This is a genomic window from Eggerthella sp. BIOML-A1, from assembly GCF_009875595.1.
Lineage (GTDB): Bacteria > Actinomycetota > Coriobacteriia > Coriobacteriales > Eggerthellaceae > Eggerthella > Eggerthella lenta.
On the sequence record NZ_WWRZ01000003.1, the window covers coordinates 5,001 to 120,343 of the forward strand.

98 protein-coding genes, 2 tRNA genes and 1 rRNA gene (2 of these 101 cut by a window edge) are annotated in these 115,343 nt (G+C 65.6%); 24 read left to right on the forward strand and 77 right to left on the reverse strand.

The annotated features are described in order from the left end of the window. The 6 genes from GT590_RS03575 to GT590_RS03600 form a co-directional block, all read right to left on the reverse strand. A 16S ribosomal RNA gene (locus tag GT590_RS03575) occupies positions 1 to 23 on the reverse strand; it reaches 1,486 nt to the left of the window's first position. Between the two features lie 490 nt (positions 24 to 513). Continuing rightward, positions 514 to 1,329 (reverse strand): hypothetical protein, encoded by an 816-nt coding sequence (locus GT590_RS03580; protein ID WP_009306202.1) that lies wholly within the window; start codon positions 1,327 to 1,329, stop codon positions 514 to 516. Further along, positions 1,326 to 1,808, reverse strand: a complete 483-nt coding sequence (locus tag GT590_RS03585) for an RNA polymerase sigma factor (protein ID WP_015760049.1) — start codon at positions 1,806 to 1,808, stop codon at positions 1,326 to 1,328. Before GT590_RS03585 ends, GT590_RS03580 begins: the two co-directional genes overlap by 4 nt. Before the next feature lie 18 nt (positions 1,809 to 1,826). Beyond that, positions 1,827 to 2,366 (reverse strand): hypothetical protein, encoded by a 540-nt coding sequence (locus GT590_RS03590; protein ID WP_009306200.1) that lies wholly within the window; start codon positions 2,364 to 2,366, stop codon positions 1,827 to 1,829. 155 nt (positions 2,367 to 2,521) lie between these two features. Further along, positions 2,522 to 3,733: a tyrosine--tRNA ligase gene (gene tyrS, locus GT590_RS03595; RefSeq protein WP_009306199.1), complete on the reverse strand. Its 1,212-nt coding sequence runs from the start codon at positions 3,731 to 3,733 to the stop codon at positions 2,522 to 2,524. Between the two features lie 221 nt (positions 3,734 to 3,954). Next, entirely contained in the window at positions 3,955 to 6,477 is a 2,523-nt protein-coding gene (locus GT590_RS03600) for a DUF3656 domain-containing protein (RefSeq protein WP_009608173.1), read from the reverse strand. Between the two features lie 161 nt (positions 6,478 to 6,638). Here GT590_RS03600 and GT590_RS03605 point away from each other — a divergent pair, with 161 nt between their 5' ends. Further along, positions 6,639 to 8,807, forward strand: coding sequence for a transglycosylase domain-containing protein (locus GT590_RS03605; protein WP_009608032.1), 2,169 nt, complete (start codon positions 6,639 to 6,641; stop codon positions 8,805 to 8,807). Between the two features lie 66 nt (positions 8,808 to 8,873). Here GT590_RS03605 and leuB read toward each other — a convergent pair whose 3' ends face one another. The 17 genes from leuB to GT590_RS03690 all read right to left on the reverse strand — a co-directional run bounded on the left by leuB (position 8,874) and on the right by GT590_RS03690 (position 25,831). Further along, positions 8,874 to 9,983, reverse strand: a complete 1,110-nt coding sequence (gene leuB / locus GT590_RS03610; protein WP_009306195.1) for a 3-isopropylmalate dehydrogenase — start codon at positions 9,981 to 9,983, stop codon at positions 8,874 to 8,876. A gap of 4 nt (positions 9,984 to 9,987) precedes the next feature. Next, a complete protein-coding gene (locus GT590_RS03615) occupies positions 9,988 to 10,485 on the reverse strand; it encodes a 3-isopropylmalate dehydratase small subunit (RefSeq protein ID WP_009306194.1) in 498 nt (165 codons plus the stop codon). Positions 10,486 to 10,499: 14 nt separating this feature from the next. Beyond that, on the reverse strand, positions 10,500 to 11,768 hold the full coding sequence (gene leuC, locus GT590_RS03620; protein ID WP_009607939.1) for a 3-isopropylmalate dehydratase large subunit: 1,269 nt from the start codon (positions 11,766 to 11,768) through the stop codon (positions 10,500 to 10,502). Between the two features lie 154 nt (positions 11,769 to 11,922). Further along, complete coding sequence (locus tag GT590_RS03625; protein ID WP_009306192.1) at positions 11,923 to 12,408, reverse strand: hypothetical protein; 486 nt, start codon at positions 12,406 to 12,408, stop codon at positions 11,923 to 11,925. Between the two features lie 328 nt (positions 12,409 to 12,736). After that, positions 12,737 to 13,642, reverse strand: coding sequence for a peptidoglycan-binding protein (locus GT590_RS03630; RefSeq protein WP_161170904.1), 906 nt, complete (start codon positions 13,640 to 13,642; stop codon positions 12,737 to 12,739). Between the two features lie 142 nt (positions 13,643 to 13,784). Next, complete coding sequence (locus GT590_RS03635; protein ID WP_021410172.1) at positions 13,785 to 14,834, reverse strand: polyprenyl synthetase family protein; 1,050 nt, start codon at positions 14,832 to 14,834, stop codon at positions 13,785 to 13,787. 243 nt (positions 14,835 to 15,077) lie between these two features. Further along, a tRNA-Leu gene (locus GT590_RS03640) sits at positions 15,078 to 15,162 on the reverse strand. Positions 15,163 to 15,219: 57 nt separating this feature from the next. Next, a complete protein-coding gene (locus GT590_RS03645; RefSeq protein ID WP_161170905.1) occupies positions 15,220 to 16,203 on the reverse strand; it encodes a Ppx/GppA phosphatase family protein in 984 nt (327 codons plus the stop codon). A 12-nt stretch (positions 16,204 to 16,215) separates the two neighbouring features. Then, positions 16,216 to 16,872 carry a septum formation initiator family protein gene (locus GT590_RS14460; protein ID WP_227791298.1) on the reverse strand — a complete coding sequence of 219 codons (657 nt, stop codon included), beginning with the start codon at positions 16,870 to 16,872 and terminating at the stop codon, positions 16,216 to 16,218. A gap of 548 nt (positions 16,873 to 17,420) precedes the next feature. Further along, positions 17,421 to 17,801, reverse strand: a complete 381-nt coding sequence (locus GT590_RS03655) for a metal-dependent transcriptional regulator (protein WP_021410162.1) — start codon at positions 17,799 to 17,801, stop codon at positions 17,421 to 17,423. 402 nt (positions 17,802 to 18,203) lie between these two features. Next, the gene (locus GT590_RS03660) at positions 18,204 to 18,434 is read right to left on the reverse strand and encodes a hypothetical protein (RefSeq protein ID WP_021410175.1); all 231 of its coding nucleotides are present in this window, start codon (positions 18,432 to 18,434) and stop codon (positions 18,204 to 18,206) included. 138 nt (positions 18,435 to 18,572) lie between these two features. Continuing rightward, positions 18,573 to 20,939, reverse strand: a complete 2,367-nt coding sequence (locus tag GT590_RS03665; protein ID WP_161170906.1) for a ferrous iron transporter B — start codon at positions 20,937 to 20,939, stop codon at positions 18,573 to 18,575. A 271-nt stretch (positions 20,940 to 21,210) separates the two neighbouring features. Then, a complete protein-coding gene (locus tag GT590_RS03670) occupies positions 21,211 to 21,453 on the reverse strand; it encodes a FeoA family protein (RefSeq protein WP_021410163.1) in 243 nt (80 codons plus the stop codon). A 149-nt stretch (positions 21,454 to 21,602) separates the two neighbouring features. Then, complete coding sequence (locus GT590_RS03675) at positions 21,603 to 21,908, reverse strand: FeoA family protein (RefSeq protein WP_227791297.1); 306 nt, start codon at positions 21,906 to 21,908, stop codon at positions 21,603 to 21,605. Positions 21,909 to 22,115: 207 nt separating this feature from the next. Then, on the reverse strand, positions 22,116 to 24,149 hold the full coding sequence (locus tag GT590_RS03680) for a copper-translocating P-type ATPase (protein ID WP_161170907.1): 2,034 nt from the start codon (positions 24,147 to 24,149) through the stop codon (positions 22,116 to 22,118). Between the two features lie 142 nt (positions 24,150 to 24,291). Then, entirely contained in the window at positions 24,292 to 24,855 is a 564-nt protein-coding gene (locus GT590_RS03685; protein WP_139912580.1) for a hypothetical protein, read from the reverse strand. 85 nt (positions 24,856 to 24,940) lie between these two features. Further along, positions 24,941 to 25,831: a DNA-processing protein DprA gene (locus GT590_RS03690; RefSeq protein ID WP_202875968.1), complete on the reverse strand. Its 891-nt coding sequence runs from the start codon at positions 25,829 to 25,831 to the stop codon at positions 24,941 to 24,943. Between the two features lie 220 nt (positions 25,832 to 26,051). Here GT590_RS03690 and thrC point away from each other — a divergent pair, with 220 nt between their 5' ends. After that, a complete protein-coding gene (gene thrC / locus GT590_RS03695) occupies positions 26,052 to 27,605 on the forward strand; it encodes a threonine synthase (RefSeq protein ID WP_227791295.1) in 1,554 nt (517 codons plus the stop codon). 41 nt (positions 27,606 to 27,646) lie between these two features. Further along, positions 27,647 to 27,991 (forward strand): winged helix-turn-helix domain-containing protein, encoded by a 345-nt coding sequence (locus tag GT590_RS03700; protein ID WP_009306177.1) that lies wholly within the window; start codon positions 27,647 to 27,649, stop codon positions 27,989 to 27,991. A gap of 33 nt (positions 27,992 to 28,024) precedes the next feature. Here GT590_RS03700 and GT590_RS03705 read toward each other — a convergent pair whose 3' ends face one another. Both GT590_RS03705 and GT590_RS03710 read right to left on the reverse strand, forming a co-directional pair. Next, positions 28,025 to 28,666, reverse strand: a complete 642-nt coding sequence (locus GT590_RS03705) for a response regulator transcription factor (protein WP_139912578.1) — start codon at positions 28,664 to 28,666, stop codon at positions 28,025 to 28,027. Then, entirely contained in the window at positions 28,663 to 29,763 is a 1,101-nt protein-coding gene (locus GT590_RS03710) for a sensor histidine kinase (RefSeq protein ID WP_227791294.1), read from the reverse strand. Before GT590_RS03710 ends, GT590_RS03705 begins: the two co-directional genes overlap by 4 nt. A 194-nt stretch (positions 29,764 to 29,957) precedes the next feature. Here GT590_RS03710 and GT590_RS03715 point away from each other — a divergent pair, with 194 nt between their 5' ends. From GT590_RS03715 to GT590_RS03725, 3 genes are read left to right on the forward strand one after another with little or no spacing between them, the layout of a single operon-like run. Next, positions 29,958 to 30,893 (forward strand): ABC transporter ATP-binding protein, encoded by a 936-nt coding sequence (locus GT590_RS03715; protein WP_009306174.1) that lies wholly within the window; start codon positions 29,958 to 29,960, stop codon positions 30,891 to 30,893. A 12-nt stretch (positions 30,894 to 30,905) separates the two neighbouring features. Beyond that, positions 30,906 to 32,126, forward strand: a complete 1,221-nt coding sequence (locus GT590_RS03720; protein WP_009306173.1) for an ABC transporter permease — start codon at positions 30,906 to 30,908, stop codon at positions 32,124 to 32,126. Further along, positions 32,113 to 33,348, forward strand: a complete 1,236-nt coding sequence (locus GT590_RS03725; RefSeq protein WP_009306172.1) for an ABC transporter permease — start codon at positions 32,113 to 32,115, stop codon at positions 33,346 to 33,348. The genes GT590_RS03720 and GT590_RS03725 overlap by 14 nt, the downstream gene beginning before the upstream one ends. 106 nt (positions 33,349 to 33,454) lie before the next feature. Here the strand turns inward: GT590_RS03725 and GT590_RS03730 are convergent, their stop codons facing one another. The 26 genes from GT590_RS03730 to cpaB (GT590_RS03855) form a co-directional block, all read right to left on the reverse strand. After that, positions 33,455 to 33,919 (reverse strand): helix-turn-helix domain-containing protein, encoded by a 465-nt coding sequence (locus tag GT590_RS03730; protein WP_009306171.1) that lies wholly within the window; start codon positions 33,917 to 33,919, stop codon positions 33,455 to 33,457. 30 nt (positions 33,920 to 33,949) lie between these two features. Next, complete coding sequence (locus tag GT590_RS03735) at positions 33,950 to 34,135, reverse strand: type II toxin-antitoxin system HicA family toxin (protein WP_009306170.1); 186 nt, start codon at positions 34,133 to 34,135, stop codon at positions 33,950 to 33,952. 56 nt (positions 34,136 to 34,191) lie between these two features. Next, positions 34,192 to 36,072, reverse strand: coding sequence for an InlB B-repeat-containing protein (locus tag GT590_RS03740; protein ID WP_009608183.1), 1,881 nt, complete (start codon positions 36,070 to 36,072; stop codon positions 34,192 to 34,194). Next, the gene (locus tag GT590_RS03745) at positions 36,062 to 36,637 is read right to left on the reverse strand and encodes a hypothetical protein (RefSeq protein WP_226844565.1); all 576 of its coding nucleotides are present in this window, start codon (positions 36,635 to 36,637) and stop codon (positions 36,062 to 36,064) included. The genes GT590_RS03740 and GT590_RS03745 overlap by 11 nt, the downstream gene beginning before the upstream one ends. Before the next feature lie 11 nt (positions 36,638 to 36,648). Further along, positions 36,649 to 37,590 carry a type II secretion system F family protein gene (locus GT590_RS03750; RefSeq protein ID WP_114516684.1) on the reverse strand — a complete coding sequence of 314 codons (942 nt, stop codon included), beginning with the start codon at positions 37,588 to 37,590 and terminating at the stop codon, positions 36,649 to 36,651. Beyond that, the gene (locus GT590_RS03755) at positions 37,587 to 38,507 is read right to left on the reverse strand and encodes a type II secretion system F family protein (protein WP_114516685.1); all 921 of its coding nucleotides are present in this window, start codon (positions 38,505 to 38,507) and stop codon (positions 37,587 to 37,589) included. The genes GT590_RS03750 and GT590_RS03755 overlap by 4 nt, the downstream gene beginning before the upstream one ends. A 13-nt stretch (positions 38,508 to 38,520) precedes the next feature. Next, on the reverse strand, positions 38,521 to 39,840 hold the full coding sequence (locus GT590_RS03760; RefSeq protein WP_114516686.1) for a CpaF family protein: 1,320 nt from the start codon (positions 39,838 to 39,840) through the stop codon (positions 38,521 to 38,523). Further along, on the reverse strand, positions 39,824 to 40,744 hold the full coding sequence (gene cpaB, locus GT590_RS03765; protein WP_161170909.1) for a Flp pilus assembly protein CpaB: 921 nt from the start codon (positions 40,742 to 40,744) through the stop codon (positions 39,824 to 39,826). Before cpaB (GT590_RS03765) ends, GT590_RS03760 begins: the two co-directional genes overlap by 17 nt. A 40-nt stretch (positions 40,745 to 40,784) precedes the next feature. Beyond that, on the reverse strand, positions 40,785 to 41,390 hold the full coding sequence (locus tag GT590_RS03770) for a hypothetical protein (RefSeq protein WP_114516688.1): 606 nt from the start codon (positions 41,388 to 41,390) through the stop codon (positions 40,785 to 40,787). Further along, complete coding sequence (locus GT590_RS03775) at positions 41,387 to 41,860, reverse strand: TadE/TadG family type IV pilus assembly protein (RefSeq protein WP_086414955.1); 474 nt, start codon at positions 41,858 to 41,860, stop codon at positions 41,387 to 41,389. Before GT590_RS03775 ends, GT590_RS03770 begins: the two co-directional genes overlap by 4 nt. Beyond that, on the reverse strand, positions 41,860 to 42,333 hold the full coding sequence (locus tag GT590_RS03780; RefSeq protein WP_009608061.1) for a TadE/TadG family type IV pilus assembly protein: 474 nt from the start codon (positions 42,331 to 42,333) through the stop codon (positions 41,860 to 41,862). The genes GT590_RS03775 and GT590_RS03780 overlap by 1 nt, the downstream gene beginning before the upstream one ends. A gap of 28 nt (positions 42,334 to 42,361) precedes the next feature. Beyond that, entirely contained in the window at positions 42,362 to 42,595 is a 234-nt protein-coding gene (locus tag GT590_RS03785; protein ID WP_009306161.1) for a hypothetical protein, read from the reverse strand. Between the two features lie 21 nt (positions 42,596 to 42,616). Further along, positions 42,617 to 43,519 (reverse strand): prepilin peptidase, encoded by a 903-nt coding sequence (locus GT590_RS03790; protein ID WP_114516690.1) that lies wholly within the window; start codon positions 43,517 to 43,519, stop codon positions 42,617 to 42,619. Then, positions 43,516 to 43,923, reverse strand: coding sequence for a hypothetical protein (locus tag GT590_RS03795; RefSeq protein WP_114516691.1), 408 nt, complete (start codon positions 43,921 to 43,923; stop codon positions 43,516 to 43,518). The genes GT590_RS03790 and GT590_RS03795 overlap by 4 nt, the downstream gene beginning before the upstream one ends. Continuing rightward, positions 43,920 to 44,294 carry a DUF192 domain-containing protein gene (locus GT590_RS03800; protein ID WP_009306158.1) on the reverse strand — a complete coding sequence of 125 codons (375 nt, stop codon included), beginning with the start codon at positions 44,292 to 44,294 and terminating at the stop codon, positions 43,920 to 43,922. The genes GT590_RS03795 and GT590_RS03800 overlap by 4 nt, the downstream gene beginning before the upstream one ends. Positions 44,295 to 44,298: 4 nt before the next feature. After that, on the reverse strand, positions 44,299 to 44,754 hold the full coding sequence (locus GT590_RS03805) for a hypothetical protein (protein WP_227101177.1): 456 nt from the start codon (positions 44,752 to 44,754) through the stop codon (positions 44,299 to 44,301). Next, on the reverse strand, positions 44,751 to 45,188 hold the full coding sequence (locus GT590_RS03810; RefSeq protein WP_240133127.1) for a hypothetical protein: 438 nt from the start codon (positions 45,186 to 45,188) through the stop codon (positions 44,751 to 44,753). The genes GT590_RS03805 and GT590_RS03810 overlap by 4 nt, the downstream gene beginning before the upstream one ends. Continuing rightward, positions 45,179 to 47,299, reverse strand: coding sequence for a molybdenum cofactor biosynthesis enzyme (locus tag GT590_RS03815; RefSeq protein ID WP_227791306.1), 2,121 nt, complete (start codon positions 47,297 to 47,299; stop codon positions 45,179 to 45,181). The genes GT590_RS03810 and GT590_RS03815 overlap by 10 nt, the downstream gene beginning before the upstream one ends. Next, positions 47,296 to 47,802: a TadE/TadG family type IV pilus assembly protein gene (locus GT590_RS03820; RefSeq protein ID WP_161170911.1), complete on the reverse strand. Its 507-nt coding sequence runs from the start codon at positions 47,800 to 47,802 to the stop codon at positions 47,296 to 47,298. Before GT590_RS03820 ends, GT590_RS03815 begins: the two co-directional genes overlap by 4 nt. Positions 47,803 to 47,827: 25 nt before the next feature. Further along, on the reverse strand, positions 47,828 to 47,965 hold the full coding sequence (locus GT590_RS03825) for a hypothetical protein (RefSeq protein WP_021410851.1): 138 nt from the start codon (positions 47,963 to 47,965) through the stop codon (positions 47,828 to 47,830). 89 nt (positions 47,966 to 48,054) lie between these two features. Then, positions 48,055 to 48,255, reverse strand: a complete 201-nt coding sequence (locus tag GT590_RS03830; protein ID WP_009306152.1) for a Flp family type IVb pilin — start codon at positions 48,253 to 48,255, stop codon at positions 48,055 to 48,057. Positions 48,256 to 48,273: 18 nt separating this feature from the next. Continuing rightward, a complete protein-coding gene (locus GT590_RS03835; RefSeq protein WP_139912575.1) occupies positions 48,274 to 49,212 on the reverse strand; it encodes a type II secretion system F family protein in 939 nt (312 codons plus the stop codon). Continuing rightward, positions 49,212 to 50,180, reverse strand: a complete 969-nt coding sequence (locus tag GT590_RS03840; protein WP_009608040.1) for a type II secretion system F family protein — start codon at positions 50,178 to 50,180, stop codon at positions 49,212 to 49,214. Before GT590_RS03840 ends, GT590_RS03835 begins: the two co-directional genes overlap by 1 nt. Further along, positions 50,150 to 51,472 (reverse strand): CpaF family protein, encoded by a 1,323-nt coding sequence (locus GT590_RS03845; protein WP_114533736.1) that lies wholly within the window; start codon positions 51,470 to 51,472, stop codon positions 50,150 to 50,152. Before GT590_RS03845 ends, GT590_RS03840 begins: the two co-directional genes overlap by 31 nt. Further along, positions 51,463 to 52,773, reverse strand: a complete 1,311-nt coding sequence (locus GT590_RS03850; protein ID WP_009306148.1) for a P-loop NTPase — start codon at positions 52,771 to 52,773, stop codon at positions 51,463 to 51,465. The genes GT590_RS03845 and GT590_RS03850 overlap by 10 nt, the downstream gene beginning before the upstream one ends. Next, the gene (gene cpaB, locus GT590_RS03855; protein WP_009608013.1) at positions 52,770 to 53,417 is read right to left on the reverse strand and encodes a Flp pilus assembly protein CpaB; all 648 of its coding nucleotides are present in this window, start codon (positions 53,415 to 53,417) and stop codon (positions 52,770 to 52,772) included. Before cpaB (GT590_RS03855) ends, GT590_RS03850 begins: the two co-directional genes overlap by 4 nt. Positions 53,418 to 53,704: 287 nt before the next feature. Between cpaB (GT590_RS03855) and GT590_RS03860 the strand changes: the two genes are divergently transcribed. Further along, positions 53,705 to 53,779, forward strand: a tRNA-Val gene (locus tag GT590_RS03860). A 144-nt stretch (positions 53,780 to 53,923) separates the two neighbouring features. Here the strand turns inward: GT590_RS03860 and GT590_RS03865 are convergent. The 3 genes from GT590_RS03865 to GT590_RS03875 all read right to left on the reverse strand — a co-directional run bounded on the left by GT590_RS03865 (position 53,924) and on the right by GT590_RS03875 (position 57,342). Further along, positions 53,924 to 54,583 (reverse strand): DNA-3-methyladenine glycosylase, encoded by a 660-nt coding sequence (locus GT590_RS03865; protein ID WP_161170912.1) that lies wholly within the window; start codon positions 54,581 to 54,583, stop codon positions 53,924 to 53,926. Positions 54,584 to 54,867: 284 nt separating this feature from the next. Continuing rightward, a complete protein-coding gene (locus tag GT590_RS03870; RefSeq protein WP_139912573.1) occupies positions 54,868 to 55,536 on the reverse strand; it encodes a cytochrome c3 family protein in 669 nt (222 codons plus the stop codon). 144 nt (positions 55,537 to 55,680) lie between these two features. Then, positions 55,681 to 57,342, reverse strand: a complete 1,662-nt coding sequence (locus GT590_RS03875; RefSeq protein WP_009306143.1) for an FAD-binding protein — start codon at positions 57,340 to 57,342, stop codon at positions 55,681 to 55,683. A 366-nt stretch (positions 57,343 to 57,708) separates the two neighbouring features. Here GT590_RS03875 and GT590_RS03880 point away from each other — a divergent pair, with 366 nt between their 5' ends. Next, the gene (locus GT590_RS03880; protein ID WP_114550310.1) at positions 57,709 to 59,316 is read left to right on the forward strand and encodes a LuxR C-terminal-related transcriptional regulator; all 1,608 of its coding nucleotides are present in this window, start codon (positions 57,709 to 57,711) and stop codon (positions 59,314 to 59,316) included. Between the two features lie 36 nt (positions 59,317 to 59,352). On the opposite strand, the gene GT590_RS03885 is transcribed toward GT590_RS03880, so the two are convergent. Next, the gene (locus GT590_RS03885) at positions 59,353 to 60,042 is read right to left on the reverse strand and encodes a peptidylprolyl isomerase (protein ID WP_114519841.1); all 690 of its coding nucleotides are present in this window, start codon (positions 60,040 to 60,042) and stop codon (positions 59,353 to 59,355) included. Between the two features lie 177 nt (positions 60,043 to 60,219). Here GT590_RS03885 and GT590_RS03890 point away from each other — a divergent pair, with 177 nt between their 5' ends. After that, on the forward strand, positions 60,220 to 61,002 hold the full coding sequence (locus GT590_RS03890; protein ID WP_114533730.1) for a 4Fe-4S ferredoxin: 783 nt from the start codon (positions 60,220 to 60,222) through the stop codon (positions 61,000 to 61,002). A gap of 11 nt (positions 61,003 to 61,013) precedes the next feature. Here GT590_RS03890 and GT590_RS03895 read toward each other — a convergent pair whose 3' ends face one another. Both GT590_RS03895 and GT590_RS03900 read right to left on the reverse strand, forming a co-directional pair. Beyond that, positions 61,014 to 61,991 (reverse strand): hypothetical protein, encoded by a 978-nt coding sequence (locus tag GT590_RS03895; protein WP_114551869.1) that lies wholly within the window; start codon positions 61,989 to 61,991, stop codon positions 61,014 to 61,016. A 275-nt stretch (positions 61,992 to 62,266) separates the two neighbouring features. Continuing rightward, positions 62,267 to 64,090, reverse strand: a complete 1,824-nt coding sequence (locus tag GT590_RS03900) for an FAD-binding protein (protein WP_161170913.1) — start codon at positions 64,088 to 64,090, stop codon at positions 62,267 to 62,269. Between the two features lie 268 nt (positions 64,091 to 64,358). Here GT590_RS03900 and GT590_RS03905 point away from each other — a divergent pair, with 268 nt between their 5' ends. After that, positions 64,359 to 65,840: a helix-turn-helix transcriptional regulator gene (locus GT590_RS03905; protein WP_161170914.1), complete on the forward strand. Its 1,482-nt coding sequence runs from the start codon at positions 64,359 to 64,361 to the stop codon at positions 65,838 to 65,840. A 499-nt stretch (positions 65,841 to 66,339) separates the two neighbouring features. On the opposite strand, the gene GT590_RS03910 is transcribed toward GT590_RS03905, so the two are convergent. Genes GT590_RS03910 through GT590_RS03920 form a run of 3 tightly spaced genes read right to left on the reverse strand, consistent with a single transcriptional unit; the run spans position 66,340 to position 71,051 of the window. Then, positions 66,340 to 67,239, reverse strand: a complete 900-nt coding sequence (locus GT590_RS03910) for a DmsC/YnfH family molybdoenzyme membrane anchor subunit (protein WP_161170915.1) — start codon at positions 67,237 to 67,239, stop codon at positions 66,340 to 66,342. Continuing rightward, positions 67,239 to 67,904: a 4Fe-4S dicluster domain-containing protein gene (locus tag GT590_RS03915; protein WP_021409700.1), complete on the reverse strand. Its 666-nt coding sequence runs from the start codon at positions 67,902 to 67,904 to the stop codon at positions 67,239 to 67,241. Before GT590_RS03915 ends, GT590_RS03910 begins: the two co-directional genes overlap by 1 nt. Before the next feature lie 3 nt (positions 67,905 to 67,907). Further along, on the reverse strand, positions 67,908 to 71,051 hold the full coding sequence (locus GT590_RS03920) for a molybdopterin-dependent oxidoreductase (protein WP_161170916.1): 3,144 nt from the start codon (positions 71,049 to 71,051) through the stop codon (positions 67,908 to 67,910). Positions 71,052 to 71,410: 359 nt separating this feature from the next. Between GT590_RS03920 and GT590_RS03925 the strand changes: the two genes are divergently transcribed. After that, a complete protein-coding gene (locus GT590_RS03925; RefSeq protein ID WP_229117019.1) occupies positions 71,411 to 72,793 on the forward strand; it encodes a LuxR C-terminal-related transcriptional regulator in 1,383 nt (460 codons plus the stop codon). Between the two features lie 531 nt (positions 72,794 to 73,324). On the opposite strand, the gene GT590_RS03930 is transcribed toward GT590_RS03925, so the two are convergent. Genes GT590_RS03930 through GT590_RS03940 form a run of 3 tightly spaced genes read right to left on the reverse strand, consistent with a single transcriptional unit; the run spans position 73,325 to position 78,199 of the window. Next, on the reverse strand, positions 73,325 to 74,224 hold the full coding sequence (locus tag GT590_RS03930) for a DmsC/YnfH family molybdoenzyme membrane anchor subunit (RefSeq protein ID WP_161170918.1): 900 nt from the start codon (positions 74,222 to 74,224) through the stop codon (positions 73,325 to 73,327). Positions 74,225 to 74,227: 3 nt separating this feature from the next. Further along, entirely contained in the window at positions 74,228 to 74,887 is a 660-nt protein-coding gene (locus GT590_RS03935; RefSeq protein ID WP_057384952.1) for a 4Fe-4S dicluster domain-containing protein, read from the reverse strand. 3 nt (positions 74,888 to 74,890) lie between these two features. Next, positions 74,891 to 78,199 carry a molybdopterin dinucleotide binding domain-containing protein gene (locus tag GT590_RS03940; protein ID WP_161170919.1) on the reverse strand — a complete coding sequence of 1,103 codons (3,309 nt, stop codon included), beginning with the start codon at positions 78,197 to 78,199 and terminating at the stop codon, positions 74,891 to 74,893. A 212-nt stretch (positions 78,200 to 78,411) separates the two neighbouring features. Between GT590_RS03940 and GT590_RS03945 the strand changes: the two genes are divergently transcribed. Together GT590_RS03945 and GT590_RS03950 are read left to right on the forward strand one after the other, a co-directional pair. Continuing rightward, complete coding sequence (locus tag GT590_RS03945; protein WP_161170920.1) at positions 78,412 to 80,004, forward strand: helix-turn-helix transcriptional regulator; 1,593 nt, start codon at positions 78,412 to 78,414, stop codon at positions 80,002 to 80,004. 134 nt (positions 80,005 to 80,138) lie between these two features. Further along, entirely contained in the window at positions 80,139 to 80,309 is a 171-nt protein-coding gene (locus GT590_RS03950) for a hypothetical protein (RefSeq protein ID WP_158539340.1), read from the forward strand. Here the strand turns inward: GT590_RS03950 and GT590_RS03955 are convergent. Then, positions 80,306 to 81,490 carry a 4Fe-4S binding protein gene (locus GT590_RS03955; RefSeq protein WP_161170921.1) on the reverse strand — a complete coding sequence of 395 codons (1,185 nt, stop codon included), beginning with the start codon at positions 81,488 to 81,490 and terminating at the stop codon, positions 80,306 to 80,308. The two genes, GT590_RS03950 and GT590_RS03955, sit on opposite strands and share 4 nt — an antisense overlap. 243 nt (positions 81,491 to 81,733) lie before the next feature. Here GT590_RS03955 and GT590_RS03960 point away from each other — a divergent pair, with 243 nt between their 5' ends. The 5 genes from GT590_RS03960 (at position 81,734) to GT590_RS03980 (ending at position 87,072) form a co-directional block, all read left to right on the forward strand. Beyond that, a complete protein-coding gene (locus tag GT590_RS03960) occupies positions 81,734 to 82,627 on the forward strand; it encodes a hypothetical protein (protein WP_114554779.1) in 894 nt (297 codons plus the stop codon). Between the two features lie 2 nt (positions 82,628 to 82,629). Continuing rightward, a complete protein-coding gene (locus GT590_RS03965; RefSeq protein ID WP_114554780.1) occupies positions 82,630 to 83,340 on the forward strand; it encodes a molecular chaperone in 711 nt (236 codons plus the stop codon). A gap of 25 nt (positions 83,341 to 83,365) precedes the next feature. Further along, the gene (locus GT590_RS03970) at positions 83,366 to 84,007 is read left to right on the forward strand and encodes a 4Fe-4S dicluster domain-containing protein (protein ID WP_114554781.1); all 642 of its coding nucleotides are present in this window, start codon (positions 83,366 to 83,368) and stop codon (positions 84,005 to 84,007) included. A 9-nt stretch (positions 84,008 to 84,016) separates the two neighbouring features. Beyond that, positions 84,017 to 85,015 carry a 4Fe-4S binding protein gene (locus GT590_RS03975; RefSeq protein WP_114554782.1) on the forward strand — a complete coding sequence of 333 codons (999 nt, stop codon included), beginning with the start codon at positions 84,017 to 84,019 and terminating at the stop codon, positions 85,013 to 85,015. 218 nt (positions 85,016 to 85,233) lie between these two features. After that, the gene (locus GT590_RS03980) at positions 85,234 to 87,072 is read left to right on the forward strand and encodes a UvrD-helicase domain-containing protein (RefSeq protein ID WP_161170922.1); all 1,839 of its coding nucleotides are present in this window, start codon (positions 85,234 to 85,236) and stop codon (positions 87,070 to 87,072) included. A gap of 103 nt (positions 87,073 to 87,175) precedes the next feature. Here the strand turns inward: GT590_RS03980 and GT590_RS03985 are convergent, their stop codons facing one another. The 3 genes from GT590_RS03985 to GT590_RS03995 form a co-directional block, all read right to left on the reverse strand. Then, positions 87,176 to 88,582 carry a helix-turn-helix transcriptional regulator gene (locus tag GT590_RS03985; protein WP_227791422.1) on the reverse strand — a complete coding sequence of 469 codons (1,407 nt, stop codon included), beginning with the start codon at positions 88,580 to 88,582 and terminating at the stop codon, positions 87,176 to 87,178. A gap of 171 nt (positions 88,583 to 88,753) precedes the next feature. Next, entirely contained in the window at positions 88,754 to 90,574 is a 1,821-nt protein-coding gene (locus GT590_RS03990) for a flavocytochrome c (RefSeq protein ID WP_114554783.1), read from the reverse strand. Between the two features lie 532 nt (positions 90,575 to 91,106). Further along, positions 91,107 to 92,438, reverse strand: coding sequence for a serine dehydratase subunit alpha family protein (locus tag GT590_RS03995; protein WP_009306115.1), 1,332 nt, complete (start codon positions 92,436 to 92,438; stop codon positions 91,107 to 91,109). Positions 92,439 to 92,672: 234 nt separating this feature from the next. Between GT590_RS03995 and GT590_RS04000 the strand changes: the two genes are divergently transcribed. Then, positions 92,673 to 94,391, forward strand: a complete 1,719-nt coding sequence (locus GT590_RS04000; RefSeq protein ID WP_114538503.1) for an FAD-dependent oxidoreductase — start codon at positions 92,673 to 92,675, stop codon at positions 94,389 to 94,391. A 139-nt stretch (positions 94,392 to 94,530) separates the two neighbouring features. Here the strand turns inward: GT590_RS04000 and GT590_RS04005 are convergent, their stop codons facing one another. Further along, positions 94,531 to 96,144: a helix-turn-helix transcriptional regulator gene (locus tag GT590_RS04005; protein WP_009608097.1), complete on the reverse strand. Its 1,614-nt coding sequence runs from the start codon at positions 96,142 to 96,144 to the stop codon at positions 94,531 to 94,533. Between the two features lie 159 nt (positions 96,145 to 96,303). Here GT590_RS04005 and GT590_RS04010 point away from each other — a divergent pair, with 159 nt between their 5' ends. Beyond that, positions 96,304 to 96,798, forward strand: coding sequence for a hypothetical protein (locus tag GT590_RS04010; RefSeq protein ID WP_227791421.1), 495 nt, complete (start codon positions 96,304 to 96,306; stop codon positions 96,796 to 96,798). 345 nt (positions 96,799 to 97,143) lie between these two features. Here the strand turns inward: GT590_RS04010 and GT590_RS04015 are convergent, their stop codons facing one another. The 9 genes from GT590_RS04015 to GT590_RS04055 all read right to left on the reverse strand — a co-directional run bounded on the left by GT590_RS04015 (position 97,144) and on the right by GT590_RS04055 (position 106,629). Next, positions 97,144 to 98,001, reverse strand: coding sequence for a hypothetical protein (locus GT590_RS04015; RefSeq protein WP_009607995.1), 858 nt, complete (start codon positions 97,999 to 98,001; stop codon positions 97,144 to 97,146). A 190-nt stretch (positions 98,002 to 98,191) separates the two neighbouring features. Continuing rightward, positions 98,192 to 99,388 carry a ferredoxin family protein gene (locus GT590_RS04020; RefSeq protein ID WP_009608087.1) on the reverse strand — a complete coding sequence of 399 codons (1,197 nt, stop codon included), beginning with the start codon at positions 99,386 to 99,388 and terminating at the stop codon, positions 98,192 to 98,194. A gap of 3 nt (positions 99,389 to 99,391) precedes the next feature. Beyond that, positions 99,392 to 100,303 (reverse strand): 4Fe-4S binding protein, encoded by a 912-nt coding sequence (locus tag GT590_RS04025; protein ID WP_009608006.1) that lies wholly within the window; start codon positions 100,301 to 100,303, stop codon positions 99,392 to 99,394. Between the two features lie 5 nt (positions 100,304 to 100,308). After that, on the reverse strand, positions 100,309 to 100,950 hold the full coding sequence (locus tag GT590_RS04030) for a 4Fe-4S dicluster domain-containing protein (protein WP_009608137.1): 642 nt from the start codon (positions 100,948 to 100,950) through the stop codon (positions 100,309 to 100,311). Then, positions 100,950 to 101,711, reverse strand: coding sequence for a molecular chaperone (locus tag GT590_RS04035; RefSeq protein ID WP_009608133.1), 762 nt, complete (start codon positions 101,709 to 101,711; stop codon positions 100,950 to 100,952). The genes GT590_RS04030 and GT590_RS04035 overlap by 1 nt, the downstream gene beginning before the upstream one ends. A gap of 14 nt (positions 101,712 to 101,725) precedes the next feature. Continuing rightward, entirely contained in the window at positions 101,726 to 102,520 is a 795-nt protein-coding gene (locus GT590_RS04040) for a hypothetical protein (protein ID WP_086414985.1), read from the reverse strand. A gap of 81 nt (positions 102,521 to 102,601) precedes the next feature. Beyond that, complete coding sequence (locus tag GT590_RS04045; RefSeq protein WP_114550826.1) at positions 102,602 to 104,464, reverse strand: hypothetical protein; 1,863 nt, start codon at positions 104,462 to 104,464, stop codon at positions 102,602 to 102,604. A gap of 109 nt (positions 104,465 to 104,573) precedes the next feature. Next, positions 104,574 to 105,158, reverse strand: coding sequence for a LysR family transcriptional regulator (locus GT590_RS04050; protein WP_114550825.1), 585 nt, complete (start codon positions 105,156 to 105,158; stop codon positions 104,574 to 104,576). Between the two features lie 4 nt (positions 105,159 to 105,162). Continuing rightward, positions 105,163 to 106,629, reverse strand: a complete 1,467-nt coding sequence (locus GT590_RS04055; RefSeq protein WP_114550824.1) for a response regulator transcription factor — start codon at positions 106,627 to 106,629, stop codon at positions 105,163 to 105,165. A 387-nt stretch (positions 106,630 to 107,016) separates the two neighbouring features. Between GT590_RS04055 and GT590_RS04060 the strand changes: the two genes are divergently transcribed. From GT590_RS04060 to GT590_RS04075, 4 genes are all read left to right on the forward strand, one after another. After that, positions 107,017 to 110,070 (forward strand): molybdopterin-dependent oxidoreductase, encoded by a 3,054-nt coding sequence (locus GT590_RS04060; RefSeq protein WP_086414988.1) that lies wholly within the window; start codon positions 107,017 to 107,019, stop codon positions 110,068 to 110,070. Between the two features lie 3 nt (positions 110,071 to 110,073). Continuing rightward, positions 110,074 to 110,706 carry a 4Fe-4S dicluster domain-containing protein gene (locus tag GT590_RS04065; RefSeq protein WP_009306099.1) on the forward strand — a complete coding sequence of 211 codons (633 nt, stop codon included), beginning with the start codon at positions 110,074 to 110,076 and terminating at the stop codon, positions 110,704 to 110,706. After that, positions 110,706 to 111,575, forward strand: a complete 870-nt coding sequence (locus GT590_RS04070) for a DmsC/YnfH family molybdoenzyme membrane anchor subunit (RefSeq protein WP_015759998.1) — start codon at positions 110,706 to 110,708, stop codon at positions 111,573 to 111,575. Before GT590_RS04065 ends, GT590_RS04070 begins: the two co-directional genes overlap by 1 nt. A gap of 410 nt (positions 111,576 to 111,985) precedes the next feature. Continuing rightward, positions 111,986 to 115,343: the 5' portion of an EAL domain-containing protein gene (locus GT590_RS04075; protein ID WP_009306097.1), read on the forward strand. 434 nt of this gene lie beyond the right edge of the window; the window shows 3,358 of its 3,792 coding nt (coding positions 1–3,358); it begins with the start codon at positions 111,986 to 111,988; the stop codon falls past the right edge of the window.

Here is a 115,343-nt window from a genome sequence, read left to right on the forward strand (position 1 = left end):
GCCAGGATCAAACTCTCCGTTTAAGAGGCGGGAATCGCTTCCCGCTGAAGTCCGATCTTGGTTTCGGCCCTCGCCCGCCCCCCGTCTTGAGGGTGCGCGCTCGGGCCGGGTTTCCGTTCGCAAGAATCGTTTGCTTGGCTTTTCTCTTCTTCGCTGTTCAGTATCCGGTTTTCAAGGTTCTGCAGTATCCTTTCGGATCCCGCTGCGCTTGTTTGTTTCAAGCGCGTGAGGAAATACTTTACTGTATCGTTTCTTTCCTGTCAAGAACTTTTTTCAAAATTCTTTGAAGCCGTTCGGAGATTGCTTATCTCTTTGGTGCTTCAGGAGAGATCCGTTCCGCGCTTTCCTCAAACGCGGGTTTTGTATATTACCCGTAAGGTGTACGTAAGGCAATGGGTAATTTTGCAAAATCTCAAACTTTTTTTGCTCGGATTGGCAAAACCCCAGGTAAAGATCTAATAACGCCGGCAAAACAACGTGGCACCCTCCACGAGTGCCACACATACCGGTTGATTATCGATTCCCTTTGCCGTGCTGTCCCCCACCGCCACCATGGCCGTGCTGTCCGTTCCCTGAGCCTCTTCCTTCGCTGTCCCCTGAGGAAAGCGCCGCGATTCTGTCGCGCAGCTCACGCATGGAAAGGCTCGCGCATTCTTCAAGCGTCACGCTGGGGTCGAGCTCAACGAGCTCGAGAGCGGCGCGGTAGCGGCCGACGCCCATGCCTGCAGAGACGGCGGCTTCGCGCGTTCCCTCGTCGACGGCATGGCAGGAGCCGCGGCAGGGAAGCGCGCTCAGGCATGCGTCGCTCTGCTGGCGGATAGCCTCCGCCTGTCGTGCATCGTCGGAAGTGACGCTGATCTCAATGTACGAGTCCTCTTGCGCATAGGGCGAGAACGCATCGCTTTGCGTGAGGAGGCTGAGAGCGTCCGCATACCCGCGACCCGTAAGCGACACGGCATCGAGCAATGACTCCCCATCGCCGTTGAGCGCCTCGACCCGAACGACGATGCCAAACCGGTTGACCCCAAGCTCGATGGAAGGGTTGACATCAATGCCTACATAGGTAGTGGGCTGCGCGTACGCGAAGCCTCCGAATCCCGCGAAAGCCAGTGCGAGACACGCGGCGAGCGCCGCAGCGGCACGACGCAGAGGAATGATGCGCGCGCGGGCGTGCTTGCGCGGTGCGGCAGCGCTTGCGGGAGCCGTTTCCGCCGAAACGCCAGACGCCTCCGCAATGCTTGCTATATAGGTAAGGGTGCCACGCTTCACGTCGTCGGGAACGGTCACGTTATCGAACGCCTGGCGCACCCGCGTATCGAGGTCGGTCATGACAGCACCTCCTGCAATTGCTTCTTGCCTCGCGCGAGCCATGAGTACACCGTGTTCACGGGAGCATCCACCATCTGCGCGATCTCCGGAGCGGTATAACCCTCGTACAGAGAAAGATACAAGGGAGTGCGAGGGGGATCGTCAAGGGAACGCATGGCGTCCACCACCTCGCTGGAGAACGATGCGGGCTGCGTGGCCGGGTCGTTCGAAGCTGCGCAAACCGCGTCGTCGAGCGACACCGCGCGACGGGATGCGGCCTTGAGCATGTCCTTGCATACGTTGGCGGTCACCCGAATGAGCCACGCCTTGCAGTGCTCGTCGTCGTTGAACGCCACCTGATCGGCAAGCGCGTACTTCAAAAACGCGTCCTGAAAGGCATCCTGGGCGTCGGCGTGAGCGTGGAAGTACAGCACGGCGACGCGCCATACCGCATCGCCGTGCCGCTCTATCGCCCTCTCGATGTCTCCTGCCGATCGCACGCGCACCGCCCGCTTTCGCTAGCGGCGCATGCCGTGATGGCCGCGACCGTTACCCGCGCCGTAGTTATCGCAGATGCCATCGCCGTCGGCGTCGACGTAGCCGGCACCGCCGCCGTTGCCGTTGCCGCAACCGTAGCCTGAGCCACGTCCGTTACCGCAGCCGTTAGCGTAGTTGTCGCATACGCCGTTTCCGTCGGCGTCGGCGTAGCCGGGGCACGATCCCTGTCCGTTCGCGCAGTTGTCGCCGATGCCGTCGCCGTCGGCATCGGCGTAGCCCGCGCACGAACCTTGGCCGTTCGCGCCCTTGCCGACGCCGTAGTTGTCGCACACGCCGTCGTTGTTGCGATCGACGTATTCACCGCGCACGGTGGCGATAGCCGCGCCGACCGTCGCGCCGGCGTCGCTGTCTCCCGCTGCGCGCATCGCATGATGAGCGAGCGACCCGACTCCGCCGGACGGACACCAAGTTTGCTGCATGCCGTTGGCGAATGCGATGGTGGGCACGGCGAGCAGCACGAGAGCCACAGCTGCCACGATTGCGATCACGTTCTTCTTCATTTCGGTCGATCCTCCTGTTGTCGTTCGCTTCGTCCTTCATATGCAAAACGAACGAGGGGCGCGAATCCTTGCAAATATTTTCAAAAACTTTTCCAGAAGCAAAGCAGGCGGCCCGAAAGCCGCCTGCCGATTATTACACGATTCGAGGAAACGGGCTACACCAGCTTCACGAACTTTCGCTTGCCCACCTGCAGCGTCGCGCCCGCGAGCAGCGCAGGATCCACGTTGTAGGACTTCGCAGGCAGCGCTTCGCCGTTCACCTTGACACCGCCGCCGTCGATAAGACGACGCGCTTCGCCGGCGCTTGCAGCCAGGCTCGCATCGGCCAAAAGCTTCGCCAGGTACACGGTTCCGTCGTCGTTGGGCGTGAGGTCGGCTGCAAACTCGGGGATGTCGTCCGGCACGGCATGCTGTTTGAACACGAGGTCGAACTGCTCCTCGGCCGCCTGCGCCGCCGCCTCGTCGTAATACGCGGCTACGATATTCTTCGCCAGAGCGCGTTTCACCTTGTTCGGATGCAGCTCGTCGGCGGCCAGACCGCGCTCGATCTCGTCGATCTGATCGACCGGCAGCGCCGAGGCGAGACGATAGTACTTCACCATGAGCTCGTCGGGAATGGACATGACCTTGCCGAACATATCGGCAGGCTCGTCGGTGAGGCCGATGTAGTTGCCGTAGCTCTTCGACATCTTCTGCACGCCGTCAGTGCCCTCGAGCAAGGGCAACGTGAGGCACACCTGCGGCTCCATTCCCATCTTCTCCATGAGCTCGCGACCCGCCAACAGGTTGAACAGCTGGTCGGTGCCGCCCAACTCGACATCGGCTTTGATGACGACCGAGTCGTAGGCCTGCATGAGCGGGTAGAGGAATTCGTGCAGGCTGATGGGCTGGCTGTTGGTGTAGCGCTTGTGGAAGTCGTCGCGCTCGAGGATGCGGGCCACCGTGAAGTTGCTGGCCAGCTTCAGCAGGTCCTCCATGTTGAGCGAAAGCAGCCACTCGGAGTTGTAGCGCAGGGTGGTCTTCTCGGGGTCGAGGATCTTGAACGCCTGGTCGACGTAGGTTTGGGCGTTCGCCTTGATCTGCTCGGACGTGAGCTGCGGACGCGTGGTGTTGCGACCCGACGGATCGCCGATGAGCGCGGTGCCGTCGCCGATGATGAGCGTCACGCCGTGGCCGAGATCCTGGAACTGGCGCAGCTTGCGCAGCGGCACGGCATGGCCGAGATGGATATCGGGAGCAGTGGGATCGACGCCCAGCTTGATGTTGAGCGGCGTGCCCCGCTTGAGCTTCTCGAGCAGCGCGCTCTCCGGCACGATCTGCGCTGCGCCGGAAGCGATGGTGTGCAGTTGTTCTTCCGCGGAAAGCATGGTCTTCTCTTCCTCTCTATACACGTAGCTCATGATTCTACCATAGGGAGCAAGGAGGAGCCGTGCGAACGGCGCGCCCGCCATCGAGATGAGCGGAGTCGAAGAATCTCTCACGGGATCAGCTGTCAACGATTCAGCTGTCGCCGCACGGGATCCTTCGACTCGCTGCGCTCGCTCAGGATGGCGGGGTGGGAAGGCTCGTTCGGGATGGCGGGAAGAGCCTAGGAAACGCCCCTGAATAGATGACCGCTGGTGGTGCCGGGGGTTTTGGCGATGGCGTTGCCGTCGGCGTGGGCCACGTTGCGCGCTCGGACGGCGCGCTGCACGGCCTTCGTGGTCTCCTCGACGTTCATGAGCGTGGTATCCACCAGGAACGACGTGATGCCCGCATGGATGAGGTCGGGCAGGGTCTGGGCCACATCGAGCTGAACACCGTTGAACAAGTGACTGCGGCCGAGCGCGTCGGTGACGACCGGGAACTCGTAGTCCTTGCGATCGCGCAGAAAATGCGGGCTCTTGCGGCGCGGACACTCGGCGCAGTTCTCGTCGCAGGGGCCTTGGCTCATGAGCAGGCAGTGCTCGGTGACCATGAGCTCTTGGGCGCCGATGATGGTAAGGCCTAGCTCAACCGGTGCATCTTCGGCGATGTCGGCGATCTGGCCCAGCGTGAGCTCGGGCGACAGCCACACCCGGCGCGCTCCCAGCTCGGCGGCCGCTGCGAGCGATAGCGGATTCGTGATGGGGATGTGCGGCCCTACTTCGACCTCGCATCCCAGCTCGGCGGCGCGCACGAGGCCGGCCAGATTCTCCACGAGCACAGGCTTGCCTGGCTTGACGTAGCGCCAAGGATCGAAATCGATGGCCGCCTCGCGCGTGCCCGGAACCTGGTCGTGTTCAACAGTTGGCAGCGCCACGACGGCCTGCTTCGGATAGCCCGCTTGCTCTGCAGTGGCAGAACGTTGGCCCGCCACCACGGCCTCGCCGCGCTTGTAGTTGAGCGCAGGCACGTAGATGATGTCAGCGCCTGCCCGCTTCGCCGCGCGTGCGCAGGCAGGATTCGTGGCCCACGCCGCGATGCGCACGCCGCGCGGGCGCGCGGGCGCAAGCGCCGTGCGCTCCCGCACACGCGGCAACGCACGGTTGCGCGTGGGCGCGAGCAGCTGCTGCGCAAGGTCGTCGAGCGCGGCGGCGCGCACGCGGTGCAGCTGCGAGAAGCCGATACCCACACCCTCATCGAGTTCGACCTCGAGCGATTCTAGCAGAAACGGAGTTTGACCCAGGCGATCGACATGCGCACGCACGTCGTCGACCGTCACCGGCTTCGTACGCGCGGGCTCGATCGCAACGCCTTCGGCTGCGCCGATCGGGGGGGTATGGGCTGTCGCCGCACGGGATCCCTCGACTTCGCTCGGCTGCGCCTCGCTGCGCTCAGGATGACGCGCTGCAGCGCTCGGCGCCAGCGAGAACTCTACGCGCAGCGGCTGGCCGATGCGCAGCACCACGCGACCCGTCACCGCGACGCGCGGCTCGAATACGTCGTCTTCAAACGCCGCTTCGGCGCTGCGGACGCGGAACACGCGGTCGCCCTTCCCCACCGGACGGTCGGGCGCCATGCGAACATTGCCTTGCTTGTCGAGAGACACCTGGTCGAGCGTGTAGGCGAAGTGACCCTTGTTCGTCCAGAACTCCAACACGTCGCCCGGTGCGAGCGGCCGCTCGGCCGCGACGGTGGCGACGCCGTTCTTCGCCGACGTCACGCGACCCACGAACACGCCGCGGTTGTTCGGGCGCCCGTAGCTCATGATGTCGTTGCCGCGCTGGTTCTCCAGGTAGGCCGTGGTGAACCCGCGGGAGAACGCCTCAGCCAGGGTGCGATGTTCGTCTTCGGCGGCCCGCACGTCCTTGCCGCTTCCCGCAGCGCGCTCGGCCAGCGTGCGATCGAGTACGGCGCGGTACGTCTGCGTGACGGCGAACACGTACTCGGGCGACTTCATGCGACCCTCGATCTTGAACGACGTGACGCCCGCTTCCACCAGTTCGGGCAGCAAGTCGATGGCGCACAGGTCCTGCGGGGACAGCAGATGCTCGCCCGGCGCGGGCAGGTTCTTGCGCAGCGCCACGTTGTGCAGCGTGTAGGGCAGACGGCACGCCTGGGCGCACAGCCCGCGGTTCGCCGAACGGCCGCCGATGAGCGACGACATGAAGCACTGGCCGGAGTAGCACACGCACAGCGCGCCGTGAGCGAACGACTCCACCTCCATGCCGTAGCCGTCGGCCACCTCGGCGAGATGGGCGATCTCGAGGACGGACAGCTCGCGTGCCAGCGTGACGCGCTGGGCGCCCAGCCTCGCCGCCGCCTCGATGCCGGCCGCGTTATGCGTGTTCATCTGCGTCGATATATGCAGTCGCGCCTCGGGGAGCGTGCGGGAGATCTCGGATGCGATGCCGACGTCTTGCACGATGAAGGCATCCGCCCCGGCGCGATACGCCTGGCGCACCGTTTCGAGCGCACGAGCCACCTCGGAAGGCAGCACGGCGGTGTTGAACGTCACGTACACGCGAACCCCACGCAGATGCGCGTAGGCGCAGGCATCGGCCAGTGTCTCAAGCGTGAAGTTGTCGGCTCCGCGGCGGGCGTTGAACGAGTCGAGGCCCAAATACACGGCGTCGGCCCCGCCGCGCACGGCGGCACGAAGCGCCGCGGCGTTGCCGGCGGGCGCGAGCAGTTCGATGGCATGAGACATGGTAGATCCTTACCTATATATAGCCGTACGTTTTGCACCCTTTCGAACAGGATGCGAGCTGGTGTAGAGAGTTCCGGGGTTATCCGACCGAACGTTACGGTTCGGTATCAGCGCTATGGTAGTATAGTCGAACGATGAAAATACGGAGAAAACAGCGCGAAATGCGCACCCATGCGGTGAAATGGGGCCTCCTCGTCACGGTGGCAGCCCTTTGCTTCGTCGGCTACGCAGGAGTTCAGGGCGCCCTCGGCGTCATGGAAGGCTGGACGAAGAACCTCCCCAGCATCGAGGACACCGACTTCACCAACACATCCCGCGAATCTGTGATGTACGCAGGCGACGAAGCCACGTTGCTGGCGGAGTTCCAGCTGGAAAAGCGCGATCCGGTAACGTACGAGGAGATCAGCCCATACGTGCTGGAAGGCACCGTCGACACCGAGGACGTGCGTTTCTACGAGCACGAAGGCGTGGACATCCCCGGTATCGCGCGCGCCTTCGTCAACAACCTGCGCGGCGGCGACCTGGAAGGCGCTTCCACCATCACCCAACAGCTCGTGCGCAACACCGTGTTGTCCGAAGAGGCGACCGACATCTCCTTCGAGCGCAAGATCCGCGAGGCCGAGCTGGCCATCGATTTGGAGAAACGCTTCAGCAAAGACGACATCCTGGTCAAGTACTTGAACATCATCAACTACGGGGACGGCTGCTACGGCATCGAAGCGGCCGCGCAGAACTACTTCCAGGTGTCGGCGCTCGACCTGACGCTCGCGCAGGCCGCCACGCTCGTAGGCATCCCGCAGTCGCCCACCTATCTTAATCCCAAGGTGTACCCGGACGCCTGCCTGGCGCGCCGCAACGTGGTGCTCGACCGCATGCTGTCGGCCGGCGACATCACGCAGCAGGAGCACGACGATGCCCAAGCCGAGGAGCTGGGGCTGAACCCGGCGCCCGACGCACCAGCCGACGGCATCTACGCCTATCCCTTTTTCACCAGCTACGTGCGTTCGTTGCTGTTCGACGAGAACAACCCCTACGGATGCTCGTATGCCGACCTGTTCAAAGGCGGACTGACCATCTACACCTCGCTCGACCCCGAGCTGCAGGACGCGGCGCAGGCGGCGGTGGACAACCAGCGCGCGAACATGGCCGACAACTTGGACGCCTCCATCGTAGCCATCGACGTGGCAACCGGCCAAGTGAAGGCGATGACGCGCGGAGTGCCGTACGGCCAAGGCGAAGGGGAAAGCCAGGTGAACATCGCCACGGGCGACGGCGGAACGGGACGCCAGGCCGGATCGACGTTCAAGGCGTTCACGTTGGCCGCAGCCATCGAACAGGGCATCTCGCCTCAGACGCTGGTCGATTGCACCTCTCCCCTCAAGAAGGGACAGGATGGCGCACCCGAGGACTTCGAGAACTTCAACGGCAACGACTACGGCATCCAGACGATCCAAAGCGCGACGGCCATCTCGTCGAACACCGGCTACCTGCGCCTGTCGAACTCCATCGGCCAGGCATCCACTACCGAGATGGCCAGCCGCCTGGGCGTGACCTCCCCCATGCAGCCCGTGTACACCGCAACCGAGGGCGTGGCCGACGTCAATCCGTTGGAGATGGCGAGCGCCTACGCCACGCTGGCCAGCGGCGGCGTGAAACGCGAGCCCACGGTGATCACAAAGATCCTCGACCGCGACGGCAACGTCATCTGGCCTCAGGAGGAGAGCGACACCGGCGAACGCGTGTTGGACGAGAAGGTCGCCGCCGCCACGACGAAGGTGTTGGAAACGGTGTTCACGCAGAGCAACGGCACGGCCACGTCGGCGCGGTTGAACAGCGGGCAGCCGGTTGCAGGCAAGACGGGCACCGCCAGCTCGTTCACCGACCACTGGCTGGTGGGCTATACGCCCAGCCTGTCGTGCGCGGCTTGGATCGGCGACCCGTCCGGCGCTATTGAGACCGACCACGGGCTCACGGCGAACGCGCTATGGAAGGACTTCATGGATCGGGCGACCAGCGGCAAGGCCATCGAGAACTTCCCCACCGTCGCGGATCCGCCGTACAACAACCCGTACAACATCGCTCAGAAGAACAAGCTGGGCAAGAAGGTGGAAGAAGAGAAGGACGAGGACGGCGAAAGCCGCGAGAAGGACGTGAACTCGGCTCCAAGCGCCGTGGGCAAGACCTTCGAGGAAGCCATCCAGATACTGAACGGCTACAAGGCGGGCTACATCGAGGAGTACTCCGACACGGTTCCGGAAGGCACGGTGATCAGCCAAAGCGTGCAAGAAGGCAAGGTGGTCATCGTCGTATCGAAGGGACCGAAGCCGTAAACGAGACCGCTGACAAAAAAGAAGCGCCCGTTCAGGGCGCTTCTTTTTTACTTTGCAAGGAACGCGCTACAAACGCGACACCACGAGATCGCCCATCTGCGCCGTGCCGACCAGCTTGTCGGCGGGCGTGTCGGACTGTTTGATGTCGCCGGTGCGCCAGCCCTCGTCGAGCACGGCGGTCACCGCGCGGCGAATGTCGTCGGCGGCCTCGCCCATGTCGAAGCTATAGCGCAGCATCATCTCGACGGACAGGATCTGCGCGAGCGGGTTCGCGATCCCGCGTCCCGCGATGTCGGGCGCGCTGCCGTGGCTGGGCTCGTAGAGGGCGGTGCCGTCGCCGAGGCTGGCGCTGGCCAGCATGCCCAGCGAGCCGGTGATCTGGGCGGCCTCGTCGGACAGGATGTCGCCGAACATGTTCTCGGTCACCACCACGTCGAAGTCGACAGGGCGGCTGATCAGCTGCATGGCCGTGTTGTCCACGAGCAGGTCCTCGAGCTCCACGTCGGGGTATTCCTCTGAGCCGACGCGGTGCACGATCTCACGCCACATGCGGCTGGTTTCCAGCACGTTCGCCTTGTCGACGCTGGTCACCTTGTTACGGCGCTTGCGCGCGGCTTCGAACGCCTGGCGCGCGATGCGCTCCACCTCGTACTCGCGGTATTCCAACGTGTCGTAGGCGCGCTGGCCGGCGGCGCCGTCCGAGCCGCAGCCTTCTTCGTCGTAGAAACGCTCGCGGCGGCCGAAGTACAAGCCGCCCGTCAGCTCGCGGACAATCATCATGTCCACGCCGTCCACGATCTCGGGCTTGAGGGTGGACGCGTCGGCCAACGCGGCGAAGATCTGCACGGGACGCAGGTTCGTGTACAGGCCCAACGCCTTGCGGATGCCCAACAGGCCCTGCTCGGGACGCGGCTTCGCGGGGTCGGTGGTATCCCACTTCGGACCGCCGACCGCCGCCAGCAGCACGGCGTCGGACGATTCGGCCACGCGCAGCGTCTCGTCCGGCAGCGCGGTGCCGCACGCATCGATGGCGCACCCGCCCAGCAGCGCCTCGGTGTAGGAGAACGCCGTATCGTACTTCGCGCCCACCGCGTCCAGCACCTTGACGCCCTCGGCGATGATCTCGGGGCCGATGCCGTCGCCGGGAAGCAGGCAGATGTTATAGGTCCTGGTCATTGATCTACTCCTCGCCAAGTTTCGCCTTCGTGCGGTTGATGAGGCCGCCGGCTTCGATGATCTCGCGGATGAACGGGGGGAACGGCTGAGCCTGGTACGTCTGGCCCGTCGTCTCGTCCACGATGACGCCCGTATCGGCATCCACCGACACCACGTCGCCCTGGCTGATGGCGTCCACCGCTTCGGGGCACTCCATGATGGCGAGGCCCGTGTTGATGGAGTTGCGGTAGAAGATGCGCGCGAAGCTCTTGGCGATGACGACGTCGACGCCCGCCGCCTTGATGGCGATGGGGGCATGCTCGCGCGACGAGCCGCAGCCGAAGTTCTCGTCGGCCACGATGATGTCGCCCGGCTGCACGCGTTCGACGAACGACGTGTCGAGATCCTCCAGGCAGTGCTTCGCCAGCTCCGCCGGATCGGACGTGGTCAGGTAGCGGGCCGGGATGATGACGTCGGTATCGATGTCGCGCCCGTAGCGGTGCGCGGTTCCTTTGAATTGCATGATCGCAGCTCCTCCTAGTCCAGGTCTTCCGGCAGGCCGATGTGGCCGAGCACGGCGCTTGCCGCGGCGATGGCCGGCGAGGACAGGTACACCTCGCTGGTGGGGTCGCCCATGCGGCCGACGAAGTTGCGGTTCGTCGTGGCGATGGCGCGCTCGCCTGCGGCGAGAATGCCCATGTAGCCGCCCAGGCAGGGGCCGCACGTAGGCGTGGACACGGCGCAGTTCGCGTCGAGGAACACGTCCATGAGGCCTTCCTCCATGCACTGGCGATACACCGCCTGCGTGGCGGGGATCACGATGCAGCGCACGTCGGGATGCACCGTGCGGCCGCGCAGCACGTCGGCGGCCTGGCGCATGTCGGCGATGCGGCCGTTCGTGCAGCTGCCGATGACGGCCTGATCGATTTTGACGTCGCGCGCCTCGGCGGCCGGGCGCGTGTTCGACGGCAGGTGCGGGAACGACACGGTGGGCACGATGGAGGCGGCGTCGATCTCGTACACCTTCGCATACGTCGCGTCCGCGTCGGAATGGTACTCGGTGTAGGGGCGCTCGGTGCGGCCGTCCAGGTAGGCGCGCGTCACGTCGTCGACCTCGATGAGCCCGGCCTTGCCGCCCGCCTCGATGGCCATGTTCGAGATGCTCATGCGCTCGTCCATGTCCATGGCGCGGATGGCGCTGCCGGTGAACTCCATGGCCTGGTAGAGCGCGCCGTCCACGCCGATCATGCCGATGATGTGCAGGATGACGTCCTTGCCGGTGACGCCGGGAGCCAGCTCGCCCTCGATCTTGAACAGCAGAGACTCGGGCACCTTGAACCACGCCTTGCCGGTGGCGTAGCCCACACCGGCGTCGGTGGAGCCCACGCCCGTGGCGAACGCGCCCAGCGCGCCGTACGTGCAGGTGTGGCTGTCCGCGCCGATGATGAGGTCGCCCGCGCCGACGACGCCCTGCTCGGGGAGCAGCGCATGCTCGACGCCCATGCAGCCCACCTCGTAGTAGTGGGTGATACCCTGCTCGCGCGCGAAATCGCGCACGATCTTGGCCTGCTCGGCGCTCTTGATGTCCTTGTTGGGGACGTAGTGATCGGGGACGAGAGCGATCTTCGTAGGATTGAACACCTTCTCGACGCCGATCTTGCGGAACTCTTTGACGGCAATGGGGGCGGTGACGTCGTTGGACAGCACGAGGTCGAGATCGCATTCGATCAGCTGACCCGGCTCCACTTCGTCGAGCCCCGCATGGGCGGCGAGGATCTTCTCCGCCATGGTCATGGGACGTGGCATGTGTGCTCCTTTGTGCGGTGGGTCTCTGGCGCCCGCGCTTCCCCGCACGGACCCTGGAAATCGCTCACAATTGTACCACTCGCTTTAGCACGCAAAAGGAAGAGCCCCGCTGGGCTCTTCCAATGTGAAGCGATTTACAGATTTATCCGGTCGATTACCAAGATCCGTGGTAGCCGTAGTTGTAGGAGCCCATATCCACCGAGTTCATCAGCCCGTACATCGCGGCCGAGATGGTTCCGAACACGATCATGCCGAAGATGAACTGCAGCACGATCCAGATGACGAAACCGATGATGGCGAACTTGAGGGCATCGCTTTTCACCTGCGGCATCTTGTCGACGTTCACAAGCCAAGCGATGATGATACCCGGAATGCCCAGCAAGGCGCCCACCACAAGCCAAGCGAACTTCATGCCGCCGGTGAGCTGCATGAGCGGAGCAGGCGGGTAGAAAGCCTGCGGCTGAGGCTGCGGAGCGCCGTACATCGGTTGCTGCGGCTGGGGCTGCGCGGGAGGAACCTGCTGGCCCATAGAAGGTTGCTGCTGAGGCAACGGCTCGGTCGGGGGCGTCGCGGGAGGCTGCGGAGCCGCGTCGGGCTGCTGCGGGGTGCCAGAGTCGGTGTTCTTCGTATCGTCAGCCATGATAACCTGCTTTCGAATCAGTTGGTGTTTGACAGCAGTATAAAGCCCTCACCTGCGGAAATCATTAACTTTTGCACATCCGTCATCGAACCGACACGAGAATACATCAGCTGGTGTAGGAAGGTTTCGATCAAAGAGCGCGAGCGTTCGAGCTTCCGATCGAGGAGATGCCGCAAGCCTCCTCGCCACGCACAACGCGGCCTTCGACTCGCTTCGCTCGCTCAGGATGACGGGAGCGAACTGCACTCGCTCAGGATGGCATCCCGAAGACCTCGTTTGCTCGGAATGGCGGAGGGGGGGTGCAGCCTCTACGATCAGGGTGCCGAGTTTACGACAGCGCAGTGCACAAGGCGTCGAGCAGCGTAATGGCGAAATGCTGCGCGGAACGACCCTCGCCCGCGTCTTCCCACATAATGCCGGGAAGCTCGACGGCGATGCGCGACGGACTGGCGGCGTCGGCCACGCCGATAGCCGTCTCGAGACGCAGAGAAAGCGTCTCCTCGTCATCGAAGCTGACGCGCGGCACGGTGGTCACCGTCAGCTCGCCCGGCAGGACGATATGCACAAGCAACATGGACTCGTCGGGGGCGACGAGCAGAGAATCGGCGCTCATGATCTTGGAAGCGGGGTTCGTGGCCAGCGCGAGATTCGACATGCGCGATGCGACGCTGCGCGTAAAGTCCTGCGTGCCGAACAGGCACAGCGCGTTGCGCTCCAGCACGTCGGCAGCGCGGGCGAACCCGAGGTGGCTGGAGCCGTGCACGGCCTCCTTGCCCTCCCATGAATGATGAAGGTTGCGGATGGCGGCGTACGTGTAGGCGCCTGCTATGCCGTCGGACGGCAGACCCAGGTTGAGCTGGAACTTGCGCAGCGCGAGTTCGGTGAACGCTCCGAAGATGCCGTCGACGGCGCCGCATGCGAAACCCAAAGCGGCCAGCGCGTGCTGCAGCTCCAGCACGTCGTGGCCGTGAAAGTGCGGCATGCGCAGGTACAGGGTGCGGTCGCCCAGCGTGAACGAGGCGTCGACGAGCGCCGCCCACACCTTCTCGGTCACCTCTTCGGACAGGGGCAGGCCCATGTTGCCGCAGAACGCCTGCACGGCTTCGGCCGTAGTATCGCCGAACGCCCCGTCGACATCGGCGGAGTCGAGCAACCCGATGGTGACGAGGCGCTGCTGAACGTCTTCGACGGCGGGACCGGTGTCATGTCGCTTAATGGTTTCCATGAGCGCCATGGTACCGCAAGAACGAAGCGCCGCCCCAGAAGGGACGGCGCTTCCACCAAAGCAACAGAGGCAAAAACGAGCACGTGCAGCAAGTCGGCGAGGCCGACCGCAGCGCCGGCACGCTCCGTCAGGCGCCAGGCCGACGAACGGGCTACTTCAAACGGCTGACAAACCAGTCGGCCATGCTCACCAGCAGGTCGCGCGCCGTGGAGGGGCGCACCATGTCGGTCAGGCGGTTCTTCGCAATGCTCGTGAGGTTCTCAGCGTAGCTGCGGGCGTAGTCGATGCTGCCGGACGCCTCCATGATGGCGACGGCTTCGGCCAACACCGTCGGATCCTTCTCCTTCGAGGACAGAATCTCGATGAGACGGTCGCGGTCGTCGGAGTGCTGCAGCGCGTGCACCACCATGAGCGTGCGCTTGCCCTCGGTGATGTCGTTGCGGAAGTCCTTCTTCGTGCTCTCCTCGGAGCCCACGAGGTTCAACAGATCGTCCTGGATCTGGAACGCGAGGCCGGTGTCCAGACCGTAGTTGCGCAGCGCCTCGATCTCGATCTCGGTGCCGCCGCCGATGATAGCGCCGATTGCCAGGGGCACCGCTCCGGAATAATGCGCAGTCTTGTGCGTGGCCATGACCAGATAGTCTTCGGGCGTGATGTCGTAACGGCCGTCGCGCGCCCAGCCGATGTCGAGCGCCTGGCCCTCGATGGTGCGGCGGGTCATGTCGATGAGCTCGGTGATGACACGCACCTTCGTGGCGTCGTCGAGACTCTTGTCCGACACCACGGTGCCGTTGACCAGGGAAAGCGCGAGGTCGCCCGCGTTGATGGCCAGCCCCATGCCCTCGGTGAGGTGCATGCACGGCTCGCCGCGGCGCAGCTCGGCCTCGTCGGCGATGTCGTCGTGGATGAGAGCTGCGGTGTGAAAGTGCTCGATGGCCGCAGCGGCGCTGGTGGCGCGCGCCATGTCGCCGCCCACGGCGCGACAGGCCGCGAAGCAGATGAGCGGGCGGTGACGCTTGCCGCCGTTCTGGCTGTACGAGATCAGCGGATCGTACAGGTAGCGGTCCATATCCGCGTGCGTGCCCTTCGGAATGAAGGAGTTCACCAGATCGCCCACGCGGTCGGCGTACTGCGTCAAGTACTGCTCGAACGACTCGGGGGGTTCTTCTACGCCTGCGATGATTTCGTTGATTGTCTCCATAGCACTTTCTCTGTAGGCCTGGGCGGATGATCCGCTCGACATGGTATCACAAAGGAAAGCGGGCTCTTTCCCTGCACTGCGCCAGCGGCTTATTTTTCCGTGTTTCTCCGCATATCAGGCTGAGAGTATGCAGCGTTTTGCAGTGGGAGGCGCTTCGGTTGCAGCTCTCGATGCAACGCGGCCTTGCACGAAGGGGACGTCCGGAACGCGCCATGCGAACCGGAGACGCGAACGTATCAAATATGGTAGGGGCGGCGGGACTCGAACCCGCAAGACCGAAGCCGGAAGATTTTAAGTCTCCTGCGTATGCCAATTCCGCCACGCCCCCGTGCGCGATGGCCAGCCCGAAACGGGCAGAGCCTATGGTAGCAAACTTTCCGGAACTTTAGACGGCTGAGCGCGCCGCTTCGTCCAAAATGATGCCGTGCAGGATATCCGATTCGCTGACCGTGAACGAATCGACGCCGGCCAGGTCGAGCACCGTCTGCAAGATCACCATGCCGGCCACGATGACGGGAGCGCGACCCGGGTCGAGCCCGACGATGCGCTCGCGCTGCACCAGCGGGACGCCTTCCAGCCGAGCGGCCACGCCATCGAGCACGGGCCGCGTAATGACGGCCTTGTGCACGCGCGACGTGTCGTACACCTCCATGCGCTCCTGGATCGACACCACCGTGGTGGCCGTGCCGGCGACCGCCACCAGGCGCTGGGGTGCGAAGCCCGCGCCGCGCAACTCGTCGAAGTACGGACGCATGCCCTCCTCCGCCCACGCGCGGGCCCGCTCGAGCTCGACGGCGCTGGGAGGATCGGCGGCGAAGAACTTCTCCGTCACGCGCCGGCATCCTATGTTGAACGAATGGACGCGATCGGGCGCGCCGCCCGCGCGCCCGGCGATGACCTCGGTCGAACCGCCGCCGATGTCGACGACGAGCAGCCGCTCCCCCGGGAAGTCGCAGGAGGCGCCCGCGAACGAGAGAGCCGCCTCGCGCTCGCCGGGGATGACCGACAGCGTGACGCCCAGCTTCGCCAGCAGCGCCTCGAACTCGGAGGCGTTGCGCGCGTCGCGCGCAGCCGACGTGGCCATAGCCGTCATCCGGATGCAAGGATGCTCAGATGTGGCGAACCCGCGCAACACGTCGAGAAAGCGCGCCACAACATCCGCTACGCGCTGCATGGCCTCCGGCTTCAGCGAACCCGTAGCATCCACGTCCTCGCCGAGGTTCGTGATGGCGTACTCGCGATCGAGCTCGCGAAGCCGTCCCGAATCGTCCACATCGGCCACAAGCATGCGGCACGTCACCGTGCCGATGTCGATGGCCGCATAACGCCCCGCCTGGAAACGATCCGCGAGTTCCTCGACAGTACCCATGAACGACCCCTTCTACTCGACGCCGAACAGCGCGTCCAAAAACGGCGAGTACCACGTCTCGGGCGCTTCGACGCTGCCCGGCGTGATGTTGGCACGGAACGAGGACGCCTGGTCCTCGTCAAGATCGAGGCCGCGCACGTTCGCCGTCTCCTCGCCCTTCTTCACCCAACCGAACTGCTTGTGCGCGCGATCTTCGATGCCGGCGTCGGTCTGCAGCGACGAGACGTCGCCTTCGAGAACGCCGTTGCGCTCCGCCAGCGCCGCGTACTCGGCAGCCAGCTGGTCGCGCTCGCGCAGGGCATGGTAATACTGCTGCGCAGGCGAGTACAGGAAAACGCACGACAGCACAAGGCACACGGCGACAGCCGCGCTCGCGATGAACCTCGGCGACGACTTGAGCGAGGCGAGGGAGCCCAGTGAGAAGCCCCTCTTTGCCGAAGCCTGCGGGCTTTCCGAATTCTGCATGCGGGCAGCTTGACGGTGCTTCGCGCCCATCTCCCCCTTGTACACGGCAGCGCGCGGACCCTGCGAAGCGTCGGACTGCTGATTCGAGCCGCCGAACTGCCTGGCGAACGCGCGGTCCGCCTTGCTCTTGGCTCGAGTTTTCTTACGCTGTTCCTTGCGGGACAGGCGACGCTCTTCGATTTCCCCTTCAGGTTGCTCGTCCATGCGCTCGCCATGCGAGGCGAAACGGCCCGAGTCGTACGCGCTCGGCGCACGACGCGTACTCGACGGCGCCGTGCGAGGCGCTGCATGGCGACCTGACGGACGATCGAGCATCGAGACACGGGCATGCGAACCGTCGACGGCAGCGGCAGACGATCGCCGCGAAGCGCCTGACGGACGCGCGTGCGCCGGCATGCGCACGCTTCCCCGCCCCTCGCCCGACTGACGGAAGGGCGATTCGAACGCGGGTATGGAATCGACCGAATGGATGGCAGGTCGCAATTCGGGCGCGACAGCAGAGGGGCGACGCGCACGTGTTTCGCGTTTCGCCTCGTCAAACGAGAGAATATAGGGCTGCGTTGCCAAGGAAAAGGGCTCCTCTGTGCATCGTGTTACGTGTCTGGTTTGTTTAATGCAGAAGCTGAATTCAGCATAGCATACAGACACCCGCCCTGCCACTGAGAGAGAGGCGGGCGGGCGCATCGTCAAGAACTTGTTGAATGCTTGCGTGACCGAGGAAAACGGCTGGCGAACGAGCAACGGAAAGAGGCTTAAAGATTCAGCTTGTTAATATAAGAACTCCATTTTTTGAACGACTCGTCGCTGATGGCATGCTCCATGAGGCAGGCCTCCTTCTCTGCCTGCTCTTCGGGGATGCCAAGCGCCTTCGTGAGGAACGTGAACAGCATATGATGACGGTCGAGCACCGACATGCCGTATGCGTACCCTTCCTCGGTGAGCGTGATATCGCCGTAATAGGGCTGGTCAGCAAGCCCCTTCTCCTTGAGCGAGCTGATGGCTTTGTTGACCGACGCTTTCGAGACGTCGAGCTTCGTCGCGATGTCGACCGACCTGACCGACACTTCCGTAGTGCCTCCCAGCATCACGATAGCCTCAAGGTAGTCCTCGTGCGACATGGACATTTTTTCCACGGAACCCTCCTTCTGTTCGTCGCTCCATGGTACCACAGGACGGATGCAACAGAAGAGAGCCGAACAACGGCGCAAAGAGCGTTCAAGGGGAGGAGCCGGCGAGGGAAAGGGGGGATCCCTCGCCGGCAGGCTGCGTGGTGGACGACCAGACGAGAGGAGAGTCTCCACCACCGTGTCAGCAAAAAGAGGAGGTGTCTGCGAGTTCGATTGTTCGTTCCCGCTGACATTTGTTAGTTTACGATAACTTGCACGGAGTCGCAATAGAAGTTTGCCATGGTTTACAATTCCTCCATATAGGAGATCTCGCACCTCGATCGCCCCTCGCCTGCGAACGACGAAACGGATGCCTCGCGTGAAGCATCCGTTTCGTGAATGTCCTATAGCGTCGCGCGAACGAGGCCTCTAGCGGTGCGATTCGGCTGCGGAGCGCTTCTGCATGTCGGCGACCATGCGATCGGCGGCGCCGCAGCCGGAGCAGCCTCCGCAGCCGCCGGCGCACCCGCCGTGCGCGCTATCGCCTTTGTGGCAGTCGCACATGCCGTTGCGCATCATGCGGCGAACCGCAAGGAACACGAGCGCCAGCACTACGAGCGCAACGACTACGGTGGACGGGGTGAATTCCAAACCAAGCATGTCAAATCCTCTCTTGCATCGTCGGCGCGATCGGAAGGCGGGCGGCGCCCCCTCCCAAGCGCGCCGCCCGCCTTCCGCGCCCACATGCGGAAGGCTCAAAGCTCGAGGCGGTTTCCCCGAGCCCTTGAGCCGTATCGATTACGCTACGTTGCCCTCGGCTTCGAGCTTGCCCGAAACCTTGTCTTTCTTCTTATCGAACGAGGGCATGGGACGGAATATCTGGAATAGCATGCCCGCCAGAACCGCGATGGCCACGCCGGTCCACAGGTTGAACGTGACCTCTCCCGTGATCAGACCGCCGAACTGATAGAACATGAGCCCCACGCACCAGGCGAACACGGTCATGTAGCCGATGGTGAACCAGGTCCACTTCGCGGTGCCCATCTCGCGCCAGATGGTGCCGATGGCGGCGAAGCACGGCGCGCACAGCAGGTTGAAAGCGCAGAAGGCGAGAATGGCCGGAACCGAGCCTGCGAACAAGGCGGCGAAGGCCGCCCACATGGCGGGATCGGTCTCGCCCGCATCGCCCAGGCTGGTCAGGATACCCACGGTGGCCACGACGTTCTCCTTCGCCACCAGGCCGGTGACGGACGTGACGGTAGCCTGCCAGTCGCCGAAGCCAAGCGGCGCGAACACCCAGCCGATCGCGTTGCCCAGACCCGCCATCAGACTGTACTGGATGTAGTTGTCCGCCTCGGTGTCGAGCAGGCCGAAACCCTCGCCCGCATCGCCGAAGTTCATGAGCAGCCAGATGACGATGGTGGACAGGAAGATGATGGTACCCGCTTTGACGAGGTAGCCCTTGATGCGATCCCACGTGGACATGAGAACCGACTTCGCCGTGGGCATATGGTAGGACGGAAGCTCCATGACGAACGGCGACGCAGGGCCGGCGAACAGCCTGGTCTTCTTCAGCATGATGCCCGAGACGATGATGGCGATGACGCCCAGGAAGTAGAACAGCGGGGCGATCCACCAGGTAGCCTCGGTGTTACCACCGGCGATGGCACCGAACACGAGCGCGATGATGGGCATCTTCGCTCCGCAGGGGATCATCGTCGTGGTCATGATGGTCATACGGCGGTCTTTCTCGTTCTCGATGGTCTTCGTGGCGGTCACGGCGGGCACGCCGCAACCGGACGCGACGAGCATCGGGATGAAGCTCTTGCCGGACAGGCCGAAGCGGCGGAAGACGCGGTCCATAATGAACGCGACGCGCGCCAGGTAGCCGCACCCTTCGAGCAGCGCCAACAGCAAGAACAGGATGACCATCTGCGGAACGAAGCCGATGACGGCGCCGACGCCTGCGACGATGCCGTTCATCACGAGGCTTTGCAGCCACGGGGCGACGTCCGCCGCCTCGAGCGCGTTTCCGATGACGGCTCCCAAGCCAGGAATCCACAGGCCCCACGAACCGTCGGACGCGTCGGGCTTCTCCTCGGCCAGCAGCGCCAGCTCTTCCTCGCTCGCGCCGGCCTCCTCGGCGGCGGCCACGGACTCCTCCCATGCGCCCACGGCCTCTTCGTAGGCCGCACCGCCCGTGTACAGGAAGCCGTCGCCGGAGATGCCGTCGTTGGCCCAGTCGGTGACCACGCCCGTGCCCACGGAGATGGCCAGGTAGTACACGAGCGCCATGACGACCACGAAGATGGGCAGGCCCAGCCAGCGGTTCGTCACCACGCGGTCGATCTTCTGCGTGGTGGTCATGCCCTTGCGCGAGCGCTTCATCGTCTCGTCGACGACGTGGGTGATGGCATTGTAGCGTTCGGACGTGACGATGCTCTCGACATCGTCGTCGAGCTTGTCCTCCACCTCTTCGCGGATGGTCTCGACCGCTTTAAGCTCGGCATCGCCGAGCCGCATGGCGGCGATGGTGCGCTCCTCGCCCTCGAACAGCTTGATGGCGAACCAGCGCGCGGTTGCAGGAGATACGCGGTTGCCCAGGATGCCTTCTATTTTCGCAATAGCCTCCTCCACCTGCGCGTCAAAGGGCATCTGGGGCTCGGCGGGCTTGCCGGCCCGCGCGGCCTTGAGGGCGGTCTCCATGAGCTCGGCCATGCCGTGCCCTCTGAGCGCCGTCGTCTCCACGACGGGACAGCCCAACCGCTTCGAGAGGCCGTCCACGTCGATCTTGTCACCGCTTTTCTTCACGAGATCCATCATGTTGAGCGCCACCACGACCGGCACCCCCAGGTCGAGGATCTGCGTGGTCAGGTACAGGTTGCGCTCAAGGTTCGTCGCGTCCACCAGGTTCACGACGACGTCGGGGCCGCCGTCCAGCAGGTAGTCGCGCGTCACGATCTCCTCAGGGGAGTACGGCGACAGCGAGTACACGCCCGGCAAGTCCGTGATGATCACGTTCTTGTCGCGCGTGTACTTCCCTTCCTTCTTCTCGACGGTCACGCCCGGCCAGTTGCCAACGTATTGGCTGGCACCGGTCAGGTCGTTGAACATCGTCGTCTTGCCGCAGTTCGGGTTGCCGGCAAGCGCTATGCGAATTCCCATGTTCAGCCTTTCCATCTGCTTCGAAGCCCGCGCGAGGGTCTGACATCCCCCGCCGGCTCACTCTTAAGTTAGCTGTTACTAACTTAGTCCCAAAAAAGAAGCGCTCTCGCGCCAAAACTGCCGCCGGTCCATCAAGGTCAGCGAGGGTTTTTGTGGTGCTCCAGATTGGCGTGATGGTTTGGGCGAAGCGTGCTTTTGCACGTGAGCCCAAGCAAGCGCGACAAGATGGAGTGCCACAAAAAGCCGCAGTGTCGACCCGTTTCGCTGGCCGTCAGGCCAGCGAAACCACGATGCTTTCCGCCTCGCTCTTGCGCAGCGACAACTCGTATCCGCGTACGGTGACCTCGATCGGGTCGCCCAGCGGCGCGACTTTGCGGACGAACACGCTGGTTCCCTTGGTGATGCCCATGTCCATGATGTGGCGCTTGATCGCGCCTTCGCCGTTGAGGCGGCGGACGGTGGCGGTGTCGCCGATGGCCACGTCGCGCAGCGTTCGTTCTCGAGCTTCTGCCATATGCCCTGGTTCCTTTCTTCTTTGCCTGGTCGCCTTGGTTTCTGCGGTTTCGCCAACCGGACGGGTTTCGACGGACTCGATGTTTCGCGTGAAACATCTGCACTATCAGAACGAATGTTTCACGTGAAACATTCGCGGGCGCCCGATGCCTAAGCAGCGGCGCTCGTGATGATGCGCGCCGCCACCTGGCGGTTGAGCGCCACCTGCGTGCCCTTGACCTCGACGATGAGGTCGCCGGCAGCCTCGGAGACCACCTTCACCTGGGCGCCCTCGACGAATCCGAGGGTTTCCAGATGATGGTGCAGCTCTCCGCGTCCGCGCACCTTTGCGATAGTGCCCGTCTCGCCGCCCTTCAAAAACGAAAGCGGCATCTGCTGGCAGGCGATGCCCGACGCGGCGCCCGTGCCCGTCCTACCGGCCGTTCCCTGCATGCTCGCAACCGTTGCGTTGTCCATGGCAGCTCCCATCAAGTTAGCTTCGTGTAACAAATGCATGATAGAGCAAGCGCCCGAAAAATGGAAGCCCTGGTTAACTTTTTTCCGCAAAGCCGTTGACGAGACGTCGCACGGAGCGCGGCGGCAAGCGCCGAACGACCCGAGAAGCGACGAGCGCCCGACCTTTCCGCTGCCTGAATATGTCGAGCGAAGCGGGCTTTCGTCGCCTCAGTCGCTCTTGAGGGTCATGGCGTTGACGGCGACGATGACCGTGGACTGGCTCATGAGGACCGCGCCTGCGGCAGGACTGAGCAGGATACCCACCGGAGCAAGCACGCCGGCGGCAAGCGGGATGGCCACGATGTTGTAGCCGGCGCCCCACCACAGGTTCTGCTTGATCTTGCGCGTGGTGTTCGTGCCGAGGTCGAGCAGGCGCACGATGTCCTCGGGATCGCTTTTCACGAGCACGACGTCGGCGGAGTCGATGGCGACATCGGTGCCCGCGCCGATGGCCACGCCCACGTCGGCGCGGGCCAGCGCGGGAGCGTCGTTGATGCCGTCTCCCACCATCATCACCACATCGCCCGCATCGCGGCGCTGCTGCACGAGCTTCACCTTGTCCTGTGGAAGCAGGCCGGCGCGGAACTCGTCGATGCCGAGCGTGCGCGCCACCGAGCGGGCCGCCGCCTCGTTGTCGCCCGTCAGCATGACCGCAACGACGCCGCGCGCCTTGAGCTCTCGCACCGCCTGGCGCGCGGTGGGCTTGATCTGGTCGCCCTGGGCCGCGACGCCGCACACCTCGCCGTCGACGACGAGGTAGCTGACGGTGAGCCCCCGACCCGCAAGCTCGTCGAATGCGGCGCGCTCGTAGGGGATGCCCTGCTCGTCCAGGTAGCGAGCGTTCGCGATGAGGGCATGCGAGCCGTCGTCGAGCGTTCCCTTCACGCCGACGCCGGCCACGGCCTGCACGTCGCGCACGTCAACGGGCCGCACGCCGCGCTCGCGCGCTTCCGCCACGATGCTGGCGGCCAGGGGGTGCGACGACGACTGCTCGAGGCCCGCCATGAGCGCGAGCACGCACTCGTCGGCATCGGATCCTGACGCGGAGCCCTCCCGCTTTCCTGCCGCGCGCACCTCGGCCACGCGGAAATCTCCCTCGGTGAGCGTGCCCGTCTTGTCCATCATCACCACGTTCACCCGCGGCGCCGTCTCGAGCGCGCGCCGGCGGCGCACGAGCAGGCCGTTGCGCGCGCCCAGCGAGGTCGAGCGCGCCGCCACGAGCGGGATGGCCAGGCCCAGCGCGTGCGGGCACGCGATGACGAACACGGTGACCATGCGCGTGACCGCATCGTCGACGCTCCGCGTGACGACGAGCCACGCGGCGAACGCGGCAAGACCCACGGCCACGGCTGCGTAGAACAGCCAGCGCGCAACCTTGTCGGACAGGACCTCGGCGTGCGATTTCTCCTGCTGCGCCTCCGAGACGAGCCGCATGACCTGGGCGAGGTAGCCCGACTGGCCGGTGCCGGTGACGCGCACGTACAGCGTGCCGTCGCCGTTCTGCGAACCGCCGAACACCATGTCGCCCGCCTCCGCCTCCACAGCGCGCGCCTCGCCGGTGACCAGCGCCTCGTTGACGGACGACGAGCCGTCTGTCACCTCGCCGTCGGCTGGCACCTTCTCCCCCGCCTCGACCATGACGGTCTGTCCCACCTGCACCTCGTCGAGCGGCACGTCGGCGTAGGAGCCGTCCTCCTGCAACACGTGGGCCTGCGCCGGCAGCAGCTCGGCCATTTCCTTGAGCGCGTCGCCCGCGCCCATGACGGCCCGCATCTCGATCCAATGGCCCAACAGCATGATGACGATGAGCGTGGCCAGCTCCCAGAAGAAGTCCATGCGCATGTCGTCCGCGTGCAGGACGGATCCCATGACGAACGCGTACATGCTGTAGACGTAGGCCGTGGTGATGCCGAGCGCCACGAGCGTCATCATGGCGGGCGCACGACGGCGCAACTCGTCCGCCGCGCCGCGCAGAAACGGCCAGCCGCCGTAGGCGAACAACACCGTGGCTAGCACGGCCACGAGCCAGTCCGAGCCGGGGAACGACAGCGTGATGGGCAGCGCGAGCCCCATCGGGGACGACAGCAGCAGAACGGGGATCGTCAGCACGAGGCTCACGAAGAAGCGCCGCTTGAGGTTCGCCCCGTGCATCATCATGCCGCCGGAGGAGGATCCTCGTCCTCTGTTCGCGGGCTCGCCCATTCACGCTCCTTGCTGTCCGTGTTCCGTTTAAAAACACGATGGTAGCGCGAAGGCGGCGATCGGGAAGAGACTGCGGGTTTCGTCGTAGAACGGTATCCGAGCGGCAGCCAAACAGACTTATCGGTTGACGTAAGATCAAACCTTAGAAGACGCTCACACCATAATCGTATTCGTCGGGCAACTGCTTCGACCAGAACACGCCAATAACGATCATCTGCGGATACTCATTTTGCAAGACTTCTTTACACGCTCTGAAATGCGCGCCCGTCGTAAGAACGTCATCCACTAAAAGGCAGACGTCGTAGTCGCAAAGCCGATACGCGCCATCCATCAGAATCAGGTTGTCCTGAATGACGCCCACGGATCGCGTTCCGCCAAAATGGGCAGAAACCATCGTATCCCCGAGATCGAACACCTCGTGATAATCGATTCCAGATTTTTCAGACGCCTTCTGTGCAACGCGTACGATTCGATCATCATAAGCGTCATCGGATCTACATTTCGATGTTGGCATAGGAACAAGAACCGGGCGCCTTCCCCTCCATGCAAATCGACCAAGCAGACGTGCAACATCGTCGCTGAACTTCTCGATCGCCTCTGTTTTGTAATGCCAATCGGGACAGCCCCTGCGCTCGAGTCTTTTCTTGAAATTGAAAATGAGCTGGTTCGCTTCCGACTTGTCCCAGCCCCCGCGTTGTCGATCCATGTAGAAATAGCATTGGTCGCGCCCGGTCAGGTTATGGGCTCCTCCATGAACCGCACGGTCTACACGCGACCATCCCGTCCCCATGTCAGATACCCAAGATACTCGTGATTTGATTTACGTCGTCGAGAACGTGCACTCCTTCGCAAGACAAGAACTTGCTCGGCCAGGTCACCTCTTCGTTCTCGGCGCACGAACGCATGATGAACAGGGGCCTTCCCTGATGAAGACATGCTTTTGCCTGCGTAAGAGTACCGCTCGTGTCCGAAGCCTCGACGATAACCGTCGCATCGGATATCGCCGCCATGAGTTCGTTTCTTTCAGGAAAGTAGTATCTTTTCGTCTTGAACGGCTGATTCGCATACCGGTAAAACGGAACCTGGCTCACGAGCAGATGCTCCCGCGAAATCGCATCTTGCAGCTGGATATTCTCCTTCGGATAATGCACGTCGACCGGGGTGCCGATAACCCCTATCGCCTTGCCACCGTGCTCGATAGCCGAACGCGTCGCAGCCGTGTCTATTCCCAAGGCAAGCCCCGTCGTGATCACCACGTTGCGTTCGACAAGCTGTTTCGCAAGAAGAGCGGCGCGGCGCTTACCGTCCGTGCTGGCTTTTCGGGCGCCCACGATAGAGATGTTCGGGGCTTCCATCAACCCGATATCGCCACGATAGTACAAAACAGGCGTCGGCCTTGCAGAGTCCTTCAGTTTATCCGGCCAGGAAGGGGTATTGTTGATTGCTACCGAAAACGAGCCGAGCTTTGTTTCTACGTACTGCTCGACTTCCGCGAGATCGTCTGGCGTAACCATGCCGAATCGCTCGTAGAAAACTTCGGAAGGAAGCTTCTGAGCAGCGACCGTCTCTTCCACGATTCTTTTCAACGACGCGCCTTTTCGTGAATAGAGAAACTCGTATGCGATCAGCTCGTTATAAGGCGAGATTGCCACCTGCCCAAACATATCTTCACTCAAGCCCACGGTGGCAACCCTCCTTTCACCGGCCAAAAACAACTATACTATGGTATCACAATATCGCGAACGTTTGTTCCTCAATATCGAATCATCGTTTCTGAAAAACCCATCCGAACGGTGTCCAGGTTTGTATGGTCGATAGCCGATTCTGCCGCCAGGACAATTCCCAGCATAGTATACTGAGACGCGATACCAGTTCGGCGGAACACGGATGAAAGTGCAGGACATGGCTCAAAACCTCTACTCCGACACGCGCGGGCAAAGCGAGCGCCCCGTCACCTTTACGGAAGCCGTCATCGATGGCCTGGCCGCGGGCGGCGGCTTGTACGTGCCCGAGCGCATCCCCGAGCTTTCCCTCGACGAGATCGGAGCGCTGGCCGAGCTGCCGTACGCCCAGCGCGCGGTGCGCATCTACCGGGCGTTCGACGTGGATCTGCCCGCCGAAACCGTCGAAGCGCTTATGGCCCAGGCTTACGGCGACAACTTCGACGACGAGCGCATCTGCCCCATCACGTCGCTTTCGGCCGACACCCACGTGCTGGAGCTATGGCACGGCCCCACGAGCGCGTTCAAGGACATGGCGCTGCAGTGCCTGCCGCGTTTCTTCTCCGCAAGCGCCGCCCAGCTGCGCGAGCAGGGCAAGCTCGACCACGACTTCCTCATCCTGGTAGCCACCTCGGGAGACACGGGCAAAGCCGCGCTCGAGGGCTTCCGCGACGTCGACGGCGTAAGCATCGGCGTGATGTACCCCGACGGCGGCGTGAGCGACATCCAGTTCAAGCAGATGGCCACGCAGCGCGGGCGCAACGTGCAGGTATGGGGCGTGCGCGGAAACTTCGACGACTGCCAGACGGGCGCGAAAAACGTGTTCGGCGACGAGGCCTTTGCGAAGAAGCTGCAGGACGAGCACCGCATCGCTCTTTCCAGCGCGAACTCCATCAACTGGGGGCGCCTCATGCCCCAGATCGTGTACTACGTGTCGGCCTACGCGCAGCTGGCGGCCGACGGCAAACTGAACCTGGGCGACGAGCTGGACGTATGCGTGCCCACGGGCAACTTCGGCAACATCCTGGCCGCCTACTACGCCAAGCGCATGGGCGTGCCGCTGGGCATGCTGTACTGCGCCAGCAACGAGAACCGCGTGCTCACCGACTTCATCAACACGGGCACCTACGACATATCCGAGCGCCCCTTCGTGCTGACGCCCTCGCCGTCCATGGACATCCTCGTTTCGTCGAACCTGGAGCGTCAGCTGTTCGAGCTCACGGGACGCGACGCCGCCGCCATAGCCGGCTGGATGGCCGACCTGCGCGAGCAGCGCCGCTTCCGCGTGGACGAAGAGACCTTCGGCCGCGTGCGGGAGCTGTTCGCGTCGGACTCCATCGACAACGCCACGTGCCTGGACACCATCAAGCGCGTGTTCGAGCAGCACGGCTACCTGCTGGACCCGCACACGGCCGTGGCCTACCAGACCGCCGAGAACCTTCGGGGCGAGAACCCCGTGCTCATCGCGAGCACGGCGCACTGGGCCAAGTTCGGCGACAACGTGTACCGCGCGCTGCACGGCATCGAGCCGGGCGCGTCGCTGCCCGACGACGTGGCCGCGCTGTCGGGCTGCAAGCTGAACGAGCTGATCGCGCGCGAGACGGGCGTCGACGACATCCCCCACGGCCTGGCTGAGCTGGACGCGCTTCCCATCCGCTTCGACGAGGTCATCGACGGCGGCACGAACGACATCGAGGCGGCGGCACTGCGTTTCCTCGAGCACCTGGACGACTGACGCGCATGCATGCGCAAGCAACAAGCAAAGGACGGAATCCCATGAGCGACCTTGCGAACCTGAAGCCGACGATCAGGCTTTCCATCATGAACCCGGATGCCGAAAGCGGCTCTCTGTTCGGCCGCGGCATCGCCAGCCTGTGCCTGGGCGTGCGCGAAACCGGCTCGCTCAACGCCGCTGCCAAGGGCATGGGCATGGCCTACAGCAAGGCCTGGCGCATCATCAAGGACACCGAGGCGGCGCTCGACTTGCAGCTGCTGAACCGCGACGGCGCTCACGGCAGCGACCTGACCGAAGCCGGCAACAAGCTTTTGGATACGTACCTCGCCATCGAAGAGAAGCTGCAGAAAGAAGCCGAGGAGCTGTTCGAAGCGGCGTTCAAGTAGCCCCCGTCCCTTTGTCTCATTCCCCTGTCTCATTCAGCGGTCGCGGTAGTAGCGGACGACCAGCTGGGTGCGATTCTTCAGATCGAGCTTCTGGAGGATGGCGCTGATGTGGTTGCGCACTGTGCCCTCGCTGAGGTACAGCCTTCCGGCGATCTCCTTGTTATCGAGACCCTCGGCCACCAGCTCCACGATGGCAGATTCGCGCTCGGTGAGGCCGCCGCTTATCTCGCCGCACGGCGCGCTCTCCGCGCATGCGGGCCCCCGGCTCATAAGGGCGTCCATGCGATCGAGCACCTCGCCGCCGAGCACGCTCTGGCCGGCCATGACCGTGCGCAAAGCCGGCGCGATGGTGGCCACTTCCTGCTTGATGAGGTAGCCCTTCGCCCCCAGGCGCAGGGCGCGCACGATATACTCGTCGTCGGAGAACGTGGTGAGGAACACGATGCGCGCGTGCTTGTGCGCGCCCAGGATGCGCTCGGCCGCGCCGAGGCCGTCGGCGCCCGGCATCTGGATGTCCATGAGCAGCACGTCGGGCCGTTCGCGCTCGAACAGCTCGACCGCCTCGTCGCCGTCGGCGCCGAGCGCGCACACCTCCACGTCGTCTTGCGCTTCGAGGATGGTCTGCAGCGACATCCGCACGAACGGGTCGTCGTCGACGATAAGCGTCCTGATCATGCCTTCTCCTTCGATGGTTCCTTCGGTATGGTGGCGAACACGCGGAAGCCCTTGCGGTAGCCGGTGCGGAGGCGCCCGCCCAGCGAACCCACGCGTTCCTCCATCGTCTGCAAGCCGATGCCGGCGTGCGCGGGCGCGGCATCCGCCGACGCGGAGCGCTCGCCATCGCGCGAGCCGTTGTCCTGCACGACGAGCTGGTAGAGCGCCGGGTACTCGATGACCGACACGTCCACGCGCGTGGCATCGCTGTGCTTCGCCACGTTCGACAGCGCCTCGCGCACGATGGACACCACGCCGTAGGCCACGGGCAGCGGCACGTCCTGCACGTCGTACACGAGGCGCACGCCGTCCAAGCCGCAGGCGCCGATGACGCCGTCCAGCCGCGCGCGCAGGTCGAACGCGTCGTCGTGCAGGTCGTGCACGCTCTTGCGCACGGTGTCCATGGCCTCGTGCAGCGTCGCGCCCACCGCTTCCAGCTCGCCGCGCACGCGCTCGTCGTCGGCGTGCACCACCTGGAGCGCCTCCACCTGCAGCACCGAGCGCGTGAGCAGATGGCCCACGTTGTCGTGTATCTCGCGGGCGATGCGGCTGCGCTCGGACAGGGTGGCCAGGCGCACCTCGTAATCCTGCGCGGCCATGAGCTCGCGGTTCTTGTTCGCCAGCGACAGCGACGCCTCCTGCTGCTCGTCGCGCAGGGCGCGGTAGCGTTCGCGCTCCTCGTCCGCGCGCTCCGTGCGCCACGCCATGAGGCAGGCCGCTGCGCACAGCACGGCCACGGGGACGAGCAGGACGTCCTGGGTGCGCAACGCGGCTGCCAGCGGCAGGATCCATGACAGCCGCACGAGCCAGAACCGCTCGCCGAACAGCACGTACGCGACGACCGGCAGCAACACGGAGAACTCCGGGACGAACAGCGCCGCCAGCTCGTACGCGCCCGCCGCCGCGAAGCGAAGCCGCGCGTGCGGGTACACGTCGAAGCAGCACGCTGTCACGATGGCGCACAAGAGCGCCGCGACATGCGCGCCGGAGAACGTCGCGAACGGCAGCAGCAGCAAGCACAGCGCGACGAGGATGATTTCGTCGATGACCCGATCCATGGCCATCAGTATAGCGGGCGGCGAGGCGGAACGCGGCGCGGGAAGCGGCAAAAGACGGAGCGCGGCGAGGTTCGTGACAAATGTCATGGCTTCGGGCGGGACCGATGACGCCGCACACTTACGCGGAAACCGTCGCAGGGGCATGATGATGTCAACGACGAAATCGCGGAACGGAACCGCCACGAGGAGGAACCATGAACATCGTAGCCGTCGACAACTTGGTCAAGCGCTACAACGAGGTGCTGGCGCTCGATCATTTCAGCCTGCACATCGAATCGGGCGAAGTGTTCGGCCTTTTAGGACCGAACGGGTCGGGCAAGACCACCGCCATCAACTGCATCCTGCAGCTGCTGACCTACGACAAGGGCACTATCGAGTTGTTCGGCCAGACCATGCGCCCGTCCAGCTACGATTTGAAGCGCAGGATCGGCATCGTGCCGCAGAACGTGGCCGTGTTCGAGGAGCTGACCGTGCGCGAGAACATCGACTACTTCTGCGCGCTGTATGTGAACGACCGCGCGAAGCGCCGCGACCTTGTTGACGAGGCCATCGCGTTCGTCGGCCTGGAGGACTACGAGAAGTTCCGCCCGCGGAAACTCTCGGGCGGCCTGCTGCGTCGCCTGAACATCGCATGCGGCATCGCGCACAAGCCCGAGCTCATCTTCTTCGACGAGCCTACCGTGGCCGTGGACCCGCAAAGCCGCAACGCCATCCTCGAAGGCATCCAGAATATGAACCGCCAAGGCTCCACCGTGGTGTACACGAGCCACTACATGGAGGAAGTCGAGGAGATCTGCACGCGCATCATGATCATGGACCACGGCCAGGCGCTGGCCACGGGCACGAACGCCGAGCTCAAGGCCATGATCGGCACGGGCGAGAAGATCCAGATCGACGTGCCCGAGCTGGACGAAGCCACGTTGGCGCGCCTGGACGCGTTGCCCCATGTCACCCGCACGCTCTACCGCGAAGGCACGCTGGAACTGGCTTGCCAGAACGGCACGCACAACGTAAGCGACGTGCTGGCCGTGCTGCAGCGTGACGGCGCGCAGTTCGGGCGCATCTACGCCGAGCCGCCGACGCTGAACGACGTGTTCCTCGAGATCACCGGCACCGAGCTGCGCGATTAGGGGGCGGACATCATGTTCAACGTATTCAAAGGCGCACTGCTCGCGCTGGTGCGCGAGAAGAGCGTGTTCATCTGGTCGCTGGCGTTTCCCCTGATCCTGTCCACGATGTTCGTGTTCATGTTCGCGAACCTGGACGAGGCGGGGCAGTTCGAGCCCATCCCCACCGCGGTGGTGGCCGACGAGAACTACGACGCGGCGCCGGGGTTCTCGGAGATGATCGACACGCTGGCGGAGCCGGGAGCCGACCAGATGCTCGACGTGGCGCGCGTAGCCACCGAGCAGGAGGCGCGCGATCTCATGAGCGGAAACGATGCCGCAGGAGCGGGCTACTTCAACATCTCGGGCGATGGAGCGGCCGGGTATTTCACGGTTGACGCCGACGGCATGCCCACCGTGCACGTGAAGGCGGGGGTCACGCCCGACTCGCTGGACAGCGCCTACCAGTCCATCTTGAAGACCATCGGCGACGGATACGTGCGCAACGCGGCGCTCATCGAAGACGTCGCCGCCGAGAACCCCGCCGCGCTGGCCGACATGGCGGCGGTGGAAAAGCTGCTGGACGCCGGCGATCTCACCGAGAAGATCGACGTCACGCAGAACCCGCCCAAAGAATCCGTGCGCTACTTCTTCGCATTGCTGGGCATGGCGGCACTGTTCGGTGGGCAGATCGGGATGATCGCTATCTGCCGCACGCAGCCGAACCTGAGCGCGCTGGGGGCGCGGCGCGCCGTGGGAGCGCTCAGCCGCGCGAAGACGCTGACGGCGACGCTGGCCGCCAGCTGGGTGCTGACGTTCGCCTGCATCGCCATCGCGTATCTGTACATCCGGTTCGTCGCCGGCGTGGATTTCGGCGGACGAGATGCGATATGCATCGCCGTGATCGCCGCCGCGGCCTTGACGGCGACGGCGTTCGGCACGCTGCTGGGCTCGCTGCCGAAGATCGACGAAAGCGTGAAGGGCGGCATGCTGTCCGGCATCGTGTGCTTCGCCTCGCTGTTCGCCGGGCTGTACGGCTCGCCCACGATGAAGCTGGCCGATACCGTGAACGCGGCGGTGCCCGCGGCGCAGCTGGTCAACCCGGCCGTGCAGATATCCCAAGCGTTCTACAGCATCATGTACTACGACACCTACCAGCGCACGATCGAGCACATCCTGATCCTGCTGGCCATGGCTGCGGTACTGTTCGCCGCGTCGGCTCTGTTCATAAGGAGGCAGCGCTATGCAAGTCTTTAAAACCGCGATCAAGACGGTGCTGCGGCACCCGATGTACCTCATCGTGTACGCCGGCTTCCTGAGCATGATGGGCGTGTTCATCGCAAGCGGCCTGACGTTCGGCGGCACGAACGACAGCGAGTTCTCGCCGTACGAGACGAAGTTCGCCGTGATCGATCGCGACGGAAGCGCGCTGTCGGACGGGTTGGCGGCCTACTTGCGGGAGCAGGGCATCGAAGTTCCCATCGAAGACAGCCAGATGGCGTTGCAAGACGCCGTGGCCAAGGGTCAGAGCTCGTACATCCTCATCGTTCCGGAAGGGTTCGGCGACGCGTTCGTGGAAGCCGCGCGCACCGGCGACGAGCTGCCGACGCTCGAGACGGTGTACAGCTTCTACTCCACCGAGGGCAGCCTGATGGACCAGATGGTGAATTCGTACCTGGGCATCGCGGGCGCGTACGCCGGCCTCGAAGGATCGGCTTCGCAGGGCGATATCGTGCAGCACGCAGCCGAGGCCATGGCCGAATCGGCGGAAACGGACAGCGTGGAAGTGGGCGGAACCTCGTCCGAGGCGCAGCGGTTCGTGTTCTTCCTCCAATGGGGCACCTACACCCTGTTCGCCTCCATCATCGTGTGCGTCGGCGTGATGATGACCACGCTCAACCGCACCGATCTGCGCCGACGCAACCTCGTGTCGCCGCTGCCGTCCCTGTCCTACGGGCTGCAGCTGGCGGCGAGCAGCCTGCTGGTCATGACGGCGGTGTGGCTGTGGACGATCTGTTTGGGATTCACCGTGTTCCATGAGGCTACGTCGATGATCAGCGGTCCGGGGCTCGCGCTGATGGTCGCGGCGTCGTTCGTGTTCGCCACGATCCCGCTTTCGGTGGGCTACCTGCTGGGTCAGCTGGGCGTGGGAGAATTCGCCAGCAACGCCTTGGGCAACATCCTGGGCATGGTGATCTCGTTTCTGGGCGGCGCCTGGATATCGTTCGACCTGCTGGATCCGTCCGTGCAAATGCTGGCGCACTTCTCGCCCGCCTACTGGTACACGGGCGCGCTGCAAGCAGCGGCCGACATGGGCGCGGCCACGCCGGAGGCGGTGATACCCATTCTGGAGAACATGGGCGTGATGCTGCTGTTCACGGCGGCGATATTCGCGGTGGCGCTGGTGGCGGGACGGCTGCGCGTGCAGAGCTCGGAAGCCGGGGGCAATGCCGCTGCGGCGCACGCCACGCACGGGTAGGCGCACGAGCGAGGGCGGGAACCGCGTCGGTCGATGGCGAGGGCCCCGCCCTCGCCATCGGTCCGGGAGAACGTTCCTGCCTGACTGCTGGAGTCTAGCCCTCGCGCTACGAAGCCGTTTCCGCGACGCTTTCGAGGCGGTCGCTCTTGCGCGGGCGGCCCGGCTTCGGCGGGTTGTTCAGACGCTCCTTCACGCTGGAAAGGTACACGTAGTTGTCGCGGCCCTGCTTCTTGGCGGCAAGCTGGCCCGAGCAGATCATCTGGCGCACGCGGGCATCGCTCACGCCGAGCAGGTGCGCCGCCATCTTCGTGGTCAGCACGCCCCGCTCGGTATCGACGTCGACCGATAGAGCGACCAGCAGGCCTTCGTGCTCGATCGGGTACGTCGGCTTCGGCAGAGGCTTGTCGAGCTGCAGGTAGTCGTCGATGAGGAGCCAGAGGACTTCCGCAGCCATCGCGACGGCATCTTCCATGTCGTCACCGCAGGTGTAGCCGTTCTCGAAATCGACGAACTGCACGCTATAGCCGTCCAACTCGTTCTCCGTGAAAATCGCAGGATACATGTAACGCATGGTTCGTCCTCTCTCGCGCTTTTTCACACCTCAGCGCCACCGAGCGGTTTTGCGGATGCTCTCCCATAATCCCTTCGGCAGCTCTTTCCGACGAAGCGGCAGCATGATCGTTCGGTCTCCCCGCTTCAGCTTCCGATGAGAGCCTTTGCCTCCTCCGACGTCCTGCCAGCCCTCTCTGAGCAGTCGACGATATATCTCGAACGGTTTCGGCGGCATGCGATCTGCTCCTCTCGAACTATAACTCCAACGTTAGTATTACGCAAGCGTAAGGTTTAGGAAAGCGCGATGCCGTCGTACACGGGAACCGACCATTGCAGGTACGCAACAGTGTTGCCGGTGATGCGGGCCGATCGGGCGGGAGCGCCCTCGCCTGCGGCCGTCGGGTAGGCGCCCGCCTCGCACGTTGCCTCGCGCATGCGGTCGTGCTGCTGGAACCACACGCTGCTCCCCCGATCGAACGAAAGGCGATCGCCGTAGAACAGCTCGCGCGACGGAGGCGGCTCTATGCGGGCGAGCGGCTCGAGCCGCGCCTCGTCAGCGAAAAGCTCTCGGTCGGCGAACAACGCGACGGTGCGATCGGTCAGGGCGTACGAAACCGTCACGCGGTTGCGTCCGTACAGCGAGAGACCCGCCTCGGGCACGATCGAGCCTTCGGCGAAGGGCCGGGTGCACGCGGCGTCGAGGTACCAGCCGTCGAAACCCGCGCAATCGGCCTTCGTCGCCTGGGCCGTCGCCTGGCTGTTCGACCGATACGCGCATCCCGCCTCGACTGACTCCGAGAACACCGCCCCGTCGGCTCCGTCGGCGTAGTAGGCGATGCGCGCATACGGCTGCCATCGCGCATAGTAGGTCGTGCTCGACGCGACGGAAACCCGATCGCCCGTCTTGCCGATCAACGACCCGCCCGAAGGAGCGTCGTACCACCCCTTGAACGTGCAATCGGATTTCGTCCCCGGATCGGGAAGCTCGACGTAACCCTCGTCCCATTGCGCGTAGAGGTTCGTCGTTCCCGTCGTCGCGCGAAGGTTCTTGACGGAGGCCTTGTTCCCGTACGACGAGCCGGTTCCGTCGGCACGCTCGTTCCATGACTTCCAGCCCCAAGTGCAGTCCAGCCGCTTCACGCCTGCCGAGCCTCCCTGCGCGTCGCAGGTGAGCGTGTAGCTGCGTCGGAAACCGTTCGCCGTGAGAGAGCGCGCCGCGTCGTACACGTGCGACGACGACGCGGTGCTGCCGCCCGTCGCGCCGTTGCCGTTGTAGGACACGGTGTAGGATATCGGCTTCCACACTGCGTACAGCGGGATGATGTTCGACCCCGAAGGCGACGGCTGCCCAGCAGCCTCGTCGCGGAAGAACGCCGTCGGGCTGCTTCCCGCCCAATCGTGCGGGATGTTGCTGCACTGCAGAAGGTTCCAGTCTTCGTATCCAATCTTCTGGCCGGGTGCGATGTTCACCGCGCCGTTTTTCGTCGTCGACCACCCCTCGAACGTGTAACCCGTCCTTGTGGGCTTCTGCGACGAGATGTTCGCCGTGGTGCCGATGTACTTGTAGTGCGCAGCCGGCGCGCCGCTTCCGCCGTTCGCGTCGTACTGTATTTTGACGCGCGGCCAGAAATCAACGGACCCGTAGCAATTCAAGCCGTAGTCCGTATTCAGAAGGTATACATGGCAGTACATGAGCGCATCGAACCCGCCGTGCTTCGATATGACGGAGCCTCCCCATCCGTAACCGTAGGTGGCGATGCACCCGAACCCGTTGCCGTTGCCGCTGCCGTCGAGCTTGCCGCTTCCCATCACGGCGCCCGCTCGCGTCCAGCGACCGTTGTCGCCGGTGTACCAGACAAGGTCGTCCTGACCGTTCGCGGCGCTCCATACGGCGAACCGATACGCCTCGATGCGAGAATGGATGCCGCCGGGGGCGTTCCAACTGGGCATGTCGAAGCGCGGTCCGATGGGATCGGAGCCGATGAGCTCGAGGTAGTTCGCTGATGCGTCCGCTCTGATCCAAGCTCGATTGTAGATGGTCTTTGTATCCGTGGTCCTATACGAGTACGCGAACGCCTCGCCCGTCTCCAGGGCGGCGAGGCCGAAGCTGGCTCCCAAAAGCACGGCGGCGGCCAACAGCGTGCGCACCACGCGATGCACCTCACGCTTCATGGTCCGCCTCCCCGCTCTTCCGCTCCAAAGCGCGCTCGAACGCCGCGTTCGCATCGTCCTCGAAGACGAAGCTGCAATCGGCGACGGCGCGCAACTCGTCCTCGGACAGGTCGCGCGCGTCGATCGCCGCGTACGCGATCTCGAGATCGTCGGCTGCGGAAGAGCCCTCGCCGTAGTCGCGCGCGACCGCATCGCCTGCGGCGAGCACGGTGCCGTCGCGCAACATGAGCGACGGGAGCTGCGGGACGATCTCGTACGAACCCGCGCCGAGGTAGGCGGTCTGCACGCCCGACCCCTCGAACACGAGCTGCTCGTCGCAGGTCGCCCCGTCGATCTGCGTACCCGACACGAACACTCCCAGCCCGGTGTTCTCGGACGACCAGCCGTCGCATCGCAAGTTAACCTTCAGTTCGATCGCAGCTCCGTCGACGCCTACGGCATCGACGGAGCGCCCGCACGCCCTCCAGCCGAAGAACGCGACGGACGCCACCACGACCGCAACGACGGCCGCGATGCCGCAGACGACCCGCCTTTCAGGATCCATCCCTTTGTTCGCTCGTCTCACGTGATGCCCCCTCATCCCATCGAATCGTTCAAGAAGTTCAGCAGATTGACCACCGTCGGAACCACGACGAGCGCGACCGTGGGCGGCAGAAAGCACAGCGACAGCACGATATCGAGCTTCGTCGGCATCTTGCGGATGCGCTCCATCGCCTCCGCTTGCGCCGTCTCGCGCGCCAGCGCCGCTTGGACAGCTAGACCCTCCGTCAAGGACGACCCCTGGCTGACCGCCTGCATCAGCTGGGCGGTGAATGCGCTGACGTCCTGGCTGCGGCACCGCTGCCCCAGGTGCTCAAGCGCCTCCTCGCGCGAACGGCCCAGCAGGTTCACCTCCCTGTCGACGAGCGAGAATTCCCGTGCCAGGGGGCCGTCCATGCTTTCCGCGACCTCGCGGAAGCATTGCTCGATCGGAGAGCCTGCCGCGATGGCGATGCCGAGCAGCTCCATCGCGTCGGGCAACGCGAGTTCGATCGCCCTCCTTCGGTTGCGCTCCCTTCGCGATAGCGCCCAGGACGGAGCCATCCATCCGCATGCCGCGCAGCAAGCTGCCGCGCCTGCGAACGCGGGCGGTTCGAAGCCCATGCCCGCGGCGGCGACCCCTGCAAGCCCCGCGCATCCCAACGCGGACACGACGCGGACGCTCCTCCATGTTTCCGGCTCAAGCTCCACGCCCGCTCTGCTCAAACGATCGCGGCTCGATTCGACGTCGGCGCGCGTGAGCGGAACGCGTTTATCGAGAAACGCAGCGAACGCACCGAAAGCCTCGGTTGCACGACGGCGCCGCGACGCGCCGCCCGCACGGTGGCCATCCTTCGAGGCGCTCGCCGCCGATGGCGCGACGACGTCGCGACGCGCGGGAGCCGCGTAGCGCACGAACGCTTCGTAAGCGGCGAGCCCGCCTATCGCCCCCAGAACGAGCATCGCGCAAACCGCCGCGCCCGCTCCGCCCGCGATCACCTTCGGCTCCGATCCATCGCCGTGATGCGCTGGCAGGCGAACAGCCCGAACGCCTCCGAGCACCCCGCGACACCCAGCACGATCCAACCAAGCGGCTGTTCCCGATAGAACTGCGAGAAGTCGGCATTCGTCGTGAACATGATGAAAAAGATCGCCGGCATGGCGAGCGCGACGAACCATTTCGCCAAGCGCGTGCCCGCAAGCTCGGTCTTCAGTTCGCGCGACGTGCGCAGCCGCGCTGCAGCATGCGCGGCGATCAGGTCGAGCACGGGCGCGACCGCGCCGCCGAACCGCTGCTGAATCCTGACGGCCGCGGCGAGCGAGCGCACGTCGGGGCTGTCGGTTCGGCGCGCCATGCGCTCGAACGCCGTCGCGAGCGTCGTCCCGTACGCCGTGTCGGCCAGCACGCGGGCGAGCTCTTCGCGAAGCGGATCCTCGACGTGCGACGCGGCCGTGCGCAGCGCGCGCTCGAGCGTGAGCGAGCTGCGCACGCTGGCCGCGATCTGGGGAAGCGCGCGGGCGAGCTGCCGGTCGAGCAGCTCCCTGCGCCGTAAGCGCCGCACATGCAGCCGCACGCCCGCCGTCGCGAGGGCCGCGGCGCCGACGACCGCCCCGATCCCCGGATCTCCCGTCAACGCCGCGGCAAGCGAAAGCGAGACGAAGGCGATAGCCGCGACGCCCGCCGCCCAGTTCGCAGCCGGTGTCTCGACCCCCGCTTCATGCAGCGCGCGGGCGAGCCTCGGAAGCTTCGGCTTCTTCCGTTCCGTCGCGGCGGCCTCGCCCGCTTCGTAGAGACCGCGATCGCTCAGCACCCGACCGCGATACGCCGCGCGCTCCTGCCGCACGAGCGCGTACGCCCAAGCGCCCGCCGCAGCGCATGCCGCCACCAGCGCCCAAGGCAACACGAGTCCTATCATGCTTCAGCCCTCCTCATCGATCGAAAAACCAAGCGGGGTCGTACCATACGCCCGATGCGCGCATGCGCTCCTTGATGCGCTGGGGCTGCACGCCGCACGCGCGCCACTCGCCCGCGACGGCGCCGTACGCATCGACGCCCTCGACGTCGAAAACGAACAGCTCGGCACGCGGGATGACGAGGCTCCCTTCGGGAAGCGGATCGATCGCCACGATGCTGGTCACTCGGCGGGCCCCGTCCTGCATGCGTTCGACGTGCACGACGAGGCCGCCCTGCAACGACTCGGCAATCTGCTGGACGATGACCTCGCGGCTGAGGTCGCCGTCGGCGTAGCCCACCATCGTCCTCAAGCGGCTGATGGCGTTGCCCGGATCGTTGGCATGCACCGTCGTCATCGAGCCCGGATGATCGGTCTGCATCGCCTGCAGCATGTCGTACGCCTCCGCGCCGCGGCACTCGCCGACGATGATGCGATCGGGACGACGACGCAGCGACAACGCCACCAGCTCGCGCATGCTCACCGATCCCTCGCCCTCCGTGTTCGCCTCGCGCGTTTGCATCCGCTCCACATGCGGCGTTTGCAGGCGCAGCTCGGGCGTGTCCTCGATGGTGATCACCCGCTCGTCGGGAGGGATGAACCCAGAGAGAGCGCCCAAGAGGGTGGTCTTGCCCGATCCGGTGCCTCCCGATATCACAAGCGGGCAGCGCGCCTGCACCGCCGCGCGAAGGAACTGCGACATCCCGTCGGTCAGCATACCCATGCGCACGAGATCCTCCATGCCCAGCATGCTCGACGAGAACGTGCGCACGTTGAGCGCCGGCCCGTCCGGCGCGATGGGCGGCACCACGTAGGTGGCGCGCGCCCGGCCTCCCGGCAGCATCGCGCAGCCCATGGCGTGCGCGTCGTCGCATCGCTTGCCCGACTGTTCGGCGATCTTGTTGATGATGCGACGCACGTGCTCCGCATCGTCGAACTCCACATCGGGACGGTACTCGATGCGCCCGGCACGCTCCACGTACACGATGGGGGCGCGAAAAGGCAGCGCCGGATCGTCCAGGTCGATGCCGCCGCCGTTGACCATGATCTCGGTGACGGATTCGTCCTCCAGCAGTCGCTGGAGCGGCCCGTAGCGGAGAAAGTCGTCGATCATCGCACTCGCAAGCCCCTCGAACTCGTACGGGGGTAGCGAAATGCCCGACTCGCTCGCAATCTCCTCCACGAGCCGGCGGATGAGCGCCTCGACCGCGTCAGAGCCGACGGCATCGCCGCGCAGCCGCACGGCCGCCTCGTCGCGCACGGCTCTCTTGAGCGCGCGCTCAGTCGTCCTGTCCATCGGCGCCCGCCTCCTCGAACGCATCGTCGGCAGCCACGAGAACGAGGCTGACCCTCCCTGCGAACTGGGCTTCGCGCACCGCGTCAGCCTCCTCGGGCGACACTTCCACCGTGACGGAGGCGGAACCGCTCTGCACGCCGGTTGCATCGTCGCCCACCGCAACGACGCGGGCGCGCTCGCACACCGTCTCGAGGAACGCCTCGCCTGCCGACGCGCCCTCCGCAGACACGATGCGCACCGTGTCGTAGGGCCGCACGTGGCCCGCGAGCCCGGTCTCCACGTCCACCGCGAGCGTCACCGCCTGCAAGCCCGCTCTCAGCTCGGCCGAGAGGCGATCGCCTCCCATCCCCGTCACGAACGACGAGGACAGCTGCGTTCCCGCCGGGATATCGACGATCGCACGCCCTCCCGCAACAAGCCCCTCGGCATCGAGCGCCTCGCCGCCGAGCGCCGAAGCCGCCCGGTACGTTGCGGGAACGTCCTGCACGGTAACGGCCTCGGCCGTGATAGCGTCGCCCGCGCGGATGTCCGCGGCAGCCACCAGCGTGGGGAGCGCGCCGGCCGTGGCGTGCTCCACCGCCGCGCGCGACGCGGCGGCGGACCATACGCCGTACGAAACCGACACCGCCGTCAACGCTACCGAGACGGCGACGATCGTCGCCAGCCGTTTGACCCGGACGGTATCCCCTTTCCGCGGCTTGGATATCGCAGGCTTCGCGCGATCCGCCGCTGCAGCCGGCATCGACGCTGCAGCCGACGCGCCTCCCCGAAGCGTCCCGTATCCCGTTCGGCCTCCTCCGACGCTTCCAGCCGCCGGGCCTTCGTCCGTTTCACGCCGCGAAGCCCGCGCTGCGAAGCCTCCGCCCCACGCCGTCGCATCACCGCCGTTGCCGCCCATCACCATAATCGGTTCCTCTCTCTCGTTTCCGCCGGATCGAACCGGCCTATTTCCCGCTCTCGGCCAACGTTGCCCGCGCCGCTTCGGCAAGCTCCGCCGGAAAGGCGTCGAGCGAGTTCAGCGCCTCGTACGTCCATGAGCCCGCAGTCGCTCCCGCCGGGTAGTCGTATCGTCCGCAGCGCCTCGTTTCCGGCCGCCACACCTTTTCCCCGGCATAGGGCATCGCCGTCAGCACCCGGTACGACGCCACCGGCAGCCCTTCGATGCCGTACCCGCGCGCGAACACCGTGGGAGACTCCTCCTCGAACTGCATCCCGACGACCCAGTGGCGCTCCGTCGAAGAGGCGCTCGCCTCCGGCGTTTCGTAGAACCACACGGACGCCTTCCCCTCGAACCCCGCATCGCGCGCGGTGCGGACGACGCGGTCGGCCACCATGCGGCCCGGATCGTCCGCGTTTTTCGCCACGAGCGCGAACGATGCGTCCATGCAGGCTGCCCGCGCCGCATCGAGCGCGTTCTCTTGGCGCGCCTTCGCCGCGTAGGCGATGCCCTGATCGACGGAGAACGCCAACACGGCGAACAGCGCGAGAGCCGCCACCAGAACGAGCGGCAGCGCGGATCCGCGCTCGTCCCGACGATCACTTGCGTTCATAGCCCCTCCTGCCTGATCTCTATCGCACGCCCATCCACGAACGAGCAGCGCACGTGACGCTTCAGCACGCGGCCCGCCAGACCGGGCAGATCGGCGACGGCGGGCAGCAGATAGCTCACGTCGTACGATGCCTCGATCACTGTGGACTGCTCTTCGATGGCTCCTCCGTCGCGCACGGGCTGCTCCCGCTTCGTCCGCTCGCTCGTCCAGCTGACGTGCTCCACATGCAGGCGAGCGGGGTCGAGCTGGGTCGACGCGCCCAGGATGCCCTCTTCGACGAACCGCTCCTTGTTCGCCGCCAGCTCGAACCCCGCGGCATCGAGCTGGCGGCACGCGCGCGTGATCTCGGACGACAGCTGGCTGGCCGCAAGCGTCATGCCCGCAAGCTGCACGATCGAGAACACCACCGCCAACAGCAGCGGCAGCACGATCACGAACTGGACCACTTCGCTTCCCCGCTCGCCCCTCATCACCACGCGCCTCCTTCCACCGTTGCGTCGGCCGCGCCGCGAACCTGGGCGCGGAACGCGAACCGACCGGATCCCTCGCCTCCGCTCGACAGCCCCGCGCCGAGCGGCGTGAGGTACGCGCCCTCGAGCACGAGCGCGACCTCGACCGGCCGCGATCGGGCGAACGACGTTCGTTCGTCGTACGCATCCGTCCTCTCGTTGTAGAACCGATGCTCGTAAGGGCGATCCTCGAACTCGCCATAGCGAACCGAGACGTCCAGATGCAGATCGTCGCGGTCGAGCGCCGGCGCCGCAGCGAAAGCCGCCTCGCGCAGCTGCGATTCCGCGACATCGCCCGCAGGATGACCCGATGCCGCCTCGCATACCGCATGCGCTGCGTCGTCGAGCGCCATGGACAGGAACACAGAGCGCCCCAGATCGACCACTGCGAACAGGAACAGGAGCAGCAGGGGCAGCGCGATGACGAACGCCACGACGCTGCCGCCCCGTTCCGAGCGTCCTTTACGCCGCACCGGACGTGATCTTCGAGAACATGTCGGTCACCGAGGTTCCCGCTTTCGTGATGGCGGTTTGGATGTTGCCCTGCAGCAACAGCAGCGCAGCCCCCAAACCCACCGCGAACCCCAGCACGATGACCGTCTGCACGATCTCGGAACCGCCGTCCTCCTCGCCCACGACGAGCAACGCCCTGACCTTGTCCAATCTCGATGCCGTGTTTTTCTTGATCATGTTCATGCTCAACTCCTTTTCATCGATTCATCCCATACCGTGCAGGCACGCGCACGCGCCTCCGACCAGCCATGCCGCAAGAAACGGCGCCATCGGGATACCGCTTCTCCACGAGAGCTTTCCCGCGGCGATGCCCGCCAGCGAGAACGCCGCCGCGCCGCCGTAGCAAAGCGCCGCCCCCAGCGGCGTCGCGACGCCGCTGGCAAGCGAAAGCGCCGCCATGCACCGCACGTCGCCGTAGCCCACGGGCGTGCGCCCCGCCCCTCCGAACAGCCGGTTCAGCGCGAGGCAGCACAGCACCGCGAACACGGCGAAGGCGCAACCGGCCAGCACGCCCTCAAGCCCCGCGGTCGACGCCTGGAAGACGACGCCCGCCGCCGCGAGGGCCGCGCACGCCTCGAGCGGCACGATCCTCGCCTGCAGATCGCATATCACGGCCGCAGCCATGGCCGTCGCCGCTACCGCCAACGCCGCCGCGACCAGAGGCGAACCTGCGCACCACGCGACGGCGCAGCCGAACGCCGTTCCGACGAGGGCGCCAAGGCAGCGATGCCATCGTTTCGCTCGAAACGAGCAGCGCGCTTCCTGATCGGCCTCGCTGCGCGAAGGCTCGGACGCGCCAGCCGCGCATCCCGCCTCGATCAGCGCCTGCAGCCGCTCGCGGGGAAGGCTCCCCGCCTGGGCGTCGCGCAGCGCCTGAGCCCGCCACAGGCCCAGCGACCCCTCGGCTCCTGCCGCGCGCGGCGAAGGCTCCCGGAGGGGATGCGCCTGCTTGAACGCCCGATAGGCGTCGAGCGAATCCCACCACCACGAGCGAGCGCGGCGATAGGCGCGTCCCAGGAGCACGGAAGCCGACCATGGCACGAAGAACGCGCCGATCAGCCCGCCCGCGCATCCGGCCGCGAGGACGAGCGCGATCGGGGCCGTCACGAGCGGCCTGCCGCGCTCGCCGACGCGTGGTTCTCCGACGGCGCATCGCGCGCATGGGTGCCGCGCGGAACCCGCCGCCCGCCGTCGCCGGCCCCTCCCGCCTCGTCGCTCGGCTGGAACCGCACGACCACTCCGCCTTCCCGACCGTCCGCTTCCATCACGGGCGCATATCCCGGCAACTCGAACCGAACGGTCCACCCCGCCCCGTCGCGCGGCGGCGCTTTCGGCTCAGCGGGAGCCGCCTTGGGACGAAGCGTCGGACAGTGCCCCGTTCCAGGCGACGACGGCATCGTCGGCATCGCGACGTTCGGACGGACGGGCTCCTCCCCGTAGCGATGCAGGCAGCCGAAGCACACCTCGGCGTCGTCGAACGCGCGAGCCCCGCAAGTCGGACACGTTTTCATTTCCGATCTCCTTTCATGCAAACCACTCCCACGCGATCGCCCGCCGTGAACCACGGGGTCGCGCAGGACGAGAACCTCTCCACAACCGCCTCTGCGCTTTTGTTGCGCAGCCTCCGGCACGGTCCCACGTCGCGATGGGCTTCGAGCACCAGCCCCTGCGCGTCGACGAACGCGATGTCGAGGCGATGGCGCATGCCCGCCGTGTGCACGTCGTTGCACGGCGCGAGCAGCAGCGCCCCGGCATGCTCGGGCGAGAACAGCAGCCCCTTCGCCTTGCGGCGAAAGCGTGCGGCTATCAGCAACGGCCGCCCAACGCGCGCGTCCCCTTCGGGACCAGACGCACCGAGCGACGGATCTTTCGGTTCCACCATGACGTCACGCTCCTTCCTCCGTCGTGTAGCGCACGACGACGCTGGTCGATCCGCCTGCGTCCACGCAGGCGACGAACATCCATCGATACCGGCCGTCATCCTTCACGAACGACTCGCTTCCTTCGTTTCCGCTGCGCACCCCGCTCCATCCTTTGGCGAGCAACTCCCCCTCGATCGCAGCGAGCGCGTCCGCAACGTCGTCCGAGCGGGTGAAGCCCAGCACGCCGCTGCGCTCGTCGACCCGCACGTCCTGTCGTCCTTCGAGCCGCAACGCTTCGTCCTCGAAGCCCGCAGGAGGACCGGCGCCGCTCGATTCGGCCGTCGTCCGCATCGCTTCGTGCAGCACGCTCGGCCGATCTGCTTGCGCGAACGCGAGCGCCAGCGCGCACCCCGCAACGAGCGCAGCCACGACCGCCCAAGCGCGCCTGCGGCGACGGGCGCCCACCGTCGACCCGCTCACAGCAGCACCCCCGGCTTGTAACAGTCGACCGCGATGCTGGCCGCATGCTTCAGCGGCGGCAGGGCGATCCCGAACACCGTCGACCGCAGCCCCAAACCGAACAGCGTGGGCATGTACTCCAGGGTGCCCGTGAAGCGCGTATGACCCCCCGAAACCCCCTCCGCCGACACGCGCACCGTCTCGTTCTCCGCATCGAACGCGGCAGACAGCGCCGTCTGCACCAGGGCGCTGCTCTGCTCGATACCCTGGCCCGCGGCAGGCGACGTCGCATGCACGCGCACCGCGTCGCGGAAGACGTTGTCGAACGCGGCGCATTCCGAGAAGAACGCGAGCGCGTTCACCGCGATGACCGCGACGATGATCAGCACCGGAAACGCCGCCGCGAGCTCGACCGTCATCTGACCCCGTTCGTCGCACGTTCGCATCACTCCCATACCCGCACCCCCGTCACCTGCGCGTATACGCCGCGCAATCCGTCAGCCGCCCGTTGCACCAGGTCGGCAGCAGCGTCCTTCGCCGTCTGCGGCAACGCGACCTTCACCGGGAACGACGGGCCGCCGTCCCACAGCTCGATCTCGGCTATCTCGATGGTGCCGTCGAACCCCTGGATGCCTTCGACAACCTCGGCTTCCACCGTTCCCACGATCGAGGCGAACACGTCGTTCGACCCGAGCGGATGCTCGATCGCCTGCTCCTTGAGCGAGAGCAGCCGCGCGCCGAACGCCCCCTCGTCGCGCTCGGCGACATGCGCCGAATTCACCAACACCGGCTTGAGCGCGTCGAGTTCGGCCGGAGCGAGCCCCGCGGCCCGCACGGCCTCGCGCAGGGCACCTGCCGCCCACGCGCCCAACCCGCTGGCCCCCGCGAGAGGCAGCCCATCCAACGCCGACGAGACGGAATCGTCGAGCGCCTCTTGGCCCTGCGCGTACGCGTCCAGCAAGCCGGACCAGCAGTCGAGCACCGTTCCCAGCGCACCCACGGCCGCCCCTCCCTGGCCCTTCACGCCGTCCAGCAGCGACGACACCACGGTGGCGCCTTCGTCGGACGAGTCGGCGACGAGCGTGGCGGCCGAAACCGCCGCCCGCACGCCGAGCGCGCCCCCTCCCCGCACGAACGAGCTGTCGAAACCGCTCGATGCGGCGACGCTTGCCGTGTTCGCGACCAGCGCGACCACGCCGTAGCGTCCCGGCGGCTGCGCCGAGATGCGCTTGCCCGCCACCTTGGCGAGCGCGTCCTTCACCTCGCCGAACAAGCCGCCCGCACGCCGCTTCACCTCGTCCGCCAGCGGATCCAGCTCAGCCCGGGCCTCCTCGTACTCGCCGGCCGCCTTCGCCACGGCTTCGTAGTGGTACTCGAAGCCGTTGTCGATGGACGACGAGGCGGCCGCTACCTTGCCCATGCTGGCCGCCGAGAAGCCGCATTCCGCGCACTCGGCGAACGGCTCCGCCTCCGTCTGAGCGATCGACACGAGGCTTCCCGCCCCGGCCGCCGCAGGACATCCGACCCACGCATGAGCCGTGGTTCGACCTTCCTCGTCCACCGTGCAAGGGTACGCGGCCTCGGTGTACAGCGCCGTCGACCTCATCTCCTCCGTGTTCTTCGGAAGGCGCGGAAACCACGCGTCGAAGGAATCGGCGCCTTCATGGACGTACCCGCGCCCCACCTCGTCGGCGGCGAAGGCGTAGAACCGCTTGCGCAGCGCCGAGCGCGCCTGCTCCTCCACCGAGCCGTCCGCCGGGGCCTCCACGGCGAGTCGCCGCGGATAGTAGGCTTGCGCGCGCTTGAGCGCCACGGAGAACGACCAGGCGTCAACGCTTCTGAACAGCGGGTTCTCCGATCCGCTCATGCCTGCCAATGCAGAGGCGCGCTCGTACATGCAATAGGACGGATCGAGGCCGCAGTCGTGCTCGAATGCACGGCGCTTCGCTTCATTGGCCCGCTCGGCGGCGCGCTCGGCCTCGTCGGCCGCCTGCCGCACCTCGCCGGCCTCGTCGCCCACCGCCTCGGCCACGTCTTCGAGCTCGGCCGCGCCGTCCACCGCGATCTTCTTCCCCGAAGCGGGCACGAGAAGCGCGAGCGCCACGTAGCTCGACGAAGCCCCGTTGTTCGCCGACGCCACCGATGCCGCGTTCGCCGCGACGAGGAACGGCAGCAGCCGTTGCAGGCGGTCGAGCCCATCGGCCGCCTTCTCGGCGAACCGGTCGCGCGCATGGGCCACGTCGCGCCCCGCTTTCAGCAGGGTCTCGGATGCGGAGGCGGTGGCCGGCGTGCACAGCGCGGCCACGCCCAGCCCCGTCGCCACGAGACTGGTCAGCGAAAGCGACAGCACCGCCGCATCGCACACCCGCACGACGATCATGAACTCGGCCACCTCGTTCTGCGCGGCCAGAGCCGCCGCGTCGGCCACGTTCTGCACCTCCGACGAGGCCGAGCCCACCCGGTACGCCTGCCCCGCCGAGAACACGAGCGCAAGCGTCACCAGCAGCGCCAGCACCATGCCCACCGTCGTCATGCCCTCTTCGTCGTGGAACGCATCGAACATCATGACGCCCACGCCCCGATCCATCCCGCCGGGTCGCCGCCCGCATCGAACGAGCGCGCCCACGACGGCTGCGTCGACTGCTCCGCCGTCACCCGCACTTCGAGGTTGCCGTTGCCGTTCACGATGCCGAGCAAAGCGCCGCCTGCATCCAGCAGCGGCAGCGGACGAGCCTCGTTCGCGATGGTGACGCGCACCACGTCCGAGCGCTCGTCGCCTTCGAACCGGATATCCCAGCTGCACGCGCCTTCGTGCACGTGGAAGCAGGAGACGGGAGGGATCGCTCCCAGGCGGTGGCGGACGAACGCCTCGCAGCTCTCGGCCATGTCGCCCACCGCAGCGGTTTTGGTCGCCAGCAGCCGGCACCCCTCCGACGCGGCCGCCTGCATCACCAGCCGGTCGTACAAAAGGATGCCCGGCTGCATCAGCAGCAGGAGCCCGACGAACAGCACCGGCAGCAGAAACGCCGCCTCCACCGTGGCCTGGCCCGATTCGCACGTCCGTCGCATGTCCGCTCCCTCCTTTCCGAACCCGTCAGTACAAAAACACATCGGCAACCGACCCCGGCATCGTCATCTGGATATGGTGCGAAGCCGACATCAGCGCATGATCGACGAACATGCCGGCCTCCAAGCTGCGCCACAGGGCGCCCAGTGCGACGACTGCTGCCAAGAACGCGGCCGTAACCAGCGCGAACTCGACCGTTCCCTGACCGCGTTCGTCAAACGCGTCCGCACGGATCGCAGCGCCGGCACGGCGTCCTACAGCCCGTTGATGCCCTCGGCGATGGCATCCCACAGCTCTTGCAGCTTCGGACGGAACACGGTGATCGCGATGATGGCGATCACCACCAGAACCCCGACGAGGATGGCGTACTCCGTCGTGCCCTGCCCATCCTCTCGAGCAAGCACCCGCCGAACCCGGCACGTCGCCTTCGCCATCCATCTCCAGTACGTCTCCATGTGCGAACCTCCTCATTCCTACATTCCTTCCATCAGTTCGAGCAGCACCGGCCCCAGCACGAGCAGCAGCATGGCCGGCAGGATGAGCGTGCCCGTGGGCACCATCATCTTCACCGGAGCCTTCGCCACCCGCTCCTCAACCTGCGCCCGATGCACCGCGCGCGCCTCCGCCGCAGCCGATTCGAGCCCCTCGGCCAGCGACGAGCCGAAGCGCAGCGAGCGCACCATGCTCTCCACGACGCGCGCGAACAGCGGCGAGTCGTACGAGGCCGCCAGGTCGCGCAACGCGTCTTCGCGATTCGTCAAGCCCAGCGACCAGGCATGCTGGGCGCCGACGCACGCACGCGCCAAGTCCGAATCGAAGTGAGACCCGTACAGCGCGAACCCGCGGTCGAACGAAAGCCCGCTGCGAAGACCGAGCGCCACCACCTCGAGCATCTCCGAGAGGTCGCTTTCCAAGCCGTCGGCGCGCTCGCGCTGCGCCCGCTTGACGGCTCGCGGCATCGCCGCCGCGCCGCCCGCAACCCCTGCGACGGCGCCGAGTACGGCAAGCTCCGTGGAGAGCACCGAGCCGACGAGCGCGCCCGCCAGCCCTCCGGCGCATGCGAGCCTCATCGAGGCCTCGCAGAACCCTTCCGGGGACACGGCCTGCTCCAAGCCCGCCCGCTTCGCCCGCGCGCAGAACCACGCTCGCGCCCGCGAAAGCCGCAGCCGACGGGAAAGCGCCTCGGTCGCTCCGAGGGCGATCCGCTGGCTGAGCGCCGTCGCGTACCGCACGAGCCGCGAGCCCGCGTCGAAACCCTCCTGCGCGTCGCGCACGTCGGCGGCTTTGCGCAGCCGCTCGCGTCGCGCCGTCGCGTCGCGCCTCCGAAGAAGCGTTGAGCCCGCCAGCCCTCCGGCGATCCCGGCGGCGGCCACGGCCGCAGCCATCAGGAAAGGCGCCTGCACGGCCTCCATCAGCCCACCTCCACGGCCAGCATGCGGCGCACCGCCACGATGCCGGCGGCCTGCATGCCCAGCGCGATCGCCAGCAGCGCCATGCCCATCGGGCTGGCGAAGAACGGATCCAGAAAACCTTCGCTCACCAGCGAGAACACCGCTATCAGCACGAAGGGCAGGACGCTCACCACGCGCGCCGACAGCTTCGCCTGCGCCGTTTGCACGCGCAGCGCGCGTCGCAGCTCGATCTCGCTCTGAACCGTGTCGCGAGCCGCGTCCAGCACCTGCTTCATGCTGCCGCCCGCCTGATGCTGCACGTCCAGCGCCACCGCGACGAACGCCAGCTCGGCCACCGACGAGCCCCTGCGCAGCACCTCCAAGGCGCGCCCGGCGCCCTCCCCTGTTTCCAGCTGGTGGGCCGCGCGGGCGAACAGCGTGCCCAGCGGGCCTTGCACCTCGCTTGCCACCTGCTGGAACGTTTGCAGCAGCGACAAGCCTGCCTGGAAGCACACGGCCATGGAGCGCAGGGCGTCGGGGATGCCCTCGCGCAGGGCGTCGCGGCGCTTGTCCTGCACCGTGCGCAGCCACACGACCGCGCAAGCGCACGCGCACACGGCTACGGCGATGCCGCACACGACCGAGCCTGCCGCTGCGCCCGCGCACATCCCCGCCCCGACCATCGCCGCAATCCATACCGACAAGAGCGATTCCTCGGTCGTCATCAACCCGCGCGCATCGACCACGCCGACAGCCTCGCGCATGAGCGCCGCGAGCGCGCGATTGCCCAGCAGGGCACGCGTCACCGGCCGCGTCCAGCCGACCCCGTTGCGCAGCAGCCAGGCGACGCGCGACGATCCGACGTCCCCCTCGCCGACCAGGGAGGCCGTCCGACGCCGAGCGCGACCCGCCACCGACGCGCTTGCCGCCGCGCCGCATCCGAACGCGGCGAGCACGCCTACGCCGCCAAGCACGACGTGCGCTTCCATCGCTCCACCTCCTCTCTCTCGGCAACGCCGATGTCCGCCACCTCGTCGATCCAAGCCGGAAGGGCCACCCAGCGTCCCACACGCTCAGCCAGCCCCCGCATGAACAGCGGGCGCACCTTGCAGCAGCGCTTTCCTCCGTCGTACACGAGCTCGGCCACGTCCGACACGAACCGCGACCCGTCCAGCGCGCGAGCCGTCTGCACCACCACCTCGAAGGCGCTTGCCACGTTCGACTCGATGACGTCAACCGGCAGATCCACCGCGTAGCGCACCATCGTCGCGAGGCGCGACACCACGTCGGCGGGCGAGTTCGCGTGTAGCGTGGTCAGCGACCCGTCGTGGCCGGTGTTCATGGCCTGCAGCATGTCCAGCGCCTCGGCGCCGCGGCATTCGCCCACCACGATGCGGTCGGGGCGCATGCGCAGCGCGTTGATCACGAGGTCGCGGATGGTCACCTCGCCCGTGCCCTCCGCGTTGCGGGGACGCGCCTCCAGGCGCACGACGTGCGGATGCTCCAAGAACCTCAGCTCGGCCGAATCCTCGATGGTGATGATGCGCTCCGAGGGCGGCAGCTCGCACGACAGCGCGTTGAGCAGCGTGGTCTTGCCGCTTCCCGTGCCGCCCGACACCGCGATGCTCTTGCGAGCGCGCACCGCCCACACCAGAAACGTCCGCATCGCCTCGTCGAACGACCCCGTGGCCACCATGTCGTCCAACGTCATGACCCGCTTCGCGAACTTGCGCACGGTCATCACCGGCCCGTCCAGCGCAAGCGGCGGGATGATCACGTGCACGCGGTGCCCTTCGGGAAGCCGCGCGTTCACCATGGGCGACGCCTCGTCGATGCGGCGCCCCAACGGCCCCAGCACGCGATCGATGAGCGCGCGCAGCTGGCCTTCGTCGGCGAACCGCTGCTCGCTGCGATGCAGCCGGCCGTCGCGCTCGAAGAACACGTCGGAAGGGCCGTTCACCATGATCTCGGTGACCGAATCGTCGGCCAGCAGCGATTCGAGCGGCCCGAACCCGAACACCATGTCGATGAGCCCGTCGGTCAGCCGCTGCTGCTCGCGCTGGGAGACGCCCGCCCAGGAAGCGTCCTCGAACGCCTGGCGGCACGCGCTTTTCAACTCGTTGCGGGCGCGGCTGGGCTGTTCGGCCATGATGGCGGCGATATCGTCCGTGGACACGAACCGCTGGATGTGCTCCTTGAGCCGTTCCAGCGCGTTGTCGTCCGCACTCGCGGCGAGCGTCGGCACGTCGTCGATGTCGCGCACGCGGCTCATCAGAGACATGGGGCCTCCTTCCGGCGACGGCGCGGCTTCTTGCCGACGGGCAAGCGGAAACCGGGTCCCCGAGAGGCGCCTTCCTCGGGCGGGGCTGCCGCGCGCCTATCGCCCGGCAGCACGCCCGACAGCACGCGCTCGAGGCTCGCGCACAAATCGTTCCTCGACGCCAGCAGATCGAACGGAAGCCCCGCGCCCAGCAGCTCCTCCACCTCGCCGCCGCCGTCCTTGAGCTCGAACACGTGAGCCCCGCGCAGCGAGCATGACACGTCGATGGACGTGAACAGGGCGTTCTTGGAGCATCGGTTGACGGCGTACAGGAAAGGGCCGGTCGCGATGCCGCACCGCGCACACAGGTCGAGCGCATGCTGGCAGGCGCGCAGCGACGACGGCCGCTGATCGATCAGGAACAGCGCCTTCGAGCTGCGCTCCAGCAGCAGGGCATGCTGCTCGGCCCAGGCGGCTCCCGTGTTCGCCACCACAACGTCGAACCGGGCCGTCAGCTGGTCGAGCAGCTGGGGCGCCCGCTCCACCACCGCTTCGCTGTCTTCGAGATGGCGCGGCGCGGCCAGCAGCGCCGGCATCCGACCGTCCGACCGCAGCTGATCGAGGCGCGACGGCACCGCCAGCACGTCATCGACGGCCAACGGGTTCTGCACGCCCATGAGCGCCGGGGCGTCGCCGAACTGCAGGTCGAAATCCAGCAGCAAGGTGTTGTAGCCCATCCTCTGCGCGATGAGCGCCGACAGCACGGACACCGTGCTCTTGCCCGCGCCGCCGCTTCCGCTGACCACTGGGAAAAGGAACCCGGCCCGCGCGCCCGGGCGGCGCTCGTCGCACCGCGCCGGCTGGGGCGCGGTCGCCGGAGCAACCGAGACGGGCATCGCCGCCGGCATCGGCGCTTGCCGCGGGGCTGCGGGCGCCGCCATGGGCCATGGGCAGGCGAAGGCCTGCTTGCGACGCGCGTAGCGCTCGGCCAAGGCTTGGCGCGTGAGCGAGGCGTCGATGCCCGTGGCGCTCATGCGGCTCTTCAGCGAACCCGTGTCTTCGAACGACAGCATGCACACACAACGGTCGCTGCGGTCGCGCTTGAGCGTGGCCGCCAGGTTGATGGGAGCGACGTCGTCGCTCGACGCCACCCACACCTCGTCAACCAGGCGATCCGTGCGCAGGAACCTGCGCGCCTCCTCTGCCGAGGAGAAAATGCGCAGCCAGTCCTGTGCAGCCAGGTTCTCTCCCGCCAACCCTATAGACTCCGGATGCTGCAAACTCGTCGTATCGGCGCACAGCGCCACCAAAGATCCGCTCATCGCTCTCCCTCGCTTCCCGGCAACGTGAAGTACAGCTCCGTCTTCTGCGCCGCCGCGACGATCTCCTGCACCGACTCGGGCGCGACGGCCACAGTGATCCACGACACCTTCGCGTCGGTTGTCGACTCCTGCGCGCTTGCGCTGGTCGCCAGCACCAGCACGCCGCTCGCCAGCACATCGGTCGACGTGCCGCCGGTGGCGTAAACGTCCACCCGCGAGCCGGCCGCCACGGCGCCGCCCACCGCTTGCACGTCCTTCGCCGGCACGCTGAGCGCCGTCAGGCCCTCGGGCACGTCCAGGCGGCTGCCCGCATCGCGGAAGCGGCGCTCCGACAGCACCTCGCCCGCAAGGATCGTCGACGACGCCTTCTTGCCCACCACGTCGTCGGACGATCGGAATGCTTCCGCGGGCAGCAAGTCGGCCACCCACAACCGCGTCTCCACCGCGCTCGCGTCCACCGACTCCCCCGCTGCGATGTCGCGCTTAGCCACGCACACTTCCAGCTGCTCGCCCCCGTAGCGCGCCAGAGCTTCCGCGCGCGCCGCGTCGGCCTCTCCCCGCACGCCCTGGGCGTAGGCGAACACGCATGCCGCGCATGCCAGCCCGCAGGCAATGCCGATGATGGTTGTTCTGCTCCGTTTCATTTCGTCCTCTCCGCCGTTTTCCCTCCTTTCAGTATGACCAGCTCATCTCACGTTTTCATGGCACAGTTCACCATGAAAAGCCGCTTGGACCTTACCCGTTTGCGACGTCGTTCCAACGCCGATTACACATTTCGCACCTCCGTTTCCAACGCGAATTCCACGCGCCGCACCGCAAAATCCCACGCCGCTCCAACGTGCGGCAGATTAGATGCGGCTTTCCTGGGGATTCGTTGCGCGAACGCGCCTTCTATGCGAGAATAGGTGCTCGCCGCAAGGCGACGAAAACCGGGCGATTGGCGCAGCGGGAGCGCAGGTCCCTTACAAGGACAAGGTCGGGGGTTCAAATCCCTCATCGCCCACCACGGGATACGAAGAGACCCGTCGGATGCTCCGGCGGGCCTCTTTTTCATTGTCGACGACGACTACTGAAAGCAAAACTCGGACGAACCAATGTTTCACGTGAAACATCCGAGGCGGGACGCGCGCACGCGCATTCGGCGCCCTACCTACTTCTTCCCACCCTTCGGGGCCCAGTCCTTCATGCCGGGCACGGCGCCGCCGGCCACCTCCCATAGATAGAGGCTGGCCACCGAGCCGTAAGGCGTGTAGCGGCGGCGGTACTTCGCGAACAGATCGGGCGTGATGCGCCGGTGGTGGTGCACCATGCGCAAGCCGCGATGGATGGCCAGATCGCCCCAGCTCAGAATATTGGGTCGCTGCATCGAGAACGTCATGAGCATCTCGGCCGTCCACACGCCGATACCCGGCAGCGCCGACAGCGTGCGGCACACCTCGTCATCGGATAGCTCGGCCAGCCCCTCGAGGTCCACCTCGCCGGACAGCACGCGCGCGGCCGCCCCCTTGATGTAGCCCACCTTGCGAAACGAGATGCCCACCTGCTGCAGCTCGTCGTCGGAGCACGCCGCCATCGCCTCGGGCGTCACTTCGCCGAACCGCTCCAGCATGCGGTTCCAAATGGTGGTCTGCGCCTTCGTCGCTATCTGCTGACCCACGATGCAGTTCACGAGTGCAGCGAACAAGTCGGGGTGCACCTCGCGCTCGATGCGTCCGATAACCGCCATCGCCTCGCCCAGCCTCGGATCGCGCGCCGCAAGGTACGCGACCTCCGCTTCGCCGTATTCGAAGTAGCGCGGTTCCCGCTCCATGCCGTCCCCTTCCGTCGTTCGACCCAGTATAGCGAAGACGCAGAGGCCTCACAGGGAACGTTGTCGCCCGAAAAACGCGGAATCGCGCTCGAAAACGAGGCTTTCGGGCGACAACGCCAACGAATGTCAGGAGCTGACGCTGTCAGGTGCCCGACATAAGGCCAGGTCGCGAAGATCCCAACGCGAAAGACCCGGCCGAGGGAGGGGCCGGGTCTTCGATGGCCCCGAAACGGAAAGGGAGGGAGGGGATTCCGTCTCGGGCGGGTATGCTTGTTCGTTGCTTCTTAGCGCTCGCGGAGCTCGTGGCAGGTGCCGCATTCGAAGGTTCCGCGGTGGTGGCACTGGGCGCAGTACTTCATCGCGTCCTTGGCCTGGTCCTTCGAGTGGTTGTTGTGGCAGCTCGTGCACGTCGCCGGGTTGGCGTCGTGCTTCTCGTTCGAGGGGACGTCGTGGGGGTTCACCGTGGTGCCCTTGTCGTCGGTGAGCGCCGTGGAGTCCGCGGTCTTGGCGGCCATCTCCTCCATCGTGCCGTGGCACGAGATGCAGGTCTCGGGGTCCACCGTGACCACGGTCGCCTTGGTGGCGGCCTTGTCGCCGAACTTCACGTCGGCGTGCTCGGTCGAGAGCACGGCCTCGTCGGTGTGGCACTGGACGCAGGTCACGCCCTCGGCCTCGTGGGCCGAGGCCTGCGGGCAGGACGCGTCAGTCGCCGACGCGGCCTCGACGGTGTGGCACATCGAGCAGTCGGAGTCCATCGTCCAGTTCACCGGCTGGCCGTCCATGGCCGAAGAGCCGCCGTTCCCGTCCTTCTGCTCGGACGCCGCCGGAGCCGAGGGCTCCGCCTTCGGCGCGCAGCCCGCGAGCGTCCACATCGCGGCCGTGAGCGCGAGGACGACGCCGAGGACGGCGAGCACGACGAGGCGCCGGTCGGCGGTGTGTGCTTGCACGGTCATGCGCTTCTCCTATCAGTCGTATTGCAGTTCGGAAGGCGGTTTCCCGCCAGATGCGCCCGCCGAGGGAGCGGCGGGCGCGGGGGTTGAGTCGCATCCGGCGCCGCTGGGGAGCGCAGCGCCGAACCGATCAGCGAAGGGAGGATGCTACTTGGCGTCCCAAGGCTCGAGACCCGCGGCGTGACGGGCGGAAATGCGGCCCCACACCTGGTTCTCGGCGTTGTTGCCGCCGGTGATGCCGTAGCTGTGGCTCTGGAAGTTGCCGAAGCAGCCCGCCGCGTACAGACGCGGGATGGGGTTCTCGGCGGGATCCAGCACCTGGCCGTGCTCGTTCTTCATCGGGCCGCCCAAGGTGGAGCAGGAGCCGGGGTAGATGGAGATGGCGTAGTACGGGCCGTCGTCCAGCTTCTCGAGCGTCTTCTCGGAGCGGTCGAAACGCGCGTCCTTCTTTGCCTCGCAGAATGCCTGGTACTCGTCGAACGTGGCTTTCAAGGCGTCGACGTCCATCCAGTGGTCGAACTCCTTAATCTTCTTGCCAAGCTCCTCGATGGTGTCGCCCTTGAGGATCCAGCCCTTCTCCAGCTCGGCCTTGTTGTCCTGGCTCCAGCCGTTCCATGCGCGGATCTCGTCGGGCAGGTCGCTGGCGAAGTTGCCGCACTCGAAGAAATCGCCCTGGCTGGTGGACAGCTTGCCGGCGTCGAAGCAGGTCTGGTCGAAGATGCCCCACGACGGGATGCGGTCGAAGTCGTCGATGGAGTCGTCGAACGACAGCAGCGTGTGCCAGCCGTTGTGCGGCGAGCCCATGTTGTTCTCGTTGACGTAGCGCTTGCCCAGACGGTTCACATTGAAGTAGCTGTTGGCGGGCATGAAGTACAGGATGGAGAAGTCGTTCTCAGGATCGCGCGTCCACATGGAGTACATGGAGATCGCCATGTCCATGTGCCACAGCTTCGCTCCCACATCCTCGACCATCTTGATGCCGTCGCCCGTGTTGAACTGCCAACCCTCGAACTTGAAGGGGTAGCACTTGAGGTAGGCGTTCTTGAGATCCTCGTTGAACTCGAAGCCGCCCGTGGTCATGATGACGCCCTTGCGAGCCTTGACCGTCTTCTCCTCGGAGCCGATCATCGTGTACGCGCCGACGATCTCCTTGGTCTCGGGGTTCTGGATGAGACGCTCGTCGTGGCAGTCGAACAGAACCTGCACGCCCAGCTTCTCGCGCTGCGCGTCGAGCTCGCGGAACGACAGCATGCCGAAGCCGTCGACGGAGGACAGCTTGCAGGAGCCCTCGTAGGCGTTGTCGTCCAGGAAGTAGTACTCGGGGATGGCGCCGGCCAGCGCGACCTCGGACACCTCGTAGGTCATGCCGTACTTGTCGGCGTACTCGGTGTTGCGAACGCACTCGTTGACCCAGGCGTCGATCATCGGCTCGGGGGTCTTGCCGTGCGTGAACGCCTTGATGTACTTCTTGAAGCGCTCTTTGTCGCTTTCCTCGACGATGGTCCACTCGCCGTTGTTGATGCGGCTGTTGCCGCCGCCCTCGACGGGAGCCTTCTCCAGCACGATGACTTCCTGGCCGCACTCGTCGGCGCCGATGAGCGACGCCCACATGCCCGCGCCGCCGTAGCCGATGACCAAGAGGTCGCACTCGTAGTCCCAGCTCTTCGGCAGCCAATCGCCCGAAGCCGCGCCCGTCGAACCCGACGCGCAGCCGGCCAGCGCGGCGGAACCCGCCACGGCTGCGGCAGCGACGCCCGCGCCCTTCAGGAACGAACGACGGGAAACTCCGCCTTCCATGCCTTTGCTCATAGTGTTCCTTCCTCCTACTTGAATGAACGAACCGATTCCCGCACCCGCGCAGCTATCGAGCTCGCGAGCATCGAACATCGGCCCCTGCCTCTCTCCCAGCAGAGATGCCCCTCCTTGGAAGCATCCGTTCTTGCCTTTCGAACCTTACGCTCGGCACGTTTCCGGCACATCTGATGGGCGGTCGGATTTTTCGCAGGACATCTGACGTTGAATAGGATTTTCCAGATCAGACCCCTATCGGATGCTCCATCCGATTTGATCGACGTATGAAATTGCGTATGATGCTACTTATGAGTTTTGTTGCAAACGGGAGGGAGCCGCGTCGCTCGGCGCGGCCCGTGGCATGAACGCTGGGGAGAGATGCACATGCAATACGGAACCAAGGGCGAAGGCCGGGACGGCGCTACCGGCGGCCTTCCGAACGGAGGAGAGGGCGGCCAGGCGGCGGAGGCGGCCGCGGAAACGACCTCCGCGGAACGCGACTCGCGCACGCTCGACTACCTGATAACCGTCATAGGGTTCGGCTTGTGCCGCGCATGGATCGTGTTCTGCCTGGGCGCGCCGCTCATCGCAGGCGCAGCATCATCCTTCACCTGGGCCTACCTCTTGTTCGGCGCGCTCAGCGCGCTGACCGTGTCGTTCGTTGCAAATCGAAGCGGCAAGCGCGAGGGCGTCGTGCGCGTCGCGCTGTTCCGCGCAACTCCGGTAGCCCTTGCCGCAAGCGGCATCATCATCCCCGTGGCGCTAGCCCTGAACAGCGAGGCGCTCATGATCGTCGGGTTCGTAGCCGGCGGCTTGGGAGCGGGGCCCTTGCAGGTGCTGTGGGGCGACCGCTTCGCCCGCCACGCCACGTTGTTCGCCGCCGTCGCTTCCCCCGCGGCGGCCATCGTCACCGCGCTCGTCGCCGGCATGTCGAACGATCATACGAGCTTCATCGGCTTCGCGGTGATACCCCTGTTATCGTTCGGCTTGCTGCTGTTCGAAGCGAACCGCACCGGCCTGTCGTGGAGCGACCTCACGCAGAAGCCCAAAGAGGAACTCGCGGTCGAGAACGCGAATGCCGACAACCCCTCGGCCCGCTCGACGTCTCAGAGGGACGCCGAGGAAGAACCGGGTGCGAAGTTCGGCGTGGGCAAGCTCATGTTCTCTATCATGACGTTCTCGTTCCTGTGCCGCTTGTTCGATGCCATACCCGCCTACGACGACCCGTTCGCGTTCGTCGGCGGAAGCGCAATATTCGGACTCATCGTAGTGGGCGTGGTGTTCCTCGTCATCGTGGCGAAGCTGCGCGAGCGCTTCAACGCCGCACTCACCTACCGGCTGTCGTTGCCCATCATGGTGGCGGGATTCGTCGCCATTGCGCTGTTCTTCGACACGCACGCCGCCATGTCCATCCTGCTGATCAACGCGGGTTACGAGTTCTTCGACATCCTCACCTGGGTGCTGTTCGTAGACGTATCGCGTCGACGCAACGAGAACGCGCTGCATATCTTCGGGTTGGGCGTGGCCTTCATGTTCGCGGGAATGGGAGCGGGAACCATGGCGGGCAGGGCGTGCGACGCGATGATCGCCAGCGGGGACATGCAGATCTCCGCCGTGGCCATGTTGGCCACGCTGTGCCTTGTGGTGGTGGCGTTCATGGTATTGCCCGAGGGCGTGGTGGCGCAGCTGTCGCAAACCATGCGCACAAGCCGCAAGGAAAAGGACGTCGAAGAAGCACCCGCCGTCGCGGTTGTCGATGCGGGCGCGGGGCGGCTCGAGCAGCACTGCGCGAGCGTGGCGAGAGATTACGGCCTGACGCCGCGCGAGAGCGAGGTCATCGTGCTTCTGGCGTACGGTCGCACCCTGTCCATCATCGCCCGCGACTTGCAGATTGCAAAGGGTACCGCCCGCACGCACATCGAGAACATCTACCGCAAGCTCGACGTGCATAAGCAGCAAGAGCTGATCGATCTGGTTGAGACGTACGAATAGGCGAGGGCGACGCCGCCCTCGCCCGGCGGGAACCCGCTACTCTTCCTCCCCCGCGGCCGCGTCCGCTTCGGCCTGCTTCCTGCGCTCTTCGCGCTCGCGATCGAGCTCCTCGAGCACTTCCTTCGGCGACTTCGGACGCGGCAGCTCGTGGGAGATCGCCTCGGCCAGCGCCTCCTCGTCGGCGCCTTCGATGACGATGCTTTTGATCGCGTCGCCCACCCCCAGCTCCTGCACCGTATCGATACCTTCGATCACCTGGCCGAACACGGTGAACTTCTCGTCGAACTCAGGCTGCTCGGACAGCGAGAAGTAGAACTGGCAGCTACCCGAGTTCGGCTCGGACTTGTGCGCCATGCAGAGGCTTCCCAGCACGTGCTTGTTGTTCGGGTTGGTCTCCCACTCGTCCACGATGGTGTAGCGCGCGTCGCCTGTGCCGGGATGGATGCCGCGGATCATGCCGCGCGCCGCCGCGTCCACCTGCGCAGGCCCCAGCGTGCGCGTGGTGGGACAGCCGCCCAGCACCACGGAGCCCGGCTTGTGCGCGTGGAACTTCAACTTGTCGTAAAACCCGCGTGCGGCGAGCTCGATGAAGTTGCCCGCGGTCACGGGCGCGTCCTTGCCGGCCAGTTGTACGCGGATCGTGCCGCGCGACGTCTCGATGACGGCAACCTCGTTGCCGTTGGGAATATAGTACGGGGTGTATACGGGCAGAACGATGCGTCCCATGAAATGCCTCCTTGTGTATGTCGAACCTTGTGCGTCTCCCATGATACCCGCGCCCCGATTCCTTGCATCAGATGGAGCATCGTATTTTGCCGAAGAGCGAGGCGGGAACGACCCCGACTGCGCATCTACACAAAAAGGAGTATCATCGTGAGGTTGTTGGAGAAGAGAGGAACCGCTATGCCGTCGATCGTTCGCGTCGCGTATTTCAGCCCCACGCATACCACCAAAACCGTCGCGGAAGAGGTGGCCGGCGCGCTGGCTGCGCCGCTTGGCGCTTCCGTCGAGATCGTCGATCTCACGTTGCCGGGGCATCGTCCGGCCGACGTCTCGTGCGGCGCCGACGACGTGCTGGTGTTCGGCTTCCCGGTGTACGCCGGGCGCGTGCCCGTGCTGCTGCGCGACGAGTTCGCACACCTGATCGGCCAAGATACGCCCGCCGTGATCGTGGGGCTGTACGGCAACCGCGACTTCGACGACGCGCTGCTGGAAGCCGCCGACCTGCTGGGCGAGCGCGGGTTCGACGTGGTGGCGGCGGGCGCGTTCATCGGCGAGCACTCGCTGACGGCCCGCGTGGGAAGCGGCCGCCCCGACGACGCGGACGTTGCCGCAGCGCAGCGCTTCGGCCGAGAGCTGGGCGAGCGCCTGGCGCGCGGAAGCCGCCTGCCCCAACCCGCCATCAAGGGAAACCGCCCCTACAAAGAGCTCAAGCCCGGCGCCGACGTGCGCCCCATCACCACCGACGCGTGCACGAGCTGCGGCATCTGCGCGGCGCGCTGCCCGCTCGGCATCATCGACGAAGACGATCCCGCGCTCATCGGCGAGGGTTGCCTCCACTGCTGCGCCTGCGTGAAAAGCTGCCCCGAAGACGCGAAATACTTCTCGAGCGAATCCACCGACGCGGTGATAGCCATGCTGGAATCGAAATGCCTCGAGCGGAAGGAGCCGGAGCTGTTCTGGTAGGGCGCGCCGCGCTAGTCCAGCAGCGCTTCGCCCAGTACCGAGTCGAAGCGCACCGACGTGCCGTCGGCGTAGGCCACGTTCCACACGCGATAGTCGAGATGCTCGGGCACGCTGCCGCCATCGATCGCGCATCCTTCGCCCGACGTAACGGCCTCGTCTTTCCCGCGATCGTCTGCCTCCACGTCTTTCACGCTCGCCACGGCATCGCCTTCCTCGGCGTCCGCCGCGCGCTCCTCGGCGGCGATGTCCGAGGGATCGACGCCCTGGTGCAGCGCGGCCTCCGCTTCGGCCACGGCTTCGGCAAGCTCGCTGTCCGTGGGCGCATCGCGCTTCGACTGCGAGCCCTGCAGCTCGTCGGTCCACCCCTCGCCCGTCGCAAGGTCCACCTCTTCGGAATACCGGTCGACTTCCTGCGTTTCGGGACGATGCGCCGCCTCGTACTGCTGCAACTCCAAGTAGTCTGCGCGGTGGGCGTCGGCTACCTGCGCCTCGATGCTCGCGCACGCGGGAATGCGGATGGCGGCGATGGCATCCGCGCCGAACGCACCCCCCGCAAGCAGCTGGCGCGCACGGGCGACGAAGCCGGCAGCCTCGGGCGGGATGGAGGAATCCTTCATGCGGATGGCGATGACCGGCCCCGCGCCGAACTTCACCTCGGCCCAGGCGAACGGCACCGGCTGCTCGCCGTTGTTCTGTCTGGCATCGTTCTCGCGCGCCACCAGGGCAGACGTCTCGGCGAACTCCTCGTCGAGCCACGTAGCCAGCGCGTCGCGCCACAGCGGGTCGTCGTCGGCCTCGGCGGTGACCGCGTCGTCGCCCAGGTCGAACCGCAGCACGTTCGCGCGCTGCGAGCCCTTCGCGGCGCGCACCACCTCGGTGGGAGCGACGGCCGTGAAGCGGCGCGCCATCTCGACGCTGTCGCCGCCCTGGTAGCTGTCCTCGTCGAGGACGATATGCAACTGCACGGGAGGATGGATGGATGCGGGCATGGAGGTTCCTTTCGACGCAAGCCGAGCGTCGGCGCGCCCGAGGCGGCCGAAGCGCTTCGGCGGAATGTTCAGTATCCGCGCATTGTCGCCCATACCGTCGTGCGAGCACCGCGCAACGCGCGCGCGTTGCGCAACCGTTGCGACCCTTTCATTGAAGGGAAAGCAACGGCGCAAACCCCTTCAGGACGCTGAAAAAGCCGCCGCCCAGGGAGGGAGGGGGCGACGGCTTCGGGGATGCAGGCGCCGCGGGATGGCGGCGCCTGCGAGAGGTATGCTTAGATGTCGAGGCTGGGGATCTTGGCCTCGGCGTCGCCGCCGGCGGCGTTGATGCCGGCGATGCGGCCGAAGGTCACGCAGCGGCCGTGGCCGATGCCCGGCACGTACGTGGGATAGTCGCCCGCGCCGAAGAACTCGCCGGCAGCCGAGCCGCACACGTACAAGCCCTCGATCGGCTGGTCCTCGGCGTCGAGCACCTGGCAGTCGAGGTTCTGGCGAAGGCCGCCGCACATGGTGAGCAGGCTGGCCACCAGCTTGCCGGCGTAGAACGGCGGGTCCTGCACCTTGCCCATGACCTCGGGACGCTTGCCGAAGTCGAGGTCCTTGCCCAGATCGCACAGCTCGTTGTAGCGAGCGACCGTGGCTTCGAGGTTCTCGGGCGGCACGCCCATCTTCTGCGCGAGCTCTTTCAGCGAGTCGGCCTTCACGGTCTGACCCTTCTCGATCTCGCCTTCGAGCACGATCTGCTGAGCCTCCAGGTTGTACTCGCCGCCCACGGGCTGCGTGAGCTGACCCCACTGCAAGCCGCCGCCGAGGCCGGCGTCCATCTGCGCCTTCACCTGCTCCAAGCCGTGCGAGTCGTAGATGGTCCAGGCGTCCTTCTGCGTCTGCAGCGCCTTCGTGACGCTCTTCGACTGGGTGTTCACGTCCTCGTTCTTGAAGCGCTTGCCTTCCCAGTTCACATGCAGGAAACCGTAGCTGGCCGCGCCGAAGTCGAGGTGCATGACGGCTGCGTGCGGCTCGGACTTCTGCATGGCGGCACCCGCCCAGATGGCCTGCTTGTGCATGTCGCCGGTGTCGCAGTCGGGCGGGTTGTAGAAGCGGCCGTCCATGGCGTAGGCGGTCATGGGCGAGTAGTACTGGAACATCTCGTCGTCGGCCGCGTAGTCGCCCGAGGCGATGATGACCGATTTCGCGTTGATCTGCGTGTACTCGTCCTTGCCGGTGGAAACGATGGCGCCGGTCACCGGGCCGTTGCCGTCGCGAACCAAACGCTCGCTCTTCGTGCTCCAGCGGATCTCGCCGCCCAGGTCGGCGATCGTCTCGTACAGCGCCGGCACGAGCACCGCGTTGCCGTACACGTCGCCCACGCCCGAGCCCTGGTAGAACGTGAAGTTGATGGTTTCCTCGTACTTGTCGGCCTGGTAGAAGATGTGCGTGACCGGGTACTCGGTGTAGTCGGGGCCCTTGTAGTAGCCGTCCCACAGAAGCGCTTCGAGGCCCTTCTTGGTGGCCAAGTCGTACAGCCAGTCGAAGCACGCGCCGCTTTTATGCGCGAACTCCCACAGCAGCGGCTCCTTCACGCGGCCCTGCGCCCAGTTGATCCAGCGGCGCACGACGTTGTTGTAGTTCGGCTCTTCCAGCAGGCCCTGATCCACCAGGCCCTGCTGCACCTTCGTATGGAAGCCCGCGATATGCACGCCGCGCGCGACCACCGTTTCGGGGTTCTTGTCGATGGTGATGACCTTCTTCGCGCCCTCTTCCAGCGCGGCGATGGTGGAGCAGCAGCCGCCCAGACCCGCGCCGATGACGAGCACGTCGCAGTCCTCGGTGTTCGTGATCTTGTCGGCGGGGATGGCTTCGGGCGCGATCTCCCAGCTGTGCATGCCGGCCACGTCGGGACCGGCCGAGGCGCCGCTTTCGGCGACCGGCATGCCGCCCGTGGTGCCACCCGTCGCGCCCTCCGTCGTCGCCTTTGCCGCGTCGCCACCGCTTTGCGGAGCGCATCCCGCCAGCCCGGCAACCGCCGCACCCGCGAGCGCGGTGCCGCCCAGGCCCAAGAACGCACGACGCGAAAGACCCTGCTTCTTCTCTTCCTCCATGAGTATTCCCTCCTCCGTTGCCTACCCGCGACCCCTTGTCGCCGCGTTGCCCCGACTGTACGCCCGACCTTGCAGGTCATCATCCCGTTGGCCGGGGGAACTTCGCCTCCCCCGCCCGATTTCCCCCTACCTGGGGGATGCCTTTTCGCGCAAGCGAGGCGGAAAGGGTGATGTCTGCGCGTATAATCTCTGGCGGGGAAAGCTGCCGAAACCGCCCGCCCGCGCACCGCGCGGCAGAGGCGGCCGATGCATGCAGGGGAGGATGCGGATGACACCATCGTTGCGCAAGGAGCTGTGGCGCACGCCTGATTTGCTGGGGTTCGCGGCGCACTGGACTTGGATCTGGTGCGTGTTCTGGAGCTCGCTGTTCTACGCCGAGGGGACGCTGCTCAACTCGTCGGAATCTGCCGGCGCGGCCGCAGGGCTTTCGACCATCGCGTTGGAGCCGCTGTGGGTGACCTCGCTGCTGGCGAACGTGGTGACCATCGCGTTTCTGCTGCTGCTCTCGTACTTGAGGAACCCTCTTTCCGACGTGAGATGCCTCCCCGTGCTCGCCGCTGCGCTCACCGCGCTGGGCACGTTGGCCATCTCCCATCCGTCGCTCGTGATGACGGGCGGCGGCGCCTCGACCGTCTACCTGGCCGGTTCGCTGCTCACCGGCGTGGGCAGCGGCATCGTCGTGGTGCTGTGGGCCGAGCTTTTGGCCTCGCTGGGGTCGCAGCGCACGGTGAACTACAGCGTGGCGGCGCTGCTGCTCGCAGCCGTGACGTACCTGGTCATCAGCCTGCTGCCCATCGACGCGGCGCAGATGATCGTAGCCTTGCTCCCCCTGATCAGCATGGGGTGCTTCGTCCACTTCAAGCGCAGCGTGCCGCGGCCGCCGCGCGCCATGAGAAACGTGCGCGTGCGCGCGGTGCCACCCATGCGCATGATGGTGATCGCCGTGTTCTTCGGCGTGTCGTTCGGCGTCATGAAGGGGCTTATCGCACCCGTGGGCGACGAATGGATCGGCGTGCGTGACCAGCTGAACATCATCGCCATCGCGGGCGGGGCGCTGGCCGCGTTCGTCGCGATGAGCGTGTGCAAGATGGACTTCGACCACCTGACGTACCAGATCGCGCTTCCGCTCATGGCCGCGGGGTTCCTGTTTTTGCCGATGCACGAGCCATGGAACGTCATCGGCACCGCCGTGCATCAGCTCGGCTACCAGTACTTCTACATCGTGCTGTGGGCGCTGTGGCCCGTGCTGGCTTCGCGCGGCAGCGTGCCTACAGGATGGGTGGTGGGCTGGGGGCTGCTGTGCATCCAGCTGGGCCAGTTCGTGGGATCGGTAGCCGCCGCCATCGCGCTCACGTTCGTCCAGAGCGACCTGGGGCTGGCCATGGTGTCGGCTGGGGTGATCTTCGCGATCCTGATCATCGCGCTGTTCGCCATGGGAAGCGGTTCGGCGAACACGGGCTGGGGCTTCGTGAAGCCCATGGAGGAAGCCGACGCCGCGTCCGATTTCGAGAAGGCCGGCACGCGTCTGGCCCGCCGCTGCCGCCTGTCGCCGCGCGAGATCGAGGTGTTCTTCCTGCTGGCGAAGGGCCGCAACCGCGCCTACATCCGCGAGGAGCTGGTCATCGGAGACGAGACGGTGAAGAGCCACATCAAGAGCATCTACCGCAAAGCCGACGTCCACTCGCAGCAAGAGCTGATCGATCTGCTGGAACGCGAGAGCAGCGCGGACGAGCCGAGGGGACGGGGCTGATCGACGTGGCGAAGAGGCGGTGTGACGGCTCGCCTCCGCTCCTCCTCCGCCACGTGGGCGCAAATGGGCAGCCATGACAATTTGCGCACGCTTGGAACGCGCTTCTAAGCCAGATCGCCCGCATTAGACCTGGTTGCGTCTCGAACCTTCGGCAACGTGCGATCTCGAACGATGCGAGGATTGTCATAGGGTATCGATTTGCGCCTATGCCGAAGAACCCCGGGACCCCGAAGCCCTCTTCGAGGGCGATCCGTCGTTTGCAAGGGGGTTTGGGGAGACGAACCGCGCTCGGAGGGGGCTTCGAGGCCGGAGGGGTGCGGAAAGGGCGGAACCCGGATGCTTCACTTGAAACATCCGTTCTTTTGCTGCCGATGTTTCACGTGGAACATTTTGCGGGAGGGAGGGGCTACCCCCACCCGCGGAGGCCGCCCGGGCGGGCGGCGCCCCCGCGGGCGGGCCGGGGGGCCGCGCCGCCGGTCCGAGCGGCGCGGCGAAGGGCCTAGTAGAACATGAACACGCTGAGGCCCAGGTTGTAGAAGGCCGCGCGCATGCAGACCGCGCCCGCCAGGGCGGCTACGATGGCGACCGGGGCCCAGAGCCTCCAGTTGCCGGAGCGCTTGCCGAGGAAGGCCGCCGCGAGCGGGACGATAGCGCCGACGGCGACCGCGCCGAGCCACAGCAGGGGCGCTTGCGCGCCGACCGTCGCCGCGGCGTCGGCCATGGCCCTGGTCGGGTGCGTCGGGTCGAAGTAGTAGCCGACGTCGGCGAAGGAGCCGGCGGAGAGCTGGAGGAAGATCGCGAAGGCGAGGGCGGCCAGGGCGTTCGCGGCGGCGCCTACGAGGGCGGCGAGGCCTGCGGGGGCCCCGGCGTCGGCCGCGCGCCCGGCGGGCTGGCCCCCGGCTCCCGCTGCAGCCATGATTAATTGGAACGTCGCGGGGCCGAGCACGCAGGCGTTGCCCAGGACGTAGAGGATCCACAGCACCGAGTCCCACGCGGGGCGGGCGGCCATGGTGTAGGAGTGCGCCATTACGGCGACCAGCACGACCGACAGCGCGACCGACAGCCAGGCGAGCCATGTGGGCACGCTCGCCCCGTCGTCGGACTTGCGCAGCATGACCAGGTAGGCCACGGCGACCGCGGCCAGCACGACGATGGCGATCAGCTCCTGGGTGATGCCGGAGGTCAGGTGGCCGAAGCCGTTGAAGATGCGCTCCCAGTGCTCGAGGTGGAAGAACACCGCGATCCCGCCGACGGCCAGAAGGACGGCGCTCGCGATCCAGGCCGGGACCTGCGCCTTCTTCCCGACGCCGAACGCGGCCATCAGAGCCTGCGTCCCGAACAGCCCCGCGCTCCACGCCACCAGCGTGGTGAACACGATCAAAGGCCACTGGAGCTCCATTATTCATCACCCTTCCAGTCGCGGTTGCGCAAGATGAACGCGAAGCACGGGTCGTTGCCTACGTTGGGCAGATGGTGCACGTCGGTGCCGGCGTCGAAGTCCTTCACCAGCTCGCCCAGCGTCACGCGGTTGCCCGCGTACAAGCCATCGTACGAACGGTCGGCGCTGTAGCCGACGGCCGGAGCCTCGAACGACTCGATCCCCTGCTCCAAATCGCCGAAGAAACGCGCGCGGCCGCCGCACTGGATGACGCACTGCGGCAACCCGCCCTGCCCCACGATCTGCGAGCACAGGGTGCACTTCTCCACGACGCCCTCCTCCTCGTTCAAATAGCGGACGTTGTAGGGGCAGCTCATTGCGCAGAACTGGCAGCCGATGCACTTCGCCTTGTCGATCTGCACCGTGCCGTCCTCAAGCTTGTGCGAGGCGCCCGTGGGGCACACCTTGACGCACTCGGGGTCGGCGCAATGCTGGCACTGCACGGGCAGGTAGTACATCTCAACGTCATGCGACGACGTAGCACCTTCCTTCAGAGAAGGACCGATGCGCAGCACCTTGTTCCAGTAGCTGCCGATGGGAACGTTGTTCACCGCCTTACAGGCCACCATGCAGCTCAGGCAGCCCACACACCGGTTGAGATCGGTGGCGATCGCGTACTGCGTCATAGCCTACGCCTCCTTTCGAATCTCGTAGTTCGGCAGCCATTCCTTCAGGCGCGGATCGGAGGCATCGTAGATGATCTCGGTGCCGTCCTCGGGCGCGCAGGGGATGACCTTGCCGTCGGGGCAGTTCTCGGGCGTCGCCTTGTATATCTTCACCGGCACGCCGCGCATGTGATGCGAGCTGATGAACTTGTCCTGGCCGTGCGGATCCCAGATGCATTCGATGTTCGACAGCATGCAGCCGTGCGTCGGGGCGGGCAGCTCCGGGAACCACCAGGCATGCTCGGCGTTCGCCCAGCCTTTCGCGATGCCATGGTACAAATCGACGCTCTGGCGCACCTTGCCCCACTCGGTCTCGATCCAAGCCCAATCGCCCTGCTCCAAGCCCAGTTCCGCAGCGTCGGCCGGATTCATCTCCAGACGCGGCGCAGGCCACAGCTCGCGGCACCACGGCAGCTGGCGATGCTCGGAGTGGAAGTACACGGGGATGCGGCGACCGGTGGTCAGGATGATGGGATACTCTTCCAGGTCGATCTTGCCGCCGTCGGCGGACGACGCGGGCGGCTCGTAGTTCGGCATCATCTCCTTGATGGGATCGAACTTGCCCGGCTCGAACTCGTTGGCCATGTCGATGCAGTAGGTTTCGAACGCCATAGACCAGAATTCCACGAGCGCGTTGGGCGTGGGGCAGCCGAAGTTGTTCACCGGCTGGCCCGAGTCGTCGACCGACCACGGAGCAGCCGTGCAGGCGTCTTTGCCCATGCGCATCCAACCGGTCTCGAAGCGGCGGTAGGTTCCCCAACGGTCGGGCTCGATCTCCTTCGCGTTGATCCAGCCGTTCTCCTGGAAATCCTCTTTGAAGTCCTCGAAATGCTCCCATTTGCAACCCGGATACCGCGTGTCGAAACCCGATTTCTCGTTGTGGGCCTGGAACCACTCCTCCAGGCGGTCGTCGTGGTGGTATGCGCCCGGGCCATCGCCCTTGATGCTCATCCACGTCCCGTTGGGATTACCCTGCTTCTCGAGAGCCTCGAAGATCAGGCGGTTGATGTCGTAGTCGAACTTGGTGTCCGCCGGCGGCTCGATGGCGCGCTGCGTCAAACCGATGCCGCCGGACGCGCCCTGGCTCACACGGATGTTGTTCAGCTCCGTCCAGTGCTGGCACGGCAAAATGATGTCGGCCATCTCGGTACCGGGATGATGGAACATGTTGATGTCAACCCAGAAATCCAGCTTGGACAAGGCCTCCCATGCCAGCGTCGCGTTCGACATGTTCATGAACGAGCCGGATTCGTTGATGCCGCCCTTGAGCGGATACGGATCGCCGTTGATGCATGCTTCCCAGATGCACGTGGCATCGGCCCACTCGTTGTAGTACGGCAGGATCGGGAACTTCTCGGCGCCCACCATGTTGCTGAGGATCTCGCGCCGGTCGGGGATGTTCGTCGGCTCCAGCTTGACGTCGGGCAGGTAGAACGGCGGGCACTGCGGCTCGCCCGTGATGGCCTCCATGCCCTTGAGGGTCCACTTGACCTCCTGCGGCATGTTGACGCCGGGAGCGGCGGTGGCCTGCTCGTCGACCGGCGTGCGGGTCAGGCCGCGATTGCCGGCCGGGCCGTCGAAGTTGCCGGTCATGTAGGACAGGTGCAGAACGGCGCGCACGGTCTGAGCGCAATTGCCCACCTGGTCGGGAGCGAGGTTCAGATGGATGCCGCCATTGCCGTAGGTCTGGCCCTCAGGACGCGTCGCCCACGCGAGGCACGCCTCCTCCACGAGCGCCGGATCGAGGCCCGTCTTCTCCTGGCACCACTCCGTAGTGCACTCCTTCACGGATTCCTCCAGGTAAGCCCACACGGGCTTGGCAACGTGCTTCGTGCCGTCTGCCAGCTCGATCTCGTGCGTCCCCTTCAGATCGAAGTCGATGCCGGCCTCCTCCAGCTCCCAGTAAGACAGCGGGGGAAGATAGCCTTCCTGCGACGTTCCCTTGTACACGACTTCCATCTGATCGCGCGTGGGGGCGACGTGGTTGCAGCCTTCCCATTGCGTGGCATCGGCGTCCCAATACACCAGGCCGCCCGCGCCGTCGTTGGCGTTCTTGTTCCACGCATAGAACTTGTGGGGGCTGCCGCCCTCTTTCAGGTCGCTCTCCTTCAGAAGACGGGTCTTCAGCTTCGTGCCGATGAGGTCCTCCAAAGGCGGCACTTGGACAGGCGATGACAGGTCGATGTAGCGGCCGCCCGTAGGCTCCATGTCCTCGACCACCAGAAGCGACGCATCGGTCCAACGCTTCACGAACTCCCAGTCCACCAGGTCGTGCTCGATGATGATGTGCTGCCAGCACAGCGCGAGCGCGCCGTCGGTGCCGGGCTTGAGGTTCAGCCAGTAGTCGGCCTCCTTGCCCGAGCCGGACAGGCGCGGGTCGATGCAGATGTGCACGTCGGCCTCGGCCATCTTGTCCACCAGGTTGCGGCAGCTGTCATCGTAGTTGGAGTTCTCGGGCGCGGTTCCCCACTGCACGTACACGCGCGGCCCGTCGCGCAACGCCATCCACGGGGCGCCGTCGACCGAGCTGATCCACCCCATCAGGCGGCGCGGCCCCTTGCAGATCTCGGAAGCCACATGCGCGTTCGGGGTATCGAACAACCATTTGTAGAACGCATAGGGGCCGTATACCCACTGGCGCGACGTACCCGCCATGTTGAAAATGGACTGCCCGCCGTACCGGTCGATGATCTGCTGGAACTTCTCGCCGATGGTCTGCATCGCCTCGTCCCACGTGATGCGCTGCCAGCCGGGGTCCTCGCCCTTGGGATTCGTGCGCTTCATGGGATGGTATATGCGATCGGGATGGTACGCCGCCTGGATGGACGACTGCGACTTGCCGCAGCAGTTACCGCTCGACTGGAACGACGACTGATCGCCCTCCACCTTGACGGCGCGACCGTTCTGCACGGTCACCCACACGCCGCACTCCATCTTGCCGCAGCCGCGGCAGCACGTGCGCACGCGCTTGATGTCGTCGCCGCGCGCAGCCGCGCCGGCATCCTCGGCCAGCGCCGCGTTCGGGGCGGCGGCCGTGCAGGCCACGGCAGCGCCCGTCACGGCAGCCAGCTTCGTGAACGCACGGCGCGTCAGATTGAGCTCTCCCATTCCTCCTCCTTCTCCGTCTCGTCCTTCGCGGCGGCCGCGGCTTCCGCGCCCGCTGCTTTGTTCGAGCATGCGCCGCGATGCCGTTAGGCGCATCATGCATTTCTGCAAAAAGTCGAGCGAAGCAGCCGCTGCGACATCATGCGTTTCCCATGATTTTGGAGAAACCCCTGATAAACAAAGCATGACTTCAAAAATCAACATAGCGGGCCACGCAAGCCGGAAGGATCGAGCACGCTATAATGAGCCGCAGGGGATCGAGATCTTGAGGGGGAATTCTCGTGACGCACATGCCGAAACCGCTGACAACCGCTCGGGATCGATTGCGGGAAACGTCGCCGCGAAGCCTTCTGAACCTGCGCATGGTCGGCTTCGCCTTGGCGCGCGCCTGGGTGTACCTCATGTTCCTGGGCACCGCCACTAGCTCCATCACCTGGAACGGCGAACCGCTGCCCGGAGGAGCGTATCTGGGGTCGACGCTCGTGCTATGCGCCACCTTGTTCGCGAGCGCGATCTTCCATCGGCGCTTCGCGACGCTTGTCAATCGCCGCGCCTTCCGGTTCCTCGGACCGGCCCTCACCACCGTCGGCACGCTTGCACTCGCCTACGCGACGCTGCCAGATGCTCCGTCGATCGAGCTATGCGCGCTGGGCTCGATCTTGACCGGTGCCGGATCGGGATTGATCGATCTGGGGTACGGCGAGCTGTACCGCAACGTCGATCCTCGTCGCACTTCGTTCGAAACGCCGCTCGCCTTCCTCATCGCGGCGGCCCTCTTCCCCGCCGTGCTCGCCTTGCCGCCCGTTGGAGCATGCGTGATCTGTGCGCTGCTGCCCGCGATTTCCGGTTGGATCCTGTTCGTGAAGCTGAAAACGTGGTCGTCGAAAATCGAACCCGTCGTGCAGCCTTTCGAGATCCACTTAGGCAAGTTCTCCTGGAAGATCGGCATATGCGCATGCCTCATCGGCATGGCCGACGGCGTAGTGCGCGCGGTTTTCATCACCGCGAACGCCGCGACCGTGGACACCTTCTACCGTTTCCCCTTGCTGTGGTCGAGCCTGCTTACCATCGCCATCATCTACGGCTGCGTGCTGTTCTCCAGCAAGACGGGCCTGCGCCCCGTGTACCGCTCCGTGATGCTGGTCATGGCCGTGTTCTTCATGCTTCTGCCCGTGTTCACCGGTTTCTCCGAAATCGAGAGCACCATCGCGTTGGCGGGTTACGGCACGTTCAACGTGCTTATCTGGATACTCCTTGCCGACATCTCGTTCACGTACCGGCTTTCGGGCATCATGGTGTTCGGCATCGGCTGGGGCATGGTGACGCTCGGCGTGCTGCTGGGCTCGTCGTTGGGACAGTTCGTGTGCACGTTCGCGCCGTTCTCGCCGCAAAGCCTCAGCCTGATCGCGCTCATGGCCACGCTGGCCATCCTCATCTCGTACATGTTCGTGTTCAACGAGAACGACCTCATCGCGCTGGCGAAGGGCGACGAGGATAAGGACGTAGCCGAACCGAAACGCCAGCGTTTTCAAGATCGCTGCAAAGACGTGGCCGGCGAGTACGGCCTATCGCCGAAGGAAACCGAGATCATGATCCTGTTCGCGAAGGGCCGCTCGAGCACCCGCATCCAAGAGGAGCTCTATCTGTCGCGCGGCACGGTGACCACGCACCTGCGCCACATCTACCAGAAGATGGACGTTCATGGCAAGCAGGAGTTCCTCGACGTGATCGAAGGACGCGAATAGCTTACGCACCGGAAAGCGTGATCGCAACTTGCAACCCTCATTCTGCCCGCATCCGGATGCGGGCAGAATGAGACAAGGGGACGGGGCTGATGTCTCATTTCCCTAACTTCGTGACTCACAAGCGATCGCGAAGCAGGAATCGCACCCACTTCTGCAACTTTTTCGACTTCATGGCAAGCAGGACGAAGCGCCACCAGGGATTTCTACGCGCCTCGCTGTCGCCTTCCACTTGCGCGCTTCCTTGCTGCCGCAAAAACACCTGATGGGGGAACCGACTTCAGGAGCACGTTTGCCACGAAGTCGAAAAAGTTGCAGAAAGGGCATCGAATCCTGTTTTTAGATAGGGATATCGTGAGACGAAGAGGCCGCCAGCCCTCCTCGAGGGCGATCCGTCGTTTGCAAGGGGGTTTGGGGAGACGAACCGCGCTCGAGGAGGGCTGGCGACGTCTGCAGAAAGCATGCGGCCAAGCAGCGCTCCCGCGGGCGGGCCGGAGGCCGCGCCGCCCGGACCGGCGGCGCGGCGGAGCCATCCTAGTAGAACATGAACACGCTGAGGCCGAGGTTGTAGAAGGCCGCGCGCATGCACACCGCGCCGATGAGGGCGGCGACGATCGTCACCGGGGCCCAGAGCCTCCAGTTGCCGGAGCGCCCGCCCATGAAGGCCGCCGCGAGCGGGACGACAGCGCCGACGGCGACCGCGCCGAGCCACAGCAGGGGCGCCTGCGCGCCGACCGTCGCCGCGGCGTCGGCCATGGCTCTGGTCGGGTGCGTCGGGTCGAAGTAGTAGCCGACGTCGGCGAAGGAGCCGGCGGAGAGCTGGAGGAAGATCGCGAAGGCGAGGGCGGCCAGGGCGTTCGCGGCGGCGCCTACGAGGGCGGCGAGGCCTGCGGGGGCCCCGGCGTCGGCCGCGCGCTCGGCGGGCTGACCTGCGGGAGGCGCTGCGGCCATGAGGAACGCGAACGTCGCAGGCCCCAGCACGCAAGCGTTGCCCAGCACGTAGAGGATCCAGAGCACGCTGTCCCATGCGGGGCGGGCTGCCATGGTGTAGGAGTGCGCCATGACGGCCACGAGCGCGACCGACAGCGCGACCGAGGCCCACGCCAGCCACTTCGGCACGCTCGCGCCGTCGTCGGACTTGCGCAGCATGACCAGGTAGGCCACGGCCACCGCGGCCAGCACGACGATGGCTATCAGCTCCTGCGTGATCCCCGAGGTCAGGTGCCCGAAGCCGTTGAAGATGCGCTCCCAGTGCTCGAGGTGGAAGAACACCGCGATCCCGCCGGCGGCCAAGAGCACCGCCGAGCATATCCAGGCCGGCACCTGGGCGCGCTTGCCCGTCCCGAACGCGGCCATCAGGGCCTGCGTCCCGAACAGCCCCGCGCTCCACGCCACCAGCGTGGTGAACACGATCAAAGGCCACTGCAATTCCATGGTCTACCCCCTCCACTTCCGGTCGGAGCGCAGCAGGTACATGAGCTCCGGGCCATTTCCAACATCGGGCAGACGATGGATTTCGTCTTCCGTATACGGTTCGACGTACTCCTTCAGCGTGACGCGCGTCTGCTGCATTTCGGCGTAGTCGCACGACAAGGCTTGAGGCGGAGCCGGTGCCTCGAACCCGTCCACGCCCTGCTCCAAGTCGCCGAAGAAGCGCGCACGCGAGCCGCATTGCGCCACGCACTGCGGAAGCTCGCCTTGGGCGATCTTCTGCTCGCACAGCGTGCACTTCTCCACCACGCGCTCCTCTTCGTTGAGGTAGCGAACGTTGTAGGGGCAGCTCATCGCGCAGAACTGGCAGCCGATGCACTTCGACTTGTCGATCTGCACGGTACCGTCGGCCGCCTTATGCGAGGCGCCCGTGGGGCACACCTTCACGCACTCGGGATCCGCGCAATGCTGGCATTGGATGGGCAGGAAGTACATCTCAACGTCAGGCCAGTCTCCGCTGCCGCCCTCTATCGGGTTCGGCCCCACGCGCAGCGTCTTGATCCAGAACGATCCCACGCCCACGCCGTTCGCTGCCTTGCACGCGACCGTGCAGGCAAGGCAGCCGACGCACCGGTTCAAATCGGTGATGATTGAGTACTGCGTCATCGTTTACGCCCCCTCTCCGGCCCACGCTTCTTCGCCTTCAACGCGGGAACGCAGCCCCGTTCCCATCCATTCCTTCAACCGCGGGTCGCTCGCGTCGCAGATGCACGGATTGCCCTGCGGGTCGCACGGCACCGGGTTGCCGAACGGCGAGTTCTCCTCGGTCGCCTTGTACACCAGCACGGGAACCGAGCGCATCGTTGCTGCACCGCACACCACATCCTGGCCGTAGGGATCCATCACGCAGTTGATGTTCACCAGCTCGTAGCCGTGGCTGGCCGTGTCCATCTCGGGGAACCACCACGCGTGGTTCGCGTTCACCACGCCCTTGCTGATGCCGTAGTACAGATCCAGCACCTCGCGCACCTTGCCCCACGGGCTCTCGATCCACACCCAGTCGCCCTGCTCGAGCCCCAGACGCGCAGCGTCGTTCGGGTTCATCTCCAGGCGCGGCGCGGGCCACAGCTCGCGGCACCACGGCAGCTGGCGATGCTCGCTGTGGAAGTACACCGGCTGGCGCGCGCCCGTGGTCATGAGGAACGTCGCATCGGGGTGCTCCTGCAGGCTGGCGGGATAATCCATGTTGCGCAGCTTCGACTCATCGATGTCGGCAACCTTCGCGGCGTCGAAGTACTCGGGCGTGGTCACCGGCGAGTTCGTGGGTTCGCGGTACACGGGGAACTTGTCCTCGTCGCCTAAGTACGCCTCGCACACGAGCGACCAGATTTCAATGAGGCCCGACGGCGTCATGAAGCCCGGATGGTCGTCCACCAACGGGAACAGGTTGAAGCCGCCCTGCTGGCGACGCCAGCCCATCTCGTGCCGGCGGTACGTGCCCCAACGCTCGGGATGCCACGTGCGGCAATCCATCCAGCCGTTCTTCTGGAAGTGCTCCTTCGCTTGCTCCCACGTGGGACCGTCGGGGAACTCGGCTGTCTTCCACGCGTCCACGTTGTCCTTGAGCACGCGACTGCGGTTCGGCCAACGGTAGTCGGTCTTCTCGCCGAAGTTGAGGATCTCGGACGGCTCGGCCGACTCGTCCTTCGTGTTCCACGGCACGCCCATGGCCTTGTACATGCCCACGTTCCAGTCGGGATCGTAGATGCACTCTCCCGGCGCCTCGACAGCGGCGCACCCGCAGCCGAAGAATCCTCCCGCGCCCTGACTGACACGCGTGGTGTCCACCTCCAGCCAGTGATAACACGGGAAGATGACATCGGCGTTGCCGTTGTTCGGGCAGAACCACAGGTTGATGTCGGTGAAGAAATCGAGCTTGGTCATAGCTTCCCACGCCACATCGATGTTGCCCATGTTCATGAAGTCGCCAGACTGGCACACGCCCGCGTGCAGCTGGTACGGCACGTTGTTGTCGAGGCACCCGTCCCAAATGGCGTTCGAGTCGGCCCAGCGAGCCCAGTAGCGATTGAGGGGGAAGCGCTCGGCATCCACCTCGTTCGCTTGGCGCTCGAACACGGTCTTGGGATTCGGCCACGCCTGCGACGCGCGGAACGCACCACCCATGCGCTTGGCGATGACGAGAGCTTCGGCATCGGAAGGAACCTTGTTGCCGTAGCGCTCGACCAAAGGCGAGTCGTTGTCGATAAGGTATCGCACGAAATCCTGCATCTTTGCGGCGAGCCCTTCGAGGTCGACATCGCGGCCCTCCCACGTCTTCGCCGCATCGCCGTACGGCGCCCCTAGCTGCATATTGGAGCGACCGGGGTTGCCGTCGAACTGAGCCTTTGAAGATCCGCGGTTGCCTGCCGGCTCGTCGGAGTTGCCGGTGATGCACGACAGGATCTGCAGCGCACGCACGTTCTGGATGGAGTTTCCGTTCTGGTCGGTGGCCAGCTGGAAGTGGATGCCGCCGTTGCCGTGCAGCGGGTTGATGCGCGTCGTCCAGGCGCGCACGGCTTCCTCGTTCTTCGCGGCTGGAACGCCGGTGACCTCTTCCGCCTTCTCCATCGTATACTCGCTGGTCAGCTCATGGAAAGCATCCCATACCGTACGCGCCTTGTGCACAGAGCCGTCTTTGAGCGTTACCTCCACCTCTCCGGGAAGTAGCGCTGGGCGCTTCGGCAAGCCCTTGGGATTGCATGCGTCCGAGCCGTCGGGGAAGCGGTCGGGCTCGGTGGCCGGATCGGCGAACGTCGACTGGTCGGGCAGCCACGCGTCGGCCACAAGCGGCTTGTACGGATGCTCGATCCACGTGCCGGTGGTAGGGATGCGGTGCTCCTCGCCTTCCCACTTGCCCAGCTCGGCGTCCCAGTACGTCAGACGTTCGTTCGCCTCGTCCCACACGATGAAGCGCTGGTACTTGCCGTCTTCCTTGAGGTCGGCCTCGGTCAGCAGCTTCGTCTTCATGTTGATGCCGCCATTGCCCTCCACCAACCAGCCTTCGGTGAGCTCGGGTTTGTCGTCGACGTAGAGGAACGATGCGTTCGACCAGCGACGCACCATGGTGTCGTCATAGGCCTCGTTCTCGATGACCCAGTTGAGCCACGACAGCGCCAGCGCGCCATCGGTGCCGGGACGAAGAGGCAGCCAGATATCGGCCTCTTTGCCCAGCGGCGTGACGCGCGGATCCACCACGATATGCTTAGACGCGCGATGCGCGACGTCGGTGACCGTGCGGTTCGTGGAGTCGTAGTTGGAATACTCGCACGCCGTGCCCCACTGCACGTACACGCTGGGCTCGGCCTCCACCTCCATCCACGGGGACCCCATCTCGTCGGTCATGATGCCGCCGAAGTGGCGCGGGCCTTTGCACACCTGGTAGGCCAAATGCGCGTTCGGCGTGCCGAACAGCTGTTTCATGCCCTGATAAGGCCCGAGCGACCACACGCGCGACGTGCCGCACATCACGAAGATCGACTCCCCGCCGTACTTCTCCTTCACTTCCTTGAGCTTCTCGCCGCATATCTCGAACGCCTCGTCCAGCGTGATGCGCACCCAACCGGGATCGTCCTCGCCCTTAGGGTTCGTACGCTTCACCGGGAAACGAAGGCGGTCGGGATGATATAGCGCCTGCATCGATGACTGCGACTTCGAGCAGCAGTGCCCGCGGCTTTGCGGCGCGGACTCGTCGCCTTCCACCTTGACGACCTTGCCGTCGCGCACGGTTACCCAAACGCCGCACTCCACCTTGCCGCAAGCGCGGCAGCACGAGCGAACGCGCTTGACTTCCCCCGCATCGGCATCGACGCCCTCGGCAAGCGCCTGCATCGGCTCGGCGACCGCCGTGAGCGACGCAGCGGCACCGGTGACCGCCATCGCCTTCATGAAGCTGCGGCGCGTGAGCGTGAGCTGAGTCATTGATCCCCACCTTCCTTTCTCGTCTCTCGCTTCATACCTGAAACGATGGAGCCATCCTAAGCGGTGAAGGCGGGCATCCCCTCCCAGCAGCGCTATGATTTTGCGTCGAGACGGAGTGGCGGGGCATCATACCGTGGCTATGATTTTTCGCAAAACCCCAGGAAACAGCCATCGACAAAGGGGAAAGGTGGCAGGTGCGGAGCAGCAACCCGATGACGGTGCAGTATGATGAACAGCAAGGGTTCGCAGACGAGGGGGAAAGCGGGTACCTGATGGAAATCAAGCTTCCGCGGGTCAAAGTGGAGGTGCGCGAGGATGAGGGGTTCTCGCTGGGAAAGCTGTCGCCAGCGCTCATCGTCGGCTTCGGTGCCCACTGGGCGTGGGTCTACCTCACGATGTTCAACGGCCAGCAGCTGTTCTTCTGGAACGCGGCCGATCCGGCGGTGCCGGCCGGGCTCTTCCACCCCGTGTCGCTCGTGTTCTTCGTCATGACGCTGCTGTCCTACGGCGTGCTATCGCGCGCATACCGCCGTTTGTTCGCCACGCAGCGCCGACGCGCACGCCTACGGTTCATCGGCGCGACGCTCGGTTTCGCCGGCACGCTGTTCATGTGCTTGGCGGACGTCGGAAGCGCAGCGGGCATCGCCGCGCTCGCGGCGGGAGGTGCGACCACCGGCATCGGCTCGGCCATCCTCCTGATGAGCTACGGCGTGTCGTTCGGGCAATGCGACATCGCCACCATCGTCACCAGTACGGCGCTCTCGCTGGTGGCGGGCATCGCGCTGTACACGGCAGTGTCTAACCTGGACCTGCTCCATCCGCTGGGAGCCCTGGCCGCGGCCCTCATCCCGTTCCTCGAGTGCTGGTGCCTCTACCGGTGCAGCACCGTGCTCGTCGACAAGCTCGAGTTCGCCGCCATCACGCTCAAGGTGAGGAAAACCCCGTTCGCGCTGCGCCTGTGCGCGCCCAGCCTGCTGTTCGGGTTCGCGCTGGGCGCCGTGCGCACGCAAGCCATCGCCGACATGCACTTGGTAGGGGGCCTGGGAACGCAGGTCGTCTGCATCGGGGCGGCCGCGCTCACGGCGTGCGCGCTCATGATCGCCGTCATGCTAACGCAGCGCCAGCACATCAACTTCATGTTCCGCCCCCTGCTGCCCCTCATCGCGATCGCGCTGGTCGCGGTCTACTTTATCGCCGACGCGACGCCCTTCACCACGTTCGCGCTGCTGCTGTGCTACCTCCTGTTCGAGGGCACCATGTGGGTGAGCTACGCCGACATCACCCAGCGTTTCCGCCTGACGTCGTTCGTGGTGTTCGGGTTCGGACGCGGGGCACTCGCGCTGGGCGCGCTCATCGGGATGACGGCCTCCTTCGCCATCCCCGCGCTCGACTCCGCAACCAATCCGGCGAACACGCTGATCATCGTGTTCGCATGCATCATTTTCGGCTTCGGCGCCCTGCCGCGCGGCAGCGAGCTGCGCGCCCTCATCGTGGGTGAATCGGACAACCCGGCAGGCGAGATGCTCCGCGGGCGCGAGCGCGCCGAGTCCCCCGAAAAAGCGCGCGCCGGGCGGTTCAAGCGCAAGTGCGAGCTGGTGGCTAACCGCTACCTCCTGTCGAAGAAGGAAACAGAAGTCCTGTTCCTGCTGGCGAAAGGCCGCAACGCCGCCTACATCCAGGAGCAGCTCTACATCTCCGAGGGCACCGCCCGCACCCATATGCGCCACATCTACAAAAAGCTCGACATCCACACCCAGCAAGAGCTGATGGACCTGGTGGAGGGCTCAGAGGAAGAAGTCGCGTAAGCGAGGCGGCCGCCAGAGATCCAAGGGCGTACCGAGCCGGGCGCCCGACTGCGGCTGCCGCTTCCGGATGGGCTCCTCCACCACCAGGATGTTGTCCGCGATGTCGAGCGTAGAGAAGTCTTAGATGCGTCGCCTTGGCGCAGTCGGAAGGAAGCTGCGCGCTCCCCTTCGCGGACGCCGAGGCGCGCTTTCCCTACTACGCGTTGTTCCGAGCCGATGAGCGCACCAGCGCCATCGGCTTCTTCCCCGACGCTCTCGAGGAAGAAGCCCGACGCTTCGGCCCCGACATCGCGCACGAGGGTTAGCGCTCGTACACCTGGTCGCAGCCGAGCAGATCCTTCATGGAGTGCCAGATCTGGTGCGGGTTGCCCGGCGGGTTCTTGAGCGGCTTCATCGGATAGCGCTCCTGCGCGCCCGACAGCAGATCGACGGCGAACACCTCGTCGGACAACTCGAGCGCGCCTTCCGGGCAGATGTCGGTGCAGCAGCGGCACTTCACGCAATCGACCGGACGATGCGTCACGCCGATCGAGCCGTCCTCACCCGCGTACTTCGCGATGGCCCCGGTGGGGCAGAACGTGGCGCACATCTGGCACGACGAGCACTTCTCGGGATCGATGATCACATGGCCCCACAAGCGCGTGTCCATGAGCACATCCTGCGGCTGCCCCAACGAATCGAGCGCGGCCAGCAAACGTTCGCGGCGGTCGGGAATGAAGTGAGGCAGCGTGCCGTCCTTGCCCACCTTCACGAACCTCGGCTCCCGCCGCTCCTCCACACCCAATGCGTCCTTGACGGCGTAGTCAGCCGTCACCGCCGCAACGTTCTTAGCCTCGTCCTTCATGCTGGAGAAGAAGCTCCGACGGCTCGCGTCGTAGCCCTCGTCGCCCGCCCGGCGCACGGATGAGGGAAGCTTTTCCGCCAGGTCGATGCGCATATCGTTGTTCCAGGTTGCAAGCAGCGCGCTTGCCGTGTCGCACACAACCCGCGCCATCTCGAAACCCGAGACATGCTCGCATTGCGCGCAGCGCGCCTGCACGAGGCTCACGCGGCGCACGCCCAACGCCGCCAGCGTGACCAGCAGGCTCTCCTCCACGCGCCCCAGGCACGTGACGCCCACCACCTTCTCGGGGTCGTACAACCCGTCGGCCGCGGCAAGCAGCTGATCGCAGGCGATAACCACCTGGCCGTCAGCCGGGTCAGCCGCCGCACGACACGCCTGCAACAGCTCGGCATCGTTCGGGCGATGCGCTTCGAGCGCGCAGGTGGGACACACGGTAGCGCAGGTTCCGCACCCGATGCACCGCTCGGGTTCGATGACCAGCTCGTTGTCGTCGTAGGAGATGCAACCGCTCGTGCACACATCGGCGCACTTCATGCACGTTGCGTTGCGATTGCGCACAACAGCGCAACGGCCCTGATGAACCGTAATGTCGGCGCTCTGAAGTTGTTCGAGCAGACCGAGGAAATTCGTCACGTGAGCCATGACTTCACCCTTTCTCGTCTACCCCCTTGCACCGCACAGTATAACCACTTTCGCCGTCTCACGCGAGAAAAAACGCGCTTGACACCTTCGGCGAGCCTCCCCTATCATGTGGCCTTGGGGAGTCCGCCGGCACGCCGATCGCGTGCGAAGCGGACATTGTTTGCAAAAGTGGGAACCTCAGGGGTGAGGTTTCGCGGTGCCGTGCGCCGTAAGTTGCAAACAATGTCTGACGAGGGGCGGAACATGACTCACGATTCCACGAACCAGCATCTTTCTCTTGAACCCGACTACGACGGGTTCGATCCACTTGAAGATTTCGAAGACGATGCAGCCGAGACCGAAGGCCGCGCCGACGAGTTCGTCGCCACGGTGAGCGCCGCCGAAGACGCGCTCGCTCACGACGACGACAAGCCCGTCGCGCCTGCCACCTGCGAAAAGCCCGCCGAAGAGCGCATCGCCGACCTGCTGAAGGCCATGGCACCGCGCCGCACGGTGCTGCTGGGCATCCTGACCGCCTGCGACGAGCCGCAGCCGGCATCCGCTGTGAACGCTCGCGTCGACGAGCTGCAGGAGAACAACTTCTCGGTGTACAGTGCAGCCAACCTGTGCTCCTTGCTGGAGAAGGCGGGCGCTATCGAGCGCGTCACGGCCGAGGGCGAACCCGCGGAGAACATCGAAGCCGAGCCGCAGACCGTCGTTGTCGACGGTGTCGAATACCTGGAAGCCCGCGAACCCGTCGAGATCTACTGGCGCATCACCGAGCCGGGCCGCGCGGCGCTTGAGGCCGACAAGCCGCTCGAGCGCCTGCGCGCCCTCCTGGACGAAGACGCCGCCTACGCCCCCATCTACCAGCGCATCCTCCGCCTGTGCGCGGCGGACGGCGGCACCACGACGCCCACCATCAACAACGCGGTCGACCATGACCCGCTGGTGCAGAAGCCGCGCTTCTACGCGCCCCACTTCGTCGACCGGCTGGAGAAATGCGACGCGCTGGCCTGGAGGAAGGCGTGGTGCATCACCGATATCGGACGCGCCGGCCTCGATATGCTGGCAGACGTCGTAGACGAGGGCGCACCCGCCGCCGCCCAGCCCGAAACCCCCGAAGTCCCTGCTCCCGCCGCATCCAAGGAGGACTAGCCATGACCGAAGCAACCGCACCCGCAACCGAAGCCCTCGTCGACGAAGCGACCATGCAGGAGCTCATCAAACTGAACGAGCAGCGCGCCGCCACGTACGGCCTGCTGTCGCGCCTGTACCGCGTGGAGGTGGACCAGCCCCTTCTCGACGAGCTGCGCAGCATGCGCTTCCCCGCCAAGACGGGCAACGAGAACGTGGACGAGGGCTACCGCCTGCTGGCCACGTACCTGAGCAACACCTGGGACAACAGCGTCACCGACCTCGCCATCGACTACGTGCGCGTGTTCATCGGACACGGCATCGACGCGTTCTCGGCCGCCTACCCGTTCGAATCGGTGTACACCTCCGAGAAGCGCCTGCTCATGCAGGAAGCACGCGACGAGGTGCTGGCCATCTACCGCAGCGCAGGCCTCGACAAGCAGGACACATGGAAAGAGGGCGAGGATCACATTGCACTCGAGCTGGAGTTCGAGCAGATCATGGCCACGCGCACGGTCGAAGCGCTGCGCAAAGGCGACGAAGACGAGGCCGTCGCGCTGCTGACCACGCAGAAGAACTTCCTCGAAGACCATCTGGCTGCATGGGCCCCCATGATGACCTCCGACATGAAGCGCTTCGCGCAAACCGACCTCTACCGGGGCTTGGCGTACTTGACGGACGGATTCCTCCAAACCGATCAGACGTTCCTTGACGACGTGCTGGCCGAAGACTAACCGCGCGGGACCGAAAGAAGGAGCAATGGACAACAAGCAGGATAAAACCTACGCCGGCATGACGCGACGTACGCTGTGCTTGGGCGCAGGCGGCGCAGCGGTCATGCTGGGCCTGGGCGGGTTGAAGTACGTAGGATCGCAGCCCATCGTACGCCCGCCGGGAGGACAGGACGAAGAGCGCCTCGTCTCCGCCTGCATCCGTTGCGAGAAGTGCTACGAGATCTGCCCGCGCAACGTCATCGCGCCCGCCCACCTCGAAGACGGCGTGCTGAACATGCGCACGCCAACGTTCGACTTCTCTGCCAACTGGTGCGACTGGTGCGCCGACGAGCACGGCGGCACCCCGCTGTGCGTCAGCGCCTGCCCCACCGAAGCGCTCAAGCTGCCCGACGGGGCCACAGCCGAGAACACCATCATCGGCAAGGCGGTCATCAACACCGACTGGTGCCTGGCATATAAGCTGATCGGATGCCGGTTCTGCTACGATGCCTGCCCCTACGAGGCCATGGAGCTTGACGAGAACAACCGCCCCGTCGTAATCGAGGACAAATGCAACGGATGCGGCGCATGCGAGAGCGTGTGCGTATCGCTGCAAAACGGCTCCATCTCCGAAGGGGCCACGGCGCGCGCTATCGTCGTTCACCCGCTTGAAGAAGTCGAAGGATAAGGTGTCCTCATGAAGAAGAACTCCAAGAAGCTGCGCACCCTCGTCGCACTGGCCATCGTGGCCGTCGTCACCGTCGGCTTCGTCACGAACGTCGGGATCGGCACCATGTCGGCGCCGGGCATCTGGGATATCTCCATCCTATGCCCGCTGGGCGCCTTGGGAACGATGCTCGCCTCCAAGATGATGGTGCCGCGCGCCGTGGTCTCGCTGGTCGTGATGGTGCTGCTCATCGTCGTGTTTGCGCGTGCGTTCTGCGGGTGGATGTGCCCTGTGCCGCTCGTGCAGAAGTTGCGCGGCTTGTTCGCAAAGAAGCAACCCGTCGAACGCGGCGACGCTGCCGATCCTGCCGCGGCGCCGCTCACGAAAGTCGAGATCGACGCGCTGGGCGTTTCATGCTCGAAGGGGTCGAAGGATGGCGGCGGATGCGCGTCCTGCGCCTCCAAGCGCGGAGCCGCGCTCGATGCTCGCCACTTCGTGCTGGGCGGCGCGCTGGCGTCCACCTTCGTCTTCGGATTCCCGGTGTTCTGCCTCGTCTGCCCCATCGGACTCACGTTCGCCACCATCCTGCTGGTCATCAACCTGTTCTCACACGGCGATGTCACCTGGTCGCTCATCGTGGTGCCCGCGCTGCTTATCGCCGAGGTGCTGCTGTTCAAGAAGTGGTGCCATAAGCTGTGCCCGCTTTCGGCGTTCATGAGCCTGATCGCGAAGGCGAACAAGACCTTCGTGCCCACGATCGACGATGCGAAGTGCCTGGAAACGGCGAAGGGCGGCGCGTGCGGCGCATGCGGACGCGTCTGCGAGGAGGGCATCGACCCGCGTCATCCTCAGCTGTCACGGGCCGCATGGAGCGAGTGCACCAAGTGCCGCGCCTGCGTGGACGCATGCCCCGCGAACGCGATCACCATGCCGCTGCTGCCGCGGCGAACGCCGTCTACCACAGAACCTGTCGCCGTACCAACGAACGTTGCAGAGGTCGACGCGGAGGATACGCAACCCGTTCCGTAAGCCCCCTCCTGCGCGACCCGATTCGCAGCTGCAGCGGTCGGATCGCGCATCCGGAATCGGGCTGAGCCCGACCCCGGGCAAAAGGCGGCTTGGCAAGGGCTTTGGGGGACAAGCCGCCTTTTGCCCGGGAGCGACATCCCCGCTCCCCCTCCCTGCGAAAAGAGGGATGCCGCTTCCGGCCTTCATCTGACAACCACGACGTGGGAGGACGAAAACCCATGGCATACGAAACGACAAGCGAATCGACCGAGGCCCTGCTCGTCACCGGAGGCGTCGGCACCGGCAAAACGCAACGTCTCGTCGAGCGCGCTGCCGCGCTGCTGGCCGAAAACGCCGCCGCGGGCAACGTGCTCGTGCTGTGCGCGACGCCCCAGGCCGCACGCCTGTTCTCGGAGCGGTTGGCAGCCTGTGTCGGCGCCGAGCGCGCCGCCGGCGCAACCGTCACCACCGCACGTGCCCTAGCGCTCGACGTGCTGGCCGACGACGGCGCGCGCCGCTGGTCGGGGCGCGAGCCGCGACTGCTGACCGCCTTCGAAGAGACGTTCCTCATGGAAGACATGAAGGTGAGCGGGCTGCGGCCGAAGCGGCTGCGCGAGATGCTCAAGTTCTTCTACCGCTCGTGGACCGAGCTGGCGGACGACGATCCCGATTGGCTGCTACCGGGCGAGGAGACCGATGTCCATACGCTGTTGAAAGAGAGCCTGGCCTTCATGCGCGCCGTCGTAGAACCCGAAGCGGCGAACCTTGCTGCGCGCTACCTCCGAGAACACGACGAAGCGCGGGCGGCGCATTCCTACGCGCACGTGCTGATGGACGACTACGCCTGCGCAAGCCATGCCTCGCAGACGCTGGCGAATCTCGTCGCAACCTGCTCGATCACCGTGGCGGGCGACGCGGAAACCTGCATCGAGACATACGATTCGTACCCCTACGCCGCCGGAATCGACGAATTCCTCGCAACGCATCCCGATGCTGCTTGCGAGCACCTGGACGCCGACGCGCCCGATGCCGTCGAACAGGTTGCTCTGGCAAGCGACACGCCCGAAGCCGAGTTCGAACAGGTGGCGCGCACGGTGGCCGAAGCCGTCGCCGCAGGAACGCCCGCGCGGCAGATCGTCGTGGCCGTACCGAACAGCGTGTGGTCGCGCAACATCGCAGCCGCTTTGCACGCACGAGGCGTGCCAGCTGAAGCGCTCGCCATCTCGCAGCCCCTGCGCGGCGACGTGCGGGACAACGCCCGCTGCACGCCTGCGCGCATCGCCACGGCCCTCAACCTCGTGGCGAACCCAGACGACACCGCGGCTTGGCGGTGCTGGTGCGGATTCGGCGACTACCTGGTGAACAGCGCGGCTTTCGCCAGCCTGCGGACTTGCGCGAAGGAGCGCAGTATCGGCCTCGTAGACGCTTTGGAGATGCTAAGCGAAAACGATTGCGAGCACGTAGTGGGCGCGCAACGCGTGGCGACCGCCTACAAGGACGGTCGCGCGCTCATCGAGCAGGTACGAGGATTGCGGGGCACGACACTGCTGGACGAGCTGACGCGCATCGTCACCGACGGAGCGGAATCCCAAGCGCCCGCCGTTCTGCGCGAGCTCTGCCTCGAGCACGGCAACGCAGCCGATGAAAACCCGGAAAGCCTTTACGATGCCGATGCTGCGGCGATGGCGCGGCGCATGGCCGAGCGCCTGCTGGCGCCCACGCTGGAGGTTGCCGACGCGGTAGCCGTCGTCCCCTACGACCTCACCTGCGGCTTCTCGCCCAGCCTGCTGGTCGTCGCCGGCTTCGTGAACGGTTTCGTCCCCTCCCGCGACTATTTCGACGCCACGGTGACCCCGCCCGAGCGCCAGGAGAAGATGCGCGCCGTCGACGAACGACGCGTGCGCGCGCTCACAGGAAAGGCCGGCCGCGCGGTGGCGCTGTCGTACTTCACGTCCACCGACCTCGAAAGCGCCGGCAAGCTGAAGCTCAAGATCAGTCGCATCCGCCTCAAGAACGGTATCCGCACCTGCACCATAGAGCCCAGCCTATTCCTGGAGCAAATCGCAGCGCAGGAGTAGCCGCAACCGGGGTGGCTTTCGCAGACCCGCCGATTTGACGATCTCGAAAAACACGCCTCAGCGAACGAGGCGTGTTTTTCGAGCGAGGATCGGTCGGGGCGAGCTATCCGGCATCCACACTCTCCAGCAGCTCCAACAGCTCCTCCCGGTTAGCGGTCTTCGTTTTCGCATAGATGTGGTTGAGGTGGGTCTTCACGGTGTTCTTGGAGATGAACAGCTGTTTCTCGATGTAGGCGCCCGTGTGGCCGGTTGCCCAGATGGCCAACACCTCCTGCTCGCGCGGCGATAAGCCGCATTGCACGGCCACGCGCTTTACGCGGAGGGCGAGGGCATCGACCGCGTCCTCTTCGACGACGGCAGGCGATTTGAGCGACAGAGGCGATCCCATGATGACCAGCAATGCCGCCATAAGCGACAGCAAGATGGCGATGGCCACCGATTCGGACGTGGGCAGCACATCGGTCACGATCTGGCCCAGACAGCTGCCGCCCCATTGGGCGAATCGCATAAGCGCCAGGCACAGCAGCGCCGACAGGCCGTCCTTGAAGAAGGAGTCGATGAGCAGGAACCATACCAGGTACTTAACCAATTCCGCCCCCACCAGCGCCACGCTGAACGTAGTGCCGCCCCCGAAAGGATCAAGCGATGCCGGGAGCAGCGAAGCCATAGCCATCAAAGGAAACGCCAGGTAGAAAGCCAACATGGCGTTCTTGCGATAAAAAAGGTACGCCAACAGGATAGCGACGAACGACGCAAGCGCAGGCACGCCGGCCAGCGCGCCGTGGAACTCGGAAGACACCTCGAAACCGCCGATCACGCCGTTCGCCCGCGTCGCCCCGTAGCCGAAGAACGCGAGCGAAATAGCCGCCATCGGCTTCCAAGGAACGCGCGACAACGATACGCGCAGACTGTCGCCGTCCAGAGAAGCGGGCAGCATCCGCACCTCTGATGCGCCCCGTTCCCGTTCGCCCCGCACCGCGATTGCGAGCAGCCCGAACGCGCCGAACGGCAGCAGCACGGAGACCGCGAGCACCGACAGGGCGGGCAGCAGCGAGATCAGGGCGAACAAGAGGAATCCGAGCAAGTACGCCGTCCCTGCGCACACGGCGGTGCGCTCCACGCCCTGCACGCTCATGCGCTCTTCCCATCCGAGACGCAGCGTGCTTCCCAAGCCGCTCAGCGCGAAGGCGATCAGCATCCAGCCCATCGGCGCCCGCCCGAAACCGGCAAGCGCGGCAACTACGATGGCCAGGCTCGACACGGCGGCGAACACCGCCAACAGCACGGTGCGTCGCCTAAGAGGAGCCGTCCTGCGCGCTAGCAGCACGAGCACGAGCGCGGCCAAGGCCGTCAGCGCCGCCTGCACAATTTGCGCCTCGCCCACGGGCGCCTCATGGCGCAGGTCGCCGAACAGCACCGATCCGTTCCAGAACACGAAGCTCCAAGCGATGTAGCAAGCCAGCCCCGCGCTGTCGAACAGCATCGCGCGATTGGGTTTGGGGAACGGCACGGCACCGCCTGACCGGGAGGTCTTTTTCGTCGTATCGTCCGCTATGGAAGCGTTGCTGCGCATGCGGCACATACTAGCCGATGGAACGCGTTCGCACAAGGCGAACCCGTCCGAAGCGCAAAGCCGTCGAACGGGTTCTGGGAGAGGGAGGAACGTCAAGGCTGGCGAGCGTTATGCGAGCGCCGCCGCGTTCGCACCGGCCACGCGGCCGAACACGAACACGTCGGTGATGGAGCAAGAGCCCAGGCGGTTCGTACCCATCTTATGGCCGGCCTGCTCGCCGGCCGCGAACAGGCCGGGGATGGGCGCGCCGTCGCTATCGAGCACCTGCGCGTCGGTATTGATGTGCAGGCCGCCCATGGTGTAGTGCACCGACGGCTTGTACGCCAAGATGTAGTAAGGGCCGCCCTCGATAGGATTGAGCGCCGCGCGGTAGTTGAAGTCGGGGTCGGCGCCGTCCTTACAGTAGCCGTTCCACTTCTCCACGGTCTTTTGCAGCTCAGCGGCATCGATGCCGAAAGGTTCACACACCTCGGCAATGGTTTCGCCCTTCGCCAGCTGGCCGCGCCCGAACAAGCCGTCCATCTCGGCCGCGTTCACCGTGGCGATGTCGGTGTGGTCGAGGCCGTCCTGGTTGAAGATCATGTAGCCGATGCCGTCCGTCTGCTCCTTGATGGCGTTGGAGATGACGTCGCGGCGCTCCATCTCCTCGACGAAGCGGTCGCCTTCCTTGTTGATGCAGATGGCTCGATTCTCCAGGCGCATGTTGCCCACGTACAAGAGGGCGCCCGTCTGCGTGTCGCAGGTGGGATACGTCTGGATGTACTGCATGTCGATGAGGTTCGCACCGATCTTCTCGGCCATGACGTGGCAGTCGCCCGTCGCGCCCACCGAGTCGGTGGAGAGTATCTTCTCGTCCATCTCGGGGTTGTACCTCATGCGCATCTCGACGTTGGAGCCGAAGCCGCCGGCCGCGAGGATGACGGCCTTCGCCTTGAAGTCGTAGGTTTCGCCCGTGGCCGTGTTCGTGGCCTTCAGTCCCACGACCGCGCCCGAGGCGTCCTGCACCAGCTCGTCGGCCTTCGTGTTGCGGCACACCTTGAGGTTCTTGAGACCCTCGGCGCGCTTGTCCAGCTTGCAGATGATGCCGCTTCCCTCGTTGCCTTCGGGGATGAGCGAGCGGATGACCGAGTGGCCGCCGAAGAAGCGCTCGTAGGGCTGCCATGCCACGCCTCCGTTGAAGATGAGCCACTCCATGGCGCCGTACGCGCCTTCGCAGATGACGTTGACCAGGTCGGGGTCGCCCACGTGATCGCCGCCGACGATCATGTCCTCGGCCATCTTCTCCACGCTGTCCTCGATGCCGTCCCGCTTCTGGAACCAGTTGTTCGGCACGGCCATGGCGCCGCCGGACAGGATGGTATCGCCGCCGACGATGCCCAGTTTCTCCAACAGCACGACGTTCTTGCCGGCCTCGGCCGCGGTCAGCGCGGCCGCGTAGCCCGCGCCTCCGGCACCCACTACGACGACATCCACATCGGTCGTCAGGCCCTCGGGAGCCTGCGGCACGGCCTTTTCGCGTTTCTTCCATTCGCTCGATTTCATGCCCGAGGCGTCGACGGCATCGGAGACAGCCGCGAGAAAGGCCATAGACGAAACCGTGGCGCCCGTCACCATATCCACGTTGAGCGTCTGGTTCTTCACGATGAGATCGGAAAGCACGTCGATGCCGGCGGTGCCCACGCCGTAGGACTCGCGCGACTTCAACAGGTTGATGCGGGCGATGGAATCGCCCTCGGTGATGACCTCGACAGTAAGCTCGCCGCCCTTGCCGTTGGCCGTGCCGGTCCATGCCTGCGCGCCCTCCCCCGCAGCGCCTGCGACCGTCGACGAGCTTTCGCCTTTCGGGGCGCAACCTGCTATCGCCAGCGTCCCGCCCAAAGCAGCAATAGCTCCACCGGTAATGAAATTTCTACGTGAAAGATTCGACATGACGCCCTCCTTGTTGTGATGGTGCTCGCTTCTCCCGAATATCCCGATTCGGTAGGCCGATGCTACATCGAGAAGGACGCCCACCGCATCGCCGCAGAGGTTTGAACCGAGCGCAATCTTCCGAAAACGCGCATCAAACCTCAGGGGTGATGCCGCTGATCTGGGAATACGAAGAAAAACAGAGGTGAGCCGAGGGGACGGACGGGGTCGACACCTCTTCCCCTCGCTTCGGCCGCTCCGGCCTCGTCCCGGGTGGACGCAAAACGGTAGCCATGACAATTCTCAAGTGCTCGAAATGCGCTTCTCGCTAGAAGCGCGCGCAAAAGGCCTGGTCGCATTTCGAGCCTACGACGATATGCGGCTTCAGGCGAGAGAGAAAATGTCATGGCTGTCGATTCGCGCCCACGTTCGAAGAATTCGAGCGAAGTTCGCCGGTTCGAGACGAGACGTTGACTCATTCCCGTTGACTCCCTGTGACGAGACGAAGGGACGGGGTTGACAGTTCATTACCTCCCTTCGCTCGTCCCGCGATTCACGCTCCCAGCATGATCCTGATGATCTCGTCGTTGGTGGCGCGCATGCCGTCGCGGCCGAGGCGGGCGATGCTGTCGATGGTGTTCTCGACGCCCTTCTTCACGATGCCGTCGCCGCCGTAGAACTGCTGGCCGTCACGGTACATGACGTAGCCCAGGATGCCCGCGTTCACCGAGAACGCGATCTTGCCGGCGCACGAGGGCTTCGCGCCGTCGCACACCATGCCGGCCACGATGGACAGCGCATTCACCACGGCATGACAGGCCTCGCAGTAGCCGCCGCCATCCAAATACGCGATGCCCGCGCCCGCCGCCGCGCCCGCGCACACCGCGCCGCAGAACGCCGACAGCCGCCCGATGCCCGTCTTCTGATGGATAGCCACGAGGTTCGACAGCACGAGCGCACGGTAGAGCTGCTCGTCGGAAGAGCCCAGGTGGCGCGCGTACACGATGAGCGGCACCGACACGGTGATGCCCTGGTTGCCGCTGCCGGAGTTGATGACCACGGGCAGCTCGCAGCCGCTCATGCGCGCGTCAGACGCCGCCGCGGCGCACGCGCACGCGCGTACCTTCACGTCGTCGCCGTAGGCGCCCAGCATGACGCTGCCGATGTTCGCGCCCCAGTCGCCCGCCAGCCCCTCGTCGACGATGGCGCCGTTGCAGGCGATCTGGCGATCCAGCAGGTCTCGCACGTCATCCAGCTCCACGGTCATGGCGAAGTCCCAGATGCCCTCCATCGACAGCACGCCGCGATCGGTCATCCCGTCGGCCGAGCCGCCTTCGGACGGCACCGCCACGTCGCGCAGCACCTCCCCGTCGCGCTCCTCGCGCACGATGTTCGTATGGAAGTCGGCGATGCGCACGAGCGCGCTGCGAGCGGGAGAGGCGCAGGCATCAGCCTCCGCGTCCGCCGCCTGCGCCTCCGCGTCCGAGAACACGCGCACGACGATGTCGAAGTCCAGCTCCGATGCGGCGCGCTCAACCGCGATGGACGCGCGCTCCACATAGGCCGCGATACCCGCAATCTCCTCGGGCGAAACCTCGGCGATCACTTCGAGGCTGCGCTCGGCGCGCCCCGCCACGATGCCCGCAGCCGCAGCGGCCTCGATCCCCTTCAGGCCGCCGGTATGGGGCACCACCACGCTCTTCGCGTTCTTGATGATGCTTCCGCTGGCCTCCACCTCCACGCGGGCAGGTTCCGCGCCCAGCAGTTCGCGCGCCCGCGCGGCCGCCAGCGCGATGGCGATGGGCTCGGTGCATCCCATCGCGGCGACGAGCTCCTCTTCGAGTATGGCCACGTACCGCCCGTATCGCTCGTCCGTCCGCTCCATGAAGCACTCCCTTTCGCCCTGCCCGTCGCATGCAACGCATCATGATAGCACCTCGCGCATGGCGCCGCGCGCCGCCCGACCTCGCAAACCGCGTTCGGCAGCCCTCCCCCGTTTTCGGGTATCTTCGTCGTTTTGCCTGGACACAGGCGAATATACCCGGATCCGCGCGATGATGCGGCTCCGCGACCCGCGTAGCATGCACCTCGTTGAAACCGAACGACCGAGGAGGGAATCATGGGAGAACGAACCATCAGCCGCCGCAACTTCCTGGCGGGAATCACCGCGACGGGCGCGCTGGCCGCAGCCGGGGCGCTGGCCGGATGCGCGCCGCAAGCGCAGGCCGAAGGCGGAAAGAGCGGCAAGGCCGACGCCGACGCGCAGGGTAGTTGGCGCGACAAGCCGGAGATGCCCGCCGACATCGCCGAGACGCTGGAAGCCGACCTCGTGGTGGTAGGCGCCGGCAACGGCGGGCTCGTGGCCGCCACCACGGCCGCGCAGCACGGCGCGAAGGTCATCGTGCTGGAAAAGGGCGGCAACATCGCCGCCGCACGCGAGGCTATCGGCGCGCTCAACTCCGCGCTGGAGCCCGACCATGTCGAAGACGTCCCCACCCTGCTGAACCATGCGAACCAGACCCAAGCGGGCGATGCCAACATGCTGCTGTACAAAACCTGGGCCGAGAAGTCTGGCGAGATGATCGAATGGATGAAGGAGACGCTTGAGCCCAAGGGCATGCTGTTCCCGTTCGAATGGCACAAGCCCGACGACCCGCACGCCTACTACCCGGCCATGTGCTATAACCCCTGCATGGGCGAGTACAACCCCGACGGCCCGAACTACGGCGCGTACGCCCACCTTGAAGTGATGAACGAGGTGCTGGGCGAGCTGGGCGGCGAAGTCATGTTCATGACGCCCGCGAAGATGCTCGTGCAGGACGAGTCGGGCAAGGTGTGCGGCGTCATCGCGGAGTCGAAGGACAAGGGCGTCATCCAGATCAACGCGAAGAACGGCGTCATCGTGTGCACGGGCGGCTACGGCGCGAACGACGAGATGCTGCAGGACCTGTGCCCCGGCAACTCCAACTGGTGCGTGCTGCGCGACAGCGTCACCGAGGAGGGCGACGGCATCCGCATGGCGCTGTGGGCGGGAGCCGAGCTGGAAGCGGGCGGCGCCTGCATGATCTGGAACCGCGGCATCATGTTCGACGACACCGAGTTCGACGGCTCCTACCAGGGCGGCGACATCTTCCTTCCCGGCAGCCAGCCGTTCCTCCACGTGAACGCCAACGGCGAGCGCTTCATGAACGAGGACCAGTGCTACCCCATGAGCTACGCCGGCGGCGCGAACCAGCCCGGCCACTTCTCGTGGATCGTTTGGGACGGCAGCTACTGGGAAGACATCGAGCGGTTCGACACCTGCGGCTGCTCGCGCCTGTTCCCCGCGCCGTCGGGCACCGCGTTCAACGCCGACGTGTACGACTGCGAGGCCATCACGAAGGAGCACCTCGACTCGTTCTGGCTGGAGCCGCGCATCGAGAGCGGCGCGCTGAAGAAGTGCGACACGCTCGACGAGCTGGCGAAAGCGATGAAGTTCGACGCCGACCAAACCGCCACGTTCAAGGCCACCATCGAACGCTATAACGAACTGGTCGCTGCAGGCGAGGACGTCGACTTCGGCAAGCCTGCCTACCGCCTGAGCGCCGTCGACGAGCCGCCGTTCTACGCCGCGCGCATCGCCGGCGAGCTGCTGGTCACCATCCACGGCGTGATCACGAACGCCGACTCGCAGCCGCTGCGCAAGGACGGCAGCGTCATCGAGGGCCTCTACGTTTGCGGCAACGACCAGGGCGGCTTCTACCCGCACAACTATCCCAGCAACTTCACGGGCATCAACGCGGGCCGCACCGCCACCTTCGCCCGCATCGCCGCCAAGCACGCCCTCGACGTGGCGTAAGCAGAACCCGAACCAACCCTCCCTCCCTCAAGAAAGGCCCCGATAGGGGCCTTTCTCAGCTTGAGAATTGAACAGGCGATGTGCAAAATCTTGCACATGCAAGAGTGTGCAAAATATTGCACACGCGGCGATACGGAGCCTAATGCACGAGGTCGATGAGCTCTTGGCGGGAGTGCACGTCGAGTTTGGCGTAGACGTGCTTGGCGTGGGTGGCGGCCGTCTCGCGCGAGATGACGAGAGCGTCGCGCACGTACGGTATCGATCGGCCGCGCGCCAGGAGGTCGAACACCTCGGTCTCGCGCGGGGTGAGGCCGCCGCGTTCGGCAAGCTCGAGGATGCGGGCGGTCAGCTCGTCGATATCGGCTGCAGGCGCGGGCGCGGATGCAGCTTCGTCGGCGTTCGCGCCGCCCGCATCCGCGCCCGCCGGCATCGACCGCTTCGAAGCGGCATCGTGCAGCACGCCATCCTCGTTGCGCGCGCCGAACGCGAACGCGCGGCCGTCGCTGAGCACGAACATGGTGGCGCCCACCAGCAGCGCGATGGACACGACCGCCACCTGGTCGAGCGAGAACACCCCGGCCGCCATGCCGGACTCCACCAGCACGAGCGTCACCACGCCCAGCAGATCGCCCAAGTGCACGAAGATCCATCCCAAACCGTACGACTGCACGGGCGTGGCCGCGCCCTGCACAGCGTAGCGCGCGAAATACATCTGCGTGATCAGGCAGAACGCGAAGCGCGCGGCGATGGCCACCACGTAGGCGACGTACGCGCCCGCGGTTTCCCCCAGCACGATGAACGCCGCGAAGCCCACCACGAGCGTCGGGCACATCCATCGGTACAGAAACGACAGCGACACCCGACGCGGCCCCGCCGTGGCCGAAAGACCCACCATCAGCATGAACGCGATGCTCACCACGAGCGCCACCTGGGCGGCCGTCGCATCCTGCCCTGACGACCCCGACCAGAACGACCCCTCCACGCACACGAACAGGCACGCCGCGAGGATGCCGAACCCGGCGCGCCCCATCGACTTCAGCACGCGCGGCAGCCCCTTCCGCGCGCTGTCGTGAGCCTCGGCGAACGCGCGCTGCTCGGCGGCGCCCCGGTACTCGGCGGTCGCGTCGCGCCCTTGCGCATCCCGCCACGACAGCAGCAGGCACAAGCCCGACATCAGGGGAAACGCCGTCACCACCACGAGCGCCATCCATCCCTGCATCGCCGACACCACCAGCACCAGAACGGCGGCCGCCACAGCCGACGACGGCGCGAGAAACTCCACTTCCTCCTGCGTCACCTTCGCGTAGTACTCGCCCCACATCACCCACATGAAGCCGCTGCCGAATCCCGTGAGCACCGCACCTATCACGAACAGCGCAGCCGTCGCGCCGAAATCGGGCAGCTCACAGAACAGCAGCGGCGTGGAAACCGCGGTGGCCAGCGGCGCGATCCAGAACAGCGCCGCATGCTGGGCGGGCGAGCCCAGCCGCTTCTCCAACACCACGATGAGCACGAGCATGACCACCGACATGGACACCGGCAGCCCCGTGAAGAACAGATCCCAGCCCGCACCAACCGCCAACGTCGAGGCCTTCGCACCCGTGTAGCCGCTCACCGCGTTGGTGTAGAACACGCAGAACACCCAGGCCAGCAGAAACGCCCAGCCCAAGCGCCGCAGCGGCGCGAACCGCTCGACCGCCGCCACGAGCGACCGCTCGCGATCGCACTGCGCGCTCGTCGTCTTCCCGGTCATCCGCCCGTCCCTTCCACCGTCATCCCATTCGGCCATTTGTACCACAGGAAGCCCCGCTTGGCAAAAAGTGCCCCCCCCCCCGACGCGTTTCGAGCTGCTAGAATGCCAGACAGTGGCAGATCCCGGCAAAGGAGGTGCCGTATGACCAGGAAACGCGGCATGGCGACGGCGTTCGCGGCGGCGTGTCTGGTTCTGGCCGGTTGCGCAGGACCCCTCAATCTGATGCAGGAATCGATCTACTGCGACGATGCCCGCATCGCCCAAGGATTCGACACGTACACAGTTGCGAACAGAACCGGCTCCCTGTTCGACAGAAAGATCGGCGGACTGACCGGCCTGGAAACATGGCTTCGGATCTCCGTCCCCAACGAAGGCGGGGAGTTTCGCGTCGACTACGATGCGACCGTATCGGACGGCGACTTCAAGATCGTATTCGTCGATGAGAAGAACGTTGATACCGTCTGCGAAGGAACGGCTCGCGGAAGCCGCGTCTTCACGCTCGACCGGGGAGAGTACGCCCTCAAAGCCGTCGGGGCGCATGCGAGTGCCGAAATCGCCTTCGAACTGCAAGCGAGCGAAGGCGTCACCGCCGTTGCCACGGGTGACGCGTTCGACGACGACCAGGCAGTGGATCTCGAACCGATTGAAAGCTGATGCCGCGGATTTGCCTGCGTGGACGCGAATGCGTTTCCACAAGAAGCGAACAACTGCCTAAGTCCCACGCTTAAAGCGCGAAAGCGTTTCGGCGAACGGCATCTGCACGTGATTCGCCCTTCAGCGCACAAAAATTGGCGACGTACGAGACTTGAAGGCCGTTGAACGGCCGTCTCTCGCGAATGCACCGCGCACTGCAATCGAGGGCGATTCAACGACCTGGGGATTCTTCAAAACCGATCAGAGTGGGCGACAAGAAAACATCGGTTCAGATCGCACGTCGCGGGTTTTTGTGCAACAGACGCCTGACCCCATGCAAAACCAGCAGCTCTTCCCCGCCGACTATCACCCCGCGGCGCGCATGACCATGCGCTTGACGTCTTCACGGTACTCGGGGCGCACGAGGTAGTACGCGTAGGCCTCGAGCACGGTTTGGAAGGCCACGCCGCGGCCGACGATCTTGAAGTACCCGATGCCGTACTCGTCGTGCAGGTCGCGCACCTCCCGATCGGTGAAGATCACCGGGTGGCCCGGCTCGTGGTCGAAGAAATCGGCGCGCTTCGCGACGCACTCGAAGGGGCGCATCGTGCCCGACCGCTGATCCTCGCTGTTATGCAGGTAGTGTTGCGCGCGATGCGGGCACCGGTAGGCGCAGAACTCGTTCACCATGACCTCCACCTTGTCGCGGTCTTCGAGCGCCGCGAGAAACGCCGGATCCTTGTGGCGGTTGTAGTCGAGCACCACGTAGTCGTAGCGCTTCGTCATACGGTTGACCTCGGCCGCGTCCGCCAGCGCGCGCGTGGTGGACAGCACGCAGCGCATGCCGTAACGCTCGCGCACGTAGTCGCCCACGAGGTCGGCGTACACGATGGCCTCGACGCCGTAGCGGCTGGCGATGGCGAGCATCGCGTTCAGGTACTCGTCGTGCAGGTCGTCCTCGTCGGCCAGCATGTTCGTCAGCGTGAGACGCGCCTTCACGCCGTGCTCGGCCAAGAGCGAGAACGCCTCCTCCATCTGCCGAGGCGTGGCTCGCTCGCGCAAGAACGCGCGGCCGCCGTTCAGGTCGCACGCGGGAAAGCAGCCGTACACGCTGTCGATGCGCACGCCGTCCTGGAACAGCGCCGGGCGCTGCTCCAGCAAGCGGATGAAGAACAGGTTGAGCCCCAGCCCCACCGTGAAATCCGGCAGCGTGTAGTTGATCATGCGTTCGTTCCTCCAAAATCACCGGTCGTTCGTAGCGTCAGCGAGGGGCTCCCTGGTGCCCGAGATCGTGGGGAGGGCGAGGGCGAAGCGTACTTCGGTACGCGAGTCCTCGGCCTCGCCGCGAGATCGGGTGCCAGGGAGCTCCGCAGCGTCGAGCAGTTCCGGCGGCCGACAAACCGCCGGAACTTCCCTAGAACATGCACATCTCCAAGTGTTCGCCGAGCGTCGCGTGCAGCTTATCGTACATCGATGAGGGCTTGTTCGGGGTCCAGGTTGGACGCTTCATAGCGAAGCACACGGCTTCCTTGCCCATGAACTGCTTGATGGGCACGCGCCCGCTCACCGCGATGGCCTGCTCGGGACAGATGTGCTCGCACAGGCGGCACTGCATGCAGGCGCTCGGACGGTGCACGATGCCGAACACGCCGCCCTCGTCGAGCTTCTTGATGGCGCCCGTGGGACAGAACACCGCGCACATGCGGCACGAACTGCACTTCTGGGCATCGATGGACACGGCGCCGATGACACGCGTCTCCACCTCGTCGGCCGTCGGTTGCCCCACGTGCTGCAGGTAGTTGTACAGCCGCACGCGGCGCGTGGGGACGAACTGCGACAGCGTCCCATCTGCGCCCACTTTGCGATGCGCCGCAGGAACGGGCTCGGCCTCGACCATCCCCAACTCCTCGGCCACCGCCGCGCCAGCTGCGCGGGTCGATGCGTCCTTGGCCGAGCGGAAGAAGTCGCGCCGCCCCACCCCGTCGCTGCCTGCCTGGCCGTGCGACCCGCCGGGCTCCAACACGCGCTCGGGCACGCATTCCTCCAGGTCGATGGGCATGGAGGATCCGAACGCCTCAAGCAGGTTGCGCGCGCCCTCCACCACCTCGCGCACGAGCGCGCCGCCCGGAGCATGTGGGCACGTCTCGCACGAACCGCAGGCCAGCGTCGCGTCGAAGGCGCGGTACGCCGCCAACCCCACGAGCGCCGACTCGTCCATGCGCCCCAGGCACGGCACCGCGCACGCGGCCGACGCATCGTCGGCCGCGACGTTGGCCGCCTCGAGCGCCTGCTCGCACACGATGACCGGATGGCCTTTCGTCGCCACGATGGAGTGCTTGAGCTGCGCCGTCAGCTCGGCATCCGTCGGGTTGCGCAGCTCGATGGCGCAGGTGGGGCACGCCGTGGCGCACGTGCCGCATCCGATGCAGCGCTCGGGCTCTACGAGCAGCTCGCCCGCGCGGTACGCCAGCGCGCCCGACGTGCATGCCTCCACGCAGCGCAGGCAGTCGGCGTTGCGGTTGCGAACCGAGATGCAGCGTTCCTCATGCACGGCGATGGCATCGCTCTCGATCTCGCCCAACAGGGCCAGCAGGCCGTTGATCAGGGACATGGCCTATCCCCTTTCCGGGATCTCGTCGTCGACGGGCAGCGGCGTCGCCTGCGCCTGCTTCTTCGGCAGCAACGGGAACGTGATGGCGCGCTCGGGGCACACGTCGGCGCACGCGCGGCACTTGCTGCAGTCGTTGAGCGTGGTCTCGCCCGCCGCGACATCGTGCAGGTTGATGCCCTCGGGGCATGCCTGCTCGCACAGGTTGCAGGCCTTGCCGCGACCCTCGCGCAGGCACTTCTCGGCGTCCACCTGGGGGCGGAACGTCCGGTTCAGCCCGCTGAACAGCGAAAGCAACGCGCCCAACGGGCAGAAGCGCTGGCACCACTTCGGCAGCAGCAGGATCTCCAGCGCGATGATGGCCGGGAAGGCGACGACCGTCCACGTGGCGTCGCCGAACGCGAACAGGCGCATGACCAGCAGCACCGTGGCGAACGTGAGGCCGATCGGGCAGACGAGGCAGAACACCGGGAAGCCGAAGACGAGCGTGGAGCCCAACGCCGCAGCGAGGATGCCGTGACGGCTGTCGATCTTGATGCCCTTGGCTTTGCCGCAAGGGGAAGCGCACGCGGAGCAAGGGGAAGCAACCTTGCCCCCTTTACCCTCCTTGTCCCCCTTATCCCCCTTCTTCCTTCCTCGCGACAGGAAGTGCACGGGGCACGCCCAGGCGCAGAACACCTTGCCTAGCACGATACACACCAGCAGCACGACCGCAACGCTGATCACGGCCATCGGGATGGCTGTGCGCTCGGCGATCATGGCCAGCAGCGCGCCTAGGGGGCACAGCAGCGTGATGGACTCGAAGCCGATGCCGCAGAAGTTGCCGATGCCGCCGGCCGTGAAGTACCCCACGGCCACCACGGCCAGCAGCGCCAGCATGATCAGGAACCGCAGCCGATAGGTTTTGAGCTTCTTCATCCTGATCACGCCTCCACTTCTTCGGTCGGACGGACGACGATGGCGCGATCGGTGGCGCCGGCCGTGATGGAACCTGCCGACAGCGAGATGCACGCCAGCTCGCAGGCGCCGCAGCCGTTGCACGCATCCACGTCCACCACCGGCACGTTGTCGGCGCCCAGCTCGAGCGCCTCGTAGTTGCACACGTCGACGCACTCGTGGCAGCCCATGCCCTTCGCGGCAAGGCACCAGTCGCGGTTGATCTCCGCCTTGCCGATGATCGCCTGCGACGGGTCGGGGCACGAAAGCGCATGCGTCGGACACGCCGCGACGCACTTCGGCCCGCCCGGCTCGTTCTCGCAGAAATCGCACCAGCCGCTTTTGAAGTCCATGCGCGGTGTGCGCGCGTTCAAGATGCCGTCCTCAAGATGAGCAGGAGCGATGGCATGCTTCGGGCACACCTCGCGGCACTTCTCGCAATGCAGGCAGCCGCGCGCCAGCTGCTCCTCGTCCTGCCCGCCCGGCGGGCGCAGCAACGTGGCACTGGGCAGGTACTTCACGCCGCCCAGCCCGATGACGGCGCACGCTCCCACGGCTCCCAGGGCGAACGTGCGGCGCGACACGCAGGGGCCCGTATCGCGCTTGGGCTCGATGCCGTGCTCGTCCATCATGCAACCTCGACTTCGGTTTCGGCCGACGCCGCACGGGATCCTTCGGCTTCGGCCTGCGGCCTCCGCTCTGGATGGCAATCCGCTTCGTTCTCAGACAGCACGGCGTCCAAAAATTCGCGGTCGTTGCGCAGGAAGCCGTCGGTCAGCTTGCCCAGGCCCTTGTAGAAGTCGGTCTGCGGGAACTTCTGCAAGTCGGCCGCCATCATGGGGTACCACGCCAGCAGGTGGTCCTCCAGGAAGTTGCGCTGCGACAGCAGCAGCTTCAGGCACTCGTCCTCGTCGCCGGCCTCGTACGCCCTGATAGCGCGCTCGCATAGGATCTGCTCGAACTCCAGCTCCAGCGCGATATGGTCCTCGCCCTCCTTCCAGCTTTCCTGCTTGTCCAGACCGAAGGCGCGGTACAGCACCAGCACCTCGTCGCGGGCGTCCTGCATCATGAGGCGCTTCGGGCTCGTGTACACCGACTCGTACGGGTACGCGGCCGAGAAGCCGTCGTTGCCCGACCCGATGAACGCGCGCACGTAGTCCACCGCCAGCTCGGTGAGCACCGTGCCGTCGGCTTGGCTCAGATAACCGCAGATCATCCGGTAGCCTTCGTCCACCAGCGCGTTGCCGGTGTTCGCCGGGAAGCGCATGGACATCAGCGTGTCGTACAGCTCCTGGTCCACCTCCACGCGGAACAGGCGCGAGAGGAACTGGTAGGTTGCCATGCGGCCGCGCAGCACGTCGGCGATGGTGGTTTCCTGATCGTGGGACATGGGTGGCTCCTTCTCTAGCGTTCGGACGGGGAAGCGGCGGCGAACAAGCCGGACGCGAGCACGCTGCGCCCCAGATCGGTGATGGTCCAGGCGTCGCGCCATTCGATGGCGCCTGTTTCTTCCAGCTTGCCGCGGAAGAACCCGCAGAAGCGGCGCGGCTCTTGGCACAGCGGGTCGCCGTCCACCGCCTGGTCCAGCTCCTTGGTGGGGCAGCCTCCTTCGCGCGCGCACATCTCAAGCACGCGCTGGAAGATGGGCAGATAGCGCTCGTCTTCGCTGATCCGCTCCGCCACGAGGCCCTCGTTGACGTGCGCCGCGACGGCATCGAGGCCCGCTTGCGTGGCACGGTAGTGACACGGCGGAGCGGGCGTCACCGAGATGAAGCCCTCGTCCTCGGCGGGCGTATCGGCAGCGTCGCCGGCGGCCGCATGGGCGGCGTCCTCGTCCACGATGCGCTCCAGCGCGCCGTCGCGCTCGAGCAGCTGCACCACCTGCGCCGAGCCGTACACGCTCGTCGTGTTCGGATACGCCGCGTCCAAATTGGCCACGGCCTCGTCCATCGTCTTCGGCTCGGTGCAGAATTCCACGGCGTGCAGCAGGCGGAACTGCTGGCCGGGAATGCCCGCCAGCAGCTTCTCGATGCGCTCGGTCGCAGACAACGGCACCACGGGAGGCACCACGCTCTTGTCGGCATCGGGGATGGGCGGCAGGTAATCCGCCTCGGCATCGTCCCGCTCGCCGTCGTCCAGGCTCAGGTCGGCCAGGGGATCGAAATCGTCATCGATCACGAATACATCAACATCGCTCATATCTATCAGTCCTTTCATCATTTCAAAATCACCGGTCAGGAAAAGTCAGCGAAGGTTCGCGCGGTCGTCAGACCGTTGGAGCTACAAAGTCGAAGACGCGTACAGCACCTTCGTCGGCAGCTCGCGAGGCGCGTCGGGCGCGGGAGAGAGCACCTCGTCGGTCAGCGACGCGAACTCCGACGGCGTCACGCGCGCGAAGCGCTCGCCGTCGCGCACGAACACGCGCGAGGTCTGCACCTTCGTGAACGCGGTGTTCTCTAAAAGGTCGCGCACGAACCGCGTGCATACCGCTCGTTCGCTCGCACAGGACAGCACGTCCAGGAACAGCGCGCGCTCGCGTTCGAGCGCCACGCGCCGATGGTCGATGGTGAACTTGTCGTCCACGGCGTCGCTCGCCGGCAAGAAGCCGTTCACCAGGCCGGTGACGAACACCGTGCGCACATGGTGCCCGTGGCAGCGCGCGTAGGAGACCACATGCACGGCATCGCGCGCGACATCCTCCACCGGCTTCGCGAACCCGCAGCGCGCCAAGCGCTCGACGTCCGCATGCGCAGGGTCGTCGCCCAGCAGCTCCACGTGGCGCGGGGACAACGGCATTCCGTGCGCTTCGAACAGCGCTACGGCGGCCTCGCGCGTCAGCCCTTCCTCGCAGGCGCGCAGCAGCTCGTCCAGCTCGTCGAGCGGGCCGTCGAACTTCCCGAATATCGTCGAGGAGCGATCGGCGTCGCGCTGCGTGCGCAGCTGCGCCACGGCTTCGGGCACGGTCGTCTCATGGTCGCGCGCGTACGCCATCAGCTCCAAAAACGCATCGGAGCGCAGCAGCCAATCGCCGAACCCCAGCCACGAGCGCAACGACGTGAAATCGTGCGGATCGAGGTACAACCGCAGGAACGCGGCCAGCTTGAGGTCGGCGTAACGGCCCTCGGTGCGCGGGTCGCCCTTGATCTTCCCGCTGTCGAACCCGCGCTCCACGGCGATGCCGCGCCCTTCCAGCTCGGCGGCGATGCGCTCGCCCCAAGCGGCGTTCGGCACGGCCACAGCCACGTCGCCTGGCCGGAAGCCGTCGGCCAGGCACTCCTCCACGGACGCCGCCGCGAACGCGAACTCGGCCGCCGGGTCGTCCAGCGCGCGGGACTCGCGCGCCGCGGCCGGCCGCTCGCACGCCAGCGTCACCAGGCAGTCGGCCTCGTCGGCAAGCGCGCGGAACCCGTCGAAGCACGGATACGGCTCCTCGGAGCTGGACGAGGCCAGCGTGCGGCCCGCCGCCACGAGGCCGTCCGTCGCCAGATGGCGCACGAGGCGCTGCGACGCCTTGCTGAGCGACCCGAAGTCGTCTGCCACCAGCGTCAGCGGCTCGCGCTCGACCCCGGCTTTCACAAGGCCGCGATACGCCAGCGACGAAACCTCGCACGGCAGCAACGCGCGGCGCGCCTCCAGGTTCTCGGTGAGGATGGCGTGCACGGTCTGCTCTTCGGCGGTGATCAGCCAGCGCTCGTCATCGTCGGCGCAGTCGCTGATGCTCTTGTAGAAGAACTTGAGCATCTCGCGCAGCCGGCCCGGCTTGAGGCCGCTCACCTTCACGTCCTCCATGAGCACGGCCAGCTCGTTCTCGTCCAGCACGCGCGCGTCGCGTCCCACGGCATCGCCGACCCGCGCGTCGCCTAGAATCGAGAGGGCCAGCTCGCGCACCGATACCACGTCGAGCGCGCCCAGCAGCGGATCGTCGGCCGCAAGCGCCCGAAAGCGCGCAGCTGCAACGGCGTCGGCGCACACGACGCGCACGTTCGACCCCGCCTCGACGCGAGCGCGAGCCGCGCGCAGCAACGCCGGCGCAACGTCGTCGGACGCGTCATGCTCCACGCACAAGCGCATCGCGCCGCTATTCAGTTCTTCAAGAAGATTGTTCGCCGCGTCTTCGACGGACGCAGCAGTCCAAGCACTCATATTCGGTCTCCATCCATTCTTCGGATGAAGCCCTTTGCTCGAAGCCCCCCAGCTTCATAGCGCTTTCACTTCTACGCAGTATGCCCAACCGCCGCGGGCGCGTCTACCATCATTCCGAAACGGAATGGATGAAATCGAGCGCCTCCTGCTTGTCGCCCACGCCCAGCTTGCGGTACACGCTGCCCAGCACGTCGGCCACCTCGTCGCGCGTCAGCGCCAGCTCGCCCTGGATCGCCTCGAAGCCGCGCTCCTCCACGTACAGGATGAGCGCGCCCAGCTCGCGCCGGTCGAGCCCGCAGCGCTCGGCCGCGAGCCGGCACTTGCAGCGAAGCGCCGTGTCGCACGCGGCCGCAGGCGAGCCGTCGACGGCACCCCCGCCCGCCGCTGCGCCCGCCGTCGCGCCCGCAACCCCCGCGCCCGCCGAACCCTGCCCGTCGCGCGCCGCGCGCACCAGCAGCTCGGTGGCGCGCAGCAGCTTCTCCATCTGCCGCGCCTGGGCGTACAGCACGCCGCCCGCCTCGGTCAGGCTCACGCCGCTGCGGTCGCGCACGAACAGGTCGGCCCCGAATTCGCGCTCCAACAAGGCCACGTGCTTGCTCAGCGTCGACTGCGTCAGATGCAGCTCGCGCGCGGCGGCCGTGAAGCTGCCGCAATCGGCCACCTTCGCGAACTCGTGCAGATACGCCGTCTCCATCGCCTCAGACCGCCTCGTCCTGCGCGGCCGTCTCGTGGGCCAGGTCGATGAGCTCCTGGCGATTGTCCACGCCCGTCTTCTGGTAGATGTGGCGGATATGCGTGCTCACCGTGCCCGCCGAGATGAACAGCGTCTCCTGGATGCGCGAGATGGTGCGGCCCTCCAGCAGCAGCGGAAGCACGTCGGTCTCGCGCGGCGACAGGGCGAAGCGCTCCGCGATCAGCGCGCACGGATCCACCGGGTCGGCCGGGTCGTCGGCGGCCTCTTCGGGCACCGTGCCCATCAGGCTGACCTCGCCGATGCCGATTTTGATGAGGTCGGTCTCCGTGAACAGGAACAAATGCGCGATGAACAGCAGCGACACGGCCACCAGCGTGACCAGCGTGAGGTCGAACATGCTGACCCCGGTCGCCTCCAGCGAATGGGCGAACAGCTGGCCTGCGGTCTCGCCGCCGTACAGCGCCACGAACCCCAGGCCGATCGTCCGCGCCGGGCTCACGCGGAAGCTGGACGCCACGTCGATGCACACCACGCACAGCACCAGCACGAAGCAGTGGTAGCCGCCGAAGATAAGCGCGCTCGAATACGTGTTGTTGTCGGCCATGAACGGCGTGGACAAGCATCCCAAGCACAGCATCAGCATGGAGACGCGGTACGAGAAGAACACGCTGTCGCGCTGCAGGAACACGGCTATCAGGCAGATGGCCAACGCTCCGATGAAGCCCGCCAGAAACAGGTACGTGCCGAAGATGTCCTGCACCTCGTAGGTTTTGAACCCCGACACCACGTCGAAGAACCCCATCAACATGCCGATGAGCACCGCGCCCAGAAGCGCCTTCGCGAACAGGGTCGCCGTATGGCGCGACAAAGGCTGCTCGGGCTCGCGCGGCAGCTGCGGCGTATCGGGCGCGCTGCGCCTGAGAGCTGCCGCCGAAAGCACGGGCATGACAACGATGAGCACGATGACGGGTATCGCCGGCCCTACGATCAGCAAGAACCCCACGACGAACGCGATGCACAGCGACGAGGCAAGCTCCACAAGCGCCAAGCGGCCTCCCAGCCCCGACTCGAGCTCGATCCAGCACAAGAACAGCACGGCCGAGCCCGTGCCGGTCATGACCGCGCTCAGGCCCAGCACCAGCATGCCGACGGGCGTGGTAGGATCGGAGAACGGCGTGAGCACGCTGCCCGCGCTCATCATGATGGCCGATCCCAGCACGATGGAGCGGTTGCCGCTCACCCGCTCGCGCCGCACGATGACGGAGACGAACAGCATGGTCACCACCATGGCCACCAGCGATATGATCAGGCTGACGTACAGCGAGCCGCGCACGTCCGACGAGAAGCCGTACGGCACGATGCTGTAGAACATCATGAGCATCCAAAGCCATTGCAAGGCCGCGCCCGCGATGCGCTTGAGGGAAAGGCTCGTCCCCAACGCGGTATCCCATGCACTCCGAAGCTTTTCCATGCCCCACCCCCTGTGAGCCCGTACATAACGTCGCTCGCGCCGACCCCTCTGTCGACGGGTTCGATTATACGGAAAAGATGAGCGGCCCTCTTTGAGGAAACTATTCTAGTTTCAGAATAATTTATGACCTACGGTTAAAGTTTCCCCAGTTCAAAGCACTATCGAATTTTTCATGATCACAAGATCATAAGAATTTATGATGCGGTCGAACCTGCTTTCCAACCTTTGGACGATGCTCTGCACCCCCTCGCATCCGTATGGTCGGCCCAAGCGACACGGGGACTTTGCACCGGTTCGGAGCCCGAGGCTTCACCCGGCAGCCCCCCTCCCCGATCGCACGAACGAAGACGAGCAAGACGAGAACGAGGAGAAAGAAGGAGGAGGAGTATGGGTAACCTGACCATGTCACGACGCACGTTCGTCAAGACCGCCGCCATCACCGGTGCGGCAGCCGCGGCGTTCGGCGCTTCGACGCACACCGCGCTGGCCGAAGAGACGTACAGCAGCGTGTCCGGCAACGACACCGTGGCCGTGAAAACGTGCTGCCGCGGCTGCGGCAAGATGGAGTGCGGCGTCAAGGTCATCGTCCAGAACGGGCGGGCCATACGCGTCGAGGGCGACGAGGGAGCGTTCCAGTCCATGGGCAACTGCTGCACGAAGTCGCAGTCGTCCATCCAGGCGGCGTACCACCCCGACCGTCTGCACTATCCCATGAAGCGCACGAACCCGAAGGGCGAGGAGCCCGGCTGGCAGCGCATCTCGTGGGACGAGGCCATGCAGTCCATCGTGGACAACTTCATGGACATCAAGGCGAAGCACGGCGGCGAGGCCATCGCCTGCCAGGTGGGCACGTCGCGCATCTGGTGCATGCACTCGGAGTCCATCCTGAAGAACATGCTGGAAACGCCGAACAACGTTGAGGCCTGGCAGATCTGCAAGGGCCCGCGCCACTTCGCCACCACCATGGTGTCGCAGTTCGCCATGTCGTGGATGGAAACCATCACGCGCCCGAAAGTGTACGTGCAGTGGGGCGGCGCGTCCGAGCTGTCCAACTACGACGACTCCTGCCGCACCACGGTGGACGTGGCATCGCGCGCCGACGTGCACATCAGCGTCGACCCCCGCATGGCCAACATGGGCAAGGAAGCCGACTACTGGCAGCACCTGCGCCCCGGCACCGACGGCGCCCTGGCCCTGGCCTGGACGAACGTCATCATCGAGAAGAAGCTCTACGACGAGCTGTACGTGAAGAAGTGGACGAACGCCCCGTTCCTCGTGTGCGAGGACATGGAGCCCTCCGGCTTCCCCACCGTGCGCACCGACGGTTCCTACTGGGACGTGAAAACCGCGCTGCTCAAGGAAAGCGACATCAAGGAGGGCGGCAGCCCCTATAAGTTCCTCGTGTACGACAACAACTGGGAGAAGCTGAAGGCCGAGGGCGTCGAGCACGAGTACGGCGCGTTCACCTGGTTCAACGCCGACCAGGAAGGCGTCATCGACGAGACCGGCGGCTTCTGGGAGGGCGAGAACTACGACTCCGAGAAGGCGCGCCAAGGCCGCGAGGCCGCGCAGGACAACCTGCTGCCGGGCCAGACGCAGGGCTGGCTGCCCGATCCCATGCCGTTCGACCCCGCCATCGACCCCGCGCTGGAAGGCGAGTTCGAGATCACGCTGAAGGACGGCAAGACCGTGAAGGTCAAGCCGGTGTGGGAGCACTACAAGGCCCGCGCCGCCGAGTACAAGCCCGAGGTGGCGGCCGAGATCACCGGCATCCCCGCCTCCGAGATCGAGGCGGCGGCCACGGCCTACGGCACGCGCATCGACCCGTCCACCGGCTACGGCAACGGCGGCATCCAGTACATGCTGGCGGTCGAGCACTTCTGCAGCGCCATCCAGAACTGCCGCGCCTTCGACAACCTCGTGGGCATCACCGGCAACATGGACACCCCGGGCGGCAACCGCGGCCCGACCATCGTCCCCATCGACGGCGACCTCCAGGGCTTCAGCGCCTGGGCCCCCGGCGCCACCACCCCGCCGGAGGAAGTCAACCGCAAGCAGATCGGCATCGACAAGTTCCCGCTTCTGGGCTGGTGGCAGTACTGGTGCGACAGCCATTCGCTGTGGGACGCCGTCATCACGGGCGACCCCTACCCGGTGCGCGCCCTCTGGAACGAGTCCGGCAACTTCATGAGCCAGACGAACACCACGCGCGCCTGGGAGGCCCTGTGCTCGCTTGACTTCTACGTGGACCTCAACCTGTGGCACACGCCGCAGAACGACACCGCCGACATCATCCTGCCGGTGGCCCATTGGATCGAGCTCAACTCGCCGCGCGCCAGCCAAGGTTCCGCCGGCGCCATGGGCGCCACGGTCAAGTGCGTGCAGCCGCCCGCGGAAGCCAAGTACGATCCCGAGATCGTCATGGACCTCGCCCGCCGCATGAACTGGAAGTGGACCGACGAGCCGGGCAACGAGTGGCCCGACATCAACTGGCAGCTGGACGACTCCATCAAGCTGCTCACCGACGACGAGCTGACCTACACCACGTGGCACGTCGAGAACGGCAAGCCCACGTTCGAGCGCCACGGCGTTCCGATGGCCGAGGTCACGCCCAAGTACAAGACGTGGGACGAGTACGTCAAGGCCTTCCAGGAGCACGGCTGGTGGCAGGCGAAGGACATCGAGCCGCGCAACTGGGGCACGTACCGCCGCTACCAGACCGGCGCGATGCGCGCACGCGACCGCGTGTGGGGCCGCCTCGACTACACGGCCGGCAAGGGCATCGGCGACTGGAAGCCGGGCTGGTTCACCCCGACGATGAAGCAGGAGATCTGGTCCACCGTCATGGAATCGCACCATCCCGACCATCCCGAGTGGAGGCTTCCCACCTACACCGAGCCGCCTCACGGCCCGAAGGACGGCGACCGCATCAAGGAGTACCCGCTGACCGCCACCACCGGCCGTCGCATCCCGGTGTACTTCCACTCCGAGCATCGCCAGCTTCCCTGGTGCCGCGAGCTGTGGCCCGTGCCGCGCGTGGAGATCAACCCGAAGACGGCCGCCGAGTACGGCATCGAGCAGGGCGACTGGGTGTGGATCGAAACCGAGTGGGGCAAGATCCGCGAAGTGGCTGACCTGTACTACGGCGTGAAGGAAGACGTCATCAACCTCGAGCACACGTGGTGGTACCCCGAGGTGAAGGACGCCGGCCACGGCTGGCAGTTCTCCCAGGTGAACCAGCTGATCGACCACTACGCCCAGGACCCGCACTCCGGCACGTCCAACCTGCGCGCCTACCAGGTGAAGATCTACAAGGCCACGCCCGAGAACTCGCCGTTCAACAACCCCGTGCCGTGCGACTCCACCGGCACGCCCATCATCCATACCTCCGACGACCCCCGTCTGAAGGAATGGCTGCCTACCTACGAAGGGAGGGAGTAAACCATGACGAAGGCTATCATCACCGACCTCAACCGGTGCGTGGGCTGCCTGGCGTGCTCGGTCGCCTGCAAGGCGGTCAACAACGTGCCCATCGGCAGCTACTGGAACAAAGTGGTGCGCGTGGGGCCGAACCCCATCCCGGGCGGATCAGGGCAGTACCCCGACGTGTACATGTACTTCCTGCCCATCAGCTGCCAGCACTGCGAGAACCCCGAGTGCGTGAAGGTGTGCCCCACCGAGGCGTCGCACGTGGCCGAGGACGGCTCCATCCAGATCGACAAGGAGAAGTGCATCGGCTGCCAGTTCTGCGTCATGGCCTGCCCCTACGGCGTCCGCTACCTCAACGAGGAGGAGAAGGTCGTCGAGAAGTGCACGCTGTGCGAGCAGAAGCTGTCGCAGGGCGAGCTGCCCCAGTGCGTCAGCCAGTGCGGCGGCAACGCCCGCTGGATCGGCGACACCGAGGCCGGCTACGAGTCGTTCGAGGGCTCCGAGGACCCGCTGGGCAAGCGCCGCAAGATGGTGGAGTTCCTGGAGCCGTTCACCGACGCCGACGTGCACAAGCTGCCCGACGTGGGCAACAAGCCGTCGTACTCCTACATCCTACGCGACCATCACTGGGAAGGAGGTGATGAGTAATGGAAACGCAGTGGCCTCTCGTCATCTTCACGCTGTTCGTATGCTTGACCTGCGGCACGCTGGGCGGCATGTCCATCCTGGCGCTCAAGGGCCAGGGCAGGAACCTGCAGATGACCGCGCTCATCACGTCCGCCGTCTCGCTGGTGGTAGGCGGCATCGGAGCCTTCCTGCACCTCGAGCACTGGGAGCGCATCTTCAACGGCTTCGGGCACATCACGTCGGGCATCACCCAGGAGCTCATCGGATGCGTGGCGCTGGCCATCGTCATCGTCGCATGGTTCGTGGTCCTTCGAGGCGGCAAGCCCGTTCCCAAGGCGCTGGCCTGGGCGACCCTCGCGGTTGCCGTGCTCATGATGGTCGCCACCGCGCACTCCTACCTCATGCCGGCCCGTCCCGCGTGGGGCCTGGCGCTCGTGGCGTTCTATCTGGGCAACGCGTGCCTCCTGGGCGCCGCGGCCGTCTGGCTGATCTCCATCCTGAAGAAGGACGAGGCCGTCGAGGCGACGGGCATCCAGCTGACGTTCATCGCGGCCCTCGTGCAGATCGTGGCCGACGTGGTGTTCGTCATCGCCTGCGCCATGGCGAAGATCGCGCAATTCGGCTACTACGCCGACCCGACATCGATGACCACGGCCCCCACGCACGTCGACAGCCTGATGACCGTCATGGTGTCCGGCGCGGGAGCGCCCATGTTCTGGGGCTCCATCGTCTCCGTGATCGTGGCTGCGGCCTGCGCCTTCGTGGCGAAGAAGAAGGTGGGCGCCTCCAAGACGCTCATGGTCGTCGCCGCCATCGGCGCGCTGGCCACCTCCGTGATGTTTCGCGTGCTGATCTACCAGCTGGGCTACCCAGTGGTCCTGATGTACTAACCGCACGACGCCCGGCATCTTCGGATGCCGGGCGGCACCCCGGTCGCGGTCCGGGAAGGAAACTGCAGCCTTCCCGGAACCGATCGAGGCAAGCGGGGCGATCCCCCTCCCCCGGCCCCGCTTGCCTCGATCTTGCGCCGCCGCCCCTCCCCTCATGCGGCGAACCAGATCGACCCATCGGCCCGGCCGTCCGCCCCTCCCCCTATCGCGGACCGCCGGGCATCTTCATGCCCCGATCCCGACCATCTCCTCTTTTCCCGTTCACGTCGTCGGAAAAGCCGGCGCGGATGCCTCGTGGGCGTCCGCACACGGACGAACAACCGGAGGCCATGGCATCATTTTGCGCTTGCCGAACCCAACCCGTCGCCGAAGCCCTACAATGGATCAAAGAGCTTGAGACAGGAGATCCGATGCCGGGCAGCCGACGAAAAAGCGCCTCGACGCAGGGCCATACGTATGTCATCGACCAATCGTATCGCGTCGTGTATCTCGACCGTGCGGCCCGTCGCGTATTCCCCGGTGGACGAGTGGGCGAACTCTGCTACGAATGCTTCCGCGGGCAAAGCGAACCGTGCAAGGACTGCCCCTGGAACGCCGAGTCGAACGAGCACGCGACGCAAAGCGTCATCTACAGCGCGCGCACGGGAAGTTGGTACGAGATAACCTGCCTCGAGCTGGACTGGTTCAACGAAGGCCCCTGCGTGCTGTTCTCCGGCCATCCCGTCGACGAGCACAGCCGCAGCTTGTTCACGTCGTTGAGCGAGCCGTCATCTTACGATGAGCTGTTCGAACTCAACCTCACCGACGATGCATACAAGATTCTCTACCATGAGCCCGGAAAATTCACGACGCCTCCGCTCGAGGGACGCATCAGCGACATGTTCCCCGACGTGCGCGACCGCATGATCCACCCCGAAGACCGCGATCGCTTCCATGCGTTCTGGGATTTCGACACGTTGCTCGACCGCATCGAACAAGCAGGCGGCGCACTGCGCGGAGAGTTCCGCAAGCACCTCGAATCGGGGGCATGGAGCTGGACGTCGCTGACCGTGGCACCCGTCAAGCGCGGCGGAAGCGGCGAGCGCGTGGTCATGTGCTTCATCGCGGACATCGAAGAAGAGATGCAGCGACGCACGGATCAGGCAGAACGCTCGCAAATCCAGCTATTGCGCGAACGCGACCAGCTGACCGGCCTGTACAATGCGGCTACGTTTTACGACAAAGCCGAACGCCTGGTAGCCGACATGCCCGACATCGCGTACGATGCAGCGTACATCGACATCGAGCACTTCAAAATATACAACGAGTGGCATGGGCGCGAAGCAGGCGACGCCATCTTGCGCGCCATCGCCTCACGTATCGGGGAGATCGCCCGTAAGCACGGCGGCATAGCCGGCTACCTGGGCGGCGACGATTTCACGCTGCTGCTGCCTCACGGCCTGATCGACGAAAAACGCGTGGAAAGCGAGCTGAAGAAGGAGCCGTTCGATTCCGAGGACACCATCGGGTTCCAGCCCGCTTTCGGAGTGTGCGCCATCGACAGCCCGGACGTGTCCGTAGTCACCGCCTGCGACCATGCGATGATCGCCATGAACTCCGTCAAAGGCGCCTACACCAAGCGCATCGCCTGGTACGAAGCCGAGATGACCGAGGAGATGGAGACCGAGGCGAAGATCCTGCTCGAGGTGAAGCGCGCGCTGACGAACCATGAGTTCGTGCTGCACTGGCAACCGCAATGCAACACGCGCACCGAGCGCATCGTGGGCCTCGAAGCCCTCGTGCGCTGGCAGCACCCTTCGCGCGGCATCGTCATGCCGGGCGCGTTCATCCCCGTGCTCGAGCGCAACAACTTCATCGCCAGCCTCGATCTGTACGTATGGGAGGAAGCGTGCCGCCATATCCGTTCATGGATTGATCGCGGCGGTGTGCCCATTCCCGTATCGGTGAACATCTCCCGGGCCGACCTGTACGCCATCGACGTGGTCGAAGCGCTGGAAGGCCTGGTCTCAAGATACGACCTCGACCATCGCCTGCTAGAGCTCGAGATCACCGAAAGCGCGTACGCAGAAGACGAGAAAATGGCCGATGCGGTCGCCCGTCTCAAAGGACTCGGCTTCACCATCCTCATGGACGATTTCGGCAGCGGTTATTCCTCGCTCAACATGCTGAAGGACATCACGGTCGACATCTTGAAAATCGACATGGGCTTCCTCGCTCGACAGGATCAGTCTCAACGCAGCGAAAGCATCCTTGAGGCCATCGTGTCCATGGCTCGATTCATGGATCTGCGCATCATCGCCGAGGGCGCCGAGACGAAGGAGCAGGTGGACTTCCTGCAAGGCATAGGTTGCGATTACGCGCAGGGCTACTACTTTTACCGTCCCATGTCTACCGAGGCGCTCGAGCAACTGCTGTCGCAGGACGGCATCGTGGACTACCGAGGCGTGTTGAACCCCAGCATGGAGCTCATCGACGTGAACGCGCTGCTGCACGACGACATGGTAAGCCGCGCTGCTGTAAACAACCTGATCGGCGGCTTAGCCGTGTACGCCGTGTACGCCGACCGTTTCGAGCTGCTGCAAGTGAACAACGAGTACTACCACGTCACCGGATGCAACTCGATCGATCTGCGCGAACGACAGAACCGGATCTCGCGCCAAGTGCACCCCGACGATCTGCCCCTCGTACAAAGCATGTTTGCCGAAGCGTACGAGCGCCCCGTCACGGGAGCTGAAGCCACCTTTCGTCGGTACCGACTGAACGGCGAGATCATGTGGATGCGCATGCGCGCCTTCTTCCTGCGCCGCGAGCAAGACCGCACCATCTTCTTCGCCTCGCTGGCGGACGTGACCGAGCAGAAACAGCAGGAAGACGAGCTGCGCGAGTCGCAGGCGGTGCTCGAATTGGAAGACGAGGTCCTGCATCGCATCATTCAGCAATCGGATCTGAACGTGTGGGTGCACGACATCGCTTCCGACCGACTGTCGTTCCAGAACCTCTCGTCGAACGGCATCGCCTCCCTTTTGGCCGCCTCGGCGGACGAGGAGGACACCGCCAGCCTGGGCGACGACGTGAGCAATGTCCTGCGGAGGCTGTCGCGCGAAACGTTATGGGGCAGACCTGCCGCTCGCACGATCAAGGTATGGTCGAATACGGGAGAGCCGCTGACGCTGCATATAGAACGCGAGATCGTGCAAGACGCGAACGGCAAGCCCGCCCGCGTCATCGGCTACCTGGAAGATCCTTTGAACGATTCGCGGGCGAAACTGACGCGCTCGGACGACAACCGGCTGCTCGACATCCTCAAGGGTGCCGCGGTGGATCACTGGTATATCAACGTGAACACGAAGAGCTTCCTCAACTCGGCCGATCGCCGCGCATGGCGCTATTGGGCCGGAATCTCGCTGGACGACTGGTCGAGCAGCATGCTCGAAGACCGCCTTGGCAAATACACCGGCCCAAGCCAGGACGCAGAAGCCATCGAGAACTTCCTCGATTTCGACGACATGCTGCAGCGTTTCGCCGACGGAGAGCGCAACGACTCCCTCGAGTACCGACTCGGCGAAAACGACGATGAACGCTGGATGGAGCTGAGCTACCGCATGGTGCAGCTCGAGGAAGACGGCTACGTGTACGCCTATCTGTCGGTCACCGACATCGACGAGCGCAAGCGTCGCGAGCTCGATCTGGAGGACAAGGCCGAGCACGACGCGCTGACCGGCCTGCTGAACCGCCAAAGCGCCTCGGTGCGCATGGCCAACGCGCTGG

Coding starts and splice junctions, on each gene's coding strand:
- GT590_RS03580 (WP_009306202.1), bottom strand. CDS start 1,329: ATGACCGACCTCGATACGCGGGTGCGCCAGGCGTTCGATAACGTGACC.
- GT590_RS03590 (WP_009306200.1), bottom strand. CDS start 2,366: ATGAAGAAGAACGTGATCGCAATCGTGGCAGCTGTGGCTCTCGTGCTG.
- tyrS (WP_009306199.1), bottom strand. CDS start 3,733: ATGCTTTCCGCGGAAGAACAACTGCACACCATCGCTTCCGGCGCAGCG.
- GT590_RS03600 (WP_009608173.1), bottom strand. CDS start 6,477: ATGTCTCATGCCATCGAACTGCTCGCGCCCGCCGGCAACGCCGCGGCG.
- GT590_RS03605 (WP_009608032.1), top strand. CDS start 6,639: ATGCGCACCCATGCGGTGAAATGGGGCCTCCTCGTCACGGTGGCAGCC.
- leuB (WP_009306195.1), bottom strand. CDS start 9,983: ATGACCAGGACCTATAACATCTGCCTGCTTCCCGGCGACGGCATCGGC.
- GT590_RS03615 (WP_009306194.1), bottom strand. CDS start 10,485: ATGCAATTCAAAGGAACCGCGCACCGCTACGGGCGCGACATCGATACC.
- leuC (WP_009607939.1), bottom strand. CDS start 11,768: ATGCCACGTCCCATGACCATGGCGGAGAAGATCCTCGCCGCCCATGCG.
- GT590_RS03625 (WP_009306192.1), bottom strand. CDS start 12,408: ATGGCTGACGATACGAAGAACACCGACTCTGGCACCCCGCAGCAGCCC.
- GT590_RS03630 (WP_161170904.1), bottom strand. CDS start 13,642: ATGGCGCTCATGGAAACCATTAAGCGACATGACACCGGTCCCGCCGTC.
- GT590_RS03635 (WP_021410172.1), bottom strand. CDS start 14,834: ATGGAGACAATCAACGAAATCATCGCAGGCGTAGAAGAACCCCCCGAG.
- GT590_RS03645 (WP_161170905.1), bottom strand. CDS start 16,203: ATGGGTACTGTCGAGGAACTCGCGGATCGTTTCCAGGCGGGGCGTTAT.
- GT590_RS14460 (WP_227791298.1), bottom strand. CDS start 16,872: ATGGACGAGCAACCTGAAGGGGAAATCGAAGAGCGTCGCCTGTCCCGC.
- GT590_RS03660 (WP_021410175.1), bottom strand. CDS start 18,434: ATGCTTGGTTTGGAATTCACCCCGTCCACCGTAGTCGTTGCGCTCGTA.
- GT590_RS03665 (WP_161170906.1), bottom strand. CDS start 20,939: ATGGGAATTCGCATAGCGCTTGCCGGCAACCCGAACTGCGGCAAGACG.
- GT590_RS03670 (WP_021410163.1), bottom strand. CDS start 21,453: ATGGCAGAAGCTCGAGAACGAACGCTGCGCGACGTGGCCATCGGCGAC.
- GT590_RS03675 (WP_227791297.1), bottom strand. CDS start 21,908: ATGGACAACGCAACGGTTGCGAGCATGCAGGGAACGGCCGGTAGGACG.
- GT590_RS03680 (WP_161170907.1), bottom strand. CDS start 24,149: ATGGGCGAGCCCGCGAACAGAGGACGAGGATCCTCCTCCGGCGGCATG.
- GT590_RS03685 (WP_139912580.1), bottom strand. CDS start 24,855: ATGGATCGACAACGCGGGGGCTGGGACAAGTCGGAAGCGAACCAGCTC.
- thrC (WP_227791295.1), top strand. CDS start 26,052: ATGGCTCAAAACCTCTACTCCGACACGCGCGGGCAAAGCGAGCGCCCC.
- GT590_RS03700 (WP_009306177.1), top strand. CDS start 27,647: ATGAGCGACCTTGCGAACCTGAAGCCGACGATCAGGCTTTCCATCATG.
- GT590_RS03705 (WP_139912578.1), bottom strand. CDS start 28,666: ATGATCAGGACGCTTATCGTCGACGACGACCCGTTCGTGCGGATGTCG.
- GT590_RS03710 (WP_227791294.1), bottom strand. CDS start 29,763: ATGGATCGGGTCATCGACGAAATCATCCTCGTCGCGCTGTGCTTGCTG.
- GT590_RS03715 (WP_009306174.1), top strand. CDS start 29,958: ATGAACATCGTAGCCGTCGACAACTTGGTCAAGCGCTACAACGAGGTG.
- GT590_RS03720 (WP_009306173.1), top strand. CDS start 30,906: ATGTTCAACGTATTCAAAGGCGCACTGCTCGCGCTGGTGCGCGAGAAG.
- GT590_RS03725 (WP_009306172.1), top strand. CDS start 32,113: ATGCAAGTCTTTAAAACCGCGATCAAGACGGTGCTGCGGCACCCGATG.
- GT590_RS03730 (WP_009306171.1), bottom strand. CDS start 33,919: ATGCGTTACATGTATCCTGCGATTTTCACGGAGAACGAGTTGGACGGC.
- GT590_RS03735 (WP_009306170.1), bottom strand. CDS start 34,135: ATGCCGCCGAAACCGTTCGAGATATATCGTCGACTGCTCAGAGAGGGC.
- GT590_RS03740 (WP_009608183.1), bottom strand. CDS start 36,072: ATGAAGCGTGAGGTGCATCGCGTGGTGCGCACGCTGTTGGCCGCCGCC.
- GT590_RS03755 (WP_114516685.1), bottom strand. CDS start 38,507: ATGATAGGACTCGTGTTGCCTTGGGCGCTGGTGGCGGCATGCGCTGCG.
- GT590_RS03760 (WP_114516686.1), bottom strand. CDS start 39,840: ATGGACAGGACGACTGAGCGCGCGCTCAAGAGAGCCGTGCGCGACGAG.
- cpaB (WP_161170909.1), bottom strand. CDS start 40,744: ATGGTGATGGGCGGCAACGGCGGTGATGCGACGGCGTGGGGCGGAGGC.
- GT590_RS03770 (WP_114516688.1), bottom strand. CDS start 41,390: ATGAACGCAAGTGATCGTCGGGACGAGCGCGGATCCGCGCTGCCGCTC.
- GT590_RS03775 (WP_086414955.1), bottom strand. CDS start 41,860: ATGAGGGGCGAGCGGGGAAGCGAAGTGGTCCAGTTCGTGATCGTGCTG.
- GT590_RS03785 (WP_009306161.1), bottom strand. CDS start 42,595: ATGAACATGATCAAGAAAAACACGGCATCGAGATTGGACAAGGTCAGG.
- GT590_RS03795 (WP_114516691.1), bottom strand. CDS start 43,923: ATGAAAACGTGTCCGACTTGCGGGGCTCGCGCGTTCGACGACGCCGAG.
- GT590_RS03800 (WP_009306158.1), bottom strand. CDS start 44,294: ATGGTGGAACCGAAAGATCCGTCGCTCGGTGCGTCTGGTCCCGAAGGG.
- GT590_RS03810 (WP_240133127.1), bottom strand. CDS start 45,188: ATGGGAGTGATGCGAACGTGCGACGAACGGGGTCAGATGACGGTCGAG.
- GT590_RS03815 (WP_227791306.1), bottom strand. CDS start 47,299: ATGATGTTCGATGCGTTCCACGACGAAGAGGGCATGACGACGGTGGGC.
- GT590_RS03820 (WP_161170911.1), bottom strand. CDS start 47,802: ATGCGACGGACGTGCGAATCGGGCCAGGCCACGGTGGAGGCGGCGTTT.
- GT590_RS03830 (WP_009306152.1), bottom strand. CDS start 48,255: ATGGAGACGTACTGGAGATGGATGGCGAAGGCGACGTGCCGGGTTCGG.
- GT590_RS03835 (WP_139912575.1), bottom strand. CDS start 49,212: ATGGAGGCCGTGCAGGCGCCTTTCCTGATGGCTGCGGCCGTGGCCGCC.
- GT590_RS03840 (WP_009608040.1), bottom strand. CDS start 50,180: ATGGAAGCGCACGTCGTGCTTGGCGGCGTAGGCGTGCTCGCCGCGTTC.
- GT590_RS03845 (WP_114533736.1), bottom strand. CDS start 51,472: ATGTCTCTGATGAGCCGCGTGCGCGACATCGACGACGTGCCGACGCTC.
- GT590_RS03850 (WP_009306148.1), bottom strand. CDS start 52,773: ATGAGCGGATCTTTGGTGGCGCTGTGCGCCGATACGACGAGTTTGCAG.
- cpaB (WP_009608013.1), bottom strand. CDS start 53,417: ATGAAACGGAGCAGAACAACCATCATCGGCATTGCCTGCGGGCTGGCA.
- GT590_RS03865 (WP_161170912.1), bottom strand. CDS start 54,583: ATGGAGCGGGAACCGCGCTACTTCGAATACGGCGAAGCGGAGGTCGCG.
- GT590_RS03870 (WP_139912573.1), bottom strand. CDS start 55,536: ATGACCGTGCAAGCACACACCGCCGACCGGCGCCTCGTCGTGCTCGCC.
- GT590_RS03875 (WP_009306143.1), bottom strand. CDS start 57,342: ATGAGCAAAGGCATGGAAGGCGGAGTTTCCCGTCGTTCGTTCCTGAAG.
- GT590_RS03880 (WP_114550310.1), top strand. CDS start 57,709: ATGCAATACGGAACCAAGGGCGAAGGCCGGGACGGCGCTACCGGCGGC.
- GT590_RS03885 (WP_114519841.1), bottom strand. CDS start 60,042: ATGGGACGCATCGTTCTGCCCGTATACACCCCGTACTATATTCCCAAC.
- GT590_RS03890 (WP_114533730.1), top strand. CDS start 60,220: ATGCCGTCGATCGTTCGCGTCGCGTATTTCAGCCCCACGCATACCACC.
- GT590_RS03895 (WP_114551869.1), bottom strand. CDS start 61,991: ATGCCCGCATCCATCCATCCTCCCGTGCAGTTGCATATCGTCCTCGAC.
- GT590_RS03900 (WP_161170913.1), bottom strand. CDS start 64,090: ATGGAGGAAGAGAAGAAGCAGGGTCTTTCGCGTCGTGCGTTCTTGGGC.
- GT590_RS03905 (WP_161170914.1), top strand. CDS start 64,359: ATGACACCATCGTTGCGCAAGGAGCTGTGGCGCACGCCTGATTTGCTG.
- GT590_RS03910 (WP_161170915.1), bottom strand. CDS start 67,239: ATGGAGCTCCAGTGGCCTTTGATCGTGTTCACCACGCTGGTGGCGTGG.
- GT590_RS03915 (WP_021409700.1), bottom strand. CDS start 67,904: ATGACGCAGTACGCGATCGCCACCGATCTCAACCGGTGTGTGGGCTGC.
- GT590_RS03920 (WP_161170916.1), bottom strand. CDS start 71,051: ATGGGAGAGCTCAATCTGACGCGCCGTGCGTTCACGAAGCTGGCTGCC.
- GT590_RS03925 (WP_229117019.1), top strand. CDS start 71,411: ATGGTCGGCTTCGCCTTGGCGCGCGCCTGGGTGTACCTCATGTTCCTG.
- GT590_RS03930 (WP_161170918.1), bottom strand. CDS start 74,224: ATGGAATTGCAGTGGCCTTTGATCGTGTTCACCACGCTGGTGGCGTGG.
- GT590_RS03935 (WP_057384952.1), bottom strand. CDS start 74,887: ATGACGCAGTACTCAATCATCACCGATTTGAACCGGTGCGTCGGCTGC.
- GT590_RS03940 (WP_161170919.1), bottom strand. CDS start 78,199: ATGACTCAGCTCACGCTCACGCGCCGCAGCTTCATGAAGGCGATGGCG.
- GT590_RS03945 (WP_161170920.1), top strand. CDS start 78,412: ATGACGGTGCAGTATGATGAACAGCAAGGGTTCGCAGACGAGGGGGAA.
- GT590_RS03955 (WP_161170921.1), bottom strand. CDS start 81,490: ATGGCTCACGTGACGAATTTCCTCGGTCTGCTCGAACAACTTCAGAGC.
- GT590_RS03960 (WP_114554779.1), top strand. CDS start 81,734: ATGACTCACGATTCCACGAACCAGCATCTTTCTCTTGAACCCGACTAC.
- GT590_RS03965 (WP_114554780.1), top strand. CDS start 82,630: ATGACCGAAGCAACCGCACCCGCAACCGAAGCCCTCGTCGACGAAGCG.
- GT590_RS03970 (WP_114554781.1), top strand. CDS start 83,366: ATGGACAACAAGCAGGATAAAACCTACGCCGGCATGACGCGACGTACG.
- GT590_RS03975 (WP_114554782.1), top strand. CDS start 84,017: ATGAAGAAGAACTCCAAGAAGCTGCGCACCCTCGTCGCACTGGCCATC.
- GT590_RS03980 (WP_161170922.1), top strand. CDS start 85,234: ATGGCATACGAAACGACAAGCGAATCGACCGAGGCCCTGCTCGTCACC.
- GT590_RS03990 (WP_114554783.1), bottom strand. CDS start 90,574: ATGTCGAATCTTTCACGTAGAAATTTCATTACCGGTGGAGCTATTGCT.
- GT590_RS03995 (WP_009306115.1), bottom strand. CDS start 92,438: ATGGAGCGGACGGACGAGCGATACGGGCGGTACGTGGCCATACTCGAA.
- GT590_RS04000 (WP_114538503.1), top strand. CDS start 92,673: ATGGGAGAACGAACCATCAGCCGCCGCAACTTCCTGGCGGGAATCACC.
- GT590_RS04005 (WP_009608097.1), bottom strand. CDS start 96,144: ATGACCGGGAAGACGACGAGCGCGCAGTGCGATCGCGAGCGGTCGCTC.
- GT590_RS04010 (WP_227791421.1), top strand. CDS start 96,304: ATGGCGACGGCGTTCGCGGCGGCGTGTCTGGTTCTGGCCGGTTGCGCA.
- GT590_RS04015 (WP_009607995.1), bottom strand. CDS start 98,001: ATGATCAACTACACGCTGCCGGATTTCACGGTGGGGCTGGGGCTCAAC.
- GT590_RS04020 (WP_009608087.1), bottom strand. CDS start 99,388: ATGTCCCTGATCAACGGCCTGCTGGCCCTGTTGGGCGAGATCGAGAGC.
- GT590_RS04025 (WP_009608006.1), bottom strand. CDS start 100,303: ATGAAGAAGCTCAAAACCTATCGGCTGCGGTTCCTGATCATGCTGGCG.
- GT590_RS04030 (WP_009608137.1), bottom strand. CDS start 100,950: ATGGACGAGCACGGCATCGAGCCCAAGCGCGATACGGGCCCCTGCGTG.
- GT590_RS04035 (WP_009608133.1), bottom strand. CDS start 101,711: ATGTCCCACGATCAGGAAACCACCATCGCCGACGTGCTGCGCGGCCGC.
- GT590_RS04040 (WP_086414985.1), bottom strand. CDS start 102,520: ATGAGCGATGTTGATGTATTCGTGATCGATGACGATTTCGATCCCCTG.
- GT590_RS04045 (WP_114550826.1), bottom strand. CDS start 104,464: ATGAGTGCTTGGACTGCTGCGTCCGTCGAAGACGCGGCGAACAATCTT.
- GT590_RS04050 (WP_114550825.1), bottom strand. CDS start 105,158: ATGGAGACGGCGTATCTGCACGAGTTCGCGAAGGTGGCCGATTGCGGC.
- GT590_RS04055 (WP_114550824.1), bottom strand. CDS start 106,629: ATGGAAAAGCTTCGGAGTGCATGGGATACCGCGTTGGGGACGAGCCTT.
- GT590_RS04060 (WP_086414988.1), top strand. CDS start 107,017: ATGGGTAACCTGACCATGTCACGACGCACGTTCGTCAAGACCGCCGCC.
- GT590_RS04065 (WP_009306099.1), top strand. CDS start 110,074: ATGACGAAGGCTATCATCACCGACCTCAACCGGTGCGTGGGCTGCCTG.
- GT590_RS04070 (WP_015759998.1), top strand. CDS start 110,706: ATGGAAACGCAGTGGCCTCTCGTCATCTTCACGCTGTTCGTATGCTTG.